The organism is Roseibium sp. SCP15 (assembly GCF_040329435.1).
Lineage (GTDB): Bacteria > Pseudomonadota > Alphaproteobacteria > Rhizobiales > Stappiaceae > Roseibium.
Map to the genome: position 1 here is coordinate 516,406 of NZ_JBDZYI010000004.1, position 115,343 is coordinate 631,748.

At 57.1% G+C, this 115,343-nt stretch carries 98 protein-coding genes (1 of these 98 running past the window's edge); 52 read left to right on the plus strand and 46 right to left on the minus strand.

Translation table 11 applies throughout. From position 1 onward, the window contains the following. Positions 1-147: 147 nt before the first annotated feature. From ABLO27_RS22255 to ABLO27_RS22280, 6 genes are all read right to left on the minus strand, one after another. Positions 148-819, minus strand: a complete 672-nt coding sequence (locus ABLO27_RS22255; protein WP_353035837.1) for a DUF1523 family protein — start codon at positions 817-819, stop codon at positions 148-150. After that, positions 816-2,195 (minus strand): DUF6638 family protein, encoded by a 1,380-nt coding sequence (locus ABLO27_RS22260; RefSeq protein WP_353035839.1) that lies wholly within the window; start codon positions 2,193-2,195, stop codon positions 816-818. Before ABLO27_RS22260 ends, ABLO27_RS22255 begins: the two co-directional genes overlap by 4 nt. Next, positions 2,192-4,141 (minus strand): AAA family ATPase, encoded by a 1,950-nt coding sequence (locus ABLO27_RS22265; RefSeq protein ID WP_353035840.1) that lies wholly within the window; start codon positions 4,139-4,141, stop codon positions 2,192-2,194. Before ABLO27_RS22265 ends, ABLO27_RS22260 begins: the two co-directional genes overlap by 4 nt. Before the next feature lie 9 nt (positions 4,142-4,150). Beyond that, entirely contained in the window at positions 4,151-5,284 is a 1,134-nt protein-coding gene (locus tag ABLO27_RS22270) for a hypothetical protein (RefSeq protein WP_353035842.1), read from the minus strand. 33 nt (positions 5,285-5,317) lie between these two features. Continuing rightward, positions 5,318-6,394, minus strand: a complete 1,077-nt coding sequence (locus tag ABLO27_RS22275; protein WP_353035844.1) for a hypothetical protein — start codon at positions 6,392-6,394, stop codon at positions 5,318-5,320. 177 nt (positions 6,395-6,571) lie between these two features. Then, entirely contained in the window at positions 6,572-8,032 is a 1,461-nt protein-coding gene (locus ABLO27_RS22280; RefSeq protein WP_353035846.1) for an NCS1 family nucleobase:cation symporter-1, read from the minus strand. Positions 8,033-8,283: 251 nt separating this feature from the next. On the opposite strand from ABLO27_RS22280, the gene ABLO27_RS22285 reads away from it, so the two are divergent. Together ABLO27_RS22285 and ABLO27_RS22290 are read left to right on the plus strand one after the other, a co-directional pair. After that, a complete protein-coding gene (locus ABLO27_RS22285) occupies positions 8,284-8,694 on the plus strand; it encodes a hypothetical protein (RefSeq protein ID WP_352941460.1) in 411 nt (136 codons plus the stop codon). 133 nt (positions 8,695-8,827) lie between these two features. Beyond that, positions 8,828-10,591, plus strand: a complete 1,764-nt coding sequence (locus ABLO27_RS22290; protein ID WP_353035848.1) for a vWA domain-containing protein — start codon at positions 8,828-8,830, stop codon at positions 10,589-10,591. A gap of 67 nt (positions 10,592-10,658) precedes the next feature. On the opposite strand, the gene ABLO27_RS22295 is transcribed toward ABLO27_RS22290, so the two are convergent. The 3 genes from ABLO27_RS22295 to ABLO27_RS22305 all read right to left on the minus strand — a co-directional run bounded on the left by ABLO27_RS22295 (position 10,659) and on the right by ABLO27_RS22305 (position 12,864). After that, positions 10,659-11,390 (minus strand): hypothetical protein, encoded by a 732-nt coding sequence (locus tag ABLO27_RS22295; protein ID WP_353035850.1) that lies wholly within the window; start codon positions 11,388-11,390, stop codon positions 10,659-10,661. A gap of 63 nt (positions 11,391-11,453) precedes the next feature. Continuing rightward, positions 11,454-12,128 carry an SH3 domain-containing protein gene (locus tag ABLO27_RS22300; RefSeq protein WP_353035852.1) on the minus strand — a complete coding sequence of 225 codons (675 nt, stop codon included), beginning with the start codon at positions 12,126-12,128 and terminating at the stop codon, positions 11,454-11,456. A gap of 82 nt (positions 12,129-12,210) precedes the next feature. Next, entirely contained in the window at positions 12,211-12,864 is a 654-nt protein-coding gene (locus tag ABLO27_RS22305; RefSeq protein ID WP_353035854.1) for a response regulator transcription factor, read from the minus strand. Positions 12,865-12,917: 53 nt separating this feature from the next. Between ABLO27_RS22305 and ABLO27_RS22310 the strand changes: the two genes are divergently transcribed. Beyond that, positions 12,918-14,951 carry a sensor histidine kinase gene (locus ABLO27_RS22310; protein ID WP_353035856.1) on the plus strand — a complete coding sequence of 678 codons (2,034 nt, stop codon included), beginning with the start codon at positions 12,918-12,920 and terminating at the stop codon, positions 14,949-14,951. Positions 14,952-14,976: 25 nt separating this feature from the next. On the opposite strand, the gene ABLO27_RS22315 is transcribed toward ABLO27_RS22310, so the two are convergent. Genes ABLO27_RS22315 through ABLO27_RS22340 form a run of 6 tightly spaced genes read right to left on the minus strand, consistent with a single transcriptional unit; the run spans position 14,977 to position 20,334 of the window. After that, positions 14,977-15,354 (minus strand): carboxymuconolactone decarboxylase family protein, encoded by a 378-nt coding sequence (locus ABLO27_RS22315; RefSeq protein WP_353035858.1) that lies wholly within the window; start codon positions 15,352-15,354, stop codon positions 14,977-14,979. 2 nt (positions 15,355-15,356) lie between these two features. Next, positions 15,357-16,808 (minus strand): aldehyde dehydrogenase family protein, encoded by a 1,452-nt coding sequence (locus ABLO27_RS22320; protein WP_353035860.1) that lies wholly within the window; start codon positions 16,806-16,808, stop codon positions 15,357-15,359. Further along, positions 16,805-17,548: a hypothetical protein gene (locus ABLO27_RS22325; RefSeq protein ID WP_353035862.1), complete on the minus strand. Its 744-nt coding sequence runs from the start codon at positions 17,546-17,548 to the stop codon at positions 16,805-16,807. The genes ABLO27_RS22320 and ABLO27_RS22325 overlap by 4 nt, the downstream gene beginning before the upstream one ends. After that, positions 17,541-18,386: a hypothetical protein gene (locus ABLO27_RS22330; protein WP_353035864.1), complete on the minus strand. Its 846-nt coding sequence runs from the start codon at positions 18,384-18,386 to the stop codon at positions 17,541-17,543. The genes ABLO27_RS22325 and ABLO27_RS22330 overlap by 8 nt, the downstream gene beginning before the upstream one ends. After that, a complete protein-coding gene (locus tag ABLO27_RS22335) occupies positions 18,386-19,468 on the minus strand; it encodes an aromatic ring-hydroxylating oxygenase subunit alpha (RefSeq protein ID WP_353035866.1) in 1,083 nt (360 codons plus the stop codon). The genes ABLO27_RS22330 and ABLO27_RS22335 overlap by 1 nt, the downstream gene beginning before the upstream one ends. Further along, the gene (locus ABLO27_RS22340; RefSeq protein WP_353036060.1) at positions 19,465-20,334 is read right to left on the minus strand and encodes a MurR/RpiR family transcriptional regulator; all 870 of its coding nucleotides are present in this window, start codon (positions 20,332-20,334) and stop codon (positions 19,465-19,467) included. Before ABLO27_RS22340 ends, ABLO27_RS22335 begins: the two co-directional genes overlap by 4 nt. 115 nt (positions 20,335-20,449) lie before the next feature. On the opposite strand from ABLO27_RS22340, the gene ABLO27_RS22345 reads away from it, so the two are divergent. Genes ABLO27_RS22345 through ABLO27_RS22375 form a run of 7 tightly spaced genes read left to right on the plus strand, consistent with a single transcriptional unit; the run spans position 20,450 to position 29,245 of the window. Beyond that, positions 20,450-22,930, plus strand: coding sequence for an FAD-dependent oxidoreductase (locus ABLO27_RS22345; protein ID WP_353035868.1), 2,481 nt, complete (start codon positions 20,450-20,452; stop codon positions 22,928-22,930). Continuing rightward, complete coding sequence (locus tag ABLO27_RS22350) at positions 22,927-24,021, plus strand: alcohol dehydrogenase family protein (protein WP_353035870.1); 1,095 nt, start codon at positions 22,927-22,929, stop codon at positions 24,019-24,021. Before ABLO27_RS22345 ends, ABLO27_RS22350 begins: the two co-directional genes overlap by 4 nt. Continuing rightward, complete coding sequence (locus ABLO27_RS22355) at positions 24,018-24,611, plus strand: dimethylsulfonioproprionate lyase family protein (RefSeq protein ID WP_353035872.1); 594 nt, start codon at positions 24,018-24,020, stop codon at positions 24,609-24,611. Before ABLO27_RS22350 ends, ABLO27_RS22355 begins: the two co-directional genes overlap by 4 nt. Continuing rightward, entirely contained in the window at positions 24,608-25,720 is a 1,113-nt protein-coding gene (locus ABLO27_RS22360; protein WP_353035874.1) for a mandelate racemase/muconate lactonizing enzyme family protein, read from the plus strand. Before ABLO27_RS22355 ends, ABLO27_RS22360 begins: the two co-directional genes overlap by 4 nt. Then, positions 25,717-26,832: a mandelate racemase/muconate lactonizing enzyme family protein gene (locus tag ABLO27_RS22365; protein ID WP_353035876.1), complete on the plus strand. Its 1,116-nt coding sequence runs from the start codon at positions 25,717-25,719 to the stop codon at positions 26,830-26,832. The genes ABLO27_RS22360 and ABLO27_RS22365 overlap by 4 nt, the downstream gene beginning before the upstream one ends. Then, a complete protein-coding gene (locus ABLO27_RS22370; RefSeq protein ID WP_353035878.1) occupies positions 26,829-27,953 on the plus strand; it encodes a mandelate racemase/muconate lactonizing enzyme family protein in 1,125 nt (374 codons plus the stop codon). Before ABLO27_RS22365 ends, ABLO27_RS22370 begins: the two co-directional genes overlap by 4 nt. An 11-nt stretch (positions 27,954-27,964) precedes the next feature. Beyond that, positions 27,965-29,245 (plus strand): aspartate aminotransferase family protein, encoded by a 1,281-nt coding sequence (locus ABLO27_RS22375; RefSeq protein WP_353035880.1) that lies wholly within the window; start codon positions 27,965-27,967, stop codon positions 29,243-29,245. A gap of 6 nt (positions 29,246-29,251) precedes the next feature. Here ABLO27_RS22375 and ABLO27_RS22380 read toward each other — a convergent pair whose 3' ends face one another. The 6 genes from ABLO27_RS22380 to ABLO27_RS22405 form a co-directional block, all read right to left on the minus strand. Beyond that, entirely contained in the window at positions 29,252-30,559 is a 1,308-nt protein-coding gene (locus tag ABLO27_RS22380; RefSeq protein WP_353035882.1) for an MFS transporter, read from the minus strand. A 239-nt stretch (positions 30,560-30,798) separates the two neighbouring features. Beyond that, a complete protein-coding gene (locus tag ABLO27_RS22385) occupies positions 30,799-33,183 on the minus strand; it encodes a HEAT repeat domain-containing protein (protein WP_353035883.1) in 2,385 nt (794 codons plus the stop codon). 91 nt (positions 33,184-33,274) lie between these two features. After that, the gene (locus ABLO27_RS22390) at positions 33,275-35,950 is read right to left on the minus strand and encodes an arsenate reductase (azurin) large subunit (RefSeq protein ID WP_353035885.1); all 2,676 of its coding nucleotides are present in this window, start codon (positions 35,948-35,950) and stop codon (positions 33,275-33,277) included. An 11-nt stretch (positions 35,951-35,961) separates the two neighbouring features. Continuing rightward, on the minus strand, positions 35,962-36,558 hold the full coding sequence (locus ABLO27_RS22395; protein WP_353035887.1) for an arsenate reductase (azurin) small subunit: 597 nt from the start codon (positions 36,556-36,558) through the stop codon (positions 35,962-35,964). Positions 36,559-36,569: 11 nt separating this feature from the next. Continuing rightward, on the minus strand, positions 36,570-37,712 hold the full coding sequence (locus ABLO27_RS22400) for a cytochrome-c peroxidase (RefSeq protein ID WP_353035889.1): 1,143 nt from the start codon (positions 37,710-37,712) through the stop codon (positions 36,570-36,572). Between the two features lie 12 nt (positions 37,713-37,724). Continuing rightward, on the minus strand, positions 37,725-38,798 hold the full coding sequence (locus ABLO27_RS22405; protein WP_353035891.1) for a cytochrome-c peroxidase: 1,074 nt from the start codon (positions 38,796-38,798) through the stop codon (positions 37,725-37,727). A 285-nt stretch (positions 38,799-39,083) separates the two neighbouring features. On the opposite strand from ABLO27_RS22405, the gene ABLO27_RS22410 reads away from it, so the two are divergent. The 5 genes from ABLO27_RS22410 to mog all read left to right on the plus strand — a co-directional run bounded on the left by ABLO27_RS22410 (position 39,084) and on the right by mog (position 42,564). Beyond that, complete coding sequence (locus ABLO27_RS22410) at positions 39,084-39,866, plus strand: Crp/Fnr family transcriptional regulator (protein ID WP_353035893.1); 783 nt, start codon at positions 39,084-39,086, stop codon at positions 39,864-39,866. 12 nt (positions 39,867-39,878) lie between these two features. Beyond that, a complete protein-coding gene (locus ABLO27_RS22415) occupies positions 39,879-40,433 on the plus strand; it encodes a DUF2478 domain-containing protein (RefSeq protein ID WP_353035895.1) in 555 nt (184 codons plus the stop codon). Beyond that, positions 40,430-40,930 carry a copper-binding protein gene (locus ABLO27_RS22420; RefSeq protein ID WP_353035897.1) on the plus strand — a complete coding sequence of 167 codons (501 nt, stop codon included), beginning with the start codon at positions 40,430-40,432 and terminating at the stop codon, positions 40,928-40,930. Before ABLO27_RS22415 ends, ABLO27_RS22420 begins: the two co-directional genes overlap by 4 nt. An 86-nt stretch (positions 40,931-41,016) precedes the next feature. Continuing rightward, the gene (gene moaA / locus ABLO27_RS22425) at positions 41,017-42,033 is read left to right on the plus strand and encodes a GTP 3',8-cyclase MoaA (RefSeq protein ID WP_353035898.1); all 1,017 of its coding nucleotides are present in this window, start codon (positions 41,017-41,019) and stop codon (positions 42,031-42,033) included. A gap of 6 nt (positions 42,034-42,039) precedes the next feature. Then, entirely contained in the window at positions 42,040-42,564 is a 525-nt protein-coding gene (gene mog / locus ABLO27_RS22430; protein WP_353035900.1) for a molybdopterin adenylyltransferase, read from the plus strand. Between the two features lie 79 nt (positions 42,565-42,643). Here mog and ABLO27_RS22435 read toward each other — a convergent pair whose 3' ends face one another. The 5 genes from ABLO27_RS22435 to ABLO27_RS22455 all read right to left on the minus strand — a co-directional run bounded on the left by ABLO27_RS22435 (position 42,644) and on the right by ABLO27_RS22455 (position 47,526). Next, positions 42,644-43,909, minus strand: a complete 1,266-nt coding sequence (locus ABLO27_RS22435; protein ID WP_353035902.1) for a molybdopterin molybdotransferase MoeA — start codon at positions 43,907-43,909, stop codon at positions 42,644-42,646. A gap of 151 nt (positions 43,910-44,060) precedes the next feature. Beyond that, complete coding sequence (locus ABLO27_RS22440) at positions 44,061-45,284, minus strand: NAD(P)/FAD-dependent oxidoreductase (RefSeq protein WP_353035904.1); 1,224 nt, start codon at positions 45,282-45,284, stop codon at positions 44,061-44,063. Beyond that, positions 45,284-46,117 carry a 3-methyl-2-oxobutanoate hydroxymethyltransferase gene (locus ABLO27_RS22445; protein ID WP_353035906.1) on the minus strand — a complete coding sequence of 278 codons (834 nt, stop codon included), beginning with the start codon at positions 46,115-46,117 and terminating at the stop codon, positions 45,284-45,286. Before ABLO27_RS22445 ends, ABLO27_RS22440 begins: the two co-directional genes overlap by 1 nt. Then, positions 46,114-46,437, minus strand: a complete 324-nt coding sequence (locus tag ABLO27_RS22450; protein ID WP_353035908.1) for a MocE family 2Fe-2S type ferredoxin — start codon at positions 46,435-46,437, stop codon at positions 46,114-46,116. Before ABLO27_RS22450 ends, ABLO27_RS22445 begins: the two co-directional genes overlap by 4 nt. A 12-nt stretch (positions 46,438-46,449) precedes the next feature. Beyond that, positions 46,450-47,526, minus strand: a complete 1,077-nt coding sequence (locus ABLO27_RS22455; protein WP_353035909.1) for a fatty acid desaturase — start codon at positions 47,524-47,526, stop codon at positions 46,450-46,452. A gap of 153 nt (positions 47,527-47,679) precedes the next feature. Here ABLO27_RS22455 and ABLO27_RS22460 point away from each other — a divergent pair, with 153 nt between their 5' ends. Next, positions 47,680-48,708 (plus strand): LacI family DNA-binding transcriptional regulator, encoded by a 1,029-nt coding sequence (locus tag ABLO27_RS22460; protein ID WP_353035911.1) that lies wholly within the window; start codon positions 47,680-47,682, stop codon positions 48,706-48,708. 19 nt (positions 48,709-48,727) lie between these two features. Here ABLO27_RS22460 and ABLO27_RS22465 read toward each other — a convergent pair whose 3' ends face one another. Continuing rightward, positions 48,728-49,762: a LacI family DNA-binding transcriptional regulator gene (locus tag ABLO27_RS22465; RefSeq protein WP_353035913.1), complete on the minus strand. Its 1,035-nt coding sequence runs from the start codon at positions 49,760-49,762 to the stop codon at positions 48,728-48,730. Between the two features lie 164 nt (positions 49,763-49,926). Here ABLO27_RS22465 and ABLO27_RS22470 point away from each other — a divergent pair, with 164 nt between their 5' ends. The 5 genes from ABLO27_RS22470 (at position 49,927) to ABLO27_RS22490 (ending at position 54,677) form a co-directional block, all read left to right on the plus strand. Continuing rightward, positions 49,927-50,922, plus strand: coding sequence for a TRAP transporter substrate-binding protein (locus ABLO27_RS22470; protein ID WP_353035915.1), 996 nt, complete (start codon positions 49,927-49,929; stop codon positions 50,920-50,922). A 64-nt stretch (positions 50,923-50,986) separates the two neighbouring features. Continuing rightward, positions 50,987-51,493 carry a TRAP transporter small permease gene (locus ABLO27_RS22475; RefSeq protein ID WP_353035917.1) on the plus strand — a complete coding sequence of 169 codons (507 nt, stop codon included), beginning with the start codon at positions 50,987-50,989 and terminating at the stop codon, positions 51,491-51,493. Between the two features lie 4 nt (positions 51,494-51,497). Further along, positions 51,498-52,772, plus strand: coding sequence for a TRAP transporter large permease (locus ABLO27_RS22480; RefSeq protein WP_353035919.1), 1,275 nt, complete (start codon positions 51,498-51,500; stop codon positions 52,770-52,772). A gap of 135 nt (positions 52,773-52,907) precedes the next feature. After that, positions 52,908-53,798: an NAD(P)-dependent oxidoreductase gene (locus tag ABLO27_RS22485; RefSeq protein WP_353035921.1), complete on the plus strand. Its 891-nt coding sequence runs from the start codon at positions 52,908-52,910 to the stop codon at positions 53,796-53,798. Between the two features lie 15 nt (positions 53,799-53,813). Next, positions 53,814-54,677 carry a sugar phosphate isomerase/epimerase family protein gene (locus ABLO27_RS22490; protein WP_353035923.1) on the plus strand — a complete coding sequence of 288 codons (864 nt, stop codon included), beginning with the start codon at positions 53,814-53,816 and terminating at the stop codon, positions 54,675-54,677. A gap of 654 nt (positions 54,678-55,331) precedes the next feature. On the opposite strand, the gene ABLO27_RS22495 is transcribed toward ABLO27_RS22490, so the two are convergent. The 3 genes from ABLO27_RS22495 to ABLO27_RS22505 form a co-directional block, all read right to left on the minus strand. Then, the gene (locus ABLO27_RS22495; protein ID WP_353035925.1) at positions 55,332-56,111 is read right to left on the minus strand and encodes an ATP-binding cassette domain-containing protein; all 780 of its coding nucleotides are present in this window, start codon (positions 56,109-56,111) and stop codon (positions 55,332-55,334) included. Between the two features lies 1 nt (position 56,112). Beyond that, positions 56,113-57,243 carry an ABC transporter permease gene (locus tag ABLO27_RS22500; RefSeq protein WP_353035927.1) on the minus strand — a complete coding sequence of 377 codons (1,131 nt, stop codon included), beginning with the start codon at positions 57,241-57,243 and terminating at the stop codon, positions 56,113-56,115. Between the two features lie 171 nt (positions 57,244-57,414). Next, positions 57,415-58,356, minus strand: a complete 942-nt coding sequence (locus tag ABLO27_RS22505; RefSeq protein WP_353035929.1) for a sugar ABC transporter substrate-binding protein — start codon at positions 58,354-58,356, stop codon at positions 57,415-57,417. A 179-nt stretch (positions 58,357-58,535) separates the two neighbouring features. Here ABLO27_RS22505 and ABLO27_RS22510 point away from each other — a divergent pair, with 179 nt between their 5' ends. Further along, a complete protein-coding gene (locus ABLO27_RS22510) occupies positions 58,536-59,540 on the plus strand; it encodes a LacI family DNA-binding transcriptional regulator (RefSeq protein WP_353035931.1) in 1,005 nt (334 codons plus the stop codon). Between the two features lie 36 nt (positions 59,541-59,576). Here the strand turns inward: ABLO27_RS22510 and ABLO27_RS22515 are convergent, their stop codons facing one another. From ABLO27_RS22515 to ABLO27_RS22525, 3 genes are read right to left on the minus strand one after another with little or no spacing between them, the layout of a single operon-like run. Further along, positions 59,577-60,716, minus strand: coding sequence for a Gfo/Idh/MocA family protein (locus tag ABLO27_RS22515; protein ID WP_353035933.1), 1,140 nt, complete (start codon positions 60,714-60,716; stop codon positions 59,577-59,579). Then, the gene (locus tag ABLO27_RS22520; RefSeq protein ID WP_353035934.1) at positions 60,713-61,615 is read right to left on the minus strand and encodes a TIM barrel protein; all 903 of its coding nucleotides are present in this window, start codon (positions 61,613-61,615) and stop codon (positions 60,713-60,715) included. The genes ABLO27_RS22515 and ABLO27_RS22520 overlap by 4 nt, the downstream gene beginning before the upstream one ends. 40 nt (positions 61,616-61,655) lie before the next feature. Continuing rightward, on the minus strand, positions 61,656-62,777 hold the full coding sequence (locus ABLO27_RS22525; protein ID WP_353035936.1) for a Gfo/Idh/MocA family protein: 1,122 nt from the start codon (positions 62,775-62,777) through the stop codon (positions 61,656-61,658). Positions 62,778-62,897: 120 nt separating this feature from the next. Here ABLO27_RS22525 and iolD point away from each other — a divergent pair, with 120 nt between their 5' ends. Genes iolD through ABLO27_RS22545 form a run of 4 tightly spaced genes read left to right on the plus strand, consistent with a single transcriptional unit; the run spans position 62,898 to position 67,435 of the window. Next, on the plus strand, positions 62,898-64,778 hold the full coding sequence (gene iolD, locus ABLO27_RS22530; protein ID WP_353035938.1) for a 3D-(3,5/4)-trihydroxycyclohexane-1,2-dione acylhydrolase (decyclizing): 1,881 nt from the start codon (positions 62,898-62,900) through the stop codon (positions 64,776-64,778). A 2-nt stretch (positions 64,779-64,780) separates the two neighbouring features. Then, positions 64,781-65,755 (plus strand): 5-dehydro-2-deoxygluconokinase, encoded by a 975-nt coding sequence (iolC, locus tag ABLO27_RS22535; protein ID WP_353035940.1) that lies wholly within the window; start codon positions 64,781-64,783, stop codon positions 65,753-65,755. A 10-nt stretch (positions 65,756-65,765) separates the two neighbouring features. Continuing rightward, a complete protein-coding gene (locus ABLO27_RS22540) occupies positions 65,766-66,608 on the plus strand; it encodes a 5-deoxy-glucuronate isomerase (RefSeq protein WP_353035941.1) in 843 nt (280 codons plus the stop codon). Beyond that, entirely contained in the window at positions 66,605-67,435 is an 831-nt protein-coding gene (locus tag ABLO27_RS22545; protein ID WP_353035943.1) for a class II fructose-bisphosphate aldolase, read from the plus strand. The genes ABLO27_RS22540 and ABLO27_RS22545 overlap by 4 nt, the downstream gene beginning before the upstream one ends. A 23-nt stretch (positions 67,436-67,458) precedes the next feature. Here ABLO27_RS22545 and ABLO27_RS22550 read toward each other — a convergent pair whose 3' ends face one another. Beyond that, the gene (locus tag ABLO27_RS22550; RefSeq protein ID WP_353035945.1) at positions 67,459-68,355 is read right to left on the minus strand and encodes a LysR substrate-binding domain-containing protein; all 897 of its coding nucleotides are present in this window, start codon (positions 68,353-68,355) and stop codon (positions 67,459-67,461) included. A gap of 117 nt (positions 68,356-68,472) precedes the next feature. On the opposite strand from ABLO27_RS22550, the gene ABLO27_RS22555 reads away from it, so the two are divergent. The 21 genes from ABLO27_RS22555 (at position 68,473) to ABLO27_RS22655 (ending at position 91,371) form a co-directional block, all read left to right on the plus strand. After that, positions 68,473-69,528, plus strand: a complete 1,056-nt coding sequence (locus ABLO27_RS22555) for a saccharopine dehydrogenase family protein (protein ID WP_353035947.1) — start codon at positions 68,473-68,475, stop codon at positions 69,526-69,528. Beyond that, positions 69,521-70,720, plus strand: a complete 1,200-nt coding sequence (locus ABLO27_RS22560) for a pyridoxal phosphate-dependent aminotransferase (protein ID WP_353035949.1) — start codon at positions 69,521-69,523, stop codon at positions 70,718-70,720. The genes ABLO27_RS22555 and ABLO27_RS22560 overlap by 8 nt, the downstream gene beginning before the upstream one ends. A 29-nt stretch (positions 70,721-70,749) precedes the next feature. Beyond that, on the plus strand, positions 70,750-72,249 hold the full coding sequence (locus tag ABLO27_RS22565) for an L-piperidine-6-carboxylate dehydrogenase (RefSeq protein ID WP_353035950.1): 1,500 nt from the start codon (positions 70,750-70,752) through the stop codon (positions 72,247-72,249). Positions 72,250-72,553: 304 nt separating this feature from the next. Continuing rightward, positions 72,554-73,522, plus strand: coding sequence for a BMP family protein (locus tag ABLO27_RS22570; RefSeq protein WP_352941329.1), 969 nt, complete (start codon positions 72,554-72,556; stop codon positions 73,520-73,522). Positions 73,523-73,633: 111 nt separating this feature from the next. Further along, a complete protein-coding gene (locus tag ABLO27_RS22575; protein WP_353035952.1) occupies positions 73,634-75,181 on the plus strand; it encodes an ABC transporter ATP-binding protein in 1,548 nt (515 codons plus the stop codon). Then, complete coding sequence (locus tag ABLO27_RS22580) at positions 75,178-76,260, plus strand: ABC transporter permease (protein WP_353035954.1); 1,083 nt, start codon at positions 75,178-75,180, stop codon at positions 76,258-76,260. The genes ABLO27_RS22575 and ABLO27_RS22580 overlap by 4 nt, the downstream gene beginning before the upstream one ends. Continuing rightward, a complete protein-coding gene (locus ABLO27_RS22585; protein WP_353035956.1) occupies positions 76,257-77,201 on the plus strand; it encodes an ABC transporter permease in 945 nt (314 codons plus the stop codon). The genes ABLO27_RS22580 and ABLO27_RS22585 overlap by 4 nt, the downstream gene beginning before the upstream one ends. Before the next feature lie 12 nt (positions 77,202-77,213). Further along, positions 77,214-78,506 carry an amidohydrolase family protein gene (locus ABLO27_RS22590; protein WP_353035957.1) on the plus strand — a complete coding sequence of 431 codons (1,293 nt, stop codon included), beginning with the start codon at positions 77,214-77,216 and terminating at the stop codon, positions 78,504-78,506. 304 nt (positions 78,507-78,810) lie between these two features. Further along, positions 78,811-81,105 (plus strand): bifunctional salicylyl-CoA 5-hydroxylase/oxidoreductase, encoded by a 2,295-nt coding sequence (locus ABLO27_RS22595; RefSeq protein ID WP_353035959.1) that lies wholly within the window; start codon positions 78,811-78,813, stop codon positions 81,103-81,105. After that, a complete protein-coding gene (locus ABLO27_RS22600; protein ID WP_353035960.1) occupies positions 81,102-81,845 on the plus strand; it encodes an SDR family NAD(P)-dependent oxidoreductase in 744 nt (247 codons plus the stop codon). Before ABLO27_RS22595 ends, ABLO27_RS22600 begins: the two co-directional genes overlap by 4 nt. Next, a complete protein-coding gene (locus tag ABLO27_RS22605) occupies positions 81,842-82,327 on the plus strand; it encodes a MarR family winged helix-turn-helix transcriptional regulator (RefSeq protein ID WP_353035962.1) in 486 nt (161 codons plus the stop codon). The genes ABLO27_RS22600 and ABLO27_RS22605 overlap by 4 nt, the downstream gene beginning before the upstream one ends. Beyond that, positions 82,317-83,117: an enoyl-CoA hydratase family protein gene (locus tag ABLO27_RS22610; RefSeq protein WP_353035964.1), complete on the plus strand. Its 801-nt coding sequence runs from the start codon at positions 82,317-82,319 to the stop codon at positions 83,115-83,117. The genes ABLO27_RS22605 and ABLO27_RS22610 overlap by 11 nt, the downstream gene beginning before the upstream one ends. Further along, entirely contained in the window at positions 83,117-84,271 is a 1,155-nt protein-coding gene (locus tag ABLO27_RS22615; RefSeq protein WP_353035965.1) for an acyl-CoA dehydrogenase family protein, read from the plus strand. The genes ABLO27_RS22610 and ABLO27_RS22615 overlap by 1 nt, the downstream gene beginning before the upstream one ends. 3 nt (positions 84,272-84,274) lie before the next feature. Continuing rightward, entirely contained in the window at positions 84,275-85,894 is a 1,620-nt protein-coding gene (locus ABLO27_RS22620; protein WP_353035967.1) for an AMP-binding protein, read from the plus strand. A 155-nt stretch (positions 85,895-86,049) separates the two neighbouring features. Then, complete coding sequence (locus ABLO27_RS22625) at positions 86,050-87,186, plus strand: ABC transporter substrate-binding protein (protein ID WP_353035969.1); 1,137 nt, start codon at positions 86,050-86,052, stop codon at positions 87,184-87,186. A 55-nt stretch (positions 87,187-87,241) separates the two neighbouring features. Next, the gene (locus tag ABLO27_RS22630; protein ID WP_352941303.1) at positions 87,242-88,162 is read left to right on the plus strand and encodes a branched-chain amino acid ABC transporter permease; all 921 of its coding nucleotides are present in this window, start codon (positions 87,242-87,244) and stop codon (positions 88,160-88,162) included. Then, positions 88,159-89,142: a branched-chain amino acid ABC transporter permease gene (locus tag ABLO27_RS22635; RefSeq protein ID WP_353035970.1), complete on the plus strand. Its 984-nt coding sequence runs from the start codon at positions 88,159-88,161 to the stop codon at positions 89,140-89,142. Before ABLO27_RS22630 ends, ABLO27_RS22635 begins: the two co-directional genes overlap by 4 nt. Next, a complete protein-coding gene (locus ABLO27_RS22640) occupies positions 89,135-89,884 on the plus strand; it encodes an ABC transporter ATP-binding protein (RefSeq protein WP_353035972.1) in 750 nt (249 codons plus the stop codon). Before ABLO27_RS22635 ends, ABLO27_RS22640 begins: the two co-directional genes overlap by 8 nt. Next, positions 89,881-90,567, plus strand: a complete 687-nt coding sequence (locus ABLO27_RS22645) for an ABC transporter ATP-binding protein (protein WP_353035974.1) — start codon at positions 89,881-89,883, stop codon at positions 90,565-90,567. Before ABLO27_RS22640 ends, ABLO27_RS22645 begins: the two co-directional genes overlap by 4 nt. A 4-nt stretch (positions 90,568-90,571) precedes the next feature. Beyond that, positions 90,572-90,979 (plus strand): acyl-CoA thioesterase, encoded by a 408-nt coding sequence (locus ABLO27_RS22650; RefSeq protein WP_353035976.1) that lies wholly within the window; start codon positions 90,572-90,574, stop codon positions 90,977-90,979. Then, entirely contained in the window at positions 90,976-91,371 is a 396-nt protein-coding gene (locus ABLO27_RS22655; RefSeq protein WP_352941293.1) for a RidA family protein, read from the plus strand. Before ABLO27_RS22650 ends, ABLO27_RS22655 begins: the two co-directional genes overlap by 4 nt. 50 nt (positions 91,372-91,421) lie before the next feature. Here ABLO27_RS22655 and ABLO27_RS22660 read toward each other — a convergent pair whose 3' ends face one another. Both ABLO27_RS22660 and ABLO27_RS22665 read right to left on the minus strand, forming a co-directional pair. After that, complete coding sequence (locus tag ABLO27_RS22660; RefSeq protein ID WP_353035977.1) at positions 91,422-92,606, minus strand: mandelate racemase/muconate lactonizing enzyme family protein; 1,185 nt, start codon at positions 92,604-92,606, stop codon at positions 91,422-91,424. Between the two features lie 9 nt (positions 92,607-92,615). Beyond that, positions 92,616-94,193, minus strand: coding sequence for a trimethylamine methyltransferase family protein (locus tag ABLO27_RS22665; RefSeq protein WP_353035979.1), 1,578 nt, complete (start codon positions 94,191-94,193; stop codon positions 92,616-92,618). 94 nt (positions 94,194-94,287) lie between these two features. Here ABLO27_RS22665 and ABLO27_RS22670 point away from each other — a divergent pair, with 94 nt between their 5' ends. Next, entirely contained in the window at positions 94,288-95,241 is a 954-nt protein-coding gene (locus ABLO27_RS22670; protein ID WP_353035980.1) for a LysR substrate-binding domain-containing protein, read from the plus strand. Positions 95,242-95,381: 140 nt separating this feature from the next. Here the strand turns inward: ABLO27_RS22670 and ABLO27_RS22675 are convergent, their stop codons facing one another. From ABLO27_RS22675 to ABLO27_RS22710, 8 genes are all read right to left on the minus strand, one after another. Further along, entirely contained in the window at positions 95,382-98,528 is a 3,147-nt protein-coding gene (locus ABLO27_RS22675) for an AAA family ATPase (RefSeq protein WP_353035981.1), read from the minus strand. A 614-nt stretch (positions 98,529-99,142) separates the two neighbouring features. Further along, positions 99,143-100,441: an NAD(P)/FAD-dependent oxidoreductase gene (locus ABLO27_RS22680; protein ID WP_353035982.1), complete on the minus strand. Its 1,299-nt coding sequence runs from the start codon at positions 100,439-100,441 to the stop codon at positions 99,143-99,145. 7 nt (positions 100,442-100,448) lie between these two features. Continuing rightward, positions 100,449-102,071 carry a GMC family oxidoreductase gene (locus tag ABLO27_RS22685; RefSeq protein ID WP_353035984.1) on the minus strand — a complete coding sequence of 541 codons (1,623 nt, stop codon included), beginning with the start codon at positions 102,069-102,071 and terminating at the stop codon, positions 100,449-100,451. Positions 102,072-102,088: 17 nt separating this feature from the next. Beyond that, positions 102,089-102,946 carry an ABC transporter permease gene (locus ABLO27_RS22690; RefSeq protein ID WP_353035986.1) on the minus strand — a complete coding sequence of 286 codons (858 nt, stop codon included), beginning with the start codon at positions 102,944-102,946 and terminating at the stop codon, positions 102,089-102,091. A gap of 14 nt (positions 102,947-102,960) precedes the next feature. Then, positions 102,961-103,830 (minus strand): ABC transporter permease, encoded by an 870-nt coding sequence (locus ABLO27_RS22695; protein WP_353035987.1) that lies wholly within the window; start codon positions 103,828-103,830, stop codon positions 102,961-102,963. Continuing rightward, positions 103,830-104,951 (minus strand): ABC transporter ATP-binding protein, encoded by a 1,122-nt coding sequence (locus tag ABLO27_RS22700; RefSeq protein WP_353035988.1) that lies wholly within the window; start codon positions 104,949-104,951, stop codon positions 103,830-103,832. The genes ABLO27_RS22695 and ABLO27_RS22700 overlap by 1 nt, the downstream gene beginning before the upstream one ends. A gap of 129 nt (positions 104,952-105,080) precedes the next feature. Then, complete coding sequence (locus ABLO27_RS22705; RefSeq protein WP_353035989.1) at positions 105,081-106,157, minus strand: extracellular solute-binding protein; 1,077 nt, start codon at positions 106,155-106,157, stop codon at positions 105,081-105,083. 116 nt (positions 106,158-106,273) lie between these two features. Further along, positions 106,274-107,761: a PLP-dependent aminotransferase family protein gene (locus ABLO27_RS22710; protein ID WP_353035990.1), complete on the minus strand. Its 1,488-nt coding sequence runs from the start codon at positions 107,759-107,761 to the stop codon at positions 106,274-106,276. 128 nt (positions 107,762-107,889) lie between these two features. Between ABLO27_RS22710 and ABLO27_RS22715 the strand changes: the two genes are divergently transcribed. Continuing rightward, entirely contained in the window at positions 107,890-108,996 is a 1,107-nt protein-coding gene (locus tag ABLO27_RS22715; protein ID WP_353035991.1) for a mandelate racemase/muconate lactonizing enzyme family protein, read from the plus strand. 1 nt (position 108,997) lies between these two features. Further along, the gene (locus ABLO27_RS22720; protein WP_353035992.1) at positions 108,998-110,491 is read left to right on the plus strand and encodes an aldehyde dehydrogenase family protein; all 1,494 of its coding nucleotides are present in this window, start codon (positions 108,998-109,000) and stop codon (positions 110,489-110,491) included. 75 nt (positions 110,492-110,566) lie between these two features. On the opposite strand, the gene ABLO27_RS22725 is transcribed toward ABLO27_RS22720, so the two are convergent. Continuing rightward, complete coding sequence (locus tag ABLO27_RS22725) at positions 110,567-111,076, minus strand: hypothetical protein (protein WP_353035994.1); 510 nt, start codon at positions 111,074-111,076, stop codon at positions 110,567-110,569. Positions 111,077-111,079: 3 nt separating this feature from the next. Next, positions 111,080-111,799 carry a helix-turn-helix transcriptional regulator gene (locus tag ABLO27_RS22730; RefSeq protein WP_353035996.1) on the minus strand — a complete coding sequence of 240 codons (720 nt, stop codon included), beginning with the start codon at positions 111,797-111,799 and terminating at the stop codon, positions 111,080-111,082. Between the two features lie 823 nt (positions 111,800-112,622). Here ABLO27_RS22730 and ABLO27_RS22735 point away from each other — a divergent pair. Both ABLO27_RS22735 and ABLO27_RS22740 read left to right on the plus strand, forming a co-directional pair. Further along, complete coding sequence (locus ABLO27_RS22735; RefSeq protein ID WP_353035997.1) at positions 112,623-113,549, plus strand: hypothetical protein; 927 nt, start codon at positions 112,623-112,625, stop codon at positions 113,547-113,549. Between the two features lie 144 nt (positions 113,550-113,693). Next, positions 113,694-115,343, plus strand: the 5' portion of a protein-coding gene (locus tag ABLO27_RS22740; protein ID WP_353035998.1) for a hypothetical protein. Its footprint extends 300 nt past the window's final position; only the first 1,650 of its 1,950 coding nucleotides appear in the window; the start codon lies at positions 113,694-113,696; the stop codon falls past the right edge of the window.

A 115,343-nucleotide genomic window follows, 5' to 3' on the forward strand; every position in this document is an offset into this window, starting at 1 on the left:
ATTACAAGAGTGGGCCGGCCAAAGCCGGGATCCCGCAAGGCCGGTCTCCGAAATCATTCAGGGAAACGTTCAGCCGGGTTTCGCGCGTGCTTTCAAGAGGAAAGTGACACGGTGGTTCCATCTGGCTGCGGTGACACGTTTGCTGCGCTAGCCGAACCAGCGTTTGAGCCAACGGCGAAAGCCGGACGTTGCAGCACTTGCATGCTTCTGGGCCTGTTCACGCGCCTGGTCCACGTTTTCTCCGACATCATCCATGAAACCGTCGACATTCTCCACGACGGGATCGATCCTGTTTTCCTTGAATGTCTTTACAGCCCGGTAAATCAGATAGGCGACGCCGGCTAGGATCAGGAAGAAGGCGATGTTGAACCAAGGGATCAGAAGGACATTGGGGCCCGCAACTTCAGTGATGCTGATGACATTGGGAAAGATCGTGAAGAGCTTGATCCGCCAGCCATAGTGCGTAATGGCAACCCAGACCTCACCGTTTTTCTTTGCCAGATCCTGAGCCTGTGCGGTCACATTGCTGCTGTCGAACTTGAAATAGGGCGGCCAGCCCCAATCGGTGTCTTCGTTGCGGTAAACCCTGGGTTCGCCATTCGGCCAGACGGTGTTTATGAACCGGACGTCGCGGGTCCAGTTCTTGTTCGTTCCGGCATCCGGAGCCGCCCAGAACCACGAAGACGAGCCAATGTCCATGCGCTTGACGTCGGTGCCGACGATCCGCACGACGTCACGTCCCGGAAGAGTGTAATGCGCAAACAGGACGAAGACGAGCAGCAGGGGTATGCCCACTATCCATTTAAGATACTTGGTCAATCGTCGTCCTCATCGTCGTCGTCATCATCATCATCGTCGTCCCGAGGAATGGCTCCCCAAGGCCCCATGTGCCGGCCGAAACCGAAATCGGGTTCTTCGTCATGCATGGAAGGTTCCGGCCCGAACAGTTCTTCGCGGGTCCCCACCTTGTCGACCATGTATTCGTCGGCGAGGAACTGCGCCGCATAAGTCTTCTTGGCCTCGCTCCAGCCCTGATAGTGGGAATAGAACGCATCCTTGTGGCAGATGAACAATTGGCGAAAATCGAGAGGGGTCAGTTCCGCGAGCAGCTGGTTCACAAGCTGCTTGTCCCGATGGTTCTTCGATCTCAGGAGATAAAAATAGGCGGGATTGTCGGGTTCCGGCCATTGCTGACCACCACGCTTTTTCATCCGGCGCAACACGTCGTCGAGAGCGTGGTACTCATCCGGAAATTCCCGATGATACTTGCGCTTGAGAGTGCGCAAATCACGACGGGACACGTCGGACAGGTCTTCCCCGCTGTTGGCTGCGGTGTCGATCACGATGAAATCGAGCTTCTGTCGAAGGATCCCTTCCGCGTCGGCGTCTCTGCCCTTGAGGATCGGTTCGACAAGCCTGTTCCGCTTGAGGAAAGAAGCAATGGCCTTTCGGTCATTCAGGTCAAGGACGGACTTGACCGGCAGATCATGCTGTCCTTCCAGTTCCTTCGATGCGATGCAGGCTGTTTGCTTGACCTGGCGAAAGATGTACAGGCCGCCATAGTGATTGGTGTAGAAATTACCCTGCTCAAAACTTTCCGAGCTGAGACTGATTGGTGTCCTGATGATGTCGCCGGTATGTTTCGACAACTCGACCATCTCGGCGATCAGGACATCATCCCACCATCCATCCGGTTCGGTCATGAACCGGTGGATTTTATCACTGAGCTCGTCGCTGGCTTCGGCATGTGCGCCAACTGTGTCCGCTTCGACATCTATGGTGCGGATGTCGAAGAGATCTCGGGGAGACCTGATTGCATAGACCGTGTTGACCAGCTCGCCGACCACGGCATCGCGAATGGAAAGCGCAAACAGCTGTTCTTCATTGTCATCGATGAAACGGCGCAGGATCGAACGTGATGTCGAGAAACTGGCGTTAAGCAGTGGGGCCGTCTTCTGCGCGGTCGACAGCAGAATGAACTGACGATTGCAGCCATTGGGATTTAGGTAGAGCGGGTCGCCCAGTTCATCGCCGATTTCCGGAGAAAACCCGGAAATGTCGACGTGAAACTCTTCCAGACTGGTGGTCTTGCCGGTCAGATGTTCAAGTGCACGGTTATAGCGGCCGACAAGGGACGGCGAGGAAACCTGAAAGAGATTGCCATACATCAGTCCGTATTTGACCAGTCGCATCATGAGCGGGATGCCTCCATGAAGCGCCGCTTGGCTTCCTCCATCCGCTGCATTTCGCGCACCGCGTTTTCGATGGCGACTTCGTCGGACTTGTCCGCATACCGAAACTCGCTGTCCGCGTATCGGTTGATTTCCTGAATAACCATGTCGACCGTGATCGGCTGCGCCAGGTCCGCGATCATCGATTTCTTGGTCTCATAGTCTTTGAACAGGAACAGGTCAGGGTTCTCCATCCACTCGTCCGGAAGCTCAAAGTCCATGGCACGGACCTTGATGGCATCTGTGATGTTCTTGATCGCGCGGCCGGTGAAACGTTCGTCGGCTTCCTGAATCGCTTTCAGGTACGCGCCGAATTTGGCAATGGTGTCCAGACCGCCGATCTCGCTGTTGATCCGGTCGAACACTCGCATCAACGCATCTTCCTGCGGTCGTGAATGGCTTTCGTAAGACGCAGCGACGGCTTTCTTGATGACCTGGGCTTCAAAAAGGTCATGATCTCCGACCGGGATAGAATGGTTTTTGCCCATCAGGAGATGCAGGATGTCGATGTAGTCCTCGCGTGTTTGCGGGCCATCGACCAGAAACCGCGCACCGGCGCGCTGCCGCAAGGCATCGTCGACATTTTCAGGATAGTTGGAAAACATTCCGAAGGTGCAGTTGCCACGCACAACCGTATTGGCTCCGGCAAAGCTTTCCATCAGAACTGCAGTGATTTCCAGCTGACCGGCGGACGACTGCCTGTCACCGCGCTTGCCGGCAAGCTGGTCGATATCGTCAATGGTCCCAAACCCGATCACATTCGGGTCGGTGATATTCTTGATGAAAGCTTTGGCATTCTGCGCAGACTTGCCCTGGTAGCTGTCGATGCTATCCGTGGAGAGGTTCTGATAGCGGAAGGCATAGCCGGCATTGGAGCAGTAATCGTTGATCAGGCCGGCCATCATCTGGATCAGCGTGGTCTTGCCGGTGCCAGGTTTGCCGTCGCCCATAAACGTGAAGATGAAACCGCCCAGTTCCGCAAACGGGTTGAGTTTGCGTTCGAAATCGTAAGCCATCAGCATCTTGGCAAGTTTCATTGACTGATACTTGGCGATGTGATTGCCGACGACCTCTTCCGGTTTCTTGAATGCCATTGTCAGGCTGGTGGACCTGGCCCGGGCTGCCGGGGTGAAGCCGGTGATCTCGAATTCGTCCGCTTCTACCCGGTAGCGCGCCTGTGCGAAGGAGTGGAGCAGAACCGATCCTTCAGCGCGAAGCGTCGCCTTTTCCATCAGCTGTTCGCAGAAAGAGGTGATGATGCCAACGAGCTGCGCATCCGACTGGACCGAAGCGGCCGAAATCTCCTGGTCCAGCTCCCAAAGGGCGCCGCGAAGAGCAAGCTGGTCATTGTCCAGCAGGATCTCTTCCACTTCACCGCATTGGCCTTCGATGTCACCCGCCTCTGCAGCAAGACCGGAGATCAGAAAGTCTGTCATGTTGGCAAATACATGAAGCGAAATGAGCGCCGATGCAGACAGGAGCTGCTGAAACTTGTCCTTCTGTGAGGCGTCGAGCGTTCCTGCCAGGTTGCTGCGCTTCAGGTCGCTCAGTCCGGATTGCTCGGCGAACTGGTCGGAGGTCACCTGAGCAACGGACAAGGCTCTCCGCAAGGCCCGCAAAATGCTTGCCTGGAGCGGAGTGGTCAGAGCGTCGTCATCGGCCTCCAGAATGCGTGCCGTCAGCTGAACACCTTCAGGGCGTGCGGTGGAACGGGTGACCAGTCCGGGAGTGGTTGAACGGAAACGGCGTCTTGTCCCCAGCCCGCTGGATCTTTCCCTGACGACATCAGGTTCGCGTTTGGCGGCAATTCTCGGTGTATGATCGAACCCTTCGAGCATAGCTTCCGCGAACTTGTATTTCTCGCGGATCTTGTCTTCTTTCAATTCCATGAGGTCGTTGGAAATGGTCACGCGTGAAACCTACTTGTAGCTGAGTATCTTGCCCTTGGGGCTGACGGCATATTTTCGGATGTTCGCAAATCCCGGAGGATCGAGTTCCTCCAGGATCTGATAAGGGCGCTGAGGCAGGATTAGAGAACGCTGGCGGTCGGTGTGACCTGCCGCATCCTGCGGGTCGTCACCCGGGGCCGCAAACGGGTCCAGAGCGTAGACCTGCCGTTCAACGGTGGAAAAAAATCCGGATGATTCCTGCTCGGTGCCCGAGGCAACGAGCGTTTCTGTCGTCCAGGCCAGCGCCCAGTCATCTCCAGGCTTCTGTCCCGCCTGACTGAGCACATCGCGCAATGGGCCGGACTGCTGAGTGAATGTGTGGCTGTACATCGGGCCGATGTAGAACCTGCGCAGTCGCTTGGGATGAAGATCGGAAAAATCCCGATCGAACCCCCGTGCGATCGTCACCAGTTTCAACGCCGATGAGGATTGTGCCGACAGATGGCTCTGGACCTGTGGCCAGCGGCGCTCGTCCTTCAACAGCGGTTCTTTTCCGCTGTCTTCAAGGTCCATGATGTAAATCAGCGGAATGTTCTGCTGGCTGTCATAAACCGCCCAGTGAACGCGGTACTTTCTGCGTCTTTCAGAAACATTGCCGGTCCACGCGGCCCGCGGGTCATTGCGTGCCCAGAACAAAGCCGCTGTGGTCAGCTGCTCATAATACTGCCGTTCAGACGCTGCGAACTGCAAATTCACCGGAGCGGTTTGCTCCCGCAGGATATGGTCGACCATTGCAAGCTTGAGGTCCCGCATGGAAGGCAGGGACCTCAGGTGATTTACCGCCTGCATGGCATCATTCGCCATTTCAAGCAGCTCCTGGTAGATCGGAAAGCCGCTGTCATGGCGATCGATGCTGAGAAGATTCGGCAGCTTGTCGGAAACCCTGCCCGCCAGCAGGTACTTGTAGGAGAGGGCGGTGAACGTTCCCGCCAAAGCCTCAAGATACTCCGTCAGGATCGGAATCTCCGAAGCCAGCGCCGTGTTTTCGGACACGACGCTTTCGGCAACTCCCTGAAGGTGAGAGATTATCCGCTCAAACTTGGCGAAGTAGCGCCTTGTTTCATGCGCTTCTTCCAGTTTTCGGTGGTCCAGGGTCAGATCCAATGCTCTACCCTCAGCGTCTCAAACTTCAGTACTTCAGGCGCCATACGCGTTCTTGTCGTGCTTCTCGACAATCTGCTGGAACCGGCGGGCAAAGCGCTCGTCCGACTTTGCTTTTTCTTCCAGTACCTTGCGTGCGAAAACCATGTGGTCTTCATGGGCTTCCATCATATCAGCCATCCGCTGGTTGGTAGCCGAACCGATAGCCGCCATCGCGGATTGCGCCTCCTTGTCCGTTGCCACGCCGATCTCGTTGATCTTGTGGGCAACGTCTTGCTGTTGCGCCGTTTTCAGCGATTTGATCAGAGCATCATAAAGCACAACGCGCTGTTTGGTATCCGTCTGCAGCTTGTTGATCAGAACCATCTGGGTGGCAGCCTGGTTTTGAAGACTGTCGACCCAGGTCTTGCCTTTTTCAATGTAGCGCTCAAGCGTCTGGCTTTCGGCCAGTTTAACCTGCTCGTCCTGTGCAAGCTGGTTGTATTTTGCGTTCATTGCCGCCAGTTCGCTTTCCAGCTTGGTGCGAGCGGCAGCATCGGTCTCAACCGAGATCTTGTTTTCCAGGGCGATGATTTCAGGATCCATCGCAACCAGTTGTTTCTTGATCTCCTCAAGAACCGCGACGGATTGCTCGCGCTGGGCAAGCGTATCGCCGAGATTGGTTTCAACCCGCTTGGAATGCTCGTTCAGGGTGTTGAGCTGCTCCTGGAGCAGGTGACCGATCGTGTTGGATTTGGAAATCAGATCCTGCAGCTTGTCGTCGATGCTTGCGCTGCGCATACGCTCCTGACGGATACTGTCCGATCTGTTCTTGGAGAAAAAGCCGATAAAGGTTTCCCATCCGGTCTTCGAGCGCATGGCGTCGAATTCCTTCGAGAAGGTCGCGGTGACATCGTCCAGACCCATGATGAGTTCGGCAATATTGGCGCCCATCAGCTCTGTGTGGGCATGAACGTCGTCGAGCGTCGCGTTTTCGATATCGATTGAAATATCCTGTCCGGCACCCATCTTGGTGTGTGCCGTTTCGATCTTAGAAGTGAGTTCGTCGATCTTCTGACGTGCAGCAGCAACTTCCTGCTTGGACTTTTCAATTTGAGCGTTGAAATCCGCCATATGCCCCTTCCCAAATATCTCCGAGTATTGCGTACTTTATGTAGCGACTCTTAGTAGAAATACAATTACAAGTTAATGAACAAACCACGCGGCGGGAAGAAGAAACGGTTAACTGCCACAGTGTTTGCGGCGATGTTTCGCAGGCGTCGCGTCTTTAGCCTTCACGCAGGACGTCCATCAGGTTTCAGCCCACTTCGCTGCGCCATGTTTCGATAGGAGCAGGTACAGGACAGCGCCCAGCCCTGCGCTGATAATCCAGTCGAAGCCGCTCAGGAATCCGAGCGCGGGCAGCCACACCGCTGAGACCGAAAACACCGAGGAAATTGCAAGTGCGGCGATTGCTTCAACATGAAATCCCTTGCGGTAGTGGTAGGCGCCGGCGGATGACGGGCTGTAGAGATCCTGAACGGAAAGCGTCTGTCTCCTGAGCAGGTAAAAGTCGGCGATCATGATGCCGTAGGCAGGGGCAAGGAACGCTCCGAGCGTGTTGACGAATTTCGAGATGCCGAAAACGGAAATGACCGGTACCCAGAGTGCGCTGACAACAAAGGCGAGAGCAGCGGCAATCATTCCACCACCCCGAAAGCTGATCCGGCCTGGCCAGAGATTGGAAAGATCGTTGGCGGGGGGGACGTAGTTGGCAACCACGTTTATGCCGACGGTCGCAATGAAGAACATGAGAGCTGCCACGACCGTCAGCGCGGTGTTGTCTATGCGGGAGATGATTTCGGTCGGATTGGTCAGGTGTTCACCGAAAAGAGCAATCGTACCGGCTGAAATCAAAAGAGACAGAAACGCGAAAACGGTAATGTTGACCGGAAGCCCGAGCATGTTGCCAAGCTTCATTTCCCTCTCTGTCCGCACGTAACGGGAAAAGTCGCCATAATTCAGAATGATCGCAGCGTAAAAGGCGATCATTGTTCCCATCACCGCGAAAAAGTTGGAGACGTGACTGCCAGTCGCCTGGGGGTTGCCTTTCAGTACCGACCCGACTTCAGAGGGAAGAGACGATCCGGTTCGCACCCAGATCATGATCAGCAATGTCACCATGACGGCATACACAGCTGGCCCCGCCCAATTGAGAAACATGCGGATCCATTCAATCCCTTTCCAGAAGAGAACGATCTGCGTTACGCAGACGATGGCAAGCGCGACCCAGCCCATAGGCGTAAGCCCGAGATATGTCGCCTTGGTGCCCTCGCCGAAGAGTGCAGTCAGCAGCAAAAGGGTCGCCGTGGAAGCGACGTAACTTTGCGCGCCATACCAGAATATGGCCACGATCCCGCGCATCAATGCCGGGATGTTGGCGCCATAAACACCCATGCTTGCTCTGGCCATGACCGGATAGGGAATGCCGTAGTGCACGCTCGGCCTGCCAGCCAGGTTGATCAGAAACATGATCACGAAACCTGACAGGACAATTGCCGCGAAAACGGCCCAGCCGTTCAATCCGTAGTCGAAGAACAGTGATGCGGCCAACGTGTAGCCGAGCAGGCTTTGCGCCGTGTTGCACCAGGTGTTGAAGATTGCGAACCAGCCCCACCTGCGCGCGGTTGGTTCAATCGGAGCCAGATCCGGATTGTATAGCCGTCCGCCCGGGTCTTGCTGCTGGATTGTGTCCGTATGAAAAGTCTTCATCTCGCAATTGCTGATTGGTCGCCTTGAATTTCCGGAACCTAAAGAGATCTAAGTTCAGCCTCGTCTCAAGGTCCAGAAAAAAGGGATTGGATGTGAGGTTGCCATCATCCGAAAGCGGTCTTGCGATCAACCGGCAGAGTGCGAATGGGGTATCGACCCCATACAGATGAGCCGCCCGGCCTGCCACCTTTCTTTCATCGAAACATCGATACCCCGCTCGAAAGAGCAGATTTGAAGAAAGGAATAGACTAATGAAAATTTTTGCAAAAACCACTGCCGCCGCTGCCGTCCTTGCCGTTGCCGGAATGGCCTCGATGGCGACCGTCGATCCCGCCCATGCGCTTTTCGATGTCTGCAAGAAGGTCAAGATCACGGTGCAGAACAACACCGGCAAGCCTATCCAGCTGTTCGACCTCGACTATCGTGACCTTGGATCAAACAGGTGGCGTTCGGAGAATATCTCCAACCGTGTCATTCCTCACGGCGGCAAATACAGCGTGAGACGCAATCTGGAAGGCGTCAACAATGCAAAAACCTTTGTTCGCGTTCAATTCCGGAAACTGAAATCCAACGGCAAATGGGAACGCCTGAAGTACTGGTACGCGGATTCAGCGACCAAAACCTGCTCTCGCGGCAAAAGCTTCAAGATTGTTTTCCGCTGATCGCAGCCGGACGTGAAACGCCGCACCGGCAGGGTTGCGGTGGTCCACCTCTCTCTCACTCAATTCAGTTCCAACCTGAAAGGATGGTGCCCTGAGGCAGCATCCTTCGGGCGACCAGAAGGATGTCCAAATCATGCTCAGCAAACATCTCCCCAAAGCGGTTCTGATCAGCTCCGCTTCCATCGTCACGCTCGCCTTTGTCGGGATTGCAACACAATCGATCAACTGGAACGGCGTTGGAGAAAAACTCACCGACCTTGTCGAAGCCGATCAGGAGAAAGGTCCGGTTATTCAGGAGCTTGCTGATCAGTTGACGGAGGCTCCCGGCACTTCTCCCGTGATCCGACCTGCTGCCGAGGCCCAACCGCGGTCGCAAGGCCAGCACGGCGCGGGCCTCATGTCTCTCTATTCAGGCGCAGTTTCAGGGGCGGCAACTGCAAAACGGGCGATGGACACCGTGATGCCGGTCGCTCCGCTGCCCAGTCGCGAAAGGTTTTCTTCTGAGGAACCAAATCCTCTGAAACAGGTTATCAACGACCCGGTTTCGACATTCTCAATTGACGTGGACACGGCGTCCTATTCATTCGTCCGTTCCGGATTGAACAACGGAGCCTTGCCAAACCCGGACGCTGTGCGCGTTGAGGAAATGGTGAACTACTTCGATTACGCCTATCGCGTTCCCGACATGGGAGAAGCGCCGTTTTCAACCAGCGTCACAGTCACAGATACGCCCTGGAACAAACATACAAAACTAATGCAGATCGGCATTCAGGGTCACAAGGTGCCGATTGAGGACCTTCCACCGCAAAACCTGGTGTTCCTGATCGATACTTCAGGTTCCATGGCAGATGCCAACAAATTGCCGCTGCTGCAGCAATCCTTCCGGCTTTTGTTGTCGACGCTCAGGGATGAAGATGAAGTTGCGATCGTGACATATGCCGGCAACGCAGGCGTGCTGCTTGAACCGACAAGGGTGGCGGACAAGACCCTCATTCTTGAAAAGATCAACGCATTGACTTCAGGGGGCTCCACCGCCGGGCATGCCGGCCTCAAGGGGGCTTATGCCCTGGCAGAGAAGATGACCGGCGAAGGTGAGCAGACACGTGTCATTCTGGCCACCGATGGCGATTTCAATGTCGGCCTGTCAGACAACGAGAGCCTGAAGCGGTTTGTCGCCGACCAGCGCAAACAAGGAACCGCCCTTTCGGTTCTCGGGTTTGGACGTGGCAACTACAATGATGAACTGATGCAGACGCTGGCACAAAATGGCCAGGGTGTCGCCGCTTACATCGACACACTTTCCGAAGCGCGAAAGGTTCTGGTCGACCAGGTGGTCAGTTCGATTTCCATGATCGCCCAGGACGTCAAGATCCAGGTGGAATTCAATTCTGGAACCGTCGCAGAGTACCGCTTGATCGGGTATGAAACGCGAGCCTTGAAAACGGAAGACTTCAAGAACGACAAGGTCGATGCGGGGGATATCGGTGCCGGACACAACGTGACGGCGTTGTATGAAGTCACGCTGGTCGGTTCGCCCGCGCAAAAGTTCTCCGATCTTCGCTATGGTGGTCAGGAGGAAACGCCTGACAGCCTCAACACCTCGTTTTCAGGCGAGCTGGCCTATGTGAAGCTGCGCTACAAGGAACCGGGAGAAGAACAGAGCCGTCTGCTTGAGACGCCGGTGAGTGCTGATGCCAGTGAAATTCCAAAGAACGAGACGCTGTTTGCAGCTTCCGTTGCAGCCTTTGGGCAATTGCTCAAGGGCAGTGACTATCTCGGCAGCTGGACGATGGAGGACGTCGAGAAGCTGGCCAGTGAAAATCGTGGTTCGGATCGCTTCGGATACCGTTCCGAGTTCCTGAACCTTGTCAGGCTTGCACAGGTGAGCGAACGATAAATCGACATCATCAGATCAAGAAGACCGGCAGGTTTCGGACCTGCCGGTTTTGTGTCGCCTGTGTGGCTCAACGGTCTTTCAGCCAGTCCAGCGTGACTTGTGTTCCGTCGGAGTCGTTCAGATCCAACCGGCTGGAGAGTATCAGCGACAAAGCGCCGATGTCGTTGGTCTTCCAGAGATAAAGCGTGTGCCGGGTTGGTTCGAAACGGGCACAGGAAGTTGCGCCGACATCCGCGATGTATCTGGGCGGTGTATCGCGGCGAATGTCGAACGCCTTGGCGCCCGTGGCTTCTGCCGGATTGTTCAGGCAGACGGTGACAAGACGTGCGTCAATTGCCTCATCCAGTCCACTGGAAGCAACTTCAGGCTCGGGTGCAGCGGGTGCCTCGGCTGACAAGGCCGCAGCCGGTGCTTGCGGCGCTGCATCGGTTTCTGTGTCAGCCTGATCGGATGCGCTGTCAAACAGAGGAGGCGACACAAAAGAAGTCGTCGCTTCGCTGCTTTCGCTCATCAGTTGGTCTTGAGGAGCCGGGGCACTTGTTTCAAGCGGTTGCTGGCGTGCTGCAGACGTACGCTTGGCAACCGGCGGCGCCGTTTTCTGAAGGGAGGGGGGAGGGACAAATTCCCGGGCGGCAACATCGCCCTTTTGGAAGCGGATCAGGTCGTTGTCTCCGCTTTCCAGAAAGGTCGGGGCTGGAAAATCAGCGGCGAGCGCAGTGCCGCACATCACGGCCATCCATCCTCCCGCAAGGAAGGACAGGGCAACAAGAACGGAATTTCGCATGTCTCGGCGATGCATTGATCTGTCTGACTATTCCAATTGTCAGCCGGTCGTCTCCTTCCGGCCGAGTGACAAGCTGACTCAGTTTGCTGGTGCAAGATAACGGGTATTCACCCAGCCGGAAATCGTGTCAGAGCGAATTTCGCACCACCTGCCTTCACAAAGGTCGGAAAGTTCGACACTGCAGTCATCGGAGGCAAGAGTGCCCAGGGGTTCAAAACGGGTTCCTGGTCCCGCACGTACGTTCAAGACGTCGTCCCCAGCCACGTTGACGCACATTAAAACGCCTGTCGGGGAAGCGCCCGGTGTCAGGAACATTTTCGGCGGTTGCGCGGCAGAGGTACAGATGCCATTGACGTTTTGTCCACGCGCGCACAGCGTCTTCACGGACATGGAAAGCAACTCCCATTCACCGGTGCTCGTACGGATGACATATCCTCGAAAGTGCTCGCCGTAGACACTGTCATCGAGATATCCGGTCAGTCGAATGTTGACATGGTATCCGGAGCCTTCCTTCCGAATATTCAGATCCATCCCGGCGCTGCCTTCGTCATTCTCTGGGTGGTTCTTCAAAAACGGCACAAGAACGTCAATGAAATCAGGCGCGGTCGCGACGCCAGGAGCAACGCGAATTTCGCGAAATCCCTCTGCGTCGATCATCCCCTGGGCGTTTGCCTGGCTGAATGGCAATGCGGCTGCGAGCGCGAGGCTGAAAACCAGTCCCGCAGAATGGGTGATTTGGGAGGGCATGGTCATGGTCCTTTCATCTGGTCACTGCCAGAATTGTCAGGCGTCCGTCCCTGCGATGCCATGGGGTGAATGCCCCATCCGGTGGTGATCAAAGCTCCTTCGACGGGTCAATCAATCCTTCCTTGAGTGCCCGTGAAATGAGTTGCGGAACCGAGTGGACATTGAGCTTCTGCATCAGGCTGGTGCGGTGCTTGTCCACTGTCTTGATGCTGATGCCAAAGCCCTGGGCAATTTCCTTGTTGGACTTGCCCGACAGGATCATGTTGAGGGTCTGCCGTTCCCTGTCGGTCAGAACAGGAGGTCTGGGCGTCTCTTCCAGGATTTTCAGGAAGTGCTCCGAGATATGTCGTTGGCCTCGAAGAATTCCGGGCAGTTTCTCATAGAATTCCGTGTTGTCGGAAGCCTTGGAGAACAGTCCGTCGACCCCCGCCTCAATCAAATCGGAAATCAGACCGACAGCTGAAATGCCGGTCAGGACGACAACCCTGGTCTCCCTGGACCAGCGGCGGGCCTCGACGAGAACTTCAACACCTCCGGCCAAGGGCATTGATACGTCCAGAAGCAGCAAACTTGGCCGGTGCTGACGAATTTCGGCAATTGCGCTCAGGCCGTCGCCGGCTTCTGCAACCACTCTGATCCCTTCGGGTTCGATAAGACCGGGTTTTTCCAGTGCATCCTTGAGTCCGGACCGAACAATTGCATGGTCGTCTGCAATAATTGCGCTGTATCTTTGCTCGCTCACGGCCCACTATCCCTGAAACAGAATTCAGGTAAACCTGACATGCCTTTTTGCAAATGACCAGATTGCAGCAATCGCACCGGCTCCTGTCGATCATGGGCGTCGCCCTGGCGATGTGCCTGCTCATGCTGGTCAGTGCAAGGGCTGAAGCCGTCAACCTGCAGCCAGGACAAGGTGTCAGCGATCTCAGGCCGCAGATGACCTATTTCAGCGATCCGAGCGCGTCACTCGGCGATGTTCTGAAGCATTACCGCGCCGGTGATTTCGGTTCCGATCTATCCGCCTCCATGCTGGACTGGAACTATGCGCCGGAAGCGTGGGCCGCGGTTGAAATCTTCAATGCCACCCTGGATGACGGCCGCGGCGCCGATCCGTTCGTGTTGACGATCGATCTGCCACTGGTTAGTGCGGTCGATGCTTATGTCATCCGCGAAAGCGGCTTTACCGAGAACCTGATCAGATACTCCATCTTCGAGCCATTCGTGCCGGAGGATCACTCCGTTACCCGGCTCAGAACTCCCGTTTTCGACATTGCACCGCAGGAAAATGTCATCGTTCTGGTCAACTTCAAGTTCGGCCCGGTCCAGGCGTTCAAGATGGCACTGGAAACACCGGTTGAACTTGAAGCATCCGCGTTTGCTTCCGGAATTTCCCACACCGCGTTTTACGCCTTTGCCATTGCTTCGCTGATCTTCTTCTTCGGATTCCATCTGGCGATGAAAAACTGGATCGGACTGCTTTACGCGGTTCAGTTCGGTATCGGGCTCGCGCTGATCGCCTATGTGGACGGCCTGTGGTTCCGGTTCTTTTATCCCGGCGCGCCTGAGCTGCAATCGCCTGTCGGGTTCTTCCTGCTGTTTTCGCTGTCCGGTCTGGGGTTCCTCATTTCCGGACAGTCCGTCCGTGAGGGAGGAAGGGAGACCAGACTGTCATTGATCCTGCGGTCTTTGTCACTGCTCTCTGTCGCGGGGTTTCTCGTCGCTCTCTTCTCGCCGGGAACCTATGTTGCGTTGTTTGGCTATGTACTGCTGGGGCTCATGTTTGTTGCGGTTTTTGCCGCAAGCAACAACTGGCGCCGAACCGAAGGTGCCATTCATTTCTCAGGTCTCCTGATTTCAGGGCTCGGGACCATGCTCATCGTGACCCTCATTGCGATCGTGGTCGTCGGCAGTCGTGCTGAAGTCATCCCCGTGGCCACGGCCGTAAAAGGCATTTTCTCGATCCTGCTGGTGGCCACGATGACTGGGCTGACCGCGCACATCATCAATTTGCGCAGGAAGCACTCCAAGGCGGTTCAGGCGGAGTTCTCCGCGCTCGAAGCAGAAGCCAGGCGCAGTCAGGAGCTGCTGGTCGCAGAACGGAACTATTCCCGGGCGCGTGAGCTGGCAAACCTGCGTCAGAGGCAACTTGCAACGGCGTCGCATGATCTGAAGCAACCCATTGCTTCGCTGCGCATGAATGTCGACGCGCTGGCAAGCACTCTTGAGCCGGATGTTCGCAAGAGGTTGAAGGAAGCCTTCAATTACATCGAGGCGCTGTCCAATGACTACCTGAGGCAAACCACGCCGGAAGAAGGTTCCGAGGCGACAGACGAAGATGGTCAGGATGCTGCCGCCGGGCATGCCGAGGGGGAAGCGGAAGCCTATGAAATCTCGCTTGTCCTCGATACCGTCTATCAGATGTTCCACGAAGAAGCGGTGTCCAAGGGATTGGAGCTAAAGCGGGTTCCGTCAAGCAGGATGGTTTCCGTTCCGCCGCTGATTGTCATGCGGATCGTCAGCAATCTTGTTTCCAATGCGGTGAAATATACCGAGACCGGCAGCATTCTGATCGGTGTGCGCAATCGCGGCGCGAGAATTGATCTTTGCGTGTTGGACAGCGGTCCGGGACTGAGCGAGACGGAAATCGCTGCCTATTCGCGTGCCTATTCGAAGGGGGAAACGTCAGATGGCCAGGGGCTTGGACTGTCCGTCTGTTTTGAATTGTCCAGGGAGAACGGCATGGAGTTTACCTGCCGATCTCAGAAGTCGAAAGGAACGCAGTTCATCCTGACCGTTCCACTTGCCCAATCCGGACAACACGGTCAGTGAACGGAGAGCTTGCGCGAACGGCAGGTTATGCCTCCTGTTCCGCCAACACCTTCTTGGCAACGCGAAAGCACTCGAGCGCCTGCGGCACTCCGCAATAAATGCCAACGACGTGGATGATTGCGCGGATCTCTTCCTTGGTGACACCATTGGTCAGAGCGCCCCGGCAATGGGTTTCCCACTCGGTCATCTTTCCGAGCGCACCGATCATCGCAAGGTTCATCATTGAGCGGGTCTTGGCGTCAATGACTTCATCTCCCCATCCAAACCCCCAGCACCAGGCGGTCATGGCTTCCTGAAACGGTTTGGTGAATTCGTCGGCAGCGGCGAGATTTTTCTCGACATATTCCGCGCCAAGAGTGGCCTTGCGCTGTGCGAGACCCTTTTCAAAAAGATCCTGATCCATTTTTACCTCAGCTTGATCGCAACATTCTTGGTCTGAACATAGTTCAATAGGGCCTCGCGGCCTTTCTCGCGACCGTAGCCTGATTTGCCAAAGCCGCCAAAGGGCGTTTCCACCCCTCCGGCATACCATTCGTTGACGAAGACCTGACCGGCTCGAAGCTGTCTTGAAGCCCGCATCGCCCGGTCGATGTCGGCGGTGAAGATACCTGCCACAAGCCCGTAGGGCGTGCTGTTGGCGACTCGGATAGCCTCGTTCTCATCGCTGAATTTCAGCACGGAGAGAACCGGGCCGAAGACTTCGTCCGAAGCAATCGACATATCCGGCGAGACGTCGGTGATCACGGTCGGCTCAAGAAAGTAACCGGGCCGGTTCAGTCGCCGGCCTCCGGTGACGATGCGCGCGCCTTCGCGTTCCGCCGCCGACACCATGCCGGCTGCACGTTGGCACTGACCCTCCGAAATCATGGCACCCATGTTCGCGCCGAATTCCGGGAAGGAGAGCCCGCTGCCAACTTCCAGGCTTTCTGCCATGGCAACAATGCCGTCGACCAGTTTGTCGTGTATGCGCTCATGGACGATCACGCGCGACATGGCCGAGCACACCTGGCCGGCATTGAAATAGATGCCCCAGCGAACGTCGGACAGGAAGGTATCGAGATCCGCATCGTCATGGACGATTGCTGCCGATTTGCCTCCGAGCTCCAATACGCAGGGCACGACGTTTCGGGCCGCCGCCGTTGCGATGGATATACCTGTCGGGACAGAGCCGGTGAAAACAATCTGATTGACGTCCGGGTGTGCAGCGAGAGCTGCACCGGCATCCTTGCCAAGCCCGCAGAGAATGTTCAGTGCACCTTTCGGTAGACCGCAGGCCAAGGCAGCATCGGCAAAATACCTGTTGGTGAGCGGATCGAGTTCCGGCGTCTTGACGACCACAGAGCACCCGACCGCAAGGGCAGCAGAAAGAGACCGCGCCGTCATTTCCATCGGGTAGTTCCATGGAATGATCTGCGCAGAGACGCCAAAGGGTTCATGAGTGGTGAAGTCGAAATAGCCCTGGCCGAGCGGTATCGACCGGCCTTCCATCGTCTCGGCCTGGTTGCCGTAATACTCGAAATATCGGGCCGCGCCTTCAATCTCGAGCCTTGCTTCCCAAAGCGGCTTGCCGGCTTCCCGGGTCAGGATCGGGGCAATTTCATCGATCCGCTCGAGGATGTAATCACCCATCCTGCGCACGATGCGGCCCCGTTCAACAGGGCGCAGGCCTGACCAGGCACCGCTGTCGCTCAATGCCTTGGCCGCAGCCACAGCCCGGTCGACGTCGGCTTCGTCTGCCAGCGCCTGCTTGGCGAGCGGCTCGCCCGTCGCCGGGTCCAGCACGGTGAGGCGGCCAGCCCCGCCGTCACAAAAGCTGCCATCGATAAAGTTCTGCCAATAGGCGGGTAGTTCGCTCACTGCGGTCTGATCCTGTTTGAATAGAGCCGGTCGTAATGCGGTTTCATCCGCTTATAGACGTGTTGCACCCTGTCCGGTGCTTCCGAGAGCTCGACATATTTGCGTTTCTGAGGTTGCAGTCCCGTGGAGTTTCTCAGGTTTGCGTGGAACGAACCACCATCCCACCAGCTGTATTGGCCGGTATCGGCGCCCGGTTCCCAGGAGAGTGCTTGTTCGATGAAGGGTATGTCTACGGCTTCGCAAAACGCAGAGACGGTTCCTGCCGGATTTTCCAGGAGGTCGTTGCTGTCGATGACCGGAGGCGCCGAGCCCGTAAAGGCGGTGATGAGATCGTAAAGTGCCCGCTGTTCGGGAAAGCCGACTTCACCGGAATCGAAGTCCGGCCACTTGTCATACATGGAAGTGATGGTCAGGGCCGGGTCGCGGATGAGGAAGGCATGTGTGAAGTGAGATAGGAATTCCGCGTCCCACATGTGGTTGATGTAGTGCGGGAAATCCTTGATGAAGACCGGGCCGCTTTCAGCTCGGGAACGGATGTCTTCCCAAACGCTTTCAAGCGTCAGGCCGGGTGTGACCTTGTCGCCAGGTTTCCATCTCGGCCAGAACGGTTCCTCACCCTGATACCAGGCTTCTCCGAACGGTTCATGCAGGCAGTCGAGGTCACCGCGCTGGCGCATCATCCACTCAAAGGCGGTCGAGGTAGAGCGCGGTACGGCCCAAAGCGCAACAATCTTATGCATGCAAGGACTCCAGCAAACGTCCGTGGCGGCCCACGGGGGCAAGGTTGAGGGAGCGGAAAATGCGCCAGTAGAGCGCAGTGTCGTGGGCGATGACGGGCTTGCCGAGCATCTCCTCCAAGTCAGGGGTGACGTGCAGCATTCTTTCTGGCTGACCATTCGGACCGGTCCTGAAATTGACCATGCCGTTAGCCAGGTAAGCATCCGCATCGGGTGCCTGCTCCGCGACGAATTCAAAGCTCTTGCGGGCAAGGTCGCCGTCGAAAATCCACCGGAGGGCGTTCACGTCGTCCTGGGTTTCGAACCAGCCCTGATCGACGAAGTTACCGGCCCACAGAACATCGAAACCGGCTTCGCGCAGGAAATCTGCCGTGCCCTGCCACCATTCGGGCCAATGGTAAACGGCGTTCAGCGCGACCTTCTCGACATTCATTGCACGCAGGGCCTCAACCATCGCGTAGCCGGCCATGTGAAAGGCCAGTCCGTGCCTGTCGCTGAGCCGCTTGCAGAAATCGGCAATTCCCTGGACACCGAGGCCGGAGGCGTGGACCCAGTTCGAGCCGACCTGAGCGCAAACATCAGCGCCATTGTTGGCCATGACCGACGCAAAATCCTCAAGCATGTCGAAGTTGCGGGTGCGCTGGTCCAGGCGGTGACGATAGTCCGGAACATGCAGCATCCAGCCGTGAACACCGACCGAGGCAGGGGCAATGCGCAGGAAATCGGAGGGAGCTGCGTCCCAATCGTGAGGTGGACAGGTGAAACCGACCTGATGCGGAAACAGTTTCTGTTCCGGTGTCCATTCGCTCGGCATGCCGAGCGGGGCAGTGTTCCCGGACATCAGGCCTCCCGCATCCAGCTTTGCAAGGTCTTGATGGAATGTTCCGAATTCACGCCGCAGGATGGGTCGAGCACGAGAGGACCTGGCTGATAGCCGCGGCTTCTCAGGCCTTTTTGAACGGATTCGACCAGGTAGATGTCCTCTTCCACCGTTGTCGATCTGTCCTGGATCGCGAGGCGGCGGACGGTCTCGGAATCAACGCCGTCGATCGTGTACCAGCCTCGCCAGACGGTCACCTGACCGGCATCGACCGCCCGCCAGTGATAGGTGTTCAGGATGTTCCCCGGATACACCTGGAATGAGAACAATGGCCACAGGAACCAGGAAGAGTAGTCGCCCGCGTGCTCATTGGCTTCCAGGTCGATCTCGTAGGTCATGCTTTCGAGATTTTGGCACTCTGTTGTATGCCGCAGGCAATAGCCCTGAGGCTGGATGTCATAGGTCTCCGGCTTGACGACACCTGTGGCGAAAGTGGGGTGATTGATGGGGCAATGGTAACATTCGGAATAATTCTCGACCGAGACTTTCCAATTACAGTTTTCCGGGATTTCCACCCATTCGAGCGGCTTGAGCCGGTCGATATGCGGTACAAACGAACGTAACTCCGCGCGCACATTCGGAAACCAGTCGTCCATCGGCTTTGCATCCGGATCGAGGTTCAAAAACAAAAATCCGCAGAAGTCCTCGATGCGAACTGATTTCAGGCAAATCTTGCTGCGGTCGAAACCGGGAACTGAGCGCACATTGGGACCGGAGCGCAGGCCTCCGGTGAGTTCGTAGGTCCAGCTGTGATAAGGGCAGACAAGCAGTTTGGTGTTGCCTTCACCCTGAACGAGCTGGTGGGCCCGGTGTTGACAGACATTGTAATAGGCCTGCAGCCGGTTTTCCCTGTCGCGCAGGCAGATGATGCTTTCACCCGCAATTTCGACAGTGAAATAGTCACCCGGCTTTTCCAGTTGTGAACTGTGGCCGGCGAATTGCCACGTTCGAGCCAGCAATCCCGCTTTTTCCGTCTCAAAGTGCGACGGGTCGGTGTAGTACCACGCTTCTAGCGAATGGATCAGCTGGCTGTGTACGTTCATGAGCGGTCCTTCCACTCTTCCTGATAGAGCCCCATTTTGTGGCGGCGGGTGTGAAAACGTTCGATGCTGGAGATGACGTCTTCCGGCGCATCGGCGATGACGAATGCGAGCAGTGTTTCCAAAAGCGCGATGGTGGAGACCGACGAGGGAAAGAACTGCGGCGTTTCCGCATCGACAATAAAGGCGTGATCGCTGCCGACCACGATGGGGGAGGCCGGACTGTCCGAAATGGCGATAATGGTCAGGCCCTGCTCTCGCGCAAGTTCAACGGCGGTTATTACATCGGTTCGGTAGGGTTTGCAGGTCATTGCGACCAGTACGTCGCGTTCATCGGCGCGTGCAAGGTCATCGGTCGCAACAGACCCGAGACGCGGAATGGTCCAGATCGTGTCGACTGCCATATCCGCGAGGTAGGTGAAGTTGCGCGCGTTGGAATTGTTGACGCCAACGCCAAGAACATATGTGTGGCGGGCCTTCACGATGGCCTCGGCCGCCGCCTTCATGGCTGCGTCATCAGTTGCCGCAAAGGTGTTCTCGATATTGGAGATCGCGCAGGCCGCCATTTCGGCAAACAGGCTTCCCAGTTGCCCGCCCTTGGCCAGGGATTGCAGCCAGCGGGCCCGGTCCGGAAAATCCGTGCCACGGCTGCGGATCGCCTCCCGGAACGGGTGGCGGAAATCCTCATAGCCTTCGAAGCCGACTGACCGTGCCATACGCACGAACGTGTTCGGTTTCACACCGGCAGCATCGGCAATTTCCCGAATGGAACTCACACCGACATCGTTCGGGTTTTCAAGCACGTAGCTTGCGGCCTTCTTGAGTTCGGGTGTCAGTTCCTCAAGCTCGGAGGCCAGGTCGTCCAACACCTCCTGAGGGGCTTTCAAATCTGATTTTGGTACATTCATATCATTCATGATTGACTAGAGTACATTTGTACAATTACGCTGTCTATCGAAAAATCACCGGCCTGGGAGACAAAGCGTGTCGGAAGCTGGAACCTCGAAATTGCCGTCTTCGGCGCGGGTCGTCATCGTCGGTGGCGGCATCATGGGCTGCGGTCTGGCGTATCATCTGGCCCATGAGGGCTGGTCTGATGTCGTGCTTCTGGAAAAGGCGGAGCTAACTTCCGGGTCGACGTGGCATGCGGCAGGGCAGATCACCCATTCGACTTCCAGCTTCGGCCTAGGAAAATGTGTCGGCTACAATATCGACCTTTATGCCGGAAAGCTGGAAGAGGAGACCGGCCAGTCTGTGACCTGGCATGGCTGCGGCTCCTTCCGACTGGCCTATACCGAAGACGAAATGGACTGGCTCCGACACACGATGAGTGTCGGGCGGGCGCTGAAGTTTCCGATGGAACTGGTAGGTCCGGACCGCGTTCGCGAGCTGCATCCGTTTTACAATCTCGACGGTGTGCTGGGTGCCCTGCATACGCCCGATGATGGCCATGCAGATCCGTCGGGCGTCACCCAGGCCCTTGCGATAGGGGCACGGAAACTCGGCGTGAAGATCATTCGACGGTGCCAGGCGACGGATATCAAACAGCAGCCGAATGGCGAGTGGAAAGTCTCCACCGAACTTGGCGACATCACCTGCGAGCATGTGGTCAATGCCGGGGGCACCTATGCCCGTCAAATGGGTGAGTGGAGCGGCTTGCAGCTACCGATGACCTCCATGACCCACCACTACATCGTTACCGATACTGTTCCGGAGTTTCTCGAACTTGACAGGGAACTGCCGGTCATTCGCGACGACAAGCTGGTGTCCGGTTACATCCGCATGGAGCAGAAATCCGGCCTGATCGGCATTTATGAGAAGGAAAATCCCAATACGGTCTGGGAGGATTTCTGTCCGTGGGAAGCGGAAAACGAACTTTTCGAGGCCGACTACGACCGGATCATGCCGTGGCTTGAAAACGCCATGGGCCGGATGCCGATCTTTTCAGAACTCGGCATCAAGCGTGAAGTTCACGGCGCGATTTCCCATCCACCGGATGGCAATCCGCTGATTGGTCCGGCGCCAGGCGTCAAGAACTACTGGTGCTGCTGCGGCACCCAGATCGGCATTGGCTGGGGACCCGGACTGACGCGGGAGCTCGCACGCTGGATCGTGCACGGCTCTGCCGATATCTCCATGCGTGAATTCGATCCTCGCCGGTTCGGTGGGTATGCCGAGAAGGACTGGCAGGTTGTCAAGGCGAAGGAGGATTACTGCCTGCGTCACGAGATTCCGTTCCCGCATTTCAACCGTCTTGAGGGGCGACCGATCAAGCCGAGTCCGCTTTATGAACGGTTGAAGGACAAAGGTGCTGTCTACGAAGAAGTCTACGGTCACGAGCGGCCGCGCTGGTTTGCCAAGGGCGGTCTTGAGCAACGGGACTATTATTCCTTTAGACGGGCTGACTGGCATGATGCGGTCGGTTCAGAAATGAACGCGGTGAGAACGGCAGCCGGCATCATGGATATTTCGGCTTTCACCAAGGTAGAGCTGTCCGGTCCGGACGCGGAAGCCTATCTGGACAGGCTTGTTGCCAACAGGCTGCCGAAGAAAACCGGTGGGATCGTGCTGACGCACATGCTCAACCGGAGAGGTCGGATCGAACTGGAGCTGACGGTTGTGCGCCTGGCCGAGGACCGTTTCTATCTGGTCTGCGCGGCGTTTTTCGAGCAGCGTCTTCTGGATCACCTTGCGCAGAACCGGGTTGAAGAAGATGTGACGGTCCGCAACCGCTCAAACGAGTGGGGAGCAATGACGCTGAATGGGCCCAGAGCACGTGAGATCCTTGCGGCAAACACCTCATCAGCGCTCGACAACAAGTCCTTTCGCTGGCTTACGGCACAGGAAATAGAAGTTGCGGGCAAGAAGCTCTGGGCGTTCCGCATGTCTTATGCCGGTGAACTCGGCTGGGAGTTTCACGTCCCCAGAGAGGACATGCTTGAGGTCTATGATGCGCTCTGGGCGACGGGTGAACCGTTTGGGCTTATGGACTACGGATCGTTCGCCATGAATGCATTGCGCCTGGAAAAGGGCTTCAAGGGAGCCGGGGAACTCACCAACGAAGTGACCTTGCCGGAAGCCGATGTCATGCGCTTTGCAAAGCTCGACAAGGGAGATTTTCTGGGACGGGACAAGACGGCAGAAAGCGCCGCCAGTGAAAACCTGCCCTGGGTTTGCGTCTACCTGGAAATCGAACCGGACGGTGTTGAAGATGGTCATGGCGGCGAAGCCGTATTGCTTGATGGCCAACCTGTCGGTGCGACCAGTTCGGTCGCTTACGGACACACCGTCGGCAAGATCCTGGCCTTTGCCTATGTCAAACCAGAGGCAGCCCGGCCTGGGCAAAAACTCGAAGTTGTCATCATGAACCAGATGCGCAGCGCTCGCGTGCTCGAAGCTGCCGCTTACGATCCTGAAAGCCTGCTTCCGCGCACTGACGCTCCAGTAGGAATTGCAGCAGAATGACCATACCGGAAACCATGAATGCCGTCGTTCTGGAAGGACATGGCGGTCTTGAGAAGCTGGTCTGGCACGAAGACTGGCCGACACCCCAACCAGCGCCTGGCGAGGTTCTGATCAAGATCGGGGCATGCGGCCTGAACAATACGGACGTCAACACGCGTTCGGGCTGGTATTCCAAAACGGTATCCGATGCGACCACCGGGGATGCCTATCGGGAAGTGGGTAACGATGATCCGACCTGGGGCGGCAGGCCGATTACTTTCCCGCGCATCCAGGGGGCCGATGCGGTCGGCACAGTCGTCGGTCTGGGCGAGGGAACGCTCTCCGATCTCATGGACAAACGTGTGATGGTCGATTGCTGGCTTCGCGACTGGTCGGATCCGGACAATCGCGACAAGACCGGCTATTTCGGTTCGGAAAGCAATGGTGGTTTTGCCCAATATGCGGTTGTCGACGCGCGGAATGTTGCCGTCATCCGCTCGGACCTGAGCGACGCGGAACTGGCGACCTTTTCCTGTTCCTATACGACGGGTGAGGGCATGCTCAGCCGGGCGCACGTTACGGCTGGAGACACGGTGCTCGTGACAGGTGCATCGGGCGGCGTGGGTTCCGCGCTCATTCAGTTGGCCAAGCGCCGCGGAGCGTGCGTCGTCGCTCTGGCCTCACCAGGCAAGCATGACGATGTGAAGGCACTTGGAGCCGACGTGGTTCTGGAACGCGCACCTGAAGACCTGAAAGCAGCACTCAAGGCCGCAACAGGCAAGGATACGGCGTCGGTTGTTGCCGATATCGTCGGTGGACCTTACTGGGGCACACTGATCGATGTACTGGAGCGCGGCGGACGCTATACCTGCTCGGGCGCAATCGCCGGACCGATGGTGGAGCTGGATCTTCGAACCTTTTATCTGCGCGACCTGACGCTGACAGGGTCCACGGTCGTTGCGCCGCAAATATTCGGGGACCTTGTCGGATACATCGAACGCGGTGAAATCCGGCCTGTGCTGGCCGCAACCTATCCGCTGCAGGACTTTCACGCGGCACAGACCGCCTTCATCGAAAAAAAGCACACAGGTAACATTGTGGTGGTTCCATGAGCCGTGACGCGTTCGACCGCTTGCTGACCGCAGTTCGGACCATTTACGAAAGCGATGCGGAACTCGGCGCATTCGCACCTTGGCCCAGTCAGCTGGACTGGGCTGAGATCGAGGCAGAGAACCTGCCTGTCGCCAGGCATGTCGGCGGCTGGCTGGAAAATGACAGTTCGGCGATGGCCGAACTGCACCAGGCCATTGCTGCGGCCGCACCGAAGGCAGCCTGGCGCCTGACCTATACCGAAGAGGAGGTCGGTGCACACTTTCTCGAAAACTACGGTTATTTCGAACTCTTCGGACCGTCAGGACATTTTCGAACCGAGGAAGGACGCGTCTATATCGCCTACTGGGGCCCCGAGCTCTTTTACGACTGGCATCATCACGAAGCAGAAGAGCTTTATGTCATCGTGTCCGGTCTGGGCGAGTTCCACAGGCAGGACGGGATGACAGCCGTACTGGGACGGGGGGCGACCCGTTTTCATCAGGCCTGGCAACGCCATGCCATGACAACCAGGAACGAGGGTATCCTCACACTCATTTTCTGGCGGGGGTCGGGATTGAGCGGATTGCCGCATATGGAGCGTCGGGGATGAAGATTACGCGTATCCGTATCTTCAAGACGGATCTGCCCTATGTCGACGGTTCCTATGGCTGGGGAGCCGGAAACGCCATCATGGTTGCTAAGGCGTCAGTCGTGGTTGTCGACACAGATGCCGGACTTTCGGGCTGTGGTGAATTCACACCTTGCGGCGAAAATTACATGGTTGCGCATTCTGAGGGTGTTGAAGCTCTCGCCCGTCTGGTTGCTCCCGCACTGATTGGCGAGGATCCAAGGCAAGTCGCGCGCATCGAACAGATCATGGACCACCTGGTTCAGGGACACGGCTATGCCAAAGCACCCTTCGATGCCGCGTGCTGGGACATCGCGGGCAAGGCTCTTGATGCTCCTGTCTGGCTTCTGCTTGGCGGCAAACTGACCGACGGCGCTCCGATGTACCGGGTCGCGCCTCATCGCGGAACGGAAGAAACGATCGCGGAGCTGGAACGGCACCGTGCCGCCGGTTACCGGCAGTTCCAGATCAAGGTCGGTGTTGACTGGGCGGTGGATATCGACCGTATAAGGGCAACTGTTCCTCTGCTGAAACCAGGCGAGAAAGCCATGGCCGATGCCAATCAGGGCTGGCGTGTCGACAACGCCTTGCGGGTCGCAAGGGCGACGCGTGATCTCGACTTCATATTCGAGCAGCCCTGCCGGACCTATGAAGAATGTCAGCAGGTCCGCATGCGTATCGACTTGCCGATGAAGCTGGATGAATGCGTCACAGGCATTCACGCGGCACAACGGATCGTCGCGGACCGCGGCGCCAACCTCGTTTGTCTGAAGATATCCAATCTGGGCGGGTTGTCGAAGGCGCGGCGCGTGCGCGACTTCTTTGTCGACAATCGGATTCCGGTGGTGGCTGAAGATACCTGGGGGGGCGAAATCGCAACCGCCACTCTGGCGCATTTTGCAGCCTCGACGCCGCAGGAGTTTTTGCAGAACACGACCGATCTGCACAATTACAACACCCGATCGACCGGAGCGCCGGGTCCGAAAACCGCACAAGGTAGGCTCTTTGCTTCCGATGCGCCGGGACTGGGTGTCACGCCCGACTTCGCAAGCTTGGGCGAACCCGTCGCAACCTTTGGGGAGGCAGCATGAGGATCAGCCGCATCACGGTCTGGCAGATCGACCTGCCGCTCACCAAACCCTATTGGCTTTCCGGCGGGCGGCTGAAGTTCGAGGCGATCGACAGCACTTTTGTGCGTATCGACACGGATGAAGGCGTCTCGGGTTGGGGCGAAGGCTGCCCCTGGGGGCATACTTACCTGCCTGCCCACGGGCCGGGACTTAGAGCCGCCATTGGTGTTCTTGCGCCTGCCCTCATTGGCCGAGACCCTCGCGCGCTTGATGAAATCAACCGGACCATGGACATTCAGCTGCCGGGCCATCTTTATGCCAAGTCGCCACTGGACATTGCGTGCTGGGACATTCTGGGCAAGACGGCGGGGGCACCGCTTTGGCGATTGCTTGGGGCTGAACAGCCGGCGGCCGTCGCGGTGAATTCTTCCATTTCCACCGGGACACCGGAAGAGATGATTGCGCTCATCCGGGAAGCCAGTTCGAAAGGCTATCGAACCCATTCGGCCAAAATCGGCGGCAGTGATTTCTCGGCTGATATCGAGCGGATCGAGGCGATTTCCGCAGCGCTGCCCAAGGGCGAACAGGTCACCTACGACGTCAACAGGGCCTGGACGCCTGGCGTTGCCATGCAGGTTCTGAACGCGGTCTCTGCCAGGGACTGGGTCGAGCAACCCTGTGAAACGCTCGACCAGTGTGCGCTTGTTGCCTCCAAGGTGCCTCAGCCGATCATGCTGGATGAATGCCTGCATTCGTTTCAGGACCACCTTGAAGTCTGGAAACGCGGCAGCTGCCAGGGTGTCAAGGTCAAACCCAACCGGGTTGGGGGACTGACCAGGGCCCGGCAGATCCGGGACTTCGGCGTTTGTGCCGGTTGGCAGATGCATATCGAAGATACCGGAGGCAGCGCCTTTGCTGACAGCGCGGCGCTTCAGCTGGCAGCTTCGACACCAGATGCCAACCGGCTCGCCAGCTGGCTTTGCCATGCTCACCTTGGGATTGACCCGGTTCCGGGCCAGGGAGGACGCAACAAGGGCGGACTGGTTCACTTTGATGATCGCCCCGGGATCGGCATCACGCCTGACCCGTCTCGTTTGGGTGAACCTGTTGCCATTTACGAGGGCGTTGCATGAGTGCTCTCTCTGATCTCAGGATTTCCAGCCTGACGCTTTGGCGTGTCCCGTTGACCAGTCATGAAACCTACTACATGGCGGCAGGCAAGACCTGCGATACGGTCGACAGCATGGTGCTGAGGATAGACACCGAGCAAGGCCTCAGCGGCTGGGGTGAGGTTTGCCCGATCCCGCATTACTTGCCCGCCTATGCCAGAGGAGTGTCTCCGGCGATTGAGGAACTCGCTCCGATCCTGATTGGCGCCAATCCGATGGGAGTGGAGGCTCTGATGGCGACCTGCCGGTCCTATCTGCAGGGGCATCCTTATGTGCAATCAGCCATCGATATCGCCCTTTGGGACCTGACTGGAAAGGCCTGTGGCGTGCCGGTCCATACCCTTCTGGGCGGACTGCACTCAAGCGAACTGCCGCTCTATCATTCCATCACTTGCATCGCGCCTGAAGAGATGGCGCGAATTGCTACAGCCGCATTGGGACGGGGCATCAGCCAGTTTCAGGTCAAACTGGGAGCGGACAACAACTGGGAAGCTGATGTCGCCAGGTTGCGGCTGGTGCGCGAAGCGGTCGGAAGCGGACCGGTGGTCTACGGAGACTGGAACTGCGGTGCAACGCGATTGGATGCCACACGTGTCGGCCGCGCTGTGGCCGGTCTCGACATCATGCTGGAGCAACCTTGCGCGACAATGGAAGAATGCGCCGCAGTGCGCGCGTCGACAGGCCTGCCGATGAAGATGGATGAAAACGCGCATGACACAGCGAGCCTGCTGAAGGCGTATGAGCTAGGCTGTATGGATGCTGTCGCGCTGAAGCTTTCCAAGTTCGGTGGCATTTCAGAATTGCGCAAGGCGCGTGACCTGTGTCTCCACGTCGGCGCAAAGATGTGCATCGAGGATACCTGGGGATCGGATATCACGACAGCCGCCGCACTGCATGTTGCAGCCGCGACGCCACCTCAAGCGGTTTTGAATGTTTGTGATTTGTCGGGCTACGTATCACCGCGTCTAGATCCTGAAGCTCCGGTGCGAAACAATGGCCGGATCTCTCCGCCGACCGGTCCCGGCCTCGGCGTTTCACCAAACCTTGCCGAACTGGGGGAACCCGTTCTTGCTTTGGCTGCCTGAAGGAGGCCCGAATGAAAACCTCAATCTCTCAACAGGACTGGAGAGCTCGTGCAGCTGAAGTTCTGCCTGCCGCCGGGTTTGGTAACTTCGATCCGGGTGTTGTCATCCGTGAAGGCAAGGGGGCCCATGTCTGGGACGAAGATGGTAACGAGTTCATCGATTACCTGATCGGATCCGGCCCGATGATCCTGGGGCATGGTCATCCTGAAGTTCTGGAAGCCGTGCAGGAGCAGCTTTCGAAGGGAATGACGTTTTTCACCAACAATGCGCGCGGCATCGAGCTGGCGGAAGCGCTGGTCGAGGCGGTCCCTTGCGCCGAACAGGTTCGCTATGTGTCGACCGGTGGCGAGGCGGACATGTACGCCATGAGGCTCGCCCGGGCCTTCACCGGCCGCGACAAGGTCCTGAAGTTTGAAGGCGGGTATCATGGTATGTCTGGCGAAGCGCTGATGAGCCTTGCGCCGAACAACCTCGTCAACTTTCCGCAGGCTGTTCCGGATTCAGCTGGAATTCCCGAAAGCGTGCGCGATGGAATGCTGATCGCGCCTTTTAACGACGTCGATTTTGCGAAGTCTCTCATCGAAGAGCATGCGAATGACATTGCCTGTGTGATCGTGGAACCGCTGCAGCGGTTGATCCCGCCTGAACCCGGTTTCCTCCAGGCCTTGCGCGACCTGACCAGCAAGCACGGTATTGTCCTGATCTTCGATGAAGTCGTAACAGGCTTCCGCTTTGCGTATGGCGGTGCTCAGGAATATTACGGCGTGGTGCCCGATCTCTGTTCGCTCGGCAAGATCATGGGGGGAGGGTTTCCGCTTGCAGCTGTTGGTGGCCGTTCAGAGATCATGGCGCATTTCGACAAGGCGATCGTCGGTGAAAAGGGGTTCACCTTCCAGATCGGAACGCTCAGTGGCAACCCGGTGGCGAGTGTCGCCGGTCTGAAAACGCTGGAAATCCTCAAGCGCCCTGGCAGCTACGACAAGCTGCGCGAGACCGGTGAGCGGCTGATGGCAAGCTTCAAGACCCACTTGGATCGCGCCGGTGTGGCTCATCAACTGGTCGGTGAACCGATGTTGTTCGATGTTGTGTTCACGGACCAGCCGGTCAGAAATTATCGGGACATGTTCAACAATGATGCTGCCAAGTCGAAGATCTTCAACGAAAGCCTGCGCGCCAGCGGCATTCTGAAGCCGGACAGCAAGCTTTACGCGCATCTTGCGTTGACTGAGGAAGATCTTGAAGCCACGGACAGGGCGCTGGAAAAGGCCGCGAATGCGCTTCAACAGCGATAGCCGAATTCACTGGCCGGGTGTTTCCTGTTCGGATCTGATTTTCAGGATCAACCAGCAGGACCCGGCCAACACAAACGCGATTGCCGAGTAGAGCGAAAACAGCAGCACGCTTGAGTCCTGTAGAACACGCGGGACAATCTCGGCATTGATGCCGGAAAGGCTCATGAAAACAAGGTTGAAGAATGCTACGCCGCTTGTGCGCGTCGCATCACTCAGGAACCCTGGCAGGATTTGAAAGGCCGTCGTCCTGATACCGAAGCTGAAAGCGAGCTGGACGACGCCAAAGAGCAGGATCGCTGTCCACCCGCCGCTTAGTGCTAGCAGGAACTGCGCGACGGCCATAACAAGAAGACTGCCCACAAGGATCTTGTTGGTATGTCCCTCGTCGATCAATTTCAGCGCGGCCATCGCCATGAGGAAACCGAGCACTGTGTAGACCGCCAGGATCTGCAGCGTGAGAGCGGTGTCCTGTTGTCCGAAAAAGTCAAAGAGCAACGGCCCATAGGCGATTATGCCGGAACCGCAGGTGGTGGCGGCCAAAACGATCACTGACCCCAGTAGCAGACCTCTTCTGCTTTCCGTCGTCGCAAACAGAAGCTTTGGTGCGTGATACCAGGGCAGGTTGGGCGGATCTTCATCTCCGCCCGAGAGCAGGGGCAATCCATACCAGGTTCGAGCCTTGTGAGCGGTTTGCTTGTAGCCGGCGCGATGCAGGAAATGCGGAGACTCATGAAGGCGAGTCAGGCCTACGATTTGAACCAGAGCCGGAAGCGCCGAACCGGCGATCGCAAGACGCCAGCCGCTGCCTTCGACAAAGGCGAGTGAGAGAAGCAGCTCACCGACATACCCTGCGCTGACGCCGACAGGAACAGCGGACAAAAGCAGGGCTCTCCGTTTTTCGATTGCAATTTCAGCAACATAAACAATAGCCGTCATGAACAATATGCCGGCTGCGCATCCGCCAATGAAACGGTCAATCACGAGAAAAAAGACCGAGGGGAAGATCAACACCAGAAGCGGTCCGGCAACGAGAGCGCTGGCGCATATCGTCATAAGACGCTTCCGACCGAGCCGGTCAGCAAGTGGCACGAGAAACACCCCTGTCACTTCGGCAAAGTCAAACAGGGCGATCAAGTCCGCAATGTCATCGTCGCTGAGGTCGAAGGCATCCCGGATCTGCAGCATCACACCGGAATAGACGCCGGCATTGTAGCCGTAGATGAAGCCGCTCAGCATGGAGATGAAGAACAGGATGCGCAGCGTTGGCGGAGCCCGGGAAGATGTCGGATCTACAGTTTCGTCAACGGTGGTCATGGTCGCGAATGATCCGGCGTCACTGGTCTGGTTATGGTTTCATTATGGGGCCGATATTATGAGAATTGCCAGTTTCCTAAATCGGGCGTGAGCGCGATCGGGTCTGTCGCGCAGGTGCAGCGGCCTGACTACTCGGGACAGGCAGTCCGATAGAAAACGCGAAAGCCCTTTCACGTTACTGAGTAGTGAAAGGGCTGCCGATGTTTTTTAGTTCTGTCCGATTGCTGGTGGAGACTGCCCTAAGCGGCCAGTTCCTTGCCTGCTTGTGACAGAATTTGCAACGCGATAAGGCGCTGCGTTCCGCCTTCGTCGCAGGCCTCCTTCAGTCTTGAAAGGACCTCGTCGCTCAAACCGCAAGACCCACGGCTGGAAATCGCCTTCGCCAGAACGGAACCGAGCGCTCCACTTTCACGGAAGGTTGCCTGAATGAGGTCTGCCGCGCACCCGGCATCTTCAAACTCGCACGCGAATTTCACTGCTGCCTGCCGTGTTGAACGGTTCTCGGAATTCAACAAGCCGCCCAGCTGGTTGGGTGTGAAACCCAATCTGGCGCAGGCTTTCAGAGCCGCGATCCGGTCGGCGTCATTGTTCCCCGAAAGAGCATTTTCCAACCGTTCCCGTGCCGCCTGCTGTGGAGCAAAGGCGAGCAGTTCCAGGAATGTCATGCGGGCAGGGGGATGGTTGTCCGGCGGCAGGTTCAGCAGCTTTTCCCACGTATCATCGGAAAGGGATATGCCGCGTTCAGCCCTGCGGAGCAGCGAAGTCAGCGCGGATGCACGAAGCTCCTTGTCCCTGGCCGAGCAGCAAGTCAGTAGCGCCTGGGTGAAAACCGGCTGTGCCTGCTCGCCGATCAGCCGGACTGCGATGCGCCGAATGTCGATTGCCGTGCTCGGCGCAACGTCGGGACGGACGCGCTTCTTCTGCAGCGTGTTCTGAGCAAGTTCAAGGAACTTCAGGTCCTGATGAGAAAGTTCGATGCTTTCTTCTTCAAAGGCAAGTTGCTCCTCGTCTCCCTGGAGAATGGCCGCAAGGGTGTTTTGCGGGAACTTCACCACATCGGCAGTGTCTTCGGCTGGCGAGGTTTCTGTTTCCTCGGCTACTGCTTCGCTTTCCAGGCCGCCTGCTTCTTCTTCGTTACCAGTTGTCTCGTCAGGCTTGCGATAGTCGCTCAGCTTTACCGGTTCCTCAGATTTTTCTTGAGGCACGACATTGCCTTCGCGATCGATCACGACCCTGTTTCGATTGCCTCCTTCGTCATCCCTGGCGCGGGCGCCGAACTGTTTTTCCTGCTCGTTCTCGTCCTCTTTTTCCTTTTCCTTGGCTTCTTCCTCTTCAGAGGCAAGGTCTCCGCGGGCGGCCAGCAGCAGGACGGCCGCAGCATTGTCGGCGACCTCTCCGTCTTTACCGGAAAGGCTTGCCAGAGAGGCAAGGGCCGACAGCCGCACCATCTGGCTCTTGCTGGTGACGCCGTCGGTCAGACTTTCAAGGGACTGAGGACATTCAAAGTTGGCGAGTGTGGTGTGAACCGCGCGCTGGATTTCCGGCTTTGGATTGCGTGCCTTGATCTCGAGCAGCAGCTCGAAGGCTTCGTCCGTTCCGCTGCGCCCCAGTACTTCCACCAGGGCAGCAATGTAGTCTTCCGGCTCGCTTCTGAGTTTCGCTTTGGCGTGCTCCAGAAGCTTTGCGACTTGAACATTTTCCGGATGACGTTCGGTCAGACGCTTCATCGCGGCCAGCTTTACCGATTTGTCTTCATCGGCAATCGCCAGGTCGATCAGATCGTCGGTCGCGACAGTTGGCGATCTGGAGGCAGTAAACGCCCGAATTGAAGCGGAAGGATCCTTGATCAGCCGGGTATCGAAAATGGGAGCATTTCGCTCCAGAAGGGTTTCGAGTGCCGCGAGGCGTACGTCAGCATTTGTGTCCTGACTAAGTGCATCCAGGGCTTTGACGACGAGCGGGTCACTGGAGGCACCGAGCGCCCGCGCAGCGCGGGCGCGCTGCCGTTCGGACGGGCTCTGGCCTGCATCGATCAACGCAAGTAGTCCCGGGCGACCGAGTCCGGCGAAAGCTTCCAGAATCTCATTCCATAGATCCTGGCCGAACTCGTCGGTGGCGGCTTCAAGAAGATCGTCCACGGCTTCTTCGATCCCCAGACGGCCGACCGCGCGAATGGCTTCCTTCTGAACATCGAGCCAGTCGTCCCAATCTGCGCTGTCGTCTTCCCAGGCCACATCGTCTTCGCAACGGTCTACAACGAGCTTGCGCAGGAGCGGGGCAACAAGATCGCGGTCTTCGGCTTGAAGTCCTTTGATGGCTGCAACCTTGGAGTCGCCGACAGGATCGTTTTCAAGGCTCCACAAGAACTCTTTTCCGAGCTCTTTTTCCTTAAGATCGACGAGTGTCTGCAGAGCATCGACACGCACGTCCGGATCGTCGTTACGGGTTGCCTCAAGAAGCACTTCGCGCGCGCTGGAGAGCTTCCAGGCGCCGGCGGTTTCAATCGCGAGGCATTGTTCTGAAGGTGAGCCCGTTCTGGCAATTTCCAGTAAATTGTCCTGGACGTCCTTGTTGAGGGTCAGGATCTCGGAACTTGCGTGCAACGCTGGATTTTCAAGGGTCATTTCTGGGGACCTGTACCTTTGTTCGTTGCGAAAAGAATAAGGCGGGGACATGCATCCCCGCCTTGATCTTGATCAGACTTTCCTTCTGCCCTTACGCGATATCGCGGCGGGCAAAGGACATGGACCGGTAGCTGGTCTTGTAGGGCGATGTACCGATCTTGCGGATACGGCCGACACCCATCTTGTAGTTGTAGTTGCCGCTGATCCAGTCGACGACGCGACCCGACAGTGCGTTTGCGGGCTGTGCGGTGTGCAGGAAGTCCATATATAGGAGCCCCTTCTTCACGGCCGGCGTGACAATGGCAACTGCGGTGATTGCACCTTCAGTCAGTTCGATGTGGCCATGCTCCATCAGCTTGGTGAAGGTGAAGTCGTCGCCTTCAACACCGAGGATGGTGTCCTTCTGAACCGGGATTCGGTCAGAGTACATCATGACATAGTCGCCGTTTTCGATACCACGCTCTGCCGCATCATCCGGATGGATTTCCACCCAGTTTTCCGGCCAGCGCTGCACGATGTACGGACGGCGGCGATCGTCGTAGCCGGACTGCCAGCGCTCGTTGATACGGCCCGAGGTGACCCACAACTCGTCGTCCTTCGGCTTCAGCCATGCCCAGTAGTCGGAGAACAGGCTCCATGGGGACTTCTGGATGTTGCACTTGCCGGTTTGCGAGTTGAAGTGCGTCAGTTTCTTGCCAAGGCGGTTTGCACCGGATGGTCCGTCGACCGGAAGCTTGCGTTCCGTGTCGTGCAGACGCTTGGTGCCGACCAGTGTGCCGTCGTCCTGAAGCAGGACCGGGCCCTGGATGCCGTTGGTGCCGAATTCTGCCAGCTTCTGGTGAAGCGTCTTGCCTTCGCGCTGAGCGACGACCTTGACCATATGGAAGTCCTTGCGGCTGCCGCGCGAGAAGCGGGAACCTTCTTCCAGAACTTCGTTGGAGTTCTTCCATTCAAAGCCCTTGTAGCCCATGGCCGTTGCCAGCTTGGCAATGATCCACCAGTCCGGCTTGGCTTCACCCGGTGCGTCGTAGAACTTCGGATAGAGCCGGATACGGCGCTCGCCGTTGGCGCGGGTGAAGGTGTCTTCGCCCCAGCCGGCAGCCGGGAAGACGATGTCGGCATATCGGGCACCGATCGGATCGACCAGGTAGATGTCCTGGTTGACGACGACCATACCGCCACTGTCCACACGCCGTTTGAGCGTGTCGATGATCTCCTGCTTGTCGAACGAGCTGATCTGGTGCGGATTCTGCACAGTCAGTTCGTCGAACTTGGCACCAAGGGACTGGGAGCCGCACATGGACTGGATCCAGGTGTTGCCGATCACATGGGCAAAGCGGGTGTGGCCGGACATCAGGTACCTGTCGGTATCCATGGCGCGACGACGGCGGCCCGGCAGTTTCTCAGGCGACTTGTTGCGAGGATATTTGCCACCACGCAGACCGCCACGCTGGTGACCGCCGGCACGGCCGATGACCTGGCCCGGACGGCCGCCGGCACCGACGATGATGCCGAGTGCGGAAATCGCCTGGGTGTTGCCGGTGTTGTTGGACCAGTAGAAACCCTTTTCGATCATGACCGAAGTCTTCGGACGGGAACCGTCTTCCTTGGGCTTCGCCATCCACTCGGCGGCGGTGTAGATCTTCTCGACGTCGATCTGGGCGATTTCGGCTGCTTTTTCCGGAGCGAACTCGTCCTGGGACAGGAGCCACTTCTTCCAGTCATCGAAGCCGGCAGTCTGGAACTTGCCCCAGGTGGTGCGCCACTGCCAGGGAGTGTTACGCGTACCCTGGCCGAAGCCGGAGGAGCTTTCCCACTTGTTGTTGACCCACTTCTGGATCCAGTCGCTGTCTTCCCAGCCATTTTCCACGATCACGCGGGCGATCGCGTTGACGACGAGAAGGTCGGTGCCCGGCTGAATGTCCAGCCACATGCCACCGTTCTTTTCAGCGTAGGCAATGCCGCCGGTCTTGCGTGGAACCATGAAGATCGCCTTCTGGCCGTTCTGGATGCCTGGCATCATCCAGTCGGTGAAGAGGATCGTTTTGGTTTCATACGGGTCGGTGCCGCAAACGAGCAGGGTTTCGGCGTCTCTCCAGTCCTCATAGGACGGACCGAAGTTGTCGAATCCGGCGTCGCGGAAGCCCGGTGTGGACGTCACGTCGGACGGCGTGTCGTGGAAGGTGAAGTTCGCCGTGTTGACGCTGTTCAAGGCATATTTCGTGATGGCGTAGGTGTTTTCCATGTAGCCATACGAGAAAGTCTTGACGCAGTAGGCGTTCTCACCGTGCTTCTTGATCACGTACTTGCCGACTTCCGCGGCAATCTCCATGGCGAAGTCCCATGTGACCGGCATCAGGACGCCGAACATGCGGACCATCGGAGATTTCAAGCGGTCGCGGGTCGGGGTTTGCGGGTTGTAGACCTTCTGCGCGATCGCACCGCCGCGGATGGAGGAGTTGCCGTTCGGATTGACGAACTCGGCATCCTTGTCCGGGATGATGATGACGTGGTGCGGTTCACCGTTGTGCAGGACAACGTTGTACTGGTTCGGAGCGACCCAGGGGCCGAGCGGGTCGACCGGGAAGTCGACGCCGAATGCGTTTTCTTCCGCCTTTTCGCCTCCGACCTTGCCGCCTTTAACCGGCCAGCGATAGATCTTGTACCCGCAGGCCACAATGCAGTAGTCGCAGGCCGTTGAGATCACATCCGCATCTACCGGCGGCAGAGGGATATTCGTCTCTGGGATATAATAGGGTGTGGACATTATCGGTCTCCTCAGCCCTTGAGATTGTCGTAACGGCCGTAGATCAGGCCGAACATTCCGACGGCGTAGATGTCATCTCCATCCAGCTCGAGCAGAACCTGCGGCAGGCTCTGATAGGCTTGTCCGGAAATGAAGATGCCGTGACGGGTCAGATCGAATGTGGTCAGGTGCAGCGGGCACGGACCCAGAACCTTGTCCTGAGACTTGTAGGTGCCCTGCAGTGGACCGCCCTGGTGCGTACAGGTGTAGTTGAAGGCAACCACGTCCTTGTCCGGGCCGATGCCGCCACCGGCCTCGCGGCCGAGTTTCACAAGCATCGATTCCGAATACGCGCCATCATCCGGGTAGGTGAAGTCGAGCGGCTCGTCTTCCTTCAGTTCCGACAGCTTGCCGATGTGTTTGCGCTCGTAGGTCGAAACGACAGCCGGGACCTTCGCCGAGGCAGGGCCGGACTTCAGCGCCACCATCACCGTAAAGGTGGTGATGCCCGACGTCAGTAGAAACTGACGGCGGTTCATCAGGCAGCGCTTGCCGGTCTTGGCAATTTCGGTCGGACCGTTGATGGCTTCGACCAGAGCCGGATCAAGTGGTTTTTGGTGCTTCGTCATAATCCGTCTCCTTAATTCGAAGCCGCCGGAAGCACGTCATATTCGGGAAGCTCAGGCTCCTCCATGACCATGCGTTCACCGGAAAGGCTCTCCAGGAAGGCTACAAGATCGGCTTTTTCCTGATCGTTCAGACCGAGCGGCTTGATCAGCTCACTCTTGGTCTTGGCAAACTGGTTTTCGCCGCCGCCCTGGTTGTAGAATTCAACCACGTCTTCCAATGTTGCGATCATGCCGTTGTGCATGTAAGGCGCGGTGTACTTGGTGTAGCGCAGGGAAGGCACACGGAACTTACCGAGGTGTTCCTTGTCCTTTGCACGGAAGTAGACGCCCGGATCGTCCTTGTAGGATCGGTACATTTCTTCCGTGGAGCCTTTTGCATAAAGCTCGTAACGGAAAGTAATCTGGGCGAGTTCGTCGGTTTCCCAGCCGTCATACGGGGGAACGCCAAGGTTGTAGTACTTCTCGTTGGTGAGAAGCGCGCCGTTGTGGCACTCGGAACAACCGGCCTTGCCGGCGAACAGTTCCAGGCCACGCTTCTGGGCGTCGTCCAGGGCGTTGTCGTCACCGCGCATGTAGTTGTCGAACGGTGTGTCCGTCTGGACGAGAGTCCGTTCAAAAGCGGCAATGGCCATCCATGCGTGGCTCAGGCGCGGATACTCCGTGCCGAAGACATCCTTGAAACGCTCGCGGTATTCCGGGATGAAGGCAAGACGGGATTCCATCATGTCGTCTTCACCGTTACCGGCAACGGCCCCCTTGGCAGCCGACTTGGCCTGAGCTTCCAGAGACTTGGAAGAACCGGCCCAGAACAGGTTGCCGTAATAGGCGGAGTTCACGATGGTCTGGGAATTCCGCCAGTGAACTGTGCCGGGATATCCAAGGGATATCTTGTCCGGGAAGTCCCAACCGGCATCCGGAAGGTGACAGGCCGAGCAAGGCATTGCGCCGTTGCCGGACAGACGCGGATCGAAGAACAGCAACTTGCCGAGTTCGATCTTCTCAGGTGTTTGCGGGTTGTCAGCCGGGATGGGCGGGTCACCGAGCGGTGCCAGTTCGGCAGGCCGGTCGGCAGCAATGGCTCCGGTGGCGATCGCAAGCACGGAAGCGCCTGCAAGAGCCCATGCGGAGACGGTTTTCTTCATGGCTTTTGACATGATCCTGTCTCCTCAGTTTGTCGCGTTTTTCCAGTCGGGAACGACTTCGTATTCGTAGTCATCCTGTTCCCAGACATAGGCGGGTTGGTTGTAGCTGGTTCCGGAGAGAGACTTCAGGAACTCGACCAGGTCGGCCTTTTCGCCACGGGTCAGCCCGAGAGGCTTCAGGCGCGGGTCCTTGTTCGGGTCGTCACCGCCACCCTGATTGTAGAATTCAACCACATCTTCCAGGGTCGCCAACATGCCGTTGTGCATGTAAGGCGCGGTGTAGGTCAGCTCGCGCAGGGTCGGCGTCATGAAGGTCCGTTTGGAGCCTTCCTTGTGATCGCGGACGTAAGCCCCAAGGTCTTCGCGGATGTTCATGTAGTTTTCGACACCCATGAACTTCGCATAGCCGACAAAGGTCTGGTGGCGCAGCGGATCGGACCAGATGTCCGGATTGTTCGGAACGCCGATGTTGTAGGGCTGATCATCGGTGAAGCGGTCACCGGAGTGACAGTCGGTACAACCGGCTTTGCCCTTGAAGTTCACGTAACCGCGCTTGGCGGCTTCGCTCATTTCACCGGTGTCGAACGGCGCGCCGGATGAGGCGATTGATTTCAGGAATTCCTGAAGCGCGGAACGCGCGCCACCGTTGGACGGTTCGCCCTTGCCGGCGGCCTTGAACATTTTGACATAGACCGGATCCTGCTTCAGACGCTCCTGCATCATCCGCATGTCCATGTTCATGATGTAGTCTTCCGTGATCATTTCACGGGACACGTCGTTCAGGTTGGTGCCGAGGCGGCCGTCATGCATCCACGCCGCGCGCTGGCCGACATTGGCCAGGGTCGGGGTGTTGCGGAAACCTTCCGAGCCGCTGTAGGCCGTCGAAAGGGCTTCGCCATCGGTGAATGCGAGGTCCGGCTGGTGGCAGGACGCGCAGGAAAGATTGGTGTCTCCAGACAGGCGTGTATCGTAAAACAGACGCTTGCCCAGTTCGGCCAGCTCCGCATTCACCTCCAGCGGCGTGACCGGGCCCTGATCAGCTGACCAGGCGGCCGTGGTGGCTAAAAGCAGAGCTGCAATACTTGCAGTTAGGCGCATAGGACCCTCCGTTGTGGAGGGGAGCATTAACAATCAGACGGCCCAAGGCCGGGGCGTCCTGCTTCTCCCCTACTGCGGCCAGTATTCGCCTTTCCGGAAGAGGGGCATTGATTGCAATCAGCGCTCGCGGTTTTTGTGTATTCCTACGTATGTTTTAGGAGGTTGCTAATTAATTTCATGAATTCGAAAGTACTTAAATTTCAATTATCTGTGTTGATTGAGCAATGTCAAATCAGACAGGTAGGCGTGCTCCTATACTCCGCCCGACTTTAAAGGGGGCAATGTATGCGATCTCTAGGCGGGTTGGAGGTTTGTGGCTATAGCGAAGCAAGTCGCGAAGCGGAGAGTGCTTGCGGTTTGCAGCAGAGCTGCGGCTTTCATGCGCAGGCCTGCATTTGCACGGAATTGAGATCGGCTTTCGGGGCTGAACTCCCTAAAGGGGCGCACCGGTTCGCGCTCGATGCCGGCCAGGAGATAGAGCCGGTCACGCTGCCCAATTCTCCCGTTATCGGTGTTCTGACCGGGTCCGTCGGCATCGTTGCCCACCTCAGTGATGGCAGGCGCACAATCACCGGACTGTTCTTTCCCGGTGATTACATCAATCTTGCTTCTTTGCACCGTCAGCTGAATGGCGAGATCATCGCTCTTTCCCCGAGTGCGGTGCAGGTCATGGAGCAGCCGGTATTCGATCGGTTGCTGCGCATGTCCAACATTACCCGCGAGCATTTCCTGGATCAGACGAACAGCTTTCTGTTTCAACTCCTGGACCACAGCAACGATCTGGCAAAGAAGACGCCGATTGAACGAATTGCGGCCTTCATATTCGAATTGAAGAACCGGACGCTGCCGAGGAGAAGCTCTCAATTCAATACTGTCGCCATTCCATTCGGGCGTCGGGATATTGCCGACTATCTCGGTCTCCAGCCGGAGACCGTCAGCCGTGGCTTCACAACCTTGACCCACGAGGGTGTCATCAGTCTGCCGGAAGCCGATCTGGTGACGATCGAAGATGTTCACCGCCTCAGGCAAATCGCCAATGGCGGCCGACCGCGCAAACGCGGTGTTTGAGGAGCAAAGCTCATGAATGAAGCGAAACCTCTTGCAGGCATAAAGTACGGATACGGGCCGGAGGTCGATCCGGCGCTGGACACGTTTGTCCAGCAACTCCGGTCCCTGGGAGTGTCCATGGTGGGATGCCTGCAACGGCAATTGCCGGATCCGGGCAGCTGTTGCCCGATCTCCCACCTCGAGGATCTTGCCAGCGGTGACAGTACCCGCATTACCCAGCCGCTCGGCTCCGGATCCACCGGCTGCCGCCTGGATCCGGGCGCCCTTGCTAATGCTGCCGAGAACCTGTCGCGACAGTTGGAAACACGTCCGGACGTCCTGATCCTGAATCGCTTCGGCCGGGGCGAATCGGAAGGCCGCGGGTTCAGACCCGTTATTGAGCGGGCCGTTGAGTTGGGAATACCGGTCCTGACCGCCGTGAAGCAGCGTTATGTCCCCGAGTGGGAAGCCTTCAGTGCGGATCTGGCCGCTGATCTTCCCGCCGAGCTGGAACAGCTCATGGCCTGGTTGATGCCGCAGCTGCCGCAGCATCATTCGATTTCAAGCAAGGAACAGGTTTCCCTATGACGAAGATCGTGTTTTCAACCTTGCGCGCGGCTGTGGTCGCTTTGCTGCCGATCCTTCTGCTGCCTTCTGCCGCCGCCGCGCAATCCAACGGTCCTGAGCAGGAAATTGACCAGGTCAGTGACCCGACTGCGGAATTTGTCCTCGACATGTTCCGGTTTGAACCCGACTTCGTCAATTTGCCCGTCGGTGGTCGCGTGACTTTCAATAATTCCCGTGGTCAGCACACGGTCAAGAGTGTGAAGGGGCTGATCCCTGAAGGTGTCGAAAAGATCTCAATTGCCAACACATCATCTGAAACCAGGGTCATGGATGTTCCGGGGCTCTATGTTTTGACCTGCAAGGTCCACGGGCGCTACGGCATGGTCATGCTGATTGCAGTTGGTGAACCTGACACCTGGAAAAACCCTCCTGCCAGCTGGACAAAGTCGCTGCCGGGGCGCGCAGGCCAGAAACTCGATCTTCTTCTGAAAAAGCTGGAAGAAAACCAGCCAAGCTGATCGCGCCACGGTCAACTTGTCACCCAGAGTATTGTGGAAGTGATGCGGTCCACAGAAACGAACTGACGATAAACGCGAAAAATCCCATGGTTGACGCCACATATTCCTGCAGCGCACTCAAGGACCAGTTCGGACGAACAGCCAACTACCTGCGCCTTTCAGTAACCGACAGATGTGACTTGCGCTGTACCTATTGCATGGCGGAAAACATGACGTTCCTGCCGCGCAAGGATGTTCTGTCGCTGGAAGAGCTGTATCGGCTGTCGACCATTTTCATACATCACGGTGTTCGCAAAATCCGGCTGACAGGCGGTGAGCCGCTCGTTCGCAAGAATGTCATGAGCCTTTTCGAAAGCCTCTCCCGGCATCTGGAAAGTGGAGAACTGGACGAGTTGACACTGACGACAAACGGTTCGCTGCTGTCACGTTATGCCAGAGGCCTCGCGGCATGTGGTGTCAAACGGGTGAATGTGTCCCTGGACACCCTGGATGCCGAGCGGTACCGGACGATCACCCGCTGGGGCAAGATCGATCGCGTGTTTGCCGGTCTCGATGCTGCACAGGACGCCGGTTTGAAGGTCAAGCTGAACGCAGTGGCTCAGAAGGGGCAATTCGAGCGTGAGCTTGACGATCTGATCCATTTTGCCCACGGCCGGAATATGGATCTGACCCTTATAGAGGAAATGCCGCTCGGCGGTTCGGCATCCGGCCGCAGCAACAGTTTCCTGTCGCTTGCGGATCTCCGTCAGAAGCTGGCAGCCCAATGGACGCTGGAGACATTGGGAGAAACGACGGGTGGCCCTGCGAAATATGTCCGGTTGCGAGAGACCGGTGGGAAAATAGGCTTCATCACACCGATGTCCTGCGACTTCTGCTCGGACTGCAATCGCATCCGGCTCAGCTGTACGGGGCAGTTATACACCTGCATGGGGCAGGAGGGCGGTCTCTCTCTGCGCGATGCCCTGCGGCAGTCCGATGGCAACGAAACAGTCGCCCAACTGATCCGCAAGAAAGTCTTCGAAAAGCCTCGGGGACATGAATTCCATATTGGCGAGCACGACGTGAACGGTATCACCCGAGCCATGTCGACGCTTGGAGGATAACCGAAGATGCGCATCACGATCCTGACAATCTCCGACCGGGCGAGCCGCGGTGAATATGAAGACATCAGCGGTCCGGCAATCGAGGACTGGCTGAAGAAGACCGTATCCACGCCGATCGAGATCGAACGCCGAATTGTTTCGGACGGTGTGGAAGTGGTGCGGGATGCCCTCGTTGAACTGTGCGATCAGGAACAGGTCGGTATGGTTTTGACAACGGGGGGCACAGGCCCCGCGCCGCGAGACCTGACACCGGAAGCCATGCAGGCGGTTATCACGAAGCCGCTTCCAGGCTTCGGCGAATTGATGCGGCGCACCAGCCTCAACTATGTTCCGACGGCAATTCTCTCGCGGCAGGAAGCGGGTGTGCGCGGCAAGACCTTTGTTTTGAACCTGCCCGGTTCTCCGGCAAGTATCGAGGTTTGCCTCAACGCGGTCTTTGCTGCCGTTCCCTATTGTCTTGAGTTGATCGGTGCGGGTTTCCTGGATACGGATCCGAATGTTCTCAAGTCTCATCGCCCCGGCAAGAAATAGCCAGGCTCAGGCTCTCGGAGAGATGCCTGAATGCCTGTTGTTCCGATATTGCAAATAGGCTGGCGGAGCTCTGACCTGATCAGAGCCCCATATCCGCACGGAACGGATAGAATTTCAGGCGGCTTCCCGGATGGACATCCGTGCATTCGGCTTCCACCACCCCAAGTCCGTCAGCTTCGATCAGTGGCAACAGGCGTGCTGAGCCTGCCCGCCCTGTCTTTTCCAGAAGCGGCAGACCTTCTTCGGATGTTCCGACGATGTTGCAGGGAAAGAACTCACGGCGGCCGGGACGGCGCGACCATTCGAAGGCAGCCTTGGCATTTTGAATGAGGGCATCACGGCGCGTTGCGCCGCTGAGCCCGTCGATGATCGGGCGGCCCAGAAGCAGGAAGTCGACAAAGCAGGCAAGCGGGTTGCCGGGCAGACCGAGATAGACCGCGTTTCCTATGGTGCCGAGCGCGACCGGTTTGCCGGGTTTGATGGCCATGCGCCAGCTTTCGATGCTGCCGCCGGCTGCTATCACGGCCGGTTTCAAATGATCTTCCTCACCGACCGAAACACCACCGGATGTAATGATGAGGTCATGCGTTTCCGACGCTTTGCGGAGCGTTTCGGTAATGGCGTCCAGATTGTCGCGTTCGATGCCGAGATCGGTGACCTGGGTGCGGTTGGAAGACAGCAGGGCGCGCAGCATCGGGCGGTTCGTATCGAAGATGTGTCCGGGTCCCATTCCGACGCCAGTGTCACGAAGTTCGTTGCCCGTCGACAGAATGGCGACACGAATCTTGCGCACCACGCCGGCATTTTGAAGGCCACTGGCTGTCATGATGGCTGTGTGGCGGGCGTCGAGCCGAGTACCGGCACGCACCAGCGTATCGAATGCCTTCACGTCTTCACCGGTCCGACGGACATTGTCGCCTTCGGGAACTTCGAATGTGGGGCTGACACAGCCACCCTCGACCACTGCATGTTCCTGCATGACAACGCAGGTCGTGCCCTCAGGCACGGGAGCGCCGGTCATGATCCGCATGGCTTCGTCATCTTTGAGCGTTGTTTGAGGCGTGTCTCCCGCAGTCAGACGTCCGATGATCTTGAAGGATTTCTTGCCGCTGCCGCCAAGCGCATAGCCGTCAACGGCGGAATGATCATGGATGGGCAAGGAGAACAGCGAGATCGTATCACCACCGCTGACCCGTCCAACTGCCTCGGGGAGCGGAACGACTTCGGTCTCGGAAATCCTGGGGCAAAGCTCCAAGGCTCGCTCGATCGTCTTTTCGATGCTTGAGAGCGTCTGTCCCTTTTCCGAGTCGCGGTCGCAGCAACCGGTTTGAGCAAGCTGTTCCATTGACGTGCTTCCAGTTCAATTACCCCGGGCCGGGCCCGGCCCCAAATTAAATGGAAGAATACCGTTTTCGGAACAGAATTCTCTTGATCTCAGTCAATGGAACGGAAGGACGGATGCTTATCCCGTTCCAATCTTTTCAGGATTCGCGTGCTCAAGCGGCAGCGGCTTTTCGGGTGGCCTTGAGAATCTCTTTCAGGTTCCGCTCGGCGGAGGATACAAGCTCGGGAGAAGGAGACTTTCCGTCTGACAGAAGGCGCCGGGCGACGGAGAATGTCTTGGGATCATCGACAACTTCGACTGCCTTCAGCATGTCTCCTTTATAGTGCCAGTAGGAGATGCCGGAAGCCGATTTGCGACAAACGGAAATCATGTCCGGTTCGTAAAGACCTGCAATTTGGACAAGGTGGTCGAATTGTTCCGACCAGAATGTTGGCGTAGGAGTGTATTCCCTGTTCGCGCCAAGAATATTCTCGGCAACGGTTTCTGCCTGATCAATTGCATTCTGGACGCTTTCCAATCGAATTCTCCGGCCTTCAAAGACGAAGGCAGCACAGTCACCTGCGGCCCAGATGTTCGGCTCGCTCGTCCGCCCGAAACTGTCCACCGCAATTCCGTTGTCCAGGGACAGTCCGGCAACCTGGGCAAGTTCGGTATTGGGTACTGCCCCTATTCCTGCGACGATAATGTCGGCCGGAATACCGGTTCCGTTGCCGAGTTGCACACCGTCGACGACGGTCTTGCCAGAAAGGCGAAAGGGCCCTGCCGCCTCAATGACCGAAACGCCTTGCTCGCGATGCCAATCCGCGATGTGCCCGGACAACTCAGGTGAAGCCACTCGTTTCAGGATACGTTCCTCGCGCTCGATGACGGTGGTTTTCAATCCGCGCATTCTTGCGGTGGCAGCCAGTTCCATGCCGATGTACCCGCCACCGATGAGAACCATCGCTTTTCCGGGTTCCAGCTGAGCATGAAGATTGTTGGCGTCAGTCAGGTTGCGCAGATGAAAGAGGTTCTTGCAGTGTCTTGTGTCTTCGAAAGGCAGCCGGCGCGCGGAAGAACCGGTCGCAAGCACAAGGTGATCAAATTGAACGCGGTCTGGCCCGACCCGGATCGAGCATCCCTTCGGGTCAATCCCATCGACAATCGTCTCCAGCCGCAGGTCTACATGGTTTTCCTGCCAGAATTCGGCGGGCAGAACTGGCACCGGTGTACCAGGGGCTTCCTGCAGCAAGTGTTTTTTGGAAAGCGGCGGGCGTTCATAGGGCGGTTCGTTCTCACCTGAAAAGAGCAGGATATCGCCTTCAAAACCAAGGCCGCGCAGCTTCGAGACGACGGAAGCACCTGCCTGACCTCCACCAATGACGACAATGCGCATTATTCGGCCGCCTCTTTGGGTGAAATCGCCTCCAGAAAGTCGGCTAGCTCCTCATCGGGAATTCTTGCCGTTTCCGCTTTTGCCGGATAACTCCCGCCTCGCACGGCTTCCTTGAACGCGCTGAGTGCCGCACGCCTCTCCGATCTGACCTGTTCGTTGAGTGCATGCAGATTGCCGAAAGCCCGGGCATGTTTCGGGCTCGAGGCCTGTTCACCGCAGATGTCGTTCTGGAACAGGTAGATGACATCACCTCCGTTCCCTGATCCAAGCGACATCGTAACCAGCGACGTCCTGCGACTGATTTCCGAGAAGAGACGCTCCGGGATGACCTCGGCCTCAACGGAAAAAGCTCCGGCATCTTCCATCCGGCGGAAGGCGTTCCACAGCTCAAGAGCTTCGTCATGTGTGCGGCCGACGGCACGCAGCCCACCGTTCCAGCCGGACCTCCTTGGAACCAGACCGAGATGACACATGACGGGGATCTGCTCTTTTGCGAGCAATTCGACAATGTGTGGGCCGCGTGCGGTGTAAACGGAATCAGCACCATCCTTCATTGCCTGAAAGGCGGCTTTCAGAACATCTGCTTCCGTCGGAAAATCCGGCAGTCCGATGGCTGCAGTGAAAAACAGGTTCGGAGCTGCATCCCGTACCGTTCTTGTGTTCTGGGCATTGCCCATGATCAGGTCAATGCCGGCGTCCGAAGCTGCGGCTGCCTCTTCCGCCGAGTTGGCTGTCGTCTGTGTGAGTTTCCGTTTGCCTTTGAGCGCCTGCAGGTCCGCGACGGTGTAATTGCGCAAGGAGAACTTCGCATCCCAATCGTAAATCCGCTTCATGCCTGATCTCCGATGTCTATGAAGACGGTCTTGTGTTCCACCTTCACGGGGTAGGTCTTGAGCTTGACGCAGGCCGGGGATCGTTTCGGTTCACCGGTCCGGTAGTCAAACTGGCCGTTATGCATTGGGCATTCGATGATGTGGTCCATGACCAGGCCATCCGACAGGTGGACCTCCTCATGGGTGCAAAGACCGGCGGTGCAGAAATACTGGTCTTCCGGGCTGCGGTAGATCGCGAAAGTACGGTCCTCGTGGTCAAACCGGATGAGGTCCTCGTTCTCAACATCGTCTGCACCGCAAGCCTTGATCCAATTCGGCATGTTCTCGTTCTCCTATTCCGCTGCCTGCAAGACGGGACGCTGGTATTCCGGAGTTGGTTCAGCGGTCGCGGGCAGATGCCGCCAGATGTAGAAATTCGGGTCTCGCTGTTGCTTCACGATTGCCGGCACCATTTCCCGGTAGGCTGCAAAAAGCGAGGGATAGGCTGGCGGACAGTCCTTCTTGATCTCTTCGTGAAGCGCAGGCAGCGCGTAAAAGGGAACCATCGGATACATGTGATGTTCGACGTGGTAGTTCATGTTGGAATAGATGAAACGGAAGAATGGGTTGAGGTAGACGGTGCGCGAGTTCATCCGGTGGTCCGGAACGTCTTCCGCCAGTCCGGCATGCTGGGTCGTCGCCATGAGGTGATGCAGCCAGGAGCCGTAGAATGTCGGCAGGCCGACGAGCATGACCGGCAGGAAACTTTGCAGGTAAACCGACAGACCGACGATGGAGAACAGGATTGCCAGCTGTATGCGGGAGGCCCAGAACGCTTTGTTTCGGTCGGCCTCGATCAGATAGTCCTTTTGCTCATCGGTCAGCAGGCCAAAGCTGAGTCGAACCATCTTGAGGAGTTCCTTGCTCAACGCCGGGATGTAGAGGAGGTTCAGGAGCCAGGCGCCGATGCTGGGAGGACGGGGAAAGGCGATTTCCGGATCCCGGCCGACGATAACCGTGTCGGTGTGATGCCTTGTGTGGCTCCAACGCCAGAGATACGGGTTCCTGAGCGACATGAAGGATGCCAGCTGATAGAAAAAGTTGTTCAACCATGGAGTCTTGAAGACAGTTCCGTGTCCGCATTCGTGCCAGCGGCTGTCAGCGCCCGACCCGTAGAAAACGCCATAGATGATGGCGACGGGCACGGCCCAGGCCGTTCCCCAGGTCAAAACCAGCAACGTGCCGAAAAACAATACGGCACCAAACCAGATGCCGTAGTTGATCAGGCTCGGTCTATCGGACCGCTTCATCAGTTCCTTCAAGCGCTTTCTGGGGATCCTGGTGCTGTACCATTCGCCCGGCGTAAAGCCCGGACCTGAATTCGGTCCTGTCAGGCTGTAGTCGCGCTTCTCCGCGGCAGTTGCCGTCATGGTTCTCCTCTCCCGATTTCCGTTGGGTAACGCGTCAAAATGTAGCGTGAAGATCAAGGAGAACGGAGGAGGGGTCAATGCAACATTGATAGAATCTATCAAATACATCATGATGCCATCAAATCTTTTTGATAAGATCTATCAGGAGTTCAAATGAGCCGCAGAGTTACCCTTCAGGACGTCGCCGAAAGGGCTGGTGTGGGTGTTGCCACGGTCGACAGGGTTCTGAACGGCAGGGCGCCGGTGACGAAAGCCACCGCCGATCGGGTTCTGCTTGCGGCCAGGGAGCTGGGTTATCACGGTCAGGGGATCATGCAGCGGCGGGTTGAGCAGCTTGTGCCGCACAAGAGGCTGGGGTTCATCCTTCAGAAAAAGAGCAAATGGTTTTACCAGGCGCTTGCAGATGGTGTGACGCGGTCAGTATCGGAGCTCGACAAAATCCGGGCAACGGCCGACATCCAGTATGTCGAAAGCCTGTCTCCCGATGATCTGTCGCAGGCTCTGCTCAATATGGCTGAGAAGGTTGATGCCATTGCCTTCGTGTCGATTGATCATCCAAAGATACATGCGGCACTCAAGGAGTGCGCGCGCAAGAATGTTCCCGTTTTTTCGATGCTGAGCCCTTTGAGCTCGTCAGATGTCGCAGGTTATGTCGGTATTGACGGACGCAAGGCTGGCAGAACCGCGGGCTGGGCGATGGCCCGGTTTTCAAGGGAAGCAGGCGAAATCGGCATGTTGGTCGGGTCGCACAGATATCTGGGTCATGAAGCTTTGGAGGCAGGGTTCCGCAGCGCATTGCGTGAATATGCACCGGACGTTCGGTTGCGCGACTCGCTGGTTTATCTCGACGATTCAGCTGTTGCCTATGAGGCGGCGTCCGAGCTTTTGAGTTCCGCACCGGATCTGAAAGGCCTGTATCACTGTGGGGGAGGCGTAACAGGTGTCATCAGAGCTCTGAGAGAATCGGGTCGCAGCAGGGAGATCTTTTACATCTGCCATGAGAAGAGCCCGCATGCGGATGAAGGACTGCTTGATGGCACAGTCGATCTTCTGATCGAGAATCCGGTCGAGGGCGTGGTCACGAGATCCTTGTCGCTGATGGAAAGAACGCTGACCGATAGAAGCCCCGGTTTTGTCAATGAAATCATTGAATTCAGGCTGATTACACCGGAAAACGCCTGACGGCTCTGTGACCCGAAACTCAGCCGAAAGTCGCGCCGGCCATGTTCTCCCTGGTGATGATTTCCGTTTGAATGAGCTTGATGCGATAGGGTCGGTTTTCCAGCCGTGCAATCAGCGCATCAACGGCTCTTCCTGCGGCTCGTTTCATGTTCTGGTGCAGGACCAGATCCATGGTTCCGTCGATGAGGTAGCTCTGGGTCTTTGGTGTCAGATTGTGCCCGAAGAAGGTGATTTCGTGCTCGCGGCCACCTTCCTTGAGGGCCCTGGCGATGCCTTCATTGCCACCGCCGACATTGTAGATGCCGATCAGGTCCGGTTTGCTTTCGAGAATTTTTTTCACCTCAGTGTAGTTGCCGTCGATGTCATCATGACCGCTATAGGTCGACACGACTTCAAGATGAGGAAAATCACGCCTGAGGCAGGCCCTGAAACCCATTTCCCGATCTTCATGCACCCTGTAGATCTGACCGCCTGAGACAACGGCGACAGCCCCCTTCTGGCGTTCGAACCGTCCCATCATGTACCCGGCGGTCTTGCCGGCGGCACGGTTGTCCATGCCGACAAATCCGGCGAGGGCCGGGGTTTCCAGACCGGAGATGAGCGTCAGGCAGGGAATGTCCAGATGGGCAAGGTCTTCGACTGCCTGACGAACGCGCGGGTCGTCGAGTGCCTGGAACGCAATGGCGTCAATGCCTTGACCGGCACAGGCCTGCAGTTTTCGGGCGAGGACTGCAGGTTCCATCTTCTTGGTGAAAACGCATTCGATCGTGGCATTGCCCTTCGCGCCAAACTCCTGAAAGCAGGCAGCGAGGTATTCCGTTGACGGGCCGGCTTCGCCCGGCAGGAACACCTTGAGCCTCCACGGGCGTGACCGGGTCTTGATCGGCTCTCCCGATTCAATCGCCGCCTTTGCCTGTTCCACCCGTTGCCGGGTCGCCGCGCTGACATTGGGGCGATCGTTGAGGACACGATCGACTGTTGCGGTGCCCACGCCGGCCAGGCGGGCTATCTCGGTAATCTTGGCGCGGCGTTTGAGTTGATCCGGATTGGACACATCGCTACTCCATCAATTTCAATCAGAATGACATAAATCGCGATGTTAGGAAGCATCAAAAAACATCAATTACGTCAAATTGGTGTTTTTGACTTGCTTCCCGGACGAGCTGGGCAGAGAAAAAGGGCATCGAACAATCATCGTCTACATCGGGAGGAGAACAGATGATGAAGGGTTTTAAATACCTTGCTGGCGTTGCTGTAACTGCATTGATGGTGTCCGGAGCCGGCGCTGCCGACTTCACGTTCAAATACGGAAACGAGCAGCCGGAAAGCGCCATTCGTTCGCAGTCCATGAAGTTCTTCGAAGAAGAGCTGGAGAAGCGTTCCGACGGTCGCATCGAAGTCGAAAACTTCTTCGGTGGCGTGCTCGGAAACGAGCGTGAAATGATGGACCAGGTCACCACCGGGATCCTTCAGGGCACGCGTGGCGGCTTCTTTGCCGATGCAAATCCTGCCTTCAATATCTATCAGCTGCCGTTTCTGGTCGCGAACTGGGACGAAATGCAGTGCCTGGTCGCCAGCGATTTCACCGATGGTATTGAATCGGGTGCCGAAGCAAACGGCTATCATGTTCCGGCAACCGGTATCAGCCAGGGTTTCAGGGCCTACACAAACAATGTTCGTCCGATCACGAAGGTTGAAGACCTGAGTGGTCTGAAGATCCGTGAACCGCAGAGCGACCTGATGATCGCAACTGGTACGGCCATCGGTTCGAACCCGATCGCCATGCCGTTCTCCGAAGCCTATCAGGCGTTCAAGCAGGGCGTGATCGACGGTCAGCACAATCCGCCGCAGAACATCTGGGATTTCAAGATCCACGAAGTTCAGAAGTACATGACCCTGTCAAACCACATGACCGGCCCGGATCCCCTGATCGTCAACAAGGCCTGGTACGACAGCCTGCCGGATGATCTGAAGCAGACCTTCGATGAAGTTGCGATTGAAGCGATGAAGAAGTCCGACGACCTCTACCGGGACGCGGAAGGCAAGGTGATCGATGAACTAGGCAAGTTCATGGAGATCAACACGTTGACACCGGAAGCTCTGGCCGGTTTCCAGGAAGCGGTGAAGCCTGTTTATGATCAGATGATCGAAGCCGGACACTTTACGGCCGCTGACGTCGAAGCAGCTCGTGCAGCCGCTGCATCCTGCAGCTAACCCTTGAGCACCTGGCCCGGCCGCCGATCGGTGGCCGGGTATTTTCTTGTTATTGGGGGGGAGCATGGATTTTCTCGCCGCGCTGGACCGGCAGCTCACGCGCATTCTCGAATGGATACTCATTGCGCTGTTCGCGGTCTTTCTGGTTCTGGTCTGCCTGTTGGTTGTCCTGAGATACGGTTTCGCCTCCTCAATTTACGGCGGCAACGAATTCATCACCATTGCCTTTCTGTTCACCAGCGCGATCGGAGGAGCGGTCTGCATCACCAAGCGTGAGCATATCGCCATCACCTTCTTCATCGACATGCTGCCCTACCAGGCGAAGAAATGGACCTACATACTCGGCCTTGCCCTCGTCGGCGTCATCAATGGCGCCATGGTGTATTACTCGATCGGCTGGATATCGCTGGCCGGTCACAATCCCTGGCAACCCTTCGGTTGGCCGCAGGGGCTGGTGCATGCTTCGGTGCCGATTGGCTGCGGCCTGGCAGTGTTCTACTGCGTGGTGAAGATCATCCTGACCGCCGCGGGTCGGGAGAGTATCGAAGTCCTCTGGATGCCGGAGGACTGACACGATGCTGATCCTTCTCCTTAGCCTTTTCGTTCTCCTGTTCATCGGGGTTCCGATTGCCTATGCGCTCGGTCTGTCGGCGCTGGCTTATTTTATCGTCGAGCAACCGATGCTCATTGGTGTGCTGCCGCAGAGATTCTTCGCCGGCATCAACAGCTATGCCCTGATTTCGCTGCCACTGTTCATCCTGATGGGTTTTGTCATGAACTCCGGCGGCATCACCGGCCGTCTGCTGGATGTTTCGAATTTCTTCGTCGGGCGCCTGAAGGGTGGTCTCGGTCTCGTGAACGTGGTCGCCTCCATGGTTTTCGGCGGGATTTCGGGTTCGGCGGCATCCGACACGGCATCCATCGGCTCGGTCCTGATCCCCGAGATGAAAAAGCGCGGATATCCAGCCCAATTCGCAGCCGGCATCACCGTTGCCTCCTCGACAATGGGCATGATCATTCCGCCATCCGTGGCGATGGTGATCTACGCCATTGCGGCTCAGGAATCTGTCGGGCAGCTGTTCCTCGGTGGTGTCATTCCGGGCGTGATGGTGGGGATCTTCCAGCTCGGTATCGTCTGGTATCTGTCCAAGAAGAACGACTATCCGACGGAAGTGGTTCCCTTCACTCTTGCGGAAGCCTGGCGGCAGATCCGTCGCTCGGCCGTGGTCGCAATCATGCCGCTGCTGATCGTTGGCTCGGTTGTCTTCGGGGTTGCGACACCGACCGAAACCGCCGGAATGGCTGTGGCCTACGGCCTGCTGATCGGTCTGCTGATCGTGGGTTTCGGGTCCATCAAGCAGCTGCCGGATGCCATGCGCGCCGCGATCCTGACCAGTGCGAAGATCATGATGATCATTGCCTTCTCCCAGCTTTACATCTGGGTGCTCGCATTGGAGCGCATCCCGGATGCCCTGGCGGCCTATGTGATCAGCCTGGATCTCGGTCCGGTGGCCCTGATGCTGGTAATCACGGTCGTGATCCTGATCGCGGGAACTTTCATCGACGTCAGCCCGGCCATTCTCTTGCTGACACCGGTGTTGCTGCCGGCGGCACAATCGGTCGGTATCTCCGGCGTCCACTTCGGAGTGGTGATGGTGTCGGGGCTGGCGGTCGGGGCGTGTACGCCGCCTGTCGGGAACTGTCTGAACGTGTGTGCGGCGATCGCGCGAATGGGGATCGGCCAGATCTTTCTTGGAGCGGCTCCGTTCCTGATGGCAAACGTTCTGGTGCTGATCCTGATGTGCATTTTCCCTCAGTTGGTCCTCTGGATTCCGAGCTTGTTCTACTGAGGTGAGCTTTGGGCAGCGGGGTGTCTTCTGGACCTGCCCGGCGCTTCAGGCGCCCGAAACCCCCGCAAGAGCCGACACCCGATCAAGGGTGCCAGACAAGAACCTCCGGCGCGCCGGATGAAATAGGAAGTGGAAATGTTACGCGCAGGTGTCATCGGATTAGGGGATATGGGCAGCGGGCTTGCCAAGAACCTGATCAAAAACGGCTTTGAAACATCCGGATTTGACCTCAGCGAACAGCGGTTGAACGCGTTCCGCGAGATGGGAGGCAAAGCCGCAGGCAGTGTTGCCGAAGTCGCACAAAACACGAACGTTGTTTACGTCATGGTCATGAATGGCGGGCAGGCCAAGCAGGTGATCCTTGGCGAAGACGGACTTGTCGCCAACATGGCCAAGGGTGGCATCGTGGTGCTGACCGCAACGATCAAGCCTTCCGAAGCACGCGAAATCGGAGCGGGAATGGTAGGCTCCGGCATCGAACTGGTCGACAGTCCGGTGTCAGGTGGTTTCCCCGGAGCCCAGGGCGGAACGCTGACGATGATGGCAGCTGCAACACCGTCCGTTCTGGAAACGGCCCGCCCCGTCATGGAAGCCGTTTCCCAGACCATTCATGTGGTTGGTGACAAGGCCGGGGACGGTCAGACCGTCAAATCCTGTCTTCAGTCGCTCATTGGTTCGATTTTCTCGGCAACCTTCGAAGCAGCAGCTCTGGCGGCCAAGGCCGGAGTTCCGGGCGAAGTCATCTACAACGTCTTTTCAACATCCGGCGCCGGGTGTGGGGTTTCAAAGACCGCGCTGGAAAACATCATCGACAGGAAGTTTGAAGGTACCGGCAGCCATATCGCGACGATGCACAAGGATCTGACCATTGCGCTCGATCTGGCCGAGCAGCTGGAGGTGCCGATGCAGACGGCCTCGACTGCCATGCAGATCTTCCACGCTGGCAAATCCAAATATCCGAATGGCGACAACTGGGTCTGCACCCGGGTGATTGAAGAAATCATCGGCGCCGAACTGCATCGCTGAGGCTGGAGAAAAAATATGAAACTGGGTGTCATTTGCGACGGCATCAGCCGCGACCTGAAACACACGCTGGGCGTCATGGACGAGTTCGGGCTGGAATACGCCGAACTGCAATTTGTCGGCGAAAAGGAAGTCGGCGATCACAGCAGGGACGAGATCGCGGAGATCAAGGCGCTGCTCGATGGGCACGGCAAGCCGGTCAGCTGTCTTTCCCGTCACGTCTTCGCCGGCATGACGACAGCCAACAAGCCGGGCGACGAGCTTCACACCAAGCACATGGACGCTTTGAAGCGCGTCATGGAGATGGCGCATATCGTCGGATCGCCGCTCGTGCGGATCATGACCAACAAGAAGGAGCAGATCCTCTGGGGCAAGGGCGGTGCCGAGAAGTGGAACGTCGCCAAGGGGGCCTGGGACGCGACGCTGCCGTTGATCGCGCCTGCTGTCGAACTGGCCAAGAAGGAAGGTCTGACGCTGGTGGTGGAGACCGGAAACGGCACCATGGTCAATTCCAGCTATACCGGCCGAAAGCTGATCGATGATCTCGATGCTAAGGGGACGCTGAAGGTTCTCTGGGATCCGGCAAACAACTGCTGGTGTCACGAACTGGCTTATCCGGACGGCTACGAGGAGCTGCGCGGCGGCTATCTCGGTCATGTCCACATTAAGGACGTCAAGGTCGACACGCCGCGTGCGACGCTGGAAGTGCGCCGGATGGGCGAAGGCCAGCTCGCCGAACTGTTCCAACCGATGGCCGACGCCATGCGCGCCGACAACTATGACGGCGTCATTTCATTCGAAAGCGTCTATCACCCTGGCAATGGTGACTTCGAAGCCGGTTTCCGTCAGTGCATTGAAAGCTTCAAGAATACCTTTGGGTAGGGCCTCCCAGTCTGCCTGAAGACGACTGCCGTCCGATGTCCACGCAACATCGGGCGGCTTTTTTGTGGTCAATTGGCTGTCGGGGTCTATCTGCGAAAAATCAAGCTTCGCAAGCGCGCCAGTAGACCACGTTTCGATGACACATCGTATGAAGGGGCCTTTTCACGATGCAATTGCTCAGCAGCCCGGGCTTTTTCCGATGCTGCCGTTTCACTGGTTGGTAGACGACTTTCCGGCACCATTCCCTTTTTGATGCCTTTTGCCATTGCGGTGGCGACACCGGTCGTAACACCAAATCTGGGAGACAAAAATGGCATTGAATACCTCCAATAACTGCAATCAACAGTAGAAATAAGTCTAGATATCAAGAATTTCAATGCTGAAAGAGCTGTTTTTAATATCAAAATGGCAATGTTGTTGGAGAAAATCGAGAAATAGTTACCATGAAAATCAGTATATCGATGTAGGCGAAATGTTGATAAGCTTTTTTTTTAAATTCTTGATGGAAATGAAAATTTGTACAGGCCTTCAAAGGAAAGTTGATGCCCTGTTTTGAAAGGGTGAGGATTTCCGACTTCTCAATACAACATGCGCCGCGCGGAACCTGGGACTTCCACGCGACGCATGCATTGCGGCTTGGTTTCGGAGTTGAACTCAGACCGTGCCGCCGAGGGATCCCTCCAGTTCTGCAAGCTCCTGGCCACCGGCCATCAGTTCCTGAAGCTCTTCGGCCTGGATTTCACCCCGAGCTGCGGTGCCGAGCGTCTTACCGCGGTTCAGCACCGTAAACCGGTCACCGACCGCCATGGCGTGACGCACATTATGGGTGATGAAGACGACACCAATGCCTTTCTTGCGCACCTTGTCGACGGTTGCCAGAACATTGGATGTCTGGCGCACCCCGAGGGCGGAAGTCGGCTCGTCGAGGATCAACACCTTGGCGCCGAAATAAACCGCGCGGGCGATCGCTACAGTCTGGCGCTCACCGCCTGAAAGCGTACCGACAGCCTGGTCGGGCGAGCGCAGATGAATACCCATCTTGGCCATTTCGCTCATCGTGACTTCGTTCGCCTCCGAAAAGTCGAAGAACTTGAAAGGACCCACACGTTTTCTCGGTTCCCGGCCCATCCAGAAATTCCGTGTCACCGACATAAGCGGGATCATGGCCAGGTCCTGGTAAACGGTCGCAATCCCAGCGGTCATGGCATCGCGCGGGCTGTCAAAACTCACCTCCCGACCCTCCACCAGGATTTTTCCCTTGGTCGGCTTGTGAACGCCGGACATGGTCTTGATGAAGGTGGATTTTCCTGCGCCATTGTCGCCAAGAAGGCAGTGACATTCACCAGCGTTGACGGAGACAGACACACCATTAAGGGCAATGACCGGTCCAAAGTGTTTTTCGATGTCGACAAGTTCGATCAGAGCATCAGACATGTCAGCGTTCTCCCGTGATCATGCGGCGAATGTAGGTGTTGAGGATCACGGCAAGCAGAAGGATCACACCTAGGAAAACGCGGAAGAGCGAGCTTTCCACGCCGGCAAAGAACAGGCCTTGCTGCACAACGCCGAAGATGAGCGCGCCAAGGGCCGCTCCGATCACCGAACCATAACCGCCGGTCAGGAGCGCACCGCCGATGACCACGGAGATGATCGCCTCGAACTCTTTCAAAAGACCGCGGTCAGCCGCCGCGGAGCCGAATTCCATCACCTGACAAGTGGCAAAGACTGTGGCGCAGAAAGCGGAGAACATGAACATCAGGATCTTGACGTTGTTTACCGGCACACCGACGTAGCGTGCAGCCTGGGCATCGCCGCCGGAGGCATAGACCCAGTTGCCGAAGCGGGTGCGCGTCAGGAGAATGTGTCCGAAGGCAATCAGAACGATGGCCCAGATCATCAGCATCGGAATGCCTTCGACCACAGGCAGACCGGCCTTGGGACCGGCGACGAACTTGCCGACAACACCCAGATCGGCAAGCCATACGAACAGGCCTTGGAAAACCTTTCCGCCGAAAAGCCATGCGATGGGGTCACCCTCGGCAGCGTCCCTGACCCCGCCAATGATCGTCTTGCGGGTGGTTGCGATGGCGATGAAGATCGTCAAACCGCGCAGGATGTAGAGAAATGCCAGGGTAACGATGAAGGAGGGCAGACCCGTCTTGATGACGAGATATCCGTTGAGCGCGCCGATGCAGAGCGCCAGCGCGAAGGCGACCAGGATGGAGAACCAGATCGGAAATCCCCATTGCACGCTCATGAGCGCGATTATGATGCCGGAGAACCCGATCATGGACCCCACGGAAAGATCGAATTCACCTGCAATCATGAGCAGGCAGGCGCCAACGGCAATGATCGCGAACTGAGCGGAAACAGTGCCCCAGTTGATGATGCCTTCGGCTGCAAACATGCCGCTGTCGCGAGCAATGCCGAGAAAGAACATGAAGACGAGGATAGTGCCGCAAATGGCGCCCAGTTCCGGGCGGATCAATGCCTTTCGAAGCGGTGACATTTCGCGGATGCGCTCGTCCTTGTCAGGCGCGGCCGCCGGTTGCGTGGTTTCAGCCATAGTTTCCTCCTGCGTGCCGAATGGCCGGCCGCGGCAATGCGGCCCGGCCGCAGAACAAGTTGTCTTGAGTTGTCATTGCGAGCGGCTCGTCCGGCCCGCTCTTGTTGCCGGTAAAGGGAGGGGCGGAAGAACCGCCCCTCAGGTGGGTAGCCGTGGCTGCCACTTTTTGTCTTAGCGATACTCGCCAGCGTACTCTTCAACCTTGGCCAGTGCATCCTTGGTGATGAAACCCGGACCGGAGTTGATGTTGTTGCCCGGCAGAACGCCGAAGCGCTGGTAGTTGGCCAGAACGATCACAGGCAGGTAAGCCTGCAGGAAGGGCTGCTGGTCGATGCCCCACTGAATGGTGCCGTCCTTGATGCCCTTGACGATTTCGGTGCCCAGATCGAACGTTCCGAAATAGATGTCGCCTGCTTTGCCCATTTCTTCCAGAGCACCGATTGTCGGGTCAGCGGAGGTCGGGCCGAGGGTCAGAACCGCTTCCGTGTCCGGGTTTGCGGACAGGTAAGCCTTCACCTTGTTCTTGATTTCAGCAGGATCCTGGCCGCTGTCCATCATGCTGTCGCCGAGTTCAACGCCCAGCCCATCGGCAAAGCCGCGGCAGCGCTCACCAACGACCGGGTTGGATACGACGTGGTTGACACAAAGGAATGAGCCGACGCCATCGCGTTTCGCACGCTGCCCGGCTGCCAGGCCTGCATCATATTCCGGCTGACCGACATACATCAGCGCGCCGACTTCAGCAGCCTGCTCTGGCGTGCCGGAATTGATGATGATGACAGGGATGCCTTTTGCCACGGCATTCTGGATCGGGCCGGAAAGGACGTCCGGGTCTGCGAGCGTTGTGATGATGCCGTCGGGATTGGATGCAGCCGTCTGCTCGATGATGCGAGCCATGTCGGCAATATCACCTGTTGGCGGGTTGCGGTATTCGACTTCGGCTCCAACCTGTTCGCCGGCCAGGGCCAGGCCGTTCTTGATCGTGTTCCACCAGCTGTCGCTGTCCGGTGCATGGCTGACGAGAACGAAACGTTCCCCTTCAGCTGAGGCCGGAGAGTTCAGGCCAGTGAAAGCGATGGCAGCGGCAGCCATCGCAAATAGAGTTTTCTTCATGTGTTCCTCCCTTGAAACAGGCACTTCGATACGGGGTTCTTCAAAGAGAAGCCCGTGCCTGCTCCAAGACAAACACAATCGTCATCAAATTGCAACCGGTTGCAAAAAAATTGACGCATTGGAGCATTCGTGTAGTTTCGTCCAGGAAAACGGGTAGATGAATTGGTTGGGTTGACGACTTGGCGGTTACATTGAAGGAAGTGGCGGAACTGGCGGGTGTGTCGCGATCTGCCGTCTCGCGTACTTTCACGGACGGTGCCAGTGTTTCGGCGCGCACGCGGGAAAAAGTGGAGAAGGCCGCAAAGGCGCTCGGGTACCGGCCTTCGCTGATAGCGCGCAGTCTCGCGACGAGCCGGACAAAGCTGATCGGTCTTGTGGCCAACAACTTTCAGAATCCGGCCTTTCTGGACGTTTTCGACCTGTTCACCAGCGAGCTGCAGAAACGCGGCTTCAGGCCGCTTCTGGTCAATTTGTCCGGCGATACGTCGCCAAAAAAATTCGTCGAACTGCTCAAGCAATACAGTGTTGACGGCGTGATTGTTGCCACCTCGACACTTCCGACCAGCTTCGCCAACGCCTTCCAGACAGCCGGAATTCCGGTCATTCATACGTTCGGCAAGTATCAGGCCAATGCCAATGTGCATGTCGTCGGAATTGACAATGAGTTCTGCGGCAGCATGGCCGCACGCACGTTTGCCGAACGTGGTTACAAAAGGGTCGCGCTGTTGGGCGGGCCGGAATCGGCAACATCGACACAGGACAGGGCGACCGGTTTTGTCGGCACGTCGAAGCTGCTTGGTCTTGAAGTCACCAAAACCTGTTTTGCAGAGAATTATACCTATCAGGCGGGCCGTGTGGCGATGGGAGAAGTCATGGAAGATCGATCCGTGGAAGCTGTCTTCTGCGGCGATGACCTGATCTGCATGGGCGCCATGGATGCCGCTCGTGCCGCTGGCAAGGCGATTCCGGAAGACATCGGATTTCTGGGGTTCAACGACATTGCCATGGCAGGATGGGACGCCTACGCATTGACGACCATTCGCCAACCGATACGAGACATCATCATGAGCTCGGTGGAGCTTGTTGTCGGCATGGTGGAGAATCCGGAAAGAAGCCCGGAAATCCGGCTTTTTCCCTGCTCTGTTGTGGAGAGAGGGTCATTGCGGCCGGTTCCCGGGTCCTGAATTGGTCGCGGGGTGAATGTCACCCCGCCACAAAGGTCATACATTCACCCAGGCGCCGTCCGATTTCGCGGATTTTGCTGCGGCTTCGATGGCCTTCATCGACCAGAGGCCGTCGACAGCTGTCGGGTAGTCCAATGCCAGAGGGCTTGGAGCGTTGCCGGTGTTTGATGCTTTCAGAACCTCAGCAAGATCATGGTAGATGTTGGCAAAGGCAACCGGCAGGCCTTCAGCGTGTCCGATTGCGATCCGGGACGCTCGAACCGCCTGCTCAGACAAGGTCGCGTCACCGCGTTCCAGAATCTGTGTCCTGCCGTTGAGCGGGGTCCAGTAGAGCTGATCCGGATGCTGCTGTTGCCAGGAAAGGCCACCCTTTTCACCAAATACCTGAAGGGTCAGGCCATGCATGCGGCCGACCGCAACGGCACTCGTCCAGAGTCTGCACAATGCGCCGCCATCCATGCGGATGTTGATCATTGCATCGTCTTCAAGCTGCCTGTCGCCCACCAGAGAGGCAAAGTCAGCGGACAACTTGGAAGGTGATTGTCCGGCAACGAAACAGGCCATGTGGAACGCGTGAATACCGGCATCGGCAAAGACGGCCGAAGTGCCGGCCTGAGCCGGGTCATAGCGCCAGCGAACGCGCGGGTTGTCAGCTTCCTCGGCATCGGCATGGAAACCATGCGCGAATTCCGCCTTGATCAACCGGATTTTGCCGAGCTCGCCATTCGACACCATGGCCCGCATCTGGCGAACGAGCGGATAACCGCTATAGCCGTAGTTCACAGCGCAGATCTTGCCTGCTTCCCTGGCGATCGCAACGATGTGTTCCGCCTCTTCAGCCGTCATGGTCAGCGGCTTTTCACAAAGCACGTTGAATCCGGCCTCCAGAAAGGCTCGGGAAATCTCGTAGTGGGTGGCGTTTGGCGTGGCGATGGTCACCAGGTCAAGCCGGTCTGGTCTGGACTTTTCACCATCCAGCATTTCCTGCCAGTTGCCATAGGCACGGTCTTCAGCAACACCCAACTGCTGTGCATAGGACTTTCCCCGTTCCGGGTCGATGTCGAGCGCGGCCGCGGTGAGGTGAAAATGTCCGTCGAGTCCGGCGCTGATGCGGTGGGCCGGACCAATCTGGGATCCTTCGCCGCCGCCAATCATTCCCCAATTGAGTCTGGTCATGCTGCATCCTCAAAGCCGATGGATTGAAGGTATGTCCGGTTGCCCTTTGCATCGTCGAGCGGGGACTGTGCCATTTCCGGGTCACAGTCTTGTTCCACCGTGCACCAGCCGTCGAAGCCAGCTTGATCAAGACGCGCCTTCACTGTTGGAAAGTCAACAGCTCCCTTGCCCAGGTTGCAGAAGATGCCGTCGCCGCAGGCTTCGTAGAAGTCTGTCCGATTGGCGATGACCTTGTTTCGGATCGCCGGATCGATATCCTTGAAATGCATATAGGAAATGCGATCCATGTGCCGGTCCATGAAGGCAACCGGGTCGAAGCCGGCGTAAACGCTGTGACCGGTGTCCAGGCAGATTTTCAGGATGGAGGCGTCCACTTCCTCAAGCAGCTGTTCGACTTCATTCTCGAAATCCATGAAGCCACCCGCGTGAGGGTGAATGGCAGTGATGAGGCCGTATTCTTCGGTCCCCATTCTGGCGATGTCGCGGATCTTGTTGCGATAGTCGGTCCATTCGGATGCCGACATTTTTTCCGCTTCATCCGGGCGCCCGGCCGTGGGTGCGCGGCGAGGAGAAATGGAATCGATGAGGACGAGATGGCGTGCGCCATGGGCTTTCAGCGCCTTGCAGGTCCGCACGGCGCCGTCTTTGACGTCGTCCCATTTCTGCGGGTCATGGAACGGGCGGAACACCACGCCGCCGATCAGTTCCAGATTGCGTGCAGCAAGAGCATCGCCGAGCTCGGCCGGGTCTTCGGGCATGAAGCCAACGGGGCCAAGTTCAATGCCGCGATATCCGGCATCACGGCATTCGTCGAGAACGATTTGCCACGCGGGATTGCGCGGGTCATCCGCGAATTCGACACCCCACGAGCAAGGGGCGTTTCCAATTTTGATTGTCATCTGATCTGTCCAGATATGACGGTCCAGGTTCGATTGTTTCCTAGACTTCGTCGAGGTTGATCCAGCTTTTGGATTCATTCGATTGCCAGGACGCTTCAATGACCTGGTTCACGTAAAGGCCGTCCTCAAAGGTTGGCCAGATATTGGTTCCGGTTTCGATTGCCTGCAGGAAATCGCGTGCCTCTGTCGTTATCTGCTCCTGGTAGCCGGTGCCATGCCCTGGTCCCAGGCAGAAATTGATGTAATCCGGATGATGAGGGCTGGTCAGGATTTTCTTGAACCCCTCGCGTGCGGGATGCTGGTCGCCTTCAAAGAGCCAGAGTGCGTTCTGGTCTTCCTGGTCGAACCGGATCGATCCCTTTGTGCCGTAGATCTCGTAAGCATAGCCCATCTTGCGGCCAAATGCCGTGCGGCTGATATAGAGAGATCCAATCGCACCCGAGGTGAAGCGGCACATGAGCTGCGCCTGATCGTCGTTGGTCACCGGCACCATGCCGTTGTCGGACGGGCGTTCCTTCACGACGGTGTCGATTTCCGCAAGTACACGCTCCATCGGGCCGGCGAGAGCCTGAGAGGCGTTGATGATGTGCGGGGCCAGGTCGCCCATATTGCCGTTTGATTTACCTTGCGCCCGCCAGGTGCCAGGGATGTTGGGATCCGCGAAAAAGTCTTCGGTGTGCTCCCCGCGCAGATAAGTGACGTTGCCAATCTCGCCGGATTGAATGATTTCGCGGGCAAGCTGGGAGGCCGGCGTGCGGATATAGTTGAACCCGACCATGTTGATGCAGTTCGAGATTCGGGCGGCAGCGACCATGGCGCGGCTGTCTTCAAGGTTCCGCCCCAGGGGCTTTTCGCAAAAAACCGGTTTTCCCAATTCGAATGCTGCGGTTGCGATTTCCAGATGGGTGTGCTGTGGCGATGCAATGACGACTGCCTCGACCTTCGGATCCGTTACCAGCTCACGCCAGTCGGCGGTTGAGCGAGCAAATCCGAGTTCGACTGCCTTCCGGGCTGCGCCTTCTTCCGTGGTCGTGCAGACCATTTCCAGGACAGGGCGCAATTTCGTGTTGAAGACCGCTCCGACGGACTGCATTGCCACGGCATGTACCTTGCCCATGTAGCCGCTACCGACGATGCCTATGCCAAGCTTACGCTTTTCCATCTGTTTTTTGATCCATTTTTGCAACCGCTTGCAAAATAGCTAAACACCCATTAGCTTTCACAGTCAAGAGCCCCCTGAGGGGCTGCACCTAAATTTGCTTTCCTGGAGGAATTGAGGCTCATGGCCGAGAAGACACTTCGCCTGACCATGGCTCAGGCTCTTGTCCGTTATCTTGCTGCGCAACTCGTCGAAATCGATGGTCAGACGGTCCGGCTGTGTGCGGGCGGATTCGGCATTTTCGGTCATGGCAACGTGACCTGCCTCGGAGAGGCGCTCTACAACCACAAGGAAGAGTTGCCCCTTTGGCGCGGTCAGAACGAGCAATCCATGGCGATGGCCGCCGTTGGCTATGCCAAACAGCAACTGCGCCGGAGGTTCATGTTCGCGACCTCCTCCGCCGGGCCGGGCACCACGAACATGCTGACCTCCGCCGGTATCGCGCATACGAATCGTCTGCCGCTGCTGATGCTGTGCGGCGACGCCTTCGTGACCCGTTTGCCGGACCCGGTTCTGCAGCAGGTCGAGCATCCGGGCAATCCGAGCCTGTCGGTTAATGATGCCTTCAAGAGCGTCACCCGTTACTGGGACCGTATCACCCATCCCGCGCAGCTTCTTCAGTCGCTTCCGGCAGCGATCAATACCCTGATCGATCCGGCTGATTGTGGCCCGGTATTCCTGGGCCTGCCGCAGGATGTTCAGGGTTGGGCGTATGACTACCCGGCAAAATTCTTTGAACCCAGGACGCACCATTTGCGGCGCCAGACGCCCGATGCACGTGAGCTGGCTGCTGCGGCTGAAAGCCTCAAGGCTGCCGAGCGTCCGGTGATCATCGCAGGCGGTGGCATTCAGTATTCCCTGGCGACGCAGGAGCTGCAGGACTTTGCTCATCGTCACAAGATTCCGGTTGTCGAAACCATCGCCGGCCGGGCAAATCTTGTTTATTCCGATGACCTTAACTGTGGTCCGCTTGGGGTCACCGGATCGAACTCAGCCAACAACTTGGCCAAGGACGCGGATGTCATCCTGGCCGTCGGCACACGCCTTCAGGACTTCACGACCGGTTCGTGGACGGCCTTTGCGCAAGACGCCGAGATCGTTTCGATCAATGTCGGGCGAGCCGATGCAGGCAAGCACATGTCACAACCGGTCGTCGGCGACGCAAAGCTGACGTTGCCCGTGCTTTCCGAAGCCCTGGGCTCTTATCAGGCGCCGTCCGTCTGGGTTGAAAAGGCTGCGAGTGAACGGTCCGAATGGGATGCTTATCTGAATGAGAACATGTCACCGACCACCAGCGACGGCAGCAATCGTCCGATGTCCTATGCGCAGGTTATCGGTGCGATAAACGAAGTCTGCCACAAGGATGACCGTGTCGTTGCTGCTGCCGGAGGATTGCCGGCTGAAGTGACCGCCAACTGGCGGACGAAATCCATCGGCAGTGTCGATGTTGAATTCGGCTTTTCCTGCATGGGCTATGAAATCGCTGGCGGTTGGGGCGCACGGCTTGGGCATCAGGAAAGGAACCCTGACCAGGACACGATCGTCTTTGTCGGAGACGGGTCCTACCTGCTGATGAACTCAGATATCTATTCTTCCGTGCTCGCCGGTTCGAAGATGATCATCGTTGTTTGCGATAATGGTGGGTTTGCGGTGATCAACAAGCTGCAGAACAATTCAGGCAATGAGTCCTTCAACAACCTGATATCCGACTGCAAGCTGGCAGTTGAACCATTTGCCGTCGATTTCGAGGCGCATGCGCGCAGCATGGGGGCAAACGGCGAAACCGTTCATTCCATTGCCGAGCTCAAGGAAGCTTTCGGCAGAGCCAAGCAATCCGACAGGACATATGTGATTTCCATGCAGGTTGATGCCTTTGAAGGCTGGACCCAGGAAGGGCACACCTGGTGGGAGGTCGGTACGCCGGAAGTCTCCAGCAGCGAGCGTGTTCGCAAGGCTCACGAGGACTGGGAAGCAGGCCGTTCCGCACAGCGAAAGGGCGTCTGACGATGCCGGCACTTCTATCCCCGCAATCGAAGTTTCTTGTTCTCGGCCGTGCCGGTATGGATCTTTATGCAGATCCACCCGGTACCGAGGTGGAGGTGGCAACGAAGTTCTCGACAGCTCTCGGCGGATCTTCGGGCAACATTGCTGCGGGTCTTGCCCGCCACAGGCTGTCGACCAGTCTTCTGACCGGTGTCTCGGATGACGCCGTTGGCCGGTTCGTCCTGAACGAGCTTGAAAGATACGGCATCGATGCGACCCACGTGAGCGTTCTGCCAGGCGAGTCGCGAACTTCCCTGGCCGTGACCGAAACGCGTATCGAAAACACGCAGAATACGCTCTACCGCAACAACGCCTCCGACCTCTTGCTGAGCGAGGATCAGATTGCGGAAGTGACATTCGAAGACTTCGACGCGCTGATCGTCACGGGTACGGCGCTTGCGTCAAACCCGTCCCGTACGGCAACGCTCCGGGCCATGGAGCATGCCCGCAATGCAGATGCACTGGTCGTCATCGATCTGGACTATCGGCCTTATTCCTGGCCGAGCGCGCATGAAGCCGCCGAAACCTATCGAGCTGCCATAGAGGCATCGGACGTGGTTGTCGGGAATGACGACGAGTTTGCGGTTGTGGCCAATGGTCTGCACGAAGACGGCCGTCAACTGGCCGAGGAACTTGGTCAAGACGACAAGACAATTATCTACAAGATGGGTGAGAAGGGATCGATTGTTTACTCGAAGGACGAGACATTCGAGACCGGAATTTTTCCGGTAACTGCCATCAAGCCGATGGGGGCGGGCGACGCTTTCATGGCTTCCCTCATGGCTTCGATGGCGACCGGTCACTCCTTGAGAGATGCGGTTTTGCGCGGTTCGGCCGCCGCGGCAATGGTCGTTTCCCGGTTCGGCTGTGCTCCGGCGATGCCGACTTCCGCTGAACTCGACACATTCGTATCTCAAAACTCCGCCCCACAAACCTGAGGAGGCTGCCATGCATTTCCCCCCTTATGACAACAAGAACGAGCCTATCATCAATGTCGAGGACAGCAGGGTCCCGCTGAACTACTTCAACATCGTCAAACTGACACGCGGTCAGGCGTTCGAATACGCCGTTCCGGGGTACGAAACGGCGGTTGTTCCGGCAACAGGCAGCGTCGACATCAACGTCGAGGGAGAGGCCTATCCGGCCGTTGGTCTGCGTGGGGTCGATGTATGGGACGGTGAACCGGAAGGCGTCTATGTGCCGTCGGGTGCAAAAGCGCAGCTGGTCTGCGCCAGCGATGAAGCGGAAGTCTTCATTGCCGGTGCCAAATACGACAAGGTGCTGGACCCGTTCGACGTGCGCGCAAAAGATATCGATCTCGTTCAATACGGGTCGGATGACACCAAGACCCACCGCAAGATCAAGCATATTCTCGGCACCAAATACCATGACAAGGTTGGCCGGTTGCTGGTCTCCGAACTGTTTACAGTCGGGCAGGGGGGCTGGTCGGGATTTCCGCCGCACAAACATGATACGGATCGGTTGCCGGAAGAATCGCGTCACGACGAGACCTACAATTTCCGTTTCCGCCCGAACAAGGGTTTCGGAATGCAGCTCGTCCAGCGCGAAGACTGCAAGGTTGGCGATGCCTATCACATTGTCGATGGATCCACGATCGTTCTGGACAAGGGATACCATCCGTGCGTGGTCGCTCCGGGTTATGAAATGTATTATTTCACGATCCTCGGAGGGCTGTCGCAGCGCTCTCTCGTTCAGTACTTCCAACCGGATCACGCCTGGCAGATCGAGACCATTCCCGGCATCAAAGACATGATCGCCAAGTTCAAATGACCGCTGTCACTCTGAACGAGGTCCTGGAACCCGCCATGACAGAAGGCTATGCGTTGGCTGGCCTTGTGGTTCTTGGCTGGGAAGATGCCGTTGCCTTTGTCGAGGCTGCCGAGAATACCGGATGCCCGGTTATTCTGCAGGCCGGGCCGGGGTGCCGTGCGCATACGCCGATCCCGGTCATCGGCAAGATGCTGCGCTACCTGGCCGATCAGGCAAGTGTCCCTGTGGTTTGCCATCTCGATCATGGCTACACGCTGGAAGATTGCGTGGCAGGGATCGATCACGGCTTCTCTTCGGTGATGTTTGATGGTTCCAGACTGCCGATATCGGAAAATATAGAACTGACCGCGCGTCTGGCCGAAAAGGCGCACAGGGCCGATGTCTCGGTCGAAGGCGAGGTCGGATTTGTCGGCTACGCCGATGGCGCGAGCTCAGCGTTTACGGATCCTGCAGAAGCAAGCCGGTTCGACCGGGAAAGTGGGGCGGACGCGATCGCGGTTTCAGTCGGCAACGTGCACCTCCAGACCGAAAAGACCGACGGCATCGATTTCGATGCGCTGAAAGCCATTGAGGCGGTCACGAGCAAACCCCTGGTTCTGCATGGCGGCAGCGGTATTCCACCGGAAGTGCGCCAACGGCTTGCGAAGGAAAGCCGGGTCTGCAAATTCAATCTCGGTACGGAACTGAGGCAAACCTTTGGAAGCGCGCTTCGCGAAACGCTGGATGAGAACCCGCGCCTGTTCGATCGCATCGAAATCCTGAAATCTGTCATACCGCCCATGCGGGCATCGACGGAGAAGATCTTCCAAACCATCACGAAGATCTGAATGCAGCGGTTGGTCTCTGGCGATCAGACCCGGCGGCTGACCTGCTTTCGGATCCAGGAAACGAACTCGGCGGCAGGCGGGGTCAACTCACCTGGCGGTGTGGCAATGTAATAGTTGTGTCCGGACCCATCCTTCACGGTCCCCAGCTCGACAAGTGCTCCTGATGCCAGCTCGACCTCAATCAGGTAGGTCGGCAGGATTGCTGCGCCCATGCCGCCGGCCGCAGCGGCAATGATCAGGGAAAACTGATCGAAATAACTTCCCTTTTGAACATGCGTGGTCGTTTCCGGCACGGTTTTCTGAAATGCTTTCCAGAGATGCGGGCGGGACGTCATGTGAAGCAGAGGCAGGTTCAGGATATCGGCATTTTCGGATATCGGATTTGCCTCGATCAGGGAGGGCGCTGCCACCACCACGAGATCTTCCGGACAAAGCGGCGTCAGCTTGGCGCCAGGCCAGTCGTTGGAGCCGAAATGAATGGCGACATCGATGCCCTGTTCCACCAGGTCAAAGGGGTCGGATCGGCTGTAGATCATGAGGTCCAGATTCGGCCGCCTCGCCTTGAAGCCATTGAGCCGCGGTACAAGCCAGCGTGTCGCAAAAGTTGGCAAGGCGGCAATGGACAAAAGCTCCTGGGTTTCTCCGGCTGCAACAGCTTGCGAGATCGTCCGGCGCAGTCTGGTCAGATCCGAGAACAGACTGTCGGCAAGTGATCTTCCGGCATGGGTCAGCCGAATTCCGCGGCCCTCCCGGCGAAACAGCGATGCTCCGATCTGGTCTTCGAGTTCCTTGACCTGACGGCTGACACCGCTCTGTGTCAGGCCCAGTTCTTCTGCCGCAGCTGTGAAACTCTGATGTCTGGCAGCTGCTTCAAAGCAGCGGAGCACGGAGATGCTGGGGATCGGAATGTCTCGTTCCATTGGTGAGATCTGCTTATGTATGAGTTTTAGTCATGGAAATAACTATTTTTCAGGTGTTTTTGTGCTGGTCAAGTGGGAGTAATCTGAGCTCTAAACGCGTTCAGGGAAAAATCGAACATGCAAAAGATAGCGGTCCTCGGGCTTGGTAAGGTCGGCACGCTTGCAAGCGAGCTGTTACATGAGAGCGGCTTTTCGGTAACCGGCTTTGATGCCCAGGCCGGTGCAAATCTGCCCTTTGAGACACGGACGATCGATGTCAGTGATGCTGCGGCATTGACGGCTGCGCTGACGGGGTTCGACGCGGTCCTTTCCTGCCTGCCGTATTTTCTCAATATCGGTGTTGCCAATGTCGCTCATGAGCTCGGTCTTCATTATTTCGATCTGACTGAAGATGTGCCGACGACCAAGGCAATCATGGAGCTGGCGAAAACGTCCAAGGGACTGATGGCACCGCAATGCGGCCTGGCTCCGGGCTTCGTCGGCATCGTCGGGGCCAGCCTGATCGAGGAGCTCGACAATTGCCGCTCCTGCCGCATGCGTGTCGGTGCCCTGCCGCAGAACCCGACCGGTCTGATGGGGTATTCGTTCAACTGGTCACCCGAAGGCGTGGTGAACGAATATCTCAATGACTGCGAAGTTCTTGAAGACGGAGAAATCAAATGGGTTTCGCCGATGGAATGGATCGAAAAGATCGTCATCGGCGGCATTGAACTGGAAGCGTTCACGACGTCCGGCGGACTTGGCACCATGTGTGACACCTACAAGGATCGGGTGCCGAACATGGACTACAAGACCATGCGTTATCCCGGTCACGTGCAACTGATGAACTTTTTCTTCCACGAGCTCTTGATGCGCGACCGCCGCAAGGAAGCAGGCGAGATTCTTGTCAATGCAAAGCCTCCGGTGAGTGATGACATCGTCTACATTCACGTGGCTGCTGAAGGTGAGTTGAACGGACGAACCCAGCGCAAGGAATTCGTTCGCGGCCTGAAGCCGATTGAAATCGCCGGCAAGGAACGGACCGCCATTGCCTGGACGACTGCGTCGTCAGTTGTTGCCGTGATTGAAATGGTCAGAGAAGGCACACTTCCGGCCCAGGGCTTCCTGAAGCAGGAAGATGTGTCTCTCGAGGCGTTTTTGAAGACCAGAAACGGTGCACGCTATAATGGCTGAGATCGTTCGATTTCAGCGAGCCGATCGTATCAGCGGCATTGCTCTTTCTGAGATCGTACAAATCTCTGAACGAGCGAGAATGCTGCGTGGCGAAGGCCATGATGTGACAGCACTCAGCACCGGGGAACCGGATTTTCCGACCCCGGAGCACGTGATCGCCGCGGCGCATGAAGCAGCATCCAGAGGCGAGACCAAATATCCGCCAACCGCCGGAACGGTCACCTTAAGAGATGCAATCGCCGAACGTGCCGGTGTCGAACGGGAGAGCGTGGTCGTGTCGACCGGAGCCAAGCAGGTTCTGGCGAACGCGATGCTGGCCACGCTCAACCCAGGGGACGAGGTCATCATCCCGACGCCGTACTGGACTTCCTATTCCGATATCGTCGCGATGGCCGGGGGCAAGGTGGTTACCGTTCCCTGCTCCATGGCTGAAGGGTTCAAACTCACGGCGGACAAGTTGGCGGCTGCAATCACGCCACGGACCCGCTGGATCATGCTCAACTCACCCTCTAACCCTTCGGGTGCGATTTACTCGGCCGGAGAAATTGAAGCCCTGGCGGAAGTGCTGCAGCAGTATCCCCATGTCTGGGTCCTGTCCGATGAAATTTACGAGCATCTGAGCTACCAGCCTTTCGTCAGTTTTGCAGCGGCAGCTCCCGCGCTCAGAGACCGCTTGCTGATCGTCAACGGAGTGTCCAAGGCCTGGGCGATGACAGGCTGGCGCATCGGGTGGGGAATAGGGCCGGCGGAATTGATCAAGGCCATGATTGTGGTTCAGGGGCAGGTGACTTCAGGCGCCTGTTCGATCTCGCAGGCCGCGGCTCTTGCTGCTCTTGAGGGCGAGGAAAGTCTTCTCGGCGACCGCCGGAATGAGTTCGAAGCCCGGCGTAACCTGATCGTTGATCGGCTGAACGCTGTCCCGGGGATCGAGTGTCCCATTCCCGATGGGGCTTTTTATGTCTTTCCCAACATCGAAGGACTGATCGAGACCGGGAGGTTTTCGAGCGATGCTGAAGTTTGCGACTGGTTCCTGAACGAAGCGCATGTCGCGATCGTTCCGGGTCGTGCATTTGGCCTGCCCGGGCACGCCCGGATCTCGTTCGCCTATGCCAGATCCGACCTGGAAAAGGGATTGGACAGGATCGAGGCTGCCGTCGCCAAGCTGACAGAAATTGAAGAAACAGACCGGTGAGCGAACACCGATTGTGACAGGAGATGAAGATGGAACATGCACAGGTATTGAGTGCGCTCGGTTTCAGCAGTGAAGAATTGTCCGGTGGAACGCTGGAAGTGCGCTCACCGATTGACGGAGCGGAAGTCGCCAGGATCAAGGAAACACCCGCCAGCGAAATCGGTCCGGTGATTGCCAGATCCAAAGACGCATTCAAGGCGTGGCGTAGCGTTCCGGCTCCGCGCCGCGGTGAACTGGTTCGCCTGCTCGGTGAAGAACTGCGCGCAGCCAAGGATGAGCTGGGTGCTCTGGTTACTCTGGAAGCCGGCAAGATCACATCCGAAGGGCTGGGTGAAGTCCAGGAGATGATCGACATCTGCGACTTTGCCGTCGGTCTGTCCCGTCAGCTCTATGGTCTGACAATCGCCTCGGAACGGCCAGGTCACAAAATGTCGGAAAGCTGGCATCCGATGGGGCCATGTGGTGTCATCACCGCCTTCAATTTTCCGGTTGCGGTCTGGTCCTGGAACGCGGCGTTGGCGCTTGTGTGCGGCAATCCGGTCATCTGGAAGCCGTCCGAAAAGACCCCGCTGACCGCGCTTGCGTGCAAGAAGATCTTTGAAAAGGCCATTGCGCGTTTTGGAGATGATGCACCGGCGAACCTGATGCAGGTCGTTATCGGTGGCGCGGATATCGGTGAGGCACTGGTGACGTCCCGCGACGTTCCGATCCTTTCCGCAACCGGGTCGACCCGGATGGGCGGGGTCGTCGGGCCAAAGGTTGCAGCACGCTGGGGCCGTCCGATCCTGGAGCTTGGCGGCAACAACGCCATGATCGTGGCGCCGTCTGCCGATCTGGAGATGGCCGTCCGCGCCATCGTATTTTCCGCTGTGGGCACAGCAGGTCAGCGCTGCACATCCTTGCGCCGCCTGATCGTGCACAAATCCATCAAGGACGATCTCGTTGCCAAGCTGGCAAAAGCCTATGGCAGCCTGCCGATCGGCGATCCGCGCAAGGAGGGAACGCTGATCGGACCGTTGATTGATGCTGCCTCTCTGGACGCTATGCAGTCTGCCATCGCCAAGGCGAAGGCTGAGGGCGGCAAGGTTCATGGCGGCGAGCCGGTGAGCGAAGGCGTGCCGGGTGGGGCATATGCCGGACCGGCGCTCGTCGAAATGCCTGGGCAGACGGAAACGGTCAAAACCGAAACCTTCGCGCCCATTCTCTATGTCATGGCATATGAAGACCTTGAAGAAGCCATCGGCCTGCAGAACGATGTTCCGCAGGGCCTGTCTTCCTGCATATTCACGCTGAACATGCGTGAAGCGGAAACCTTCCTCTCGGCAACCGGATCCGACTGCGGTATTGCCAACGTCAATATTGGTCCATCCGGTGCTGAAATCGGTGGTGCATTCGGCGGTGAGAAGGAGACCGGCGGCGGGCGCGAATCGGGTTCTGATGCGTGGAAAGGCTATATGCGCCGACAGACCTCTACCGTGAACTACTCGGCCGAATTGCCGCTTGCCCAAGGCGTCAAGTTCGATATCTGAGTTTCAGGGCCCGCCTTCTGGCGGGCCTTTTCGCTCGTCATGTGAAGATTGTGATTCCAGTGCCGTATACCCGGTGCCCTTGCGGTCGGGCTGTCTTTCCGACGCGATTTTTCCCGGTTGATTAATTCGTCGGCAAATGAGCGAAACACTGCTGAAATTTTCCCATTTGTTCAAAAAATTTCGATTTTACGGCCCTGCTCAACTTGTGAGCACGCAAAATCTGTGGTCATCTTTCATTGTAAAAAATACTTCCAGGGGTTTTCAGATGTTCACTTCAAGACCGTTTTCACGGGCCCGGAGGGCCATGCTTTCGGCTGCTCTGGCCGTCACAGTTGCCGCCGGTGTTTCACTTCCTTCAGCTGAGGCTGCCGACCCGATCAAGGTAGCGGCCATCTATACCGTTCCTGTGGAGCAGCAGTGGGTCAGCCGGATCGACAAGGCTCTGAAAGCCGCCCAGGATCGCGGCGAAATCACCTACACATTCTCCGAAAACGTGGCCAATACCGACTACGAGCGCGTCATGCGCGAATATGCCGAGCAGGGCATGGATCTGGTCGTCGGAGAAGCATTTGCCGTTGAGCGGGCGGCGCGCAAGGTTGCCGCCGAATATCCGGACACCGCATTCCTGATGGGTTCCTCCTTCGGCCCGGCGCAGCCCAACTTTGCGGTTTTCGATAACTGGATCCACGAGCCGAGCTACCTGTCCGGCATGATTGCCGGTGCGACCACCAAATCCAACGTGATCGGCATGGTTGGCGGCTACGCCATTCCGGAAGTGAACCGGCTGATGAATGCCTTCATGGAAGGGGCGACTTCCGTAAACCCGGATGTCAAGTTCCTCGTGACCTTCATCAACTCCTGGTACGACCCGCCCAAGGCCAAGGAAGCTGCCTATGCGATGATCGATAATGGCGCGGACATTCTCTACGCTGAGCGTTTCGGTGTTTCCGATGCGGCGAAGGACAAGGGCATTCTGGCCATCGGCAACGTCATCGACACGGCGGGTGACTATCCGGGAACCATCCTGTCTTCCGCACTCTGGCACATGGAACCGACCATCGACCGCGCAGTCGATGCAGTGGCTGCCGACAATTTCGAGCCTGCGGATTACGGCCCCTACAGCTTCATGGCTTATGGCGGTGGCAGCTTCGTTGTTGACGAAGGTCTGGCCTCGGCAGATGCCGTGAGCGCTGCCAAGGAAAAGGAACAGGAGATCATGGACGGTCTCTTCCGGGTCAACGTCAACGACAGCGAACCGAAGTCGACGATGTAATCTGGCATTGCAGTCAACGGCCGGCGGCTGAAAGGCCGCCGGACCTCTTTAGCCGTGGTGTGCGACGCCGCGGCCGGTCAAATTTGCTTCAAACGATTTCCGGAGGTCGGTATGGCGCTTCCGCCAGGCGACGCCCCGCTCGTTCTCAAGCTGGATGGCATCACCAAACGTTTTGGTGCGCTGACAGCAAATGGTGATGTGACCCTCGAGTTGAGGCGGGGTGAAATCCTTGCGCTTCTGGGTGAGAACGGCGCTGGCAAAACCACGCTGATGAATATTCTGTTCGGTCACTATGTGGCCGATGAGGGCAAAGTACTTGTTGCGCGGGAAGGACAAGGTTTGTCGGACCTTGAACCCGGTTCTCCGCACGCGGCCCTGGAAGCCGGTATCGGCATGGTTCATCAGCACTTCACACTGGCGGAAAACCTGAGTGCGCTCGACAATATCCTTCTGGGTACCGAGCCCTTGTCCGCACTAAAGTCGGCGAGAGCACCTGCGCGCGCGAAACTGACCGACCTGATGGAGCGTTCCGGTCTGACGGTAAACCTGGACACGAGGGTCTCCCAGCTTTCGGTGGGAGAGAAACAGCGGATCGAGATCCTGAAAGCTCTGTACCGGGATGCGCGAGTGCTGGTTCTTGACGAGCCCACTGCGGTTCTCACACCTCAGGAATCCGAGACGCTGTTTGCCACGCTGAAGAAACTTTCAGCGGAAGGGCTCGGCATCATCTTTATTTCGCACAAGCTGGCAGAGGTTATCGCGTCCTCCCATCGCGTCGCCGTGCTGCGAGGCGGCCGCAAGGTTGCCGATCTGCCGACGGAAGGGTGTGATCAACGGCAGCTTGCGGAACTGATGGTCGGGCATGAGATTACCGAAACAGTGCGGGAGCCGGGACAGGCCGGTGAGCACTTGTTTGTCATGAGTGGCATATCGGCCGGACAGGGCCGGGAAGCGCTGCATGACATCTACCTTGATCTGAAATTCGGCGAAATTCTGGGAATTGCCGGCGTTTCCGGCAACGGGCAAGCGATGCTTGCCCGGGTGATTTCAGGCCTCGAAACACCGGCCAAGGGCACGATGACGTTAGAAAATGTCAACCTGGATCATGCCAGTGCACGCACAATGATCGATATCGGTCTGGCCCGCATTCCCGAAGACCGGCACCACGATGGCATTGTCGGAGCCATGAGTGTTTCTGAAAACCTTGCCATTGAAACCATTCGCAAGCCTGAGAACCAGCGCTACGGTCTGCTCAGATTTGCCGCCATGCGCGAACGTGCAAGACGGTTGATCAAGGCCTACGACATTCGTTGTCAGAGTGAGGACAGCCCGGCGCGGTTGCTGTCGGGCGGCAACATCCAGAAAATCGTTCTTGCCCGCACTCTGGAAACCGAACCCAAGGTGGTTCTGGCGGCGCAGCCGTCCAGAGGGCTGGATGTCGGTGCGACGTCAGATGTTCACAAGCGCCTGCTTGCCGCCCGCGCCCGTGGCGCCGGGGTCATCCTGATTTCGGAAGACCTTGACGAGTTGATGCGGTTGTCCGACCGGATCGCCGTGATCCACCGTGGTCACCTGTCAGGTGCGGAGCCGACGGAAACACTCGATCGCGGGACGCTCGGTCTTCGCATGGCCGGGCACTCTGGAAAGGACGCTGCATGATCCGCTTTGAACCGAGAGGCCCGGTCGCCGTTTCCAGAATGGTTGCCGTGCCGATTATCGCGGCTGTCGCCGCACTGATCCTTGCGGCGATCCCGATGCTGTTTGCGGGTCTTTCCATCTTCGAAGCTTATGGTCTCATGGCCAAGGGCGCCTTCGGGTCGATGTTTGCCTTTACCGAAATGCTGACGCGGGCAACGCCGTTGATCCTGACCGGTCTTGCGGCCGCTGTCGCCTTCCGAGCCAAGCTCTGGAACATCGGGGCGGAGGGGCAGCTTTACGCCGGTGCGCTGGCAGCTGTCGCCGTTGGCACGGGTTTCCTGTCCGGTCCGTCCTACATTCTCATCCCTGCTGTGGTCCTGGCAGGCGCGCTTGCCGGTGGGCTTGTCATGCTCGGGCCGACACTTCTGAAGACCAAACTTGGCGTCGATGAAGTCGTCACGACGCTGCTTCTGAATTTCATCATCCTGCTGTTTGTTCAAATGATGCTGGAAGGACCGATGAAGGACCCGATGGGCATGGGCTGGCCGCAGTCAGAGCCAATCCTTGACGAAGCGGCCTTGCCCAAGTTGATGGCGCGCATGCGCATTCATTGGGGACTTATCGTGGCGCTCGTCGCCTCACTGGGCGTCTACTTCCTGTTGAAACGAACAGTCTGGGGCTTTGAGATCCGCGCTGTCGGGGAAAATGCCGCCGCCGCCCGCCATGCCGGTATTCCGGTCACCGCAACCTTCATTCGCGTGGGACTTCTTTCCGGCGCGCTTGCCGGACTGGCAGGTGTTGGCGAGGTTGCCGGATTGAAAGGATATCTCACCGCGGATCTGTCTCCCGGTTTCGGATATTCGGGCATCGTGGTTGCCATGCTGGCCGGATTGTCGCCGATCGGTGTTGTCTTCGCAGCGCTGTTCATCGCGAGTATTTTTGTCGGCGCGGATTCCATGTCGCGTGCAACCGGCGTTTCCAACTACCTGGCAGACCTGATCGTTGCCATGGCGCTGTTATGCGTTCTGGTTTCGGGCCTGTTTCTCAGGTTCAAGATCCGCTTTGTCGGCGCCGCCAGCACGAAGGAGGCAGCAGAATGAGTGATATTCTGGAGATCCTGATATCGGCGAACTTCTGGGCAGCTTCCTTGAGGATTGCGACGCCGCTCATCTTCGGTGTCATCGGTGCCCTTGTCTGTGAGCGGGCAGGGGTTCTGAACCTTGGTATTGAGGGCATCTTTACCGCTGGCGCCATGGCGGGCTGGATGGCGGTCTGGCTAGGAGCGGGCCTTTGGGGTGGCGTTCTGGTGGCGGCTCTTGCGGGGGCGTTCTTCGGCCTGATCCATGCCATCCTGACCGTGCCGCTGGGGCTCTCGCAGCATGTGTCCGGGGTCGGGGTGACGCTGTTTGCGACATCGCTCAGTTATTTCATCTATCGCACGGCGCTGCCGGATGTTTCGTCGCCGCCGCGTATCGATGAATTCGAGCCCTTGAACATTCCGGTATTGTCGGATCTGCCGTTTATCGGACCAGCCCTTTTCCAGCAGACCTCGCTGACCTTTCTGGCCTTGCTGCTGGTCGTCGTGACGGCCTATGTGCTTTATCGCACGCCGCTTGGTCTTGCCATTCAGGCTGTTGGTGACAACCCTTCGGCGGTGGAGTCGCAGGGGCTCTCCGTTTACGGCCTTCGGATCGGCGTTGTTGTCGTCGGCTCGGCAATCATGGCGCTGGGTGGAGCGTTTCTGACGATGTCAGCCTTTGACGCCTTCTTCTTCGGCATGGTCAATGGCCGCGGCTGGATCTGTATCGCCCTGACGGTCTTTGCCTCCTGGCGACCGGGCAAGGCGTTGCTGGGAGCTCTGTTGTTCGGAGCGTTCGATGCCTTTCAGGTTCGCCTGCAGACCGAAGTCGGCACGTTCATTCCGGGGCAGGTGTTCCTGATGATGCCCTACCTGTTGTCCATTGCGGCGCTGATAATCGTTGCGCGCAAGGCGGATTATCCGCGCGCGTTGCTCGTTCCCTATTTCCGTGGTCAACGCTGACAGGATTGCCCCATGAGTTTTGATCTTCTCGTCAAGAATGCAAACCTTCCCGATGGCCGCACCGGTGTCGACATCGCCTGCAGGGGTGGCCTTGTCGAAGCTGTGGAGCCGGCAATAGAGGCAGATGCAGGCAATGTGCTGGACGCGGGTGGCAAGCTGGTGTCACCGCCATTCGTCGACAGTCATTTCCACATGGATGCGACGCTTTCTCTTGGTCTGCCGCGCATGAACCAGAGCGGAACCTTGCTGGAAGGCATTGCGCTTTGGGGTGAGCTCAAGGAAATTCTCACAGTCGATGCTGTCGTCGAGCGTGCACTGAAGTACTGCGATCTTGCGGTCTCTCAAGGCCTTCTTGCGATCCGCAGCCATGTCGATGTTTGCGATGATCGGATGACGGGGGTTGAAGGGCTTCTGGAGGTTCGTGAAAAGGTCAAACCCTATATCGATCTTCAGCTGGTCGCCTTTCCGCAAGACGGCCTCTATCGCTCGCCGACCGCGGAACAGAACCTTTTGAAGGCGCTGGATATGGGGGTCGATATCGTCGGCGGTATTCCGCATTTCGAGCGGACGATGGAGGACGGTGCCAGATCCGTTCAGCGTCTGTGCGAGATTGCTGCAGATCGCGGTCTGATGGTTGATATGCATTGCGATGAAACCGATGACCCGATGTCACGGCACATCGAAACCTTGGGCTATGAGACCCAGCGTCTCGGTCTGCAGGGCCGGGTCGCGGGATCGCATCTGACTTCCATGCATTCGATGGATAACTATTATGTTTCCAAACTTCTGCCTCTCATGGCGGAGGCTGAGGTACATGCGATCGCCAATCCGCTGATCAACATCACGCTCCAGGGCAGGCACGACACCTATCCCAAAAGGCGCGGCCAGACGCGTGTTCCGGAACTGCGTTCCTACGGCATCAATGTCGCCTTCGGCCATGATTGCGTAATGGACCCCTGGTATTCCATGGGATCCGGAGACATGCTGGAGGTTGCCAGCATGGGTCTTCACGTTGCACAGATGACCAGCCGGGAAGCAATCCGATATTGCTATGAATGCGTTACCACCCATCCGGCAAAAGCTCTGGGCCTGGAAGGATATGGTGTTGAAAAAGGCTGCAAGGCAGACTTCGTCCTGCTCCAGGCGCGCGACACGATCGAGGCAATCCGGCTCAAGGCGACGCGGCTTGCTGTTGTAAAGGGTGGCAATGTCATCGCGACAACTCAACCCCGTCAGACGCAGCTTGCGCTTGAAGGCCGCCCCGACAGTATAGATCCTGCGGACTATGCCCCGAATGAAGGGTGAGCCTAATCCGAGTTTGAGGAACTTCTAGCACCGTTGTCATCCCGGGCAATCTTCGGGAGACCCGGGGGCTCTACTCCTGTGTCACGAAGTAACGCTTGCTGATATTACCTGGAATCCTGCCTTCGCAGGAACGACAATCCTTTTAAAGTCAGTGTCTTACGTCCCAGAATTTGCCTTGGAGACCCCGTTCAGAAAGTCGACTGTGATTTGAATTCATGAATATATTTTAAGTTTGAAATTTTAGGCTTGAAGGAAATTCGGATCTGTGTTTCGCTACTCCTGTTCGCAGCAACGGGAGGAAACCATGCGGATTGCTTGCTTGGGCGGTGGGCCTGCCGGGCTATATTTTGCCATTTCCATGAAGCTGCGTGATCCGTCTCACGAGATCGACGTGATCGAGCGCAATCGCCCTGACGACACGTTCGGTTGGGGCGTGGTGCTCTCCGACGAGTCTTTGGAGAACCTTGCGGCAAACGATCCGGTCAGTGCCAAGTCCATTGGCGAAAACTTCGCCTATTGGGATGACATTGCGCTTCACTTCAAGGGGGAGCGTCTTGTCTCTTCCGGACACGGGTTCTGCGGCATCGGCCGGATGAAGCTGCTGCTCCTGCTGCAGGAGCGCGCACGTGAACTTGGCGTCAATCTGAAATTCGAGACCGAAGTCGAAAGCGCCGAAGACTATCGCCAGGAGTATGACCTGGTGGTGGCCAGCGACGGTTTGAACTCCAAAACGCGGACGCTTTACGCCGATACGTTCAAGCCTGACATCGACCAGCGGCTGTGCCAGTTCGTCTGGCTGGGAACGCACCAGAAATTCTCTGATGCCTTCACCTTCATCTTTGAGGAAACCGAGCATGGCTGGGTCTGGGCGCACGCCTACCAGTTCGATGACGACACGGCGACGTTTATTGTCGAATGTGCTCAAGACACATTTGACGGCTTCGGCTTCGGTCAGATGAGCCAGCAGGAAAGCATCAGGACCTGCGAGGAAATCTTCAAGGATCATCTGGGTGGTCACGCTCTCATGACCAATGCGAACCATATTCGCGGCTCTGCCTGGATCAGGTTTCCCCGGGTGCTTTGTGAAAAGTGGAGTCACGAAAATGTGGTTCTCCTGGGTGATGCGGCTGCGACGGCGCACTTTTCCATCGGCTCAGGATCCAAGCTTGCCTTTGAATCGGCAATTGCGCTGGCCGATCTGTTGCACAGCGAGCCGGACATGCAGTCCGCTTTCGACAAATACGAGCAGGATCGCCGGTTGGAAGTGTTGCGTCTGCAGTCCGCGGCGCGAAACTCGCTGGAATGGTTTGAGCATGTCGAGCGCTATTTGCATCTCGATCCGGTGCAGCTCAACTATTCCATGCTCACGCGGTCTCAGCGGATCAGTCACGAGAACCTGCGCCTGCGTGATCCGAAATGGCTGGAATCGGCCGAGCGCTGGTTCATGGACCAGTCGGGCGTCCCCTCTGATGCGCCGGTGCGTGCGCCAATGTTCACGCCGTTCAAGCTGCGGGAGATGGAGCTCAAGAACCGCATGGTCGTGTCGCCGATGGCCCAGTACAAGGCAGTCGACGGCGCGCCGACCGACTGGCATTTCGTTCACTACAGTGAGCGTGCCAAGGGTGGAGCCGGGTTGGTTTTTGTCGAGATGACCTGTGTCAGTGCCGAAGGACGGATCACGCCGGGCTGCCCGGGTCTCTATGCCCCGGAACACGAAGCCGCCTGGAAGCGCTTGACGGATTTCGTGCATTCCGAGACCGATGCAAAAATCTGTTGCCAGATCGGCCATTCGGGCCGCAAGGGATCGACCAATATCGGCTGGGAAGGCATGGATGAACCCCTGGCTGGCGGCAACTGGGAGCTTGTGTCCGCATCGGCGATCCCATGGTCTGAGAACAATGCCGTACCGCGCGAAATCACCCTTGATGAAATGAATGAAATCAAGGCTCAGTTCGTGTCCGCTGCTGAAATGGCCGACCGGGCAGGCTTTGACATGATCGAGCTGCACGCGGCGCATGGATATCTGCTGTCGTCCTTCATTTCTCCAGTCTCGAATGTCCGCACGGACGATTATGGCGGTTCGCTTGAAAACCGGATGCGCTGGCCGTTGGAAGTCTTCCGGGCCATGCGGGCCGTCTGGCCGGAACACAAGCCGATGTCGGTGCGCATCTCCGCCAATGACTGGGTCGGCGATGCCGGTATCACGCCGGATGACGCTGTTGAAATTGCACGTATGTTCAATGAGGCCGGGGTCGATCTGATCGATGTTTCGGCCGGGCAGACGTCCGTTGATGCGCAACCCGTCTATGGCCGCATGTTCCAGACGCCGTTCTCTGATCGCATCCGTAATGACGGTGGACTGACGACCATGGCGGTCGGAAATATCTATGAAGCCGACCATGCCAACTCCATTCTGATGGCAGGGCGTGCGGATCTCGTGGCCGTTGGCCGCCCTCATCTGGCAGATCCCTATTGGACGCTGCATGAGGCCAGCAAGATCGGTGATCGGAATGCCACCGATTGGCCGATGCCGTATCTGGCGGGACGCGATCAGACGTGGCGGCTTGCGGACCGGGAAGCGGAGATGCTGCGGGCATGAGTGTGAAGGGCCGGCATATTCTTGTTACAGGTGGCGGCAGCGGCGTCGGTGCTGCCTGCGCCCGGGCCTTTGCGAACTCAGGGGCCAAAGTCACGATTTTCGGGCGCACGGAAGAAACGCTGGCGGCGCAGTCGCTTCCCTACCAGCTGTGTGACGTTACCGATCCAGGGGCTGTCGCCGCGGCTTGCGATGCCGCACGAGCTGAGCAGGGACCAATTGATGTGGTCGTCGCCAATGCCGGAGCGGCTGAAAGCGTTCCCTTTGCCAAAATGAAGGCTGACGTGCTGCAGTCGATGTTGTCGGTCAACCTGATTGGTGTTTCCAATGTGTGGCAGGCCGCGTTGCCGGACATGAAGGGGAATGGCTGGGGGCGGATGATCGCCGTTGCCTCGACCGCCGGGCTCAGAGGTTATCCTTATGTCAGTGCCTATTGTGCCGCCAAACACGCAGTCGTCGGATTGACGCGGGCGCTTGGAAAAGAGTTGGCGAGAACCGGCATCACCGTCAATGCCATCTGCCCCGGGTTTGTCGAGACGCCGATGTTGGAGCGGTCGATCGACAATATCGTTGCAAAGACCGGAATGAGCCGGGAAGAAGCCGCCAACACCCTGAAGGCAGACAACCCGCAAGGCAGGTTCATTCAACCTTCCGAAGTTGCCGAGACAGCGCTTTGGCTTTGCTCGGACAGTGCAGCTTCCATCAATGGTCAGGCATTGAGCCTTTCGGGAGGCGAGCTTTGACGCTTGAAACGACATCGAAGCAGGAGCCCCTTTCCAAGGCACGCTTGCGCATCTGGCTGAAGCTCTTGAAGGCCGCCAACGGGATTGAAGCGGAAATTCGCCGGAACCTGCGCGACCAGCATGGCACCACATTGCCGCGCTTCGACGTCATGTCGGCGTTGGCCCGGTTTCCTGATGGTCTCAAGATGAGCGACCTTTCGAATTTTCTGAAGGTCTCGAACGGCAACGTGACCGGCATTGTCGACAAGCTGACGGAAGAAGGGCTTGCCCTTCGCGTTGCAGTGCCGGGTGACAAGCGGGCACAGCTCGCACAGTTGACGCCGAAAGGTCTGCTAGCCTTTGAAGAGCTGGCCCATCATCATGAAAACTGGATCAACAAGCTGCTGGACGGTTGGGCAGTTGAGGATATCGACGCTGTTTCAGCGGCGCTCGACGTGGTCCTGAGCCATCATTCAGACAAGGAGAGCGATCATGCGCAGTGACGTTTCACATTTTCGCTGTGACATTGCAGACGGGATTGCCCGGATTGCTCTGGACAGACCTGAACGGAAGAACCCGCTGACATTCGAAAGCTACGCGGAACTGCGGGATTGGTTTCGGGACCTGCATTATTCAGATGAGGTCCACACAGTTGTGATCCTGCCGAACGGCGGCAACTTCAGCTCCGGTGGGGATGTGCATGACATCATCGGCCCGCTGACGCGCATGAACATGAAGGAGCTGCTCGCTTTCACCCGCATGACAGGTGATCTGGTCAAGGCCATGCTGGGGTGCGGCAAGCCGATCATTTCCGCGGTTGACGGCATATGTGCAGGTGCCGGCGCAATCATGGCGATGGCGTCGGATCTTCGGATCGCCACGCCGGATGCAAAGGTTGCCTTCCTGTTCAACCGGGTCGGGCTTGCAGGTTGCGACATGGGAGCCTGTGCGATCCTGCCTCGGATTATCGGCCAGGGACGCGCCGCGGAACTGCTTTACCTCGGTCGGTCCATGAAGGCCGAAGAGGGATACTCCTGGGGGTTCTTCAACTCGCTTGTTGATGCCGATGAGTTGGACGGAGCGGCCATGCAGATGGCGAACCGGATCGTCGCAGGACCTACATTCGCCAACTCCATGACGAAGACCATGCTGGCGCAGGAATGGTCGATGAGCCTGGAGCAGGCAATTGAGGCCGAAGCACAGGCTCAGGCGATCTGCATGCAGGGGAATGACTTCCGCCGCGCTTACGAGGCGTTTGTTGCCAAGGAAAAACCGGTGTTTGAGGGCGACTGATGGCGGACAAGACTTTCCTTCAGTGGCCGTTTTTCGAAGACCGGCACAGAGATCTGGCTGTCGAGCTTGAGAGCTGGGCTAAATCCAATCTTGCGCATGTGGGTCACGAGGATACCGACGCCGCGTGCCTCAAACTGGTCAAGGACCTTGGGTCCGCAGGGTTCCTGCGGCATTCGGGCAACCCGGATGGAAACCTCGATGTCAGAAGCCTGTGCCTGATACGGGAAACTCTGGCGCGCCATGACGGGCTGGCCGACTTTTCCTTTGCCATGCAGGGCCTTGGAACCGGAGCGATTTCCCTGTTCGGGACAGACGCACAGAAGTCCGAATGGCTGCCTCGTACACGTTCGGGGTCAGCGGTATCAGCCTTTGCGCTGACCGAGCCGCAATCCGGTTCGGATGTCGCCAACTCGACAATGACCGCCACCGAAGACGGCAACGACTATGTTCTGAACGGCGAGAAGACCTGGATATCCAATGGTGGTATCGCCGATCTCTATACGCTCTTTGCCCGCACTGGAGAGGCTCCCGGCGCCAAGGGGCTTTCCGCGTTCATCGTGACGCCGGACCTGAGTGGTTTTGAAGTGGTGGAGCGGCTGGAGACGATTGCACCGCATCCCCTGGCAACGCTACGCTTCACCGATTGCCGTGTGCCGAAGGCAAATCTCATCGGTGCTCCGGGCAACGGCTTCAAGGTTGCCATGTCTGTACTGGATATCTTCCGCTCGACAGTCGCCGCGGCAGCGCTCGGCTTCGCCCGCCGGGCCTTGGATGAAGCGTTGCAGCGCGTTACAGCGCGCGAAATTCAAGGAGCGCCCCTTTTTGATCTACAATTGGTTCAGGGGCATATTGCCGACATGGCGATGGATGTCGATGCCGCGGCCTTGTTGATCTACCGGGCTGCCTGGACAAAGGACAGCGGTGCGCCTCGTGTGACGCGCGAAGCTGCCATGGCCAAGCTTTTTGCCACCGACCAGGCACAGCAGGTGATCGACAAGGCGGTTCAGCTTCATGGCGGCGATGGTGTCCGGTCCGGCACGGCGGTTGAAAAACTCTATCGTGAAATCCGAGCCCTGCGCATCTATGAAGGTGCATCGGACGTTCAGAAAATCATCATTGCGCGCCAGACACTTGGCGCTTTCCAGGGAGACTGAACCATGCTTGGTCCTTCCGCACATACCGATACTTTCACGCGGGACAATCTGCCGCCAGAAGACCAATGGCCTGAATTTCTGCTCGACGGTTTCGATTATCCCGAGCGTCTCAATGCCGGCGTCGAGCTTACCGACAGGATGGTCGAGCAAGGTTTTGGCGATCACACGGCGCTGATCGGAAACGGCAGGCGGCGCACCTACAAGGAACTTGCCGACTGGACCAATCGTCTGGCTCATGCTCTGACCGAAGACCTGGGTGTCAAGCCGGGGAACCGGGTGCTGATCCGCTCTGCGAACAATCCGGCCATGGTTGCCTGCTGGCTGGCTGCAACGAAGGCCGGTGCGGTTGTCGTCAACACGATGCCGATGCTGCGCGCAGGAGAACTGGCCAAGATCGTCGACAAGGCGGAGATCGAATTCGCCCTGTGTGACACGCGCCTGATGACGGAACTGGTGAGCTGTGCAAAGGGATCGTCTTTCCTGAAAAAGGTTGTCGGGTTCGACGGAACCTCCAATCACGATGCCGAACTGGACCGCCTGGCCCTTGAAAAGCCCGTTCTCTACGATGCGGTGCCGACCGGACGGGACGATGTGGCGCTGCTCGGCTTTACGTCCGGATCGACCGGGACGCCGAAGGCGACCATGCATTTTCATCGCGATCTGCTGATCATCGCCGATGGATATGCCAAGGAAGTTCTCGGGGTTACTCCTGACGATATCTTTGTCGGATCTCCGCCGCTTGCCTTCACCTTCGGCCTCGGCGGTCTGGCTATCTTTCCGCTGCGTTTCGGAGCCGCCGCAACGTTGCTGGAAAACGCATCGCCGCCGAACATGATCGACATCATCCAGAAATACAAAGCCACGGTCTGTTTCACCGCGCCAACAGCTTACAGGGTGATGTTGCGCGCCATGGAAGAAGGGGCCGACCTGTCGTCTCTTCGGGCTGCCGTTTCGGCGGGTGAGACCCTGCCGGCTCCTGTTTACGAAGCTTGGATGGAAAAGACCGGTAAACCGATGTTGGACGGCATCGGTGCAACCGAGATGCTGCACATCTTCGTTTCCAACAGGTTCGAGGACCACAAACCCGCCTGCACCGGCAAACCGGTGACCGGATACGAGGTGAAGATCCTTGGTCAGGACGGCAAGCCGGTTGCCGATGGAGAGGTTGGCAAACTGGCGGTGCGTGGTCCCACCGGGTGCCGCTATCTGGCTGATGACCGTCAACTTCAGTACGTCGTGGATGGCTGGAACATCACCGGAGACAGCTTCTCGATGAGCGAGGACGGGCATCTCCATTTCGCCGCCCGCAACGACGACATGATCATTTCCGCCGGGTACAACATCGCCGGACCGGAGGTCGAAGCTGCGCTTCTGGCGCATCCTGCCGTGCTGGAATGCGCCGTCATAGGCATGCCGGACGAAGCGCGCGGAGCCATCGTTCAGGCGCATGTGGTCCTGGCAGAAGATGCCGAACCTTCTGATGAGCTGTGTAAAGCGCTTCAGGATCATGTCAAAGCAACGATCGCGCCGTATAAATACCCGCGCTCGATCGTGTTCGCCGATACATTGCCAAAGACCGAAACAGGCAAGATCCAGCGATTCCGGCTCCGACCGGACGCGTGAGGGACAACACCATCAACTTCTGCGGAAAGGGGCACGCAGGAGATCAATAAATAATTGATTGCCCTATGCTTTTGGCAACTTGTTAATTCAAGTGCCACTGGCCTGAAAAAAAATTGAGTGGGAACTGCAGGCGTAAAGACCAATAGGAGCAAGAAATGAAGTTGGTGACAATGGCGGCAGCCGCCGCATTGGCGGTCGGACTTTCCGGCGCGATGGCCGAACCGGTGAAGGTTGGCATGATCACGACCCTGTCGGGTGGTGGTGCCGGTCTGGGGATCGATGTACGGGACGGCTTCATGCTCGCCGTCAAGCAGGCCGGAAATGAAGACCTCGAAGTCGTCATTGAAGACGATCAGCGCAAGCCGGATATCGCCGTTCAACTGGCCGACAAGATGATCCAGTCGGAAAAGGTGGATGTGCTGACCGGCATCATCTGGTCAAACCTTGCAATGGCGGTTGTTCCCGCAGCGACTGCCCAGGGCAAGTTCTATCTGTCGCCGAATGCCGGCCCGTCCGTGCTGGCAGGCAAGGGCTGTCATCCGAATTACTTCAACGTCGCCTGGCAGAACGATAATCTTCATGAAGCTGCCGGGGCCTACACGAATTTCGCCGGTCACAAGAATGCTTTCATCCTCGCGCCGAACTATCCGGCGGGCAAGGATGCTCTGACCGGGTTCAAGCGTTTCTACAAGGGCGATCTGGCCGGTGAGCTCTACACCAAGCTGGGACAGACTGACTATGCGGCAGAAATCGCTCAGATCCGGGCCTCAGGCGCTGATAGCGTCTTCTTCTTCCTGCCGGGTGGCATGGGGATTTCCTTCCTGAAGCAGTACAAGGACTCCGGTGTCGATCTTCCGGTTGTTGGCCCTGCATTCTCCTTCGACCAGGGTATCCTGCAGGCAGTAGGGGATGCAGCGCTCGGTATCGTCAACACCAGCCAGTGGAACAAGGACATCGATAATCCGGCCAACAAGGCGTTCGTGGAAGCGTTCCAGGCCGAATATGGCCGGTTGCCGTCGCTTTATGCCTCTCAGGGTTTTGACACCGCGAACCTGCTTCTGTCTGCAATGGAGAAGGCCGACGTCAAGGATGCGGATGCGTTCCGCGCTGCACTGGAAGCTGCCGAATTCCAATCGACCCGCGGTGAGTTCAAGTTCGGTCCGAACCATCATCCGATCCAGGACATTTACGTTCGTGAAGTCGTGAAGGAAGGTGACGTTTATACCAACAAGATCATCGGGACGGCGTTGACCAGTCATGCCGACGCGTACTGGTCCGATTGCAACATGTAAGTCTTGACCGAAAACCGGCGCGGTTTCTCGCGCCGGTGCTCTCAACGGGAAATCAATGTCTCTGATATTGCTCATTGAGCAGGTCCTGAACGGCCTGCAATTCGGCATCATGCTGTTCCTGATGGCCGCCGGTCTGACACTGATCTTCGGCGTCATGGGTCTGATCAACCTTGCCCATGGTTCGCTCTACATGATCGGCGCCTTCTGTGCCGCCGCCGTTGCTGCCGCAACCGGGTCCTTCGTTCTGGGTCTGATTGCCGCGCTGGCAGGAGCCGCTATTGCCGGAGCCCTTGTCGAACTCGTCGTCATCCGGCGACTGTATGACAAGGATCATCTGGATCAGGTTCTGGCGACCTTTGCGCTGATCCTGATCTTTTCGGAAGGAACGCGCTGGATCTTCGGCTCCTTTCCGCTGTTCCTCGATGTTCCGGACTTCCTGTCCGGACCGGTCACGCTGCCGGGCGGGATCGAGTATCCGCTTTATCGGCTCACGCTGATCGTGGTTGGCCTTCTGGTTGCTCTGGGGCTTTACCTGTTGATCTCCAAGACGCGTCTGGGCGTTCAGATCCGCGCCGGAGAGAACGATCGCGAGATGATCGCGGCGCTCGGGATCGACATTGCCAAGCTCTATACGATCGTGTTTGCACTGGGTGCAGCGCTGGCAGGTCTGTCGGGCGCGCTTGTCGGAGCCATCCAGTCGGTGCAGGTGGGCATGGGAGAGCCCGTTCTCATCCTGGCATTCGTTGTGATCGTCATTGGCGGCATCGGATCCATCAAGGGGGCCTTGATCGGAGCCATCCTCGTTGGGCTCACCGACACGCTCGGCGGCATCTTCCTGCCCGAGCTGCTGAAACTCTTCTTTGATCCATCAACGGCGACGTCGATCGGATCTTCGCTGGCCTCAATGGCCATCTACATCCTGATGGCAGCGGTCCTGGTTCTGCGTCCGGCGGGTCTGTTTGGAGCGCGCGCATGATCAGGGAAACTTACGTAAACGCTCTGACGCTACTGGCCCTTGTCGCGATACCTGCATGGGCACTTTACGCCGACGAACCTTTCACCATCACCTTGATGACTCGCGCCGCTATCTTCGCGATTGCCGCCATCGGGCTCAATATCGCACTCGGTATCGGCGGGCTTGTCAGTCTGGGCCATGCTGTGTTTTTCGGGATTGGTGGCTATGCGATGGGTATTCTGGCGCATCACGCGCAGACTTACACGGCGCTTGCCGAATGGCCGTTCCTGATCGAGGGAACGAAATCAATGCCCGTGATCTGGCTGGTGGCCGTCTGTCTGTCAGCCCTAGCCGCATTGGTCATCGGTGCGTTGTCGCTGCGAACCACAGGTGTCTATTTCATCATGATCACCCTGGCCTTCGGTCAGATGTTCTTCTTCTTCGCCATCTCCTGGGCTGAATATGGCGGTGAAGATGGTCTGTCGATCTATGTCAGGAACGGTTTTCCCGGCCTCAACACGCTCGCGCCGATCCAGTTCTACGGTCTCTGTTTTGCACTGCTCTGCGTCGTGCTGATTTTCGCCTGGAAACTCTCGAAGTCGCCATTCGGCCTGGCACTCAACGCAGCGCGCCAGGCTCCGATGCGGGTAGAGACGGTTGGATTGGACCCGACGCGGCTCAAGCTGATCGCATTTGTTATTTCAGGTGTCATCACCGGACTGGCCGGGGCTCTGTTCGCCGATCTCAACCGGTTTGTCAGCCCGACCATGTTCAGCTGGCAACTGAGCGGAGAGATCATCATCTTCATCATCCTTGGTGGTGTCGGGCGTCTGTTCGGTCCGGTGATCGGGGCACTCGCCTTCGTGGCCCTGGAGCATTGGCTGGGGGGCTTGAGCGACTACTGGCATATCTATCTTGGTCTGCTGTTGCTGGTTGTTGTCCTGTTCGGTCGTGGTGGATTGATCGGAATGCTTTCGGGACGGGAGGCTGCGCATGACTGATCCCGTTCTGCAGACAAAGGGCATCTGCAAAAGTTTCGGTGCCCTGAGAGCCAGCCGGAACATCTCAATTGATCTGTTTCCCGGTGAAATCCATGCGATCATCGGCCCCAATGGTGCCGGCAAGTCGACGCTGATCGGTCAGATTTGCGGAACGCTGAAGCCGGATGCGGGAAGTGTTGAACTCCTGGGTCAAGACGTGACACACCAGACGGCCCGTGCGCGCGCCCGGGCGGGATTGGGACGAACTTTCCAGATCTCGTCTCTGGCAATGGAAGATACTGTCCTGCAGAACGCGCTGCTGGGTGCTCTTGGTGCAAGCGGTAATCCGTGGCGCTTCTGGAAAGACGTGCTGAAGGACCAGGACCTGCGTGCGACGGCTGAAGAAGCTCTGGTCCGTGTCGGACTGGAAGATCATGCGCGTGTGAGAACGGCCGAGCTCAGCCATGGTCAACGCCGTCAGCTGGAAGTTGCCGTTGCCCTGACGCTGCGCCCGAAAGCACTGGTGATGGACGAACCGATGGCGGGTATGGGCTCGGAAGGCTCGAAGCGCCTGACAGGATTCCTGGACGAGCTGCGTCACGAGGCTCCAATTCTTCTGGTCGAGCATGACATGGACGCGGTCTTTGCACTTGCGGACCGGATCAGCGTGCTTGTCTACGGCGAAGTGATTGCAACCGGAACAGTCGAAGAAATCCGGGCTGACGCCGCGGTGCGCGAAGCTTATCTCGGAGAGGATGCATGAGCTTTTTGACACTTGAAAATGTCACGGCATCCTACGGTGCCAGTCAGGCGCTCTTTGGGGTCGATCTAGAGATCAGCGAAGGAGAAGTCCTTGCACTTCTCGGCCGCAACGGCATGGGAAAGAGCACGACGGTCAAATGCATCTGCCGGATGCTGCAGGCGGAAGGCAGGATTGAATTCGATGGTCACGACCTGACCCGTCTGCCCAGCCACCGTGCTGCGCGCCTCGGATTGGGTCTTGTGCCGGAAGGCCGCCGGTGCTTCGGCACGCTGACGGTCCATGAAAACCTGATTGCGGCGGCCCGAAGCGGTGCCTGGACGTTTGAGCGGGTGATCGACCTCTTCCCGAGACTGGGAGAGCGCCGTGACCAGCAGGCCTATTCACTGTCAGGCGGTGAACAGCAGATGCTGGCGATCGGGCGTGCGCTCATGACCAATCCGAAGCTGCTCATCCTGGACGAAGCGACCGAGGGACTTGCCCCGATCATCCGCCAGGAGATCTGGGCCGTCATCCGGCGCCTCAAGGCGGAAACCGGCCTGTCCATTCTGGTGATCGACAAATCGCTTAGCGAGCTGAAGGGCGTTTGTGACCGCGCGACGATCCTGGAACGCGGCAAATCGGTCTGGTTCGGTACGCTTGACGAGCTCAACGACGACGTCGCTGCAAGCTATATCGGGGTTTGATCTGATGTTTCGCCTCGATCAACCAGTTCTGTTCAAGCATTGCGATCCGGCGGGGATCGTTTTCTATCCCCGCTATTTCGAGATGATGAACGATTGTGTCGAGACGTTTTTTGCGCAGGTCCTGAACTGGCCATTTCAGGAGATCCACCGGGAAGCGGCTGTGCCGACGGCAGAAATCAGAACCCGCTTTGCCGCACCGAGCCGACACGGGGACCAGCTGATTCTGTCGCTTGGTGTTGCAAAGGTCGGGCGGACGAGTTGCGCGCTGATCATTACTGCTAGCTGTGAAGATGAATTGCGTTTTGAAACCGGGCTGACACTCGTGCACGTGTCGGCTGAAGGAAGACCGGCCCCCTGGCCTGAAGAGGTCAAAGCGCGACTGGAACAACACAAGGAAAGTCAGGAGCCATGACGAGCAAAACCATTCAACCGGAAGGCTGGGCGCCCGCGAAAGGCTATGCCAACGGCATGTTGACCAAAGGGCAGACACTGCATGTCGGCGGTCAGATCGGCTGGAACAAGGATCAGGTGTTCGAAACCCACGATTTTGTCGGACAGATGGAGCAGACGCTTGCGAACATCGCCGCCATTGTCGAGGAAGCAGGTGGTTCAGTCACCGACATCGTTCGTCTGACCTGGTTCATTACCGACAAGCGTGAATATCTTGCGCGCCAGAAGGACGTCGGGGCAGCGTATCGCCGGGTTTTCGGGCGCCATTTCCCTGCCATGTCCGTTGTCGTGGTTGCAGGATTGATCGAAGACGATGCATTGATCGAAATTGAGGCGACCGCCCAGATCGACTGAGCGGTCCCGCAAATACCTGGTCCAATCGAAATGTCCGGTCCAAACTGAAGTCAGTTCAGGGGCAGGGTTCTGTGATGTTTCGGATTGGCCGGATCATGAAAATGGCTCATGGGGCCGTTCTTCTCAAATTCAGCTGCCCAGTGCCTCATGGCATCGGGGTCGAGTTCAACACCGAGCCCGGGTCCTTCTGGAACGGTGACGACGTCGTTCGTCTGCCGGAAGGGGCCATTCTTGATCACGTCGCCGACCTGCCAGCGGAACAGGGATTGAGAGCTTTCCGTAATCAATGGTGTCGCCGCCGACACATGAAGATAGGCGGCGGTCATGATGCCGAGGTCATTAGAGTAACACCAGAAACCCTTGCCCATAGCCTCGCAGGCCGCGATGAATTTCAGTGTTTTCGAGATGCCGCCCAGGGCTGCGAAATTACAGACGAAATTGTCGGGTGCTCCAAGCGCAACGGCGCGCTTCAGGTCGGGGACATGGGTGGAAAACGGAATGATGCTGTGCTGCCTGAGCGCAGCCATTTCTTCAAAGGTGGCGACGGGGTCTTCGTAATTTCGGATATTGAAAGGCTCGAGTTCCCGCAGAAGCCAGCGCGCTGTCGTCAGCGAATACTGCATGTTGGAATCAAGCTTGACCTGGGCTTTTTCGCCAAGTCTTTCGCGCAACAGTCTTACGGTTCTGATTTCGAGCTCCGGATCGCCCAGGATCAGTTTGCCTTCGAAGATCGTTGATCCGTGTTCTTCCTGCATTCTCTGGCAGTAGTCGACAATGGCTTCAGCGGTCATTTCTCCCCCGGCGCCATGATGCTCGGGACGGAAGGAGAAGTACTCGGAGAACTTGATTTGCTTGCGAACGGCCCCGCCAAGCAGCTTGTAAAGTGGCAGTCCGAAGACCTTGCCCCGGATGTCCCAGAGCGCGATCTCCACTGCACCGAAGGCGACCGAGGCCGCTCCTTCACCGGTGTTGGCGGTTATCTGCCAAGGAGGGACGCATCGGCTTTCGCAATCGGCGATGTCAAGCGGATCAGCACCGATAAGGGCCGGTGCAATCTCGCTCTTGATCACTTCGCCGAAATGATACCAGGGCGCTTCGCCCAATCCGACAACACCTCCATCTGTTTCAACTTCGATGATCGATTTGGAAGCGCCCGGATAAAGACCGCCGGTCCACCAGAAAGGCGCATCGAAGGGAACGTTGACATGGGTCACGCGAATGTTTGTGATTTTCATGGGCAGGCCTCAGTACCATAGATCTTCGGATGCAGCTTTCTTGCGGGCGATGAAGTCGTTCAAGGCGCCTTCGATTGCCGGATCAAGGGGAGGGGCCTGATAGTCGGCAAGCGTCTTCTTCCAGGCAGTGTTCGCCCGCGTAGCGGCGTCGATTGATCCGCCTTCCTGCCACTTTTCGAACGGATCGTTGTCGGCAAGGGCAGAGTCGAAAAAGGCGGTCTCGTAGTTCCGCATTGTGTGGTCGCAGCCGAAGAAATGGTTGCCAGGGCCAACCTCGCGGAATGCATCGAGAGCGAGTGCATTGTCATCGACACGGACACTGTCGAGAAAGGTATGCAGGGACCCGCAGAAGTCGGCATCCATCATGAATTTCTCGTAGGACATCGACAGCAGTCCATCAAGGAAACCAGCGGAATGAAGAACGAAGTTGGCCCCGCAGTTGATTGCCGACAGCATCGACATCGTGCCTTCGTTCATGGCGTGGGCGTCCGGCAGTTTCGAAGTGGTGAAATTGCCGGAACATCTGAGCGGCAGCTTCCGTCTTCGCGCCAGCTGACCGACAACCAGCGATCCGGATGCGGGTTCAGGTGTGCCGAATGTGGGCGAGCCAGATCTCAGGCTCATGGACGACAGGAAATTGCCGTAGACGACGGGTGCACCCGGACGCTCGAGCTGGGCGAGGGCACATCCGGCCAGGGTTTCGGCATGGGCCTGGGCAATCGCGCCTGCAACGGTTACCGGGCCCATTGCACCGCCGAGTATGAACGGCACCAGGACGGAGCCCTGATTGGCCCGCGCATAGGCCCGCAACACCCTGGTCATGGTACCGTCCCAAACCAGCGGGGAGTTCACGTTTACATTGCCCATGATCACGCAGTTCTGTTCGACGAATTCCCGGCCGAAGACAAGTCTTGCCATGTCGATGGAGTCTTCCGCCCGCTCTTCTGCGGTCACGGATCCGAGGAACGGGCGATCGGACAGCGTGACATGCGCCTTGACCATATCCAGGTGTCGCTTGTTGACCGGCACGTCCACCGGTTCGCAAATCGTACCGCCCGAATGATGCAGCCATGGAGAGGATTGGGCGAGTTTGATGAAATTGCGAAAATCCTCGATGGTGCCGTATCGACGACCCTCATCCAGATCCATCACGAATGGACTGCCATAGGCAGGAGCGAAAACGACATTCGAGCCACCGATAACCACGTTGTTGGCCGGATTGCGTGCATGCTGGGTGAACTCGGCTGGAGCGGTCTTCAGAAGCTCCTGGATCAGTCCTTTGGGAAAACGGACGAGAACGCCTTCCACTTCCGCCCCGGCCTTTTTCCAAAGGTCCAAGGCAGCCGGGTCATCACGGAATTCGATGCCGATCTCGGCCAGGATCGCATCTGCGGTATCTTCGATGCGTAAAAGGCTCTCTTCGGAAAGAATGTCATGGGGAGGAAGATTACGAGCGATATAGGGACGAGAAATGGAAGTGGGCGCGGTGGATCGCTTGGCTCGTCTCCCTGCACGTCCTCCCGATCGCGACTGCGTCCTTGTCTCGACAGGCCCTTCTTGAGTCTGCGCTGCATGGGTCTCGGTCATCACGCCCTCCACTGGTAGCACCGAAATCGATGCTAAGTCGTTTGAGAGTCCTTGTGACGCTTGAAAATTATCATGCTTGGCATAAGATTTTTTCATGACAAACTTGCGCAGACTTCTCCCGTCATTTCGCGGACTGGTCGCTTTCGAAGCGGCTGGCCGGCTTGGGTCCTTCACGCGTGCTGGCCAGGAACTGGGCATGACCCAGTCTGCGGTCTCTTATTCGATCAAAACGCTTGAAGATGAGATCGGGCAGCCTCTGTTCGAGCGCGGTCACAGGGATGTCACCCTGACGTCGGCAGGAAGCCGTCTTCATGTAGAGGTGACCAGCAGTCTTTATCAGTTGGCGCAGGGCATCAGCGCAGTTCGAACGAAACCACCCGACGATGTTGTCACGCTTTCGGTTTCGACAGCCTTCGCAACGCTCTGGATCGCACCCCGACTGCAACAAATGCGCACCGACCTGCCAGATGTCGAATTGAGGCTGCACACGGCCGACCGGGATCTGGATATTGCAGCTGAAGACATTCCGCTCGGCATTCGGGGTGGACGACCAAAAAACTGGCCGGGATATCACTGTGACCGGTTCGCGGTTGAAGAGCTGATTGCGGTGGCGTCGCCAGCCTATCTGGAAACCAATGGCGTGCCCAAGCTTCCGCATCAACTGCTTGACCACCATCTCGCGCATCTGGACGAACCGTATCGATATGCGGCGACCTGGCGTGACTGGTTGAGGTCGGCAGGTGTCAGCGGAGCAAACAAGGTGCGCGGAATGCGGGCAAATGAATATGTGGCAGTGCTGCAGATGGCGCTGGATGGCGACGCAATTGCCCTGGGGTGGCGGCATCTCGTTGGTGGTTTCCTGAAAAACGATCGCTTGCGCAAGGTGACCGACCACACTTTCAGAACGGGTAATGCTTATTATGTCATTACACCGAAGCAGAAACCGCTCAACGAGAATTGCGCGAAGGTCAGGGATTGGATCCTGGATCAAAAGGATCATGGGCGTGATGCGAAGCCGGTTGCTGTTCCGGCCAGTAGCGCAGAATAAACTTGCTGGTAGGTTCTCGGCTCAGGTCTGATCTTTTTCGCACTTGACACAAGCGTGCTACAAACCGGCGAGCCGGGTTTCCTCTTCCTCGCAACGTTCTGCCATCAACCTGGCATTGTGCACTGGTACGAACAGGCCCGCTAACCCAGGAAGCTGGACAGGAGGCTTGTTGCACGATCCTGTTCCGGTCCGGGTTCCAGGTCTTCCAGAACATTCTTTGTCCGCTCTATCAACCCGGGCGTCACCTTCTCGGAAAGCAGGATCATCCTGTCCGTCAATGCTCTCAGGACAAGAACGCTGGCATTCTGTTGCGCCGCGATTTCATCTGCGCGCGACAGGTCTGCCGAGACTTCCATGTCTCGATGACCAATTGAATTATAGAGCCGTGCGCGGCGGCGATAGAGTTCTGCAAGCCAGAAGGCGTGCCCCGCTTCTTCTGCGCGTTCAATCGCCGAACCAAGCAATCTTGCGCCGTCTTCCCACTGACCGAGTTGTCCGTCGAGCTCTCCTGCCATTTCCAGATAAACCGGAAAATCTTCTTCAGTGCCGATTTCCCGCTGGATGGTCAGGCCTTGGGAGAGCTTTGCCCGGCCGCGCGCAGGGTCTCCGGCCATGCCGTCGGCCCATCCGGCAAAAATTAGGCTTTTTGCCTCCAGAGACTTGAGTTCGTGTTCCGAGGCGACGTTGTGCATGCGGCGCGCCAGATTGGCCACCTGATCTATATCGCTGCGGTATCGGTAGAGCATGATGCCGATGTCCAGGGCGTGACAATTGCTTCCGATGTGATCGATATTGCGGGCCCAGTCCTCAGCTTCTTCCATGTAGGTCACAGCGGTTTCCGTCTGGCCGACAAACCAAGACGACAGGGCCTTTTCGCCGAGGCCGCACACGCGCGCGTCATGACCGCCATATCGGGTTCGATGATCGAGGGCTTCGCCTTCGCTGTAAAGCTCCAGACCTTTGGCGATGGCGTTCAGGCAGTCCTCGTGATTGCCGGTGTTGAACGCAGTTGCCCATCTGCAATGATGGGCCTGCAGCTCGACTTCCCGGTCATTTGAACCAGCCAGGTCCCTGAGAAGCAATTCTGCCCGCTCGCGTTGTATCTTGAAGTTGCCTGCGGTGAACCAATAGCCCCAGTAAAGAGGAAAGCCGGTTGCGCGGTCCGCGTATGGAACCTGGCGCAGCAGCTCTACACCGCGGCTGTAAAGCGAGGAAGCTTCCTCCGATCCTGTGCCGTCCAGGGTCGCGACGACAGGACCAAGCAATTTGACGATCTCCAGTTCCAGTTCGGCCGAAACAGCTTCGTCCTTGAGCTTGCCGGTGAGCAGGCGGGCGCGGTTCAGCAGAGTTCTGGATTCTTTCAACGCCGATTGAATCGACGCCTTCCTTGCCGCGTCAATGTAGTGGTTTACAGCTTCCAGAGGCAGTTGCGCTTCTTCCGCGTGTCCTGCCAGTTCCGCGCTGGTAAAAGGCTGGCCGAGTTTGCCATTCTCAACAGCCAGATGATAAAGCGCGGTATGGAGTGTGCGCCTGTTGGATCGGAGCAGACCGGAGTAGGCGGCTTGCTGAAGGAGCGAGTGTCGGAAGCGATAGGACGTTTCCAGTTCGCTCGATTGCTCTTCGATAAAGCCGCCGGCAAGGAGGCGGTCAAGTGCCTCATCAGTGGACGCTTGCGCACCCGTGGAAGAGAGAAGGGCAGCGAGTGTCAGAATGTTGAAGCTTCTGCCGATCACGCTTGCCGCCTGGGCGACGAATTTTGCAGGTCCCAGGGTTCCAAGTCGTGCTGCAAGCAAATCCTGCAGGTTTGCGGTTTCATCGGATTCGAACAGCATTTCCCAGGCGGTTTCTTCAAAATCGGCCTCGGCTCCACGATCGAGAACAAAGCGTGTGAGCTCTTCTGCGAAAAGGGGAACACCTTCACATCGTGTTGCTATGGCTTCAGCCAGCTTCGGGGGGAGTGGCGTGGCACCCGCAAAGTTTTGGATCAGCTCGAGGATGCTGTTTTCGTCAAAGCGCGATAGCGAGAGTGTCGTGAAATTTGCTGTTCCGTGCCAGTTCTCCCCCGGTGCTTCGCGAGAGGAAACGATGACGAAAATCGGAGCGGAACTCACTTTGTCGAGCAGTTGCCTGAGGAATTCGATGGTCTGGCTGTCCGCCCAGTGCAAGTCTTCCAGCTTGATAACGCAAGACTTCTGGCTTGCGACCGCCATGACCGCGTCGACCATCAGGGATACGGCCGAGTCTGCAATGTCCGGTGCTTCGACTTCCTGTGACGAGGAGGCTTGTTGCAGTGGGGAAAGCAGGAAGGCGAGGGCTTCATAAATGCGGATCGGATGGACACCGGGAAGTTTCAGGACGTTTTTCAGAACCTCGGCGGAGGGGGTGTGGAAATCGAAATCGGGTTCTCTTCTCCTGATTTCGTTTCGCAGGCTTTTGACAATCGGATAGTAGGGCGTTTCCTGACATGAAGGCTCGCATTGGAAATCAAGCACGTGCGCGCCTTCCTTGCGGGCCTGTTCCATGATCTGGTGACACAGGCGCGACTTTCCGATACCCGGCTCACCGTGGATATAGAAGACCTGTCCGCGGCCATCGCGGGCATCCTGCCACTTGGCCTTTGCGGTTTTCAGTTCCGCTTTTCGGGCGAGAAAAGGCTGGGCGCTGTCGCGCAGCATTTCGAACCGGTCACCGGTCTTGCGCCTGCTCAATGGTTGCCAAAGCGCCTGATGTTGCGGGAAACCTTTCAATTCGATGGCGCCAAGGCTCTCATAGTAATAGAGACGGCGCGTTGCCCTGTATGTCGCATTGGAAACGACAACGGTTCCGATCTTGGCGGCTCCCTGGATGCGAGCCGCCAAAGTCGGGGCAATGCCGATTATCTCGTCGCGCTCAGCAAGAGCACCGCTTCCGGCCTGGCCAGAGATTGCCGAACCCGTAGCAATGCCAACTCTCACCTGAACGTCGTTGTCCAGTTCCCTTTGAACGAGTTTGCACTCCTTCAAAATGGACAGGCCTGCGTCGACAGCACGTTGCGGTGCATCTTCGTCAGCCACCGGATAGCCGAAATAGGCCGACCCTCCATCGCCCATGAGCAGGTCCAGATGACCGCCATGTGATGTGATCGCACCATGAGCAGCAGCGTGAATTGCGTGCTGGATTTCGCGAAAATCTTCCAGGTCCATGTTGTTGACCAGCGTCGTGGAGCCAACCATGTCGTAGAAAAGCGCAGTAATCTGGCGACGCTCGCCTTTTTCAATATCGAGGTCTATCGAAGTCTTCCGGGGCATTCTGTGTCTTTGACCTGCTCTTTCAGGATGACGTCCGGTCTTGAAAAGTCATTTCACTTAGAGTTGGGAAGGTTGTTTCTCTCCTAGGGTTAGTATTTGTAATCTTGGTAAAAATTGTAATTCCTCAACTCATAATCGCGCAATTATAGCGTAGAGTAAGGTGTTGTGTAGGTATATCAAAATATAGAATTATAATGACGATCGTATGAGTTATCTATTCTGGGAATGATAATGTAAAAATTGCGAACGTCGTTCGTAGCATGTCGATTTCTTAGTGGTGGATTTCACTTAATACAACGCTTTGTTTAGAGTTGTTTCTTTCCTCTCTGTTCAATTTAAGGCATGCAAAGCAGCGAGCAGTCGACACTGAAATACGACGAAATTCTCTCATTCGGCAGATAACGTTGTTCCGGCAAGCGTAGTGGCGGAGTGTTCACAGTCGTGCCGGAGCTTCTCGATGCACGTTGCGTGGCTCCAATCAGACGGTTGCTCCGCAAACCGGTGCTGCATGATCTGGCGTTCTAACGGCATAGCTCGTTTGGCATCGTGAAAATTGACGCCCCGCATGCTTTTGCCTGATCTGTTGCAGACGGTGTGTCGCCCCCGGAAGGGGCCTAGACGCCAATACGGTCACGCAACCGGTAAACGAGGACTGATGGCGCCAGAAACCAAGGGGTGCCAGCGTAGAGCGGGCGGGTGGGATAGGATATCCGTTCGAAGGCAGACGCGGATTTTTCGGTGCCTGCGGCTTTACGGCCAATGCGCATGCCCAGGTAGCTGGCCATGCCGACGCCTGCACCGCAATAACCCATTGCGTGGAAAAGTCCCTTGTCTTCACCACAGTGGGCGAGGGTGTCGAAGGTGTAGCCGACAAAACCCATCCAGGCGTGACTGATCCTGACGGTTGCCAGCTCCGGAAAAAGCGAAACCATGTCCCGGTGCAGCTTCAAGGCGCTTTCGCGGGGATCGGTTTCGCTGAGCGACACGCGGCCACCGAACAGAAGCCGTTTTCGGTCTGGTGACAGGCGATAGTAGTAAACCAGTTTGCGGGTATCAGAGAGTATCCGGTCAGTTGGAAACAGCCTGTCAATGACATCCTCAGAAATCTCTTCTGTAGCGATGACATAGGACCCGATCGGTATGATCCGCCGTTGATGCCAGGGGGAAAGAGCACCCGAGTATCCGTTGGTGGCCAGAATGACCTTCCCGGCAATGACCAAGCCATCGGCGGTCTGAACCTTGAAACCTACCTGTTGGCGCTCGATTGAAAGAACAGGGCAGTGACCTCGGATCAGTGCACCCGCCTTGAGCGTTTTTTCCATGAGGTGCGGGTGATACTTGGAGACGTCGATGCTGCAGTGATGCGGATAGACAATGCCACCGAAGTACTGATCGGTTCCAAGCTCTGATGCCATGTCTATCCTGGAAACCATGTGCGCGTCCGTTTGCCAGACCGGATGTCCCGCAGCGCAATCCCTGGCGAGGCGATCATAGAGATGGGATTTGTGAGCGCCGTGAAATCTGCCGACTTCGCGCAGACCGATATCCAGTCCCTCCACCTTCGAGAGGTGGTGCATGTAGTCGAGGGAGGCTTGTCCCTCCCGGCATAGCTCCGTTGCTGTTTCCCTGCCGTATCGGCTGGTGAGCTTTGCAAAGGACGGCTTCAAACTTGTAGAGACCTGGCCGCCATTGCGCATACTGCAACCCCAGCCCGGCTCCCTGGCATCCAGAACGAGCGTTCCGAGTCCCTCCCGTGCCGTCTGCAAGGACGCATTCAGTCCGGTGTAGCCGGCCCCAACAACCAGAACATCAACTTCTTTCGGCAACTCCGAACTGGGAAGCTGGATATCGGGTGCATTGTCCTGCCAGTAAGGCGATGTCCTGAAGTCTTCGGTGAACAGCTGCGAGTGCATGTCTTCCTCAAGCGGCTCTGGTATCTTCCAGGATCATGTCCGCACCCTTTTCTCCGACCATGATGGTTGGAGCGTTGGTGTTGCCGGACGTGACAGTCGGAAAGATTGATGCGTCGATCACGCGCAGGCCATCGATACCGTAGACCTTCAGGCGATTGTCGACGACGTTCTCGCGCGCGTCCGTTCCCATCCTGCATGTGCTAACCGGGTGAAAGACCGTTGAGCAGCGGTTGCGGACATCTTCCAGCATGTCTTCGTCGGACTGGATTTGCGGGCCGGGTGCGATCTCCTCGTCTATGACGGATTGCAGTGCTGGGCTCTGTGCGATCTTGCGCAGCAACTTGCAACCCTCGATCATCTCGTTGAGGTCATGATTGGTGCTGAGTGAATTGGGGTGGATTTCCGGTGTGTCCAGCGGATCGGCTGATCTCAGGCCAATATGACCCCGGCTGGTCGGCCGGGTGGGCTGCATGCCGAGCAGAAAACCCGGGAAGGGATCGGGGTTCATCAGTGGCCGTTTGCCCTGGGGCGCCTTGGTGTAACTCACCGGGGAGAAGAACAGCTGCATGTTCGGTCGGCTGCAGTCCGGATTGCTCTTCACGAAGCCACCGCCTTGATTGACGCCAAGCGACAGCGGGCCGCTGCGCGTCAGGACATAGCGGATGCCCTGTGCGAGCTTGCCCCACCATGGATAGAGTTGCTGGTTCAGGGTCGGGACTTTGGACCGGTAGAGATAGTCCAACCCCAGGTGATCCTGAAGGTTTTGGCCCACTGCAGGCAAATGATGGACCGGAGCGACACCTTTAGCCTGCAGTTTTTCGCCGTCTCCAATGCCCGACAACATCATGATCTGCGGAGTGTTTACCGCACCGGCGCTCAAGATGACTTCTCTGCGGGCGGTGACCGTTTTTTCACTGCCGTCCCGTTTGTAGACCACACCTGTTGCGCGGTGACCGTCCAGGATCAACCTGGTCGTATGAGCCTTGGTGATGACGTTGACGTTCCTGCGTTTTTTTGCGCGTGACAGGTAAGCGCGAGCAGCGGACATACGAAACCCGTTTCGCGTTGTGATCTGGTAGATGCCAACCCCTTCCTGATCAGCGCCATTGAAGTCCGGGTTCCGGTGAAAACCGGCTTGTTCAGCCGCCTGCAGATAATTGTCGCAAAGCGGATGGACGTCATCTTCGACGCTGGTGACGTGCAAGGGTCCGTTGTCGCCCCGGAATTCGTTGCCGCCGGCATCGTTGGTTTCGGAGCGCCGGAAATAGGGCAGCACGTCGGCCCAGCCCCAGCCGGAGTTGCCCATGGCCTTCCAGTCTTCAAAATCCGCATGCTGGCCGCGAATGTAGACCATGGCATTAATCGAGCTGGAGCCGCCGAGCACCTTGCCTCGGGGCCAGTAACCGGCCCGGTTGTTGAGCCCGGGATCCGGTTCGGTCTGATACATCCAATTGATGTGACGGTTGTAAAACGCCTTGCCGTATCCGATCGGCATCCAGATCCAGAAATTCAGGTCGGAGCCACCGGCTTCCAGAAGGCAGACCGTGTATTTTCCATCTTCCGAAAGGCGATCGGCAAGAACGGATCCGGCAGAACCGGCACCGACGATCACAAAGTCAAATTCAGACATCATTTTTCCAACTCAACTCAAGCCGATTTATCGCGTTGAATGGCGATCGACAAAAGTGCAAGCAATCCGGAGCCGACCATCAGAAAGAAGGAAACGGCGTTCAGAACCGGGGTGGACCCAACCTTGGCCATGCGGTCGTACATGGTGATTGTCAGCGGTGCTTCGGATCCGACCAGGAACAAAGTTGTGTTGAAGTTCTCAAAGGAGACGAGGAATGCCACGATGCCCGCTGCGATCATGGCCGGACGGAGGAAGGGCAGGGTTATGGTTCTCAACACGCGGGCACGTGTTGCTCCCAGGTTGAAAGCTGCCTCTTCCATTGTCGCATCAAACTTCTTCAGACGTGCGGTGATCACCAGTGAAGTGATCGTGGCGATGAAGGAAAACTGACCCAAGACCACCAGCAGGATGCCGGGTCGCAGCAACTCCAGCTCCAGATCAAAGCTCTTCTCGACATAGTTTGCCGTGTCACTTGCCAGTACCAGGATGGAAATACCGAGGATTACTCCGGGGATGACCAGCGGGATGACCATCAGGATGTAGAAGAAATTCTTGCCCGGGAACTCGCCGCGCACAAACAGAAAAGCATTCGTCGTGCCCACCAAGACCGACAGAAGTGACACGAATATGGCGATGACGAAGGAGTAGTAGAGTCCCTGCAACAATCGCCTGTCGTGGAACATGCCCAGCTTCGGCTCGGTATCCCCGAAGAACCAGTCGAGGGTAAACCCCTGCCAGGGAAGGGCCGGGAACAGGCTGTCGTTAAAGGCGAAGGCTCCCGCGGAAATCAGCGGCGCCGCCAGAAAGATGAAAAACGCAAAAACATAAAGGCGGTAACCGAAGAGAAACGGCGTCGTCTTGTTTTTTGTAATCACTGTCGACCTCCTCCTCAGCTCTTGGCAACCGTATTTGCCAGTGTCTGGCCGCTCAGCTTCAGGCCGAGCCAGATGACAAACGAAGTGAAGACAAGCAGCAGCATGCCGAAGGCGGCGCCACCTTCCCAGTTGAACCGGGTGATGAACTGATTGTAGATCTGCTCTGTGAACCAGCTGGAATTTTTGCCTCCAAGAAGGATCGGTGTCAGGTAGGATCCGGCGGTCAGCATGAAGGTCACGATACAGCCGGCGACAATGCCGGGCATGGCGTAGGGAATGATGATCCTGCGCAGAACCGTGAAACCGTTGCCGCCAAGATTGTATCCGGCCTCGATCATGGAATTGTCCATCCCGTCCAGGGTGGAGACCAGCGGAACGATCATGAACAGGATCACGGTATAAACAAGGCCGATGATCACCGCGACGTCATTGTAAAGAAATTCGATTGGTGTCGAGATCACTCCGGTCCAGAGCAGAAAACTGGAGATCACGCCGGTTTCGCGCAAGAGCAGGATCCAGCCGAAGGCCCGGATCAGGTCGCTGACCCAAAGCGGGATCAGGCAGAGCAGGAACAGGCCGCCGCGTGAACGCGGACCGGCAATTTTGGCGATGTAATAGGCGATCGGAAAACCGATCAACAGCGCGAGCGCCGTCACAAGAAGCGACATGGAACCTGTGCGCAGCAATGTGTTCCAGTAGATTGGTTCGTTTATGAACTCGAGGTAGTTGGCGAAGCTGTACTCGTAGACCCGTGGGGCGACTTTTTCGCGGAAGGACAGGATCACCATGCCGATATGAGGCAAGAGGATCAGCAGCGCAATCCAGAGTGTGAACGGCGCGAACAGCAATATCAGAGAGAGCCTTTTGATATCCTTGTTCTGCATCACGCCTGCTCCTGATGAGCGAAGCACATGGCCTGCCTCGACGACCAGACGAGGCGCACGTCTTCTCCGGGTTTGAGGTCGTTGTCACCGGTCAGTGTCACGTCGGATTCAACCAGCTCTCCGCTGCCGGTGCGCACCAGGACACGGCTGTTGGCGCCATTAAAGAGAAGACTGTCGACAACACCTTCCATCGCGTTGTCACCCTCAGTGTCCTTCGGGGCTGCATCAGCGGTTCGGAGTGTCCTGATGAATTCAGGGCGGACGAAAATCTCCACCTTGTCGCCTTCCCGGATGGAGGATTGCCCGGCAGAACTGAAGCTCATCGGCAGCCCTTGAGCGGTTTCCACCCTGCCGCCACTGCCGTCGCTTGCCCTGACCGTGCCCGTCCACCGGTTGCTGTCCCCGACAAACCCGGCAACAAATGCGGTTTTCGGGTGATGGTAAAGGTCCTGCGGCGTGCCGATCTGTTCGAACTCGCCCTGGTTCATGATGGCGACATTGTCGGACATCACTAGGGCTTCGGACTGGTCATGGGTGATGTAGACGAATGTGGTGTTGAACTGGTGCTGCAGAAGTTTCAGCTCGATCTTCATCGCTTCACGCAGTTTGAGATCCAACGCACCCAAAGGCTCATCGAGCAGCAGCACGTCCGGGTCCAGAACCATGCAGCGGGCGATGGCGATGCGCTGCTTTTGACCGCCCGAAAGCTGGTGGATCTCCCGTTCGGCTACATCAGGAAGCGCAATGCGCTCCAGAACGTCATGGACCTTGCGCTTGATATGATCATTGCTGACACCATTGCACCTGAGGCCATAGGCTATGTTTTCATAGACGTTCATCATCGGGAACAGGGCCAGATGCTGGAACACCATTTTCACATTTCGCCGGTTCGGCGGGGTGCCCAGCACGGACTTACCCTTGATCCTGATGTCTCCGCCCGAGGGGTCCTCAAAACCTGCGATCATACGCATCAAAGTGGTCTTGCCACATCCGGAAGGGCCGAGAATGGAGAAGAACGAACCGCTGGGAATGTTGAACGAGACATCCTTTACCGCGCGAAACGCTCCAAAATTCTTGGAAATGTCCAGGCATTCAAGGTCGAAATCCGGGCTGTGTGTCATGAATGATTGCCAACTGATGAGGACAGATAGGTAGGGGATGCCGGTTTCATCGGCATCCCCTTGCGCAGGTTGTTTTGAGCTGTGTTGCTCTTTCCATCAGGGGCGGAACGCCGCTGATGGTCGTTTCAATCAGCCGCCGGTTGCCGCCTTGATCTTTTCAAGTGTCTTGCCTTCCATGTCTTCCACGCCCGGAGGAATGTTGGCAAAGAACTTCAGATTGTCGATGTCAGCATCGGTAAAGGCCGCATTGACGGCTGCCTTCTTGTCTTCCGGCAACAGATCCTTGCCGCCTTTGACGGCCGCAATCGCTCCGGTGCTTGCAGACATCAGCGTGACGTTCTCGGGGCGCAGAACAAAGTTGATCCACTTGTAGGCCGCGTCGTCAGCCTTGCCTTTTCGCGGCAGTGCAAACGTATCGATCCATGCAAGCGCTCCTGTTTCAGGCGGCACGAAAACAATGTTCTGGTTCTGGTCGTAGAGCTTGTAGGCGGTCGAGTCCCAGGTCTCTGAAGCAACGATTTCTCCGGAAAGCATCATCGCAGAGAGGTCGTCGCCGCCCTTCCAGTACGCCTTGATGTTGTCTTTGCAAGTGATGAGCTTGTCGGCGACCTTGTCCAGAATGCCCTGGTACTTGTCCAGATCGGAATAGGCGGCAAACGGGTCTTCACCCATGGAGAATGCCGTCCCGAGCAGGATCGTGCGTTTGAGGCGCATCGAGGTCTTGCCCTTGTAAGCCGGATCGCACAAGTCACCCCAGCCTTTGAAGTCTGGCGCCTTGGTTTTGTCGGCCATCAATCCGGACGTGCCCCACTGATGCGGCACCGCATAGACTTCGCCGTCGATCGTGGTGTTTTCCTTCACCCCATCAAGAAGCTTTGCTTCCATCACATCCGTGTCGATCTTCGACAGATCGAGGGGTTTGTAGATGTCGTATTCCAGCTGGGCGGCATAGATGCGGTCATGGCTTGGCTGTGCAAGATCGAAACCCGCCCCGCCGGTGGCACGCAGCTTTGCGATCATCTCTTCGTTGTTGGAGAAGGTGACTTCAACATCAATGTCGGGATTTTCAGCTTCAAATTTCTGAATGAGTTCTTCAGGGGCATATGAACCCCAGGTCAAAAGGCGCAAGGTTTCCGCCTGTGCGGTTCCTGCTCCGGCAAGCATTGTTGCGGCCAGCAGGCCGGTCATCGTTGTCTTGAAATGCATTTATTCCTCCCTGAACGAACGCAGCATACGAACGGGAAGAAAGCCTAGGGTTGAATTGGTCTGGCAAATATATCCATTGCAGATAATTTAACAGTCCAATTCTGAAGATGTCGTTGTTAGCTGGTGCAGCATTCGGGCAGAATGTCGTTCAGGACCTGGATGCCTTTTCGGATTTCATCCGGCGCCGAACTGCCAAAGCCTAGCACGATGCCGCGCTGTGAAAGGTTCGTCAGTGCGTAGCGGGATAGTGGTGCCGTTGTGACACCGCGATCCGCCGCTTTTGCCACAATGACATCGTCGTCCAGCTCAGGAGATGTGAGGCCCACGGCGTGAAAGCCGCTGCGTGTCGGTTGCAGGTCGATACGGCCCGCAAGGCATTCGGCTTCCGACATCAGCGTGTCGTGACGCTCCCTGTAAAGCTGGCGCATGGTGCGGATGTGCGTTGCAAACATGCCTTCATCCATGAAGTCGGCGACGATTGCCTGTGTGACCGTTGGAACGCCGCTGAGCCAGGTCAGGCAGACCCGCTCGAAGCTTTCCACCAGACCCTCCGGAACAAGCGCAAACCCAAGCCTGAGTGCAGGAAACAGGGACTTGGAAAAGGTGCCGACATAAATCACCCGGCCATGGGTGTCGATGCTCTTGAGAGTTGGTGGCGGTTGGTCGCCATAGTAGAACTCGCCGTCATAATCGTCCTCCACCACCATCGCATCGGCATCATTGGCAGCTTTCAGGAGCGCCAGCCTGCGGGAAAGACTCATGACGTGGCCGAGAGGTTGTTGGTGGGAGGGGGTCACGAATGCCAGGCGGAAATGAGGTGCTTTTGCCAGGCCGTCATCAATACACAACCCCTCGTGATCGACCTTGACCGGAACCGGAGAAGCTCCGATTGCGACAAATGCGTTGCGCGCACCGATGGCCCCGGGGTTTTCAAACCATATCGGTTCTCCTGGGTTCACCAGCATGCCGCCGACCAGCGAGAAGGATCTCTGTGCGCCATTCGTGATGAAGATCTGCTCTGGTGCGCATTTGATGCCTCTCGAGGCATTGAGCTGACGGGCAATGGCACGTCTCAGCGGCATGTACCCGAAGGGTTCGCCATAACCTGCGATGTGATCCCGATCCTTGCGCCAGTGCCTCGCAGAAAGCTTGGCCCATTGCGCCATCGGAAAGGCGTCCAGTGCGGGCAGGGCGGTCACGAAGGCCCGGGATTTGTGGGGCAGGCGCGACCGGGGGGCGAAATCCGAAATGGCGTGGCGCGTTGCGTGCGAAAGTCTTGGCTCGACCATCACAATGTCGCTTGTTTCGATGGAGGGCTTGGGTGCAAGACGGGCATTCAAGGCTTCGCTGACAAACGTTCCGGCACCCACCCTTGCTTCCAGGAGACCCTCGGAAATGAGGCGGTCGACTGCATCGATGACGGTTGTCCGGGAGACGCCGATTTCCTGTGCCAGGGTTCTTGTTGCCGGCAATCGATCGCCCGGTGTCAAAGCCCCGGTTAGAAGCAGGTCCCTCAGCGCCATATAGAGCTGGATCGAGATTTTCTTTTCCGCGGTCTTGTCGATCTTGATCGATGACAGAACAGCGCCGGCATGCCGTTTCATTGTGTTCTCCAAATTGGTATGAGATTTTCCGCAAAAAGGACCTTAATTCAAGTCCAATTTCAGATAGATTGGGCGCCCGAACCATGAAATCGCCTGGCGGTGTTGCCGCTCAAGGACCTGAAACTGATATGAAAATTCAATCCATAGAAACGTTTACCAATGAATTCGTCTGTTTCGTCCGTGTGACGTCGGACAGTGGGGCTTCCGGGTGGGGTCAGGTTGCGCCCTACTACGCGGACATCACCGCAGAAGTGGTGCACAGGCAGGTTGCTCCCTATGCACTCGGGGAAGATGCGTTCGACATCGCTCACCTGATGGACATCATTCCGGACCGGGAGCACAAGTTCCCGGGGTCCTATCTGCGCCGCGCGATGGGAGGGCTCGACACGGCATTGTTCGATCTTCGCGGCAAGGTGGAAGGAAAACCCGTTTGTGAACTGCTGGGGGGAACGCCGGGCAAGGTGAGGGCCTATGGTTCTTCCATGAAGCGGGACATCACTGCGCAAGACGAAGCTGATCGGCTCAAGAAACAGCAGGATGAATTCGGGTTCACGGCCTTCAAGTTCAGGATCGGAGCCGAATGCGGCCGTGACCAGGATGAATGGCCGGGCCGCACCGAAGAAATCGTCCCCACCATGCGCAAGTCATTCGGTGATGAAACGGCTTTGCTTGTGGACGCCAATTCCTGTTACTCGCCGGCCAAGGCGATCGAGGTTGGAAAGTTTCTCCAGGACAATGGCATTTCGCATTACGAGGAGCCGTGCCCCTACTGGCACTACGACCAGACCAAACAGGTTACCGACGCACTTGAGATCGATGTGACCGGAGGAGAGCAGGACTGTTCGCTGGTCGATTGGCAGCGCATGATTGATCAACGGGTTGTCGACATCATCCAGCCGGACGTCTGTTATCTTGGTGGCATGGTGCGCAGCATGAAGGTGGCGCAGATGGCGCATGAAGCGGGATTGCCCTGCACTCCGCATGCAGCAAACCTGTCGCTGGTCACCTTGTTCACAATGCATTTGCTGAGGGCGATTCCGAACCCCGGGAAGTATCTGGAGTTCGCAATCGAGCAGGAGGATTACTATCCTTGGCAAATCGGCTTGTTCTCGTCTTCACCGTTCACCATTGTTGATGGCCATGCGAGCGTGACGGACGCACCCGGCTGGGGCGTTGAGATCAACCCGGAATGGTTGGCCAAATCGACCTACAAGATCAGTTCCCTGGAGCGTTGAGATGTTGAACGCAAGCGATCTTATTGCCGAATATGAGAAGACCGGCACACTGGAAGCATTGCCTATCGGTCATTTCATCGACGGGAGCTTCACTCAGCCCGCCCACAACGGGACGATGGAAAGCTATGATCCGGGCAGGGGCAAGGCCTTTGCGCGTTTCACCGCGGGTACGGAAGAAGACGTCGACGAGGCTGTCCGGTCGTCAAAAAGTGCTTTCGAGGCATCCTGGCGGGACGTGGCGCCGGTGGAACGCGCACGTATTCTCCAACGTGCCTCTGCGCTTATCCTCGACAATCAGGACCTCCTGGCGGTGGTCGAGACGTTGGACAGCGGCAAGCCTTTGCAGGAAGCTTATGGGGACGTTAGAGGCGCGGCGCGAACTTTCGAATACTACGCAGGCGCCTGTGACAAACTGCAGGGCGACAGTTTCCCTCTTGGTCCGGACTATATCGGATACACGATCCATGAGCCTGTCGGTGTTACGGCTCACATCATTCCCTGGAATTTCCCCATCTCGACGGCGGCGCGCGGATTCGCTCCTGCCCTTGCAGCCGGTTGCACCGTAGTGGCCAAGCCGGCAGAGCAAACGCCGTTCACAGCGCTCTTGCTTGCCCGTTTGCTGCATGATGCCGGGCTGCCGGCTGGTGTCTGCAATGTCGTTACCGGAACCGGAACTGCTGTCGGGGCTCCGCTGACACGTCATAGTGATATCGACCACATCACGTTCACCGGCTCTGTGCAGACCGGCCGCACGGTGATGAAGACGGCAGCGGATGATGTGACCCGTGTGGTGTTGGAGCTGGGCGGCAAATCCCCAGTTGTTGTTCTGAAGGACTGTGACAAGGAGCAGGCGCTCAACGGAGTTCTGGGTGCGATCTTCGAAAACGCCGGGCAGATCTGTTCAGCCGGATCGCGGTTGGTAATTGAAAGAAGTATTCACGACGAATTCGTTGGGGAGCTCGTTTCCAGAACCAGAGCGCTTCAACTCGGACATGGCCTTGCGAAGCCGGACGTTGGACCGGTCAACTCCGCCGAACATCTTGCAAAGATCGAGGGTTTTCTTGAACGGGCGAAGGCTCGTGGCGCCAATATCCTGACCGGCGGGTCTGTCACATCTGACCCGGCAACCGGCAACGGGTGGTTCTTCGAGCCGACTATCGTCGACGCTGTGCCGGTGAAAGACGAGCTGGCGCAGGAAGAAATTTTCGGTCCGGTCCTGACGATTCAAATTGCCGATGACGCCGATGATGCGCTTCGGATTGCCAACGATTGCCAGTATGGACTGGTTGCCGGCATTTACACGTCAGACTTTGCAAAGGCTCACCAACTTGCCCGCAAGATCGATGCCGGGCAGATCTATATCAACGAGTATTTCGCCGGAGGGATCGAGGTGCCGTTCGGCGGCAACAAGAAATCCGGTTTCGGGCGAGAGAAGGGGCTTGAAGGGCTCTTAAGCTACTGCAAGACCAAAAGCATAGCTGCCAGGATCGCGTAACTCGCGACGGACAAGGGATTGTCCGCTTGAAGGGTCGGCTCAAGTTCCCCGAGCCGGCCCATTTTTCGACCGGTCTCAGACGGGAAACTTGCGGCGGCGGAAAAAATTCCACAAACCCTTGTTTACGGTTTCGGTTTTCAGGATCGTTTCTTTCACCAGCGAGATTTCGCGTTTGTTGATCGGGCTGGTTTTTCCAAACTTGATCGCATCCTTATGATCACTGATACGCATGAGGATCGTGGATGCGTTGCGCCCTTCGTTGTCGAAGGAATAAATGCAGTGATTGTACTTGTTCTTGAGCTTCAGGGTTTTGTGCATCGATTGTGTCAGCTCAAGCACCTCTGCGCGCAAGTCGGGGTCCTGACCTTCCATTTTGACCAGTCGCTCCACCAGATCAATTCTCGCACGAGAGGTGTTCAGCGTCAGGAATATGACGGTTGCCATGTCTTTCCTGACGCCTGTCAGTCCCGCGATCATGTGGATCAGCAGACTTTCCGTATTGGTCCAGGTGTAGTTCAGACGCCCGACCAGGGTCAGGAACTCCTGAAAGTCATCACTGAATTCGCCAGTTCCCTTCGAACTCATTATCTACATCTCGATGATCGTTGCCCTTTGGTCCGACTGAAGGTAGATCGCCGCAGCTTCAGTCCGGTTCGATACACCGAGTTTGGAGATAATGTGATGAATGTGCAACTTGATCGTATGCTCCGATAGGGAAAGCCGGTTGGCGATGTTCTTGTTCTGATAACCTTCGGAAATCAGGTGAAGCACTTCCGACTCACGTTTGGTGAGCTTCCTGAAGAGGCCGGCCTGATGTTCGAAACTTTTTTGCCTGACCGGTTGTTCAGGCTGGGTGTTCGAATTGGCAGAGTGCATGAACTTGATTGCGTCTGCCGGCAGGTAATGGCCGCCATTCAGCATGAGCCTGATTGCGCCGAGCCACAGGTCCACTCTCAAGTTCATCGGCAGTACGCTCTTGATCAGGCCGTTCTGAAAGTAGTCACGGATGATCTTGGGGAATGCGAGATCGTCGTTGATCAGAAGGCACACATTTGCATCGGGAAAGTTTCTCCTCAAGCATGCGATAACGTCTTTGCGTTCCGCCCCGAAGCTGTCGTCGATCAAAAAGAGGCGCTTTGCAAACCGGGTCTGCTTTTCAGAACGATAGAGATCGCTTTTGTCGCCAATGCGAATGAAGCTGCCTTCTTTGATTTCTCGATCAATGCAGTCTTCAAGTTCTTTTGGGAATTTGTCTTTAGCGCCAATGTAATATATGGAATTTTTTTTGTCATAATCGATGCTGCTCATTTCGAAAGCACCTCCAGTGAGCAGGTTAAAACAAAGTATTTCAAAAAATTACAAAGCAAAAATTTGCAGAATACGTACGAATAGATTTTGTATTCTGAATGATGGTTTTATTCCTCTACGTTCCTTTTAAATAAGTATGGATTTGTGAGATTCCAAGTGTTAGCGGTTTTCTTTTTGTTGAAATGTGAACGTATTTAAAATCAATTATTTAAGTTAATTTTATTGTTTCTTTGTCTTTGTTTGGATGAAATTTCCCGAAAAAATAGCGTCCTTTCAGAGATCAGGGAATTAGTTCGAATTTCAATTCTGAGGATATATATTAAATCGCTCAATGGTTATATTAATAATTCGGTATATACATGTTTCTTACGTAGGGTAGCTTGAGGATTTCTCCCGTTTTTTCGCTATCGTTTGATATATTTGCCTACGCGAAGCTCTCGGGAACTGAGTTGGTTAATGTTTAGTAAACATTTCCAGCTTATTTCGTGGCGGCAAGTCTGCCATTGTCGTAGCTGGCGGTTTGGATATAGATAAGAAATAATTTCGATGCTTAGATAGCACCTATATTTGATCTAATCTCCCCCGCTGAAAGTAAATGGCGCAGCAAACGACGTTATGTCGATTGGTGTGAACGGGAGGCTGTTGGCTTTCCTCCATTTGAGGCCGGAACGGAAACGTTCCTTCTCGAGGCAGACAGCTCAATGCAATTCGATAGAAGACGATTTGCCGGGCTGTCCTAAATCAGCACCTTAGATTGCGGCATTGGGCCTGAAGATGCGGCGCCCGATGACGGGAGAGGTGCGCCCAATTTAGGAGAACTACGATGTCACGCGGTAGACAAGGCCAGATCCAAGGCGAAGCACAGGGTCAATTGCAGGGCCAGGCACAAGCTGAACTTCAGAAGCAGCTTCAAGGTCAATTGCAGGGCCAGGGTCAGGGACAAGGTCAGGGCCAAGGACAAGGTCAAGGTCAAGGCCAGCATCAGTCCCAGGGCATGCATTCAACGTCGTTTAACGCTAATGGCAACTTGAATGGCAACGGTAACCTGAACGGTAACGGAAATGCCAACGGTAACGGCAATGCCAACGGAAACGGCAACCTGAACGGTAATGCCAATGGCAACGCAAACGGCAACCTGAATGCCAACGGCAACATCAACTACATCGATAACGATGTGGACAACAAGGTTGAAAACAAGGTTGAGACCGAAGTCGATACCAAAGTTGAAACCGAAATCGAAGTTGACATCAAAATCGATCTCGATCTTTCCACGCTCCCCGACGATGATGATGTCATCGACGTGGAATCCATGGAAATCGAGCACATTTACGATTCCGTCGCGCAGGTTGACGCGGTTGTTCAGGAAGCCGGAAACGGCGGTAACAACTTCAACCTCGATCAGATCAACAACATGGCCGACAACGACTTCCAGGGCTATGCCGGCGTAGGATTTGACGGTGGCGCAGCTGGATTCGGCTTTGTTGGCGATATCGGTATCGGCAACGACGATCTCGGTGGTGGCTTCGTTCAGGCTGCATACGCTGATGGCGGCAAAGCCTATGCGAACGGTGCAACGGCTCGCGTCGGCGATGACGGCAACAACGAAGGCGTTGGCGCTGCATCGGCAGACGGCGTCGTTAACCAGGAAGCATTCACCCAGGAAATCGTTCAGGGTGCAAACCTGCAGTACAACAGCGCAAATATCGTAGGTGGAGATTCCACAACATCTGACGATGGCGATATGGGCTAATTCATAAAAAAATGCCGGTTCGCGCATCCCCGCGCGGACCGGTTCTTATTGTGCACGCGGTATAAGGCCCAAGTGACCTTTAGCGCCAGTCGTTGAACAGGTCCCGTTCTCGCTGCAGGGAACCATGCAGTCGGGAGAAGTGTTATGTTACAAAGTGGTGTTACCGAACTGATCTGGCATTTCGCCGGATATCTTCATTTAACAGACGAATTGGCTCGCGCCCGATCGCAGTACGAAGATCTGACTGCGATGCGTAACGAACTGGAGCTCCAGTTCGATGAAACGAGTCACGAGGCAGATCCCGGTGAATTGGAAGAACTCGGGGCAGGCAGGGCCGATGTCTACTGGCCAGGCCTTGACCAGATTTCCCAGATTGTCGATCCGGCCTGGTACCGGTTCCTGTCGACCGACCCCCAGCGTATTGAATTCGATCTTGGATCAGATCCTTACTTCAAACCATTTTTCCCATTCAGCGTTCCCTTCTCCTTCAACTTTGTCGAAGGCCCCAACGTCATACGCCAGGAATGGGGTCACGAAACAAATGTCGATCTCGATCAGCTGAACATGCTGAACGACAATGACAGCTTCGGGGTTCGGGAAGGACTGAGCCTTTATGCGGTCACCGGCATCAGTGTGAATTACGAAATGGCGACGATGCGTGAGATCGCAAAGGAATCGATACCCGAATATCTCTTTCCCAAAGGTGGCGGAAACATTCATGTTGTCGGTTCCAACCTTGCCGAAGCCCAGCTTGCAAAGCTGGATTCCGGAGAAGAGCCTTCGACGCTAGAGCTGGGAATTTACGTCAACGGTGTTCTGCAGGACGAAGAGGAAGCAGAGGAAACCGAAACGGCGGGATCCGATTCAGACGACCGCAGAGAAGGGGCTCCTCCGCCCATTCCGGAGCAGCCAGATGGTTGGGCGCCAGGCGATCCAGGTCTGGTTGGCGCCGAAACCGGTAGCAACACGGTTTACAATGCGGCCGTGATAGTTGATGCCGATGAAGGCGTTGGTACGTTCGTTGTTCTGGGAGACTATTTCCGGACGAACACCATCGCCCAGGTCAACGTCTATTCAGACAGCGATCACATTCAGATCGGTAATCCAGGAGGAGATTTCTCGCTTTCCTTGTCGCTTGATGGCAACGTGGCGACCAACTCCGCCAGTTTCACCAAGGAAGCACTTCTTGATGAAGCGATTGATTTCCGCGGCTTTACCGGTTTCTTCTGGGACATCGATATCTCCTACGGAGACTATTACGACGTAAAGAGCCTGTATCAGGAAAACGTTCTCTATTCGAACGACATCTTTCACCAGACTTCGACTTCGGCGCATCAGCGCGTCATGATGGATGCCAATGGCCAGTACAATGCCGCATTCGTTGAGGACTGGGGAAACAGCTACGATTTGATCGTGGTGCTGGGCAGCTACTTTTCCGGCAATTTCATTCACCAGACCAATGTACTGCTCGACAACGACTGGGTGGTGATGGCGTCTCCCGGTGAGGGCGGGTCGCAAACCTATTACGGCGGCCAAAACGAGCTCTCGAACGAGGCAGCCATCACGTCCTACGGGCTCGATAGCTTCGGAAGCATTTCAGCGGGATTTGAAGCGTTCCTGCGTGGTCTGGAAACAAACAACCGCATTGACCCTGAAGACTGGTGGTCACATTCGGGCTCCGGTTCAGGGAAAATGAACGTCCTCTTCGTAACCGGAGATTACTACGACATCAACTTCATCAAGCAGCTCAACGTGATTGCGGATGCTGATGCGGCCATGCAGATCGGAGGTGGT

Bases quoted from the DNA above. Each gene is read 5' to 3' on its own strand.
- ABLO27_RS22350 (WP_353035870.1), top strand. From the start codon at position 22,927: ATGACCATACCGGAAACCATGAATGCCGTCGTTCTGGAAGGACATGGC.
- ABLO27_RS22355 (WP_353035872.1), top strand. From the start codon at position 24,018: ATGAGCCGTGACGCGTTCGACCGCTTGCTGACCGCAGTTCGGACCATT.
- ABLO27_RS22555 (WP_353035947.1), top strand. From the start codon at position 68,473: ATGCAAAAGATAGCGGTCCTCGGGCTTGGTAAGGTCGGCACGCTTGCA.
- ABLO27_RS22635 (WP_353035970.1), top strand. From the start codon at position 88,159: ATGATCAGGGAAACTTACGTAAACGCTCTGACGCTACTGGCCCTTGTC.
- ABLO27_RS22665 (WP_353035979.1), bottom strand. From the start codon at position 94,193: ATGACCGAGACCCATGCAGCGCAGACTCAAGAAGGGCCTGTCGAGACA.
- ABLO27_RS22385 (WP_353035883.1), bottom strand. From the start codon at position 33,183: ATGACCCTTGAAAATCCAGCGTTGCACGCAAGTTCCGAGATCCTGACC.
- iolD (WP_353035938.1), top strand. From the start codon at position 62,898: ATGGCCGAGAAGACACTTCGCCTGACCATGGCTCAGGCTCTTGTCCGT.
- ABLO27_RS22360 (WP_353035874.1), top strand. From the start codon at position 24,608: ATGAAGATTACGCGTATCCGTATCTTCAAGACGGATCTGCCCTATGTC.
- ABLO27_RS22310 (WP_353035856.1), top strand. From the start codon at position 12,918: ATGACCAGATTGCAGCAATCGCACCGGCTCCTGTCGATCATGGGCGTC.
- ABLO27_RS22590 (WP_353035957.1), top strand. From the start codon at position 77,214: ATGAGTTTTGATCTTCTCGTCAAGAATGCAAACCTTCCCGATGGCCGC.
- ABLO27_RS22285 (WP_352941460.1), top strand. From the start codon at position 8,284: ATGAAAATTTTTGCAAAAACCACTGCCGCCGCTGCCGTCCTTGCCGTT.
- ABLO27_RS22315 (WP_353035858.1), bottom strand. From the start codon at position 15,354: ATGGATCAGGATCTTTTTGAAAAGGGTCTCGCACAGCGCAAGGCCACT.
- ABLO27_RS22505 (WP_353035929.1), bottom strand. From the start codon at position 58,356: ATGAAGAAAACTCTATTTGCGATGGCTGCCGCTGCCATCGCTTTCACT.
- ABLO27_RS22455 (WP_353035909.1), bottom strand. From the start codon at position 47,526: ATGACGGCAACTGCCGCGGAGAAGCGCGACTACAGCCTGACAGGACCG.
- ABLO27_RS22670 (WP_353035980.1), top strand. From the start codon at position 94,288: ATGACAAACTTGCGCAGACTTCTCCCGTCATTTCGCGGACTGGTCGCT.
- ABLO27_RS22485 (WP_353035921.1), top strand. From the start codon at position 52,908: ATGTTACGCGCAGGTGTCATCGGATTAGGGGATATGGGCAGCGGGCTT.
- ABLO27_RS22460 (WP_353035911.1), top strand. From the start codon at position 47,680: ATGAGCCGCAGAGTTACCCTTCAGGACGTCGCCGAAAGGGCTGGTGTG.
- ABLO27_RS22410 (WP_353035893.1), top strand. From the start codon at position 39,084: ATGCGATCTCTAGGCGGGTTGGAGGTTTGTGGCTATAGCGAAGCAAGT.
- ABLO27_RS22415 (WP_353035895.1), top strand. From the start codon at position 39,879: ATGAATGAAGCGAAACCTCTTGCAGGCATAAAGTACGGATACGGGCCG.
- ABLO27_RS22585 (WP_353035956.1), top strand. From the start codon at position 76,257: ATGAGTGATATTCTGGAGATCCTGATATCGGCGAACTTCTGGGCAGCT.
- ABLO27_RS22375 (WP_353035880.1), top strand. From the start codon at position 27,965: ATGAAAACCTCAATCTCTCAACAGGACTGGAGAGCTCGTGCAGCTGAA.
- ABLO27_RS22290 (WP_353035848.1), top strand. From the start codon at position 8,828: ATGCTCAGCAAACATCTCCCCAAAGCGGTTCTGATCAGCTCCGCTTCC.
- ABLO27_RS22400 (WP_353035889.1), bottom strand. From the start codon at position 37,712: ATGTCAAAAGCCATGAAGAAAACCGTCTCCGCATGGGCTCTTGCAGGC.
- ABLO27_RS22615 (WP_353035965.1), top strand. From the start codon at position 83,117: ATGGCGGACAAGACTTTCCTTCAGTGGCCGTTTTTCGAAGACCGGCAC.
- ABLO27_RS22570 (WP_352941329.1), top strand. From the start codon at position 72,554: ATGCTTTCGGCTGCTCTGGCCGTCACAGTTGCCGCCGGTGTTTCACTT.
- ABLO27_RS22330 (WP_353035864.1), bottom strand. From the start codon at position 18,386: ATGTCCGGGAACACTGCCCCGCTCGGCATGCCGAGCGAATGGACACCG.
- ABLO27_RS22515 (WP_353035933.1), bottom strand. From the start codon at position 60,716: ATGACCAGACTCAATTGGGGAATGATTGGCGGCGGCGAAGGATCCCAG.
- ABLO27_RS22445 (WP_353035906.1), bottom strand. From the start codon at position 46,117: ATGAAGCGGATTTACGATTGGGATGCGAAGTTCTCCTTGCGCAATTAC.
- ABLO27_RS22380 (WP_353035882.1), bottom strand. From the start codon at position 30,559: ATGACCACCGTTGACGAAACTGTAGATCCGACATCTTCCCGGGCTCCG.
- ABLO27_RS22480 (WP_353035919.1), top strand. From the start codon at position 51,498: ATGCTGATCCTTCTCCTTAGCCTTTTCGTTCTCCTGTTCATCGGGGTT.
- ABLO27_RS22700 (WP_353035988.1), bottom strand. From the start codon at position 104,951: ATGACACACAGCCCGGATTTCGACCTTGAATGCCTGGACATTTCCAAG.
- ABLO27_RS22680 (WP_353035982.1), bottom strand. From the start codon at position 100,441: ATGCACTCGCAGCTGTTCACCGAAGACTTCAGGACATCGCCTTACTGG.
- ABLO27_RS22405 (WP_353035891.1), bottom strand. From the start codon at position 38,798: ATGCGCCTAACTGCAAGTATTGCAGCTCTGCTTTTAGCCACCACGGCC.
- ABLO27_RS22695 (WP_353035987.1), bottom strand. From the start codon at position 103,830: ATGCAGAACAAGGATATCAAAAGGCTCTCTCTGATATTGCTGTTCGCG.
- ABLO27_RS22475 (WP_353035917.1), top strand. From the start codon at position 50,987: ATGGATTTTCTCGCCGCGCTGGACCGGCAGCTCACGCGCATTCTCGAA.
- ABLO27_RS22630 (WP_352941303.1), top strand. From the start codon at position 87,242: ATGTCTCTGATATTGCTCATTGAGCAGGTCCTGAACGGCCTGCAATTC.
- ABLO27_RS22660 (WP_353035977.1), bottom strand. From the start codon at position 92,606: ATGAAAATCACAAACATTCGCGTGACCCATGTCAACGTTCCCTTCGAT.
- ABLO27_RS22620 (WP_353035967.1), top strand. From the start codon at position 84,275: ATGCTTGGTCCTTCCGCACATACCGATACTTTCACGCGGGACAATCTG.
- moaA (WP_353035898.1), top strand. From the start codon at position 41,017: ATGGTTGACGCCACATATTCCTGCAGCGCACTCAAGGACCAGTTCGGA.
- ABLO27_RS22275 (WP_353035844.1), bottom strand. From the start codon at position 6,394: ATGGCGGATTTCAACGCTCAAATTGAAAAGTCCAAGCAGGAAGTTGCT.
- ABLO27_RS22710 (WP_353035990.1), bottom strand. From the start codon at position 107,761: ATGAAACGGCATGCCGGCGCTGTTCTGTCATCGATCAAGATCGACAAG.
- ABLO27_RS22365 (WP_353035876.1), top strand. From the start codon at position 25,717: ATGAGGATCAGCCGCATCACGGTCTGGCAGATCGACCTGCCGCTCACC.
- ABLO27_RS22540 (WP_353035941.1), top strand. From the start codon at position 65,766: ATGCATTTCCCCCCTTATGACAACAAGAACGAGCCTATCATCAATGTC.
- ABLO27_RS22705 (WP_353035989.1), bottom strand. From the start codon at position 106,157: ATGCATTTCAAGACAACGATGACCGGCCTGCTGGCCGCAACAATGCTT.
- ABLO27_RS22335 (WP_353035866.1), bottom strand. From the start codon at position 19,468: ATGAACGTACACAGCCAGCTGATCCATTCGCTAGAAGCGTGGTACTAC.
- ABLO27_RS22500 (WP_353035927.1), bottom strand. From the start codon at position 57,243: ATGGCTGAAACCACGCAACCGGCGGCCGCGCCTGACAAGGACGAGCGC.
- ABLO27_RS22295 (WP_353035850.1), bottom strand. From the start codon at position 11,390: ATGCATCGCCGAGACATGCGAAATTCCGTTCTTGTTGCCCTGTCCTTC.
- ABLO27_RS22560 (WP_353035949.1), top strand. From the start codon at position 69,521: ATGGCTGAGATCGTTCGATTTCAGCGAGCCGATCGTATCAGCGGCATT.
- ABLO27_RS22390 (WP_353035885.1), bottom strand. From the start codon at position 35,950: ATGTCCACACCCTATTATATCCCAGAGACGAATATCCCTCTGCCGCCG.
- iolC (WP_353035940.1), top strand. From the start codon at position 64,781: ATGCCGGCACTTCTATCCCCGCAATCGAAGTTTCTTGTTCTCGGCCGT.
- ABLO27_RS22565 (WP_353035950.1), top strand. From the start codon at position 70,750: ATGGAACATGCACAGGTATTGAGTGCGCTCGGTTTCAGCAGTGAAGAA.
- ABLO27_RS22580 (WP_353035954.1), top strand. From the start codon at position 75,178: ATGATCCGCTTTGAACCGAGAGGCCCGGTCGCCGTTTCCAGAATGGTT.
- ABLO27_RS22645 (WP_353035974.1), top strand. From the start codon at position 89,881: ATGAGCTTTTTGACACTTGAAAATGTCACGGCATCCTACGGTGCCAGT.
- ABLO27_RS22495 (WP_353035925.1), bottom strand. From the start codon at position 56,111: ATGTCTGATGCTCTGATCGAACTTGTCGACATCGAAAAACACTTTGGA.
- ABLO27_RS22420 (WP_353035897.1), top strand. From the start codon at position 40,430: ATGACGAAGATCGTGTTTTCAACCTTGCGCGCGGCTGTGGTCGCTTTG.
- ABLO27_RS22525 (WP_353035936.1), bottom strand. From the start codon at position 62,777: ATGGAAAAGCGTAAGCTTGGCATAGGCATCGTCGGTAGCGGCTACATG.
- ABLO27_RS22435 (WP_353035902.1), bottom strand. From the start codon at position 43,909: ATGGAACAGCTTGCTCAAACCGGTTGCTGCGACCGCGACTCGGAAAAG.
- ABLO27_RS22675 (WP_353035981.1), bottom strand. From the start codon at position 98,528: ATGCCCCGGAAGACTTCGATAGACCTCGATATTGAAAAAGGCGAGCGT.
- ABLO27_RS22370 (WP_353035878.1), top strand. From the start codon at position 26,829: ATGAGTGCTCTCTCTGATCTCAGGATTTCCAGCCTGACGCTTTGGCGT.
- ABLO27_RS22650 (WP_353035976.1), top strand. From the start codon at position 90,572: ATGTTTCGCCTCGATCAACCAGTTCTGTTCAAGCATTGCGATCCGGCG.
- ABLO27_RS22735 (WP_353035997.1), top strand. From the start codon at position 112,623: ATGTCACGCGGTAGACAAGGCCAGATCCAAGGCGAAGCACAGGGTCAA.
- ABLO27_RS22575 (WP_353035952.1), top strand. From the start codon at position 73,634: ATGGCGCTTCCGCCAGGCGACGCCCCGCTCGTTCTCAAGCTGGATGGC.
- ABLO27_RS22280 (WP_353035846.1), bottom strand. From the start codon at position 8,032: ATGAAGACTTTTCATACGGACACAATCCAGCAGCAAGACCCGGGCGGA.
- ABLO27_RS22470 (WP_353035915.1), top strand. From the start codon at position 49,927: ATGATGAAGGGTTTTAAATACCTTGCTGGCGTTGCTGTAACTGCATTG.
- mog (WP_353035900.1), top strand. From the start codon at position 42,040: ATGCGCATCACGATCCTGACAATCTCCGACCGGGCGAGCCGCGGTGAA.
- ABLO27_RS22600 (WP_353035960.1), top strand. From the start codon at position 81,102: ATGAGTGTGAAGGGCCGGCATATTCTTGTTACAGGTGGCGGCAGCGGC.
- ABLO27_RS22720 (WP_353035992.1), top strand. From the start codon at position 108,998: ATGTTGAACGCAAGCGATCTTATTGCCGAATATGAGAAGACCGGCACA.
- ABLO27_RS22715 (WP_353035991.1), top strand. From the start codon at position 107,890: ATGAAAATTCAATCCATAGAAACGTTTACCAATGAATTCGTCTGTTTC.
- ABLO27_RS22325 (WP_353035862.1), bottom strand. From the start codon at position 17,548: ATGCATAAGATTGTTGCGCTTTGGGCCGTACCGCGCTCTACCTCGACC.
- ABLO27_RS22730 (WP_353035996.1), bottom strand. From the start codon at position 111,799: ATGAGCAGCATCGATTATGACAAAAAAAATTCCATATATTACATTGGC.
- ABLO27_RS22725 (WP_353035994.1), bottom strand. From the start codon at position 111,076: ATGAGTTCGAAGGGAACTGGCGAATTCAGTGATGACTTTCAGGAGTTC.
- ABLO27_RS22520 (WP_353035934.1), bottom strand. From the start codon at position 61,615: ATGACAATCAAAATTGGAAACGCCCCTTGCTCGTGGGGTGTCGAATTC.
- ABLO27_RS22610 (WP_353035964.1), top strand. From the start codon at position 82,317: ATGCGCAGTGACGTTTCACATTTTCGCTGTGACATTGCAGACGGGATT.
- ABLO27_RS22655 (WP_352941293.1), top strand. From the start codon at position 90,976: ATGACGAGCAAAACCATTCAACCGGAAGGCTGGGCGCCCGCGAAAGGC.
- ABLO27_RS22550 (WP_353035945.1), bottom strand. From the start codon at position 68,355: ATGGAACGAGACATTCCGATCCCCAGCATCTCCGTGCTCCGCTGCTTT.
- ABLO27_RS22395 (WP_353035887.1), bottom strand. From the start codon at position 36,558: ATGACGAAGCACCAAAAACCACTTGATCCGGCTCTGGTCGAAGCCATC.
- ABLO27_RS22685 (WP_353035984.1), bottom strand. From the start codon at position 102,071: ATGTCTGAATTTGACTTTGTGATCGTCGGTGCCGGTTCTGCCGGATCC.
- ABLO27_RS22450 (WP_353035908.1), bottom strand. From the start codon at position 46,437: ATGCCGAATTGGATCAAGGCTTGCGGTGCAGACGATGTTGAGAACGAG.
- ABLO27_RS22595 (WP_353035959.1), top strand. From the start codon at position 78,811: ATGCGGATTGCTTGCTTGGGCGGTGGGCCTGCCGGGCTATATTTTGCC.
- ABLO27_RS22440 (WP_353035904.1), bottom strand. From the start codon at position 45,284: ATGCGCATTGTCGTCATTGGTGGAGGTCAGGCAGGTGCTTCCGTCGTC.
- ABLO27_RS22640 (WP_353035972.1), top strand. From the start codon at position 89,135: ATGACTGATCCCGTTCTGCAGACAAAGGGCATCTGCAAAAGTTTCGGT.
- ABLO27_RS22260 (WP_353035839.1), bottom strand. From the start codon at position 2,195: ATGATGCGACTGGTCAAATACGGACTGATGTATGGCAATCTCTTTCAG.
- ABLO27_RS22490 (WP_353035923.1), top strand. From the start codon at position 53,814: ATGAAACTGGGTGTCATTTGCGACGGCATCAGCCGCGACCTGAAACAC.
- ABLO27_RS22300 (WP_353035852.1), bottom strand. From the start codon at position 12,128: ATGACCATGCCCTCCCAAATCACCCATTCTGCGGGACTGGTTTTCAGC.
- ABLO27_RS22625 (WP_353035969.1), top strand. From the start codon at position 86,050: ATGAAGTTGGTGACAATGGCGGCAGCCGCCGCATTGGCGGTCGGACTT.
- ABLO27_RS22545 (WP_353035943.1), top strand. From the start codon at position 66,605: ATGACCGCTGTCACTCTGAACGAGGTCCTGGAACCCGCCATGACAGAA.